Genomic DNA, 112,571 nt, shown 5'->3' with positions numbered 1-112,571 from the left:
GCTTCAGCCAGAACGACCGTGCGCCGTTCAGCGCCGCCTTGGGTTTGGGGCCCTTGGCTGCGGTTTCGGCCTGACGCTGTGTGGCGAGTTCGGTCACGAGGTCGCTGTGCCATTGTTGCGAACGGGTTGCAATAGCATTTAGCGACGTCGTGGCGCCTTGGGCGTCAGACCTCGGTCCAGCGCCGCAGAAGATTGTGATAGACGCCGGTCAGTTCGATCACCGCCTGATCCTTCGGTCCCCTCTCGGTCGCCACGCGCTGGGTGGCGATGTCCAGACGGAACAGGGTTTCACGATCGGCGTCGTCGCGGACCAGGCTCTGCATCCACATGAAGGACGACACCCGCGCCCCGCGCGTCACCGGCGTGACGCGGTGCAGGCTCTTGGACGGATAGAGGACCAGATCGCCAGCCGGCAGCTTGATCGCCTGCGACCCGTACATCTCCTCGATGATCAGTTCGCCACCATCGTAGTCCTCGGGCTCGGACAGAAAAAGGGTCGCCGACAGGTCGCTGCGAATGCGAATCGCCCCGCCGGTGCGGGACTGGCGGATGGCGTTGTCGACGTGCAGGCCGAACTCACCCCCGCCTTCGTAGCGGTTGAACAGGGGCGGAAAGATCGTGTGCGGCAGGGCCGCAGCCACAAACATCGGATTGGCGTTCAGCGCCTGGACGACCAGGGCGGAGACCTCCTTCGCCACGTCCGACTCTTCGGGCAGTTGCAGGTTTTTCTTCGCCGTCGCCGATTGATGGCCCGAGGTGGCGTTGCCGTCCGCCCACGGCCCGGCGTCCAGCCGCGCGCGCAAAGCCTTGACCTCGGCCTTGGAGAAGACTTCCGGAATCTGCAGCAGCACGGGCGTTCTCGCTGAAAGACGAAACGGCCCCGCGGGGGATCGCGGGGCCGTCAGACTAGGCCGTGAAAACGGCCTTTAGAAGCGCAGGTTCAGGGCCAGGATGGCCTGGCGACCTGCGGCCACGTCGGCGTGGTGAACACCATTGGTGCGCATGATGTAGTCCTCGTCCGTCGCATTCTTGACGTTCAGCTGAAGCGTCGCGCGATCCGTCAGATCATAGGCGGCGAAGGCGTCCACGCGGGTCCATTCGGGCGCATAGATGCGGTTGTTCCCGCCGCCCGCGCCGCCCTGGTTCCCGCCCAGAGATTTGGACGTGTAGTAGACGCCGCCGCCGACCGTCAGCCGGGGCAAGACGCGATAGGTGGTGAACAGACTGGCGCTGTGCTTGGGCGTGTTGGCGAGCGGCAGGCCTTGCAGCGGATTGACGCTGGCGACCGGCGGCGTGCCCGACACGACAACAGCCGCCTTGGTCAGTTCGGAGTCCATGTAGGTATAGCCGCCGAACACGGTCCATTTCGGCGTGATGCTGCCGGACACGCCCAGCTCGAAGCCGTTGACCTCGACCTCGCCTTCCTGACGGAAGATGTTGGGCTCGACCAGGATCAGGGCGTTCTTGCGTGTCAGGTGGAAGGCCGCCGCCGACAGGGCGAGACGGTCGTTCAAGACATTGGCCTTGGCGCCGACCTCGAAGCTTTCGGTGTCTTCCGGATCCAGAACGGTGTTGGCGACGCCATCGACCGTGCCCAAGCCGCCCGAGGCGTTCTGGTCGCCCGCCGAAATGGTCGGCGGCGTCGAAGAAGTGGACCAGGACGCATAGACGCTGCTGTTCTGCGTCGGCTTGAACACCAGACCGACCTGATAGTTGGTGAACTTCCAGGTCTGTTCCGGAACGGCCGTATAGCCCGTCGTGGTCCAGACGCCGGCCGACTGGGTCGCGGTCGCATTCACGCCCTTGACCGAATACTGGTCCCAGCGAACGCCCAGGTTCAGGATCAGTCGCTCGGTCAGGGTGATGCTGTCGTTCGCATAGACGCCGATGGCCTCGGTCGTATTCGAGCTGGTCGGGCCACGGTTGATCACGCCGGTCCAGGCGTCGTCGGAATTTGGATTGTAGACCGGGGTGCAATCGCCGGCGCCCGAATTGCCAGTGGCAGTCGGATAGGTCCCCGACACCGGCGTCAGGCCCGTCGGACAGGCCGAGCCCGAAGTGGTGTAGGTCGAATAGGAGGCGTTCCTGTTGTGCTCGCGCGAAAGCTCCACGCCGACGTCATAGCTGTGTTTGATCGAACCGGTGGCGAATTGGCCGAAGACATCCGTCACATTGGCCAGGGTGGTGACCGGGTTCCAGCGGGTCTTGGTGCCCCGCTTCATCCAGTAGGTCCCGTCCGCCGCGCGTCCGACATAGCCGCCGTCGCCGGGATTGGTGACGATGTAGTCGTTCAGTGTCTGCGAATAGCGGCTGACGTTGCGGATCGTGGCGAAATCGTTGAGGCGATGCTCGGCCTTGAAGGTGAAGGTATCCACCTCATTGGTCAGATAGTCGCGCGCCTTCAGCCCATAGAAGCTGTCATAGGGCACATCCAGAACGCCGCTGTCGGTGGTGCGCGACTGGATCTTGGTGAACAGCGGAATGCCGTAGTCGGGCATCTGGTCGCTGGTCAGGTGATAGTAGCTGAAGACCATCGACGACGGCGTGCCCAGGCCGGCGCCCAGGCTGATGGCCGCACCCCATTTGTCGTAGTCGACGGCGTCGCGGCCAGGCACGTCGCCCTGGGCGCCCATCAAGTTGATGCGCAGAGCGGCGGTCTCGCCCAGCGGCAGGTTCGCATCGACCGTGCCGCGCAAATAGCCGTCGGCGCCCGCGCCCGCGCTGACATTGGTGAAGGCGTTCAGCTTGGGCGATTTTGAGGCCAGATTGATGCTGCCGCCGCCCGAGCCGCGTCCCGAGTAGACGGCGTCCGGCCCCTTGATGACCTCGACCTGCTCCAGGTTGAAGACCTCGCGCTGTTGGCCGCCCGTATCGCGGATGCCGTCCACGAAGATGTTGTTGCCCGACGACTGACCCCGGATGAAGGGACGATCGGCCAAGGGCTGACCGCCCTCGCCTGCCCCGAAGGTGATTCCGGGGGAATTGGACAGCAGGTCCTGCAAGGACGAGGCCGAGGTCTGTTCGATGATGGCCTGCGGGATGACCGTGACGGCGCGCGGCGTGTCCACCAGAGGCGCGACGAACTCGGGGCTGACGGGGGCCGGCTTCTTGAACTGACCGTTGACGTCAATCGTGCCCAGATTGGCGGGCTGGGACTGGTCGGCCGTGACGACCACGCCTTCCTCGGCGGCCACGTCAGCGGCGAAGGCCGGGGCGGCGACCAGCATGCCGGCGGCGCTGGAGGCGAATAGAAGCGAGCGGAGCGCGGCGGCGCGGGATTCGGACATACTCTTGCGACCTTTTGGTCTGATTTTGCGATGCGCTCGCAATAACCAGCTCCACAGGAAGGCACAAGACAATTGCGAACAAATCGCAATCTTAATTAGCCGACGGCGCTGATGCTCCTCTGAGGCGCCGACGTGTCGATATCCAGCCAGGTCGGATCGGGCATGGCGCGGTGAGCGGCGGCCAGGGCTTCGGACCAGCGCCGACCTAGGTCGCGGAAGTAGGGATCATCCGCTTCGATGCGCCGCGCCGTGCCCGTCAGCTGGTCGCGCGGCATGACGATCAGGTCCAGCGGCGGGCCGACGGCGATGTTCGAGCGGATGGTCGAATCGAACGAGATCAGCCCCAGCTTCACCGCCTCGGACAAGGAGGTGGAGCTGTGCAGGGCGCGATCCAGAATGGGCTTGCCGTATTTCAGCTCGCCGATCTGCAGATAGGGCGTATCCGGCCCGCATTCGATGAAGTTGCCTTGGCCGTAGATCAGATACAGCCCCATCTTGCCGCCGGCGATCTGACCGCCCAGCAGCATGGAGGCGGTGACGTTCAGCCCGTCGGCGGTCGGCGTCGGCGGCGTATTGATGCTGGCGCGCACGCTGGCCATCGCATGACCCAGAAGCTGGGCGGCGCGGAACAGGGTCGGGGCGGTCTGGAGCGTCTCAAGCTCGGTGGAGTCCGGCAGCTTGACCCCGGCTGCGACCATGGCCAGCGCCGTCTGAGTGACCGACAGATTGCCCGCCGTCGCGACCGCCAGTATGCGCTCGCCCGGCGACTTGTAGATGTGCAGTTTGCGATAGGACGAGATGTTGTCCACGCCCGCATTGGTGCGCGTGTCGGCGATCATCGCCAACCCGTCGTCCACCAGCATGCCTACGCAATAGGTCACTTCGCTCTATTCGCTCCCCGCGTTGCGAATCCCCAGACGCTAACAGATTCGCGCGTCATGCCTATCGGGGCCATCCACTGGATTGCAGTTGTTGCTGGCTCTGTTGCACCGGCCGCACATTCAGGGCGACGGTCAGTTGCTCCTGGCCGCCGCCATAGCTCGTGCCTCGGATCGGGGTGGCCCCGCGCGCGTCCAGGCCGACCGCGACCCGGACATAGTGTTCGGTCGGACAGATGCCGTTGGCCGGATCGAACCCGACCCAGCCCAGATTCTCGACCCAGGCCTCGGCCCAGGCATGGGCGGCGTCCTGATCGTGGCGTCCGTCCTGACGGCTGAGGTGGCCCGAAACATAGCGCGCCGGCACCCCCAGCAGGCGCGCGGCCGAGATGAAGATCTGCGAATGGTCCTGACAGACGCCGCGCTTCTGGGCAAAGGCGTCGGCGGCGGTGTGGGAGGCGGAGGTCGAGCCGACCTCGAACGCCACTGTATCCTTCAGCGCGCTCATCAACCGATGCATCCGGCCCAGCGTCGCGCCCTCAGGAATGGAGCGGGCGAAATCGACGATACCGGCGTCGGCCTTGGTCATCGGGGTGTCGCGCAGATAGACGATGGGCGACAGGCGTTCGGCCTGCCCTTTCACGACGCCGCCCGTCTCGACGGTCGAGACCTCGCCGGTGACGCGGATGGTCAGGGCGTCGGTCGGCCGCTCGGTGTAGAGGCTGTGAACGATGTTGCCGAACGCGTCCTCGCTGCGCCGCAGCCGGGCGTCCACATCGGTTTCGATCCGCCAGTCGCGGACCTGCTGGCTCTCACACGACTTGGGCGTCAGGCGCAGCATCTGGACGATGAACCGCGCGGGCCGGGCGTAGGCGTAGCGGGTGGAATGATCGATCCGGATCCGCATGGTCAGACCAGATACTGTTCGTGGACGGCCGCGGCCAGGGCGTTGTTCTCGTTCAGGAAGCCCTGAATGTATTCGTGCAGGCCGGACTGGAAGATGTCCTCGATCTTGGCCTCGTTAAACTGGCTGAGGCGATTGGAGGCCAGCCGTTGCGCGGGGCCGCGCCGACCGTAGTCGGTCGCCAGCTTCTCCAGATAGCTGACGATCATGCCCTGACATGAGGCCAGCGAGCGCGGCATCTGGCGGTTCAGCACCAGCAGGTCCGCCACCAGCCAAGGCCGCACGCTTTCGCGGTAAACCCAGCGATAGGCGGTCAATGCCGAAACCTCGCGCAGAAGGGTCGTCCACTGGAAGTAGTCCAGTTGCCCCCCCACCCGTTCGCCGGGCGGCAGCAGCAGGTGATATTTAACGTCCAGCAGGCGTGCGGTGTTGTCGGCCCGCTCGATCGCCATGCCCAGTCGCAAGAACCAGTAGGCGTCGTTGCGCAGCATGGTCCGCGACGAGGCGCCTTCGACCGCCAGGGACGTCGATTTCACGAAGTCGAGGAAGTTGGTGAAGTCGTCGCGCTTGGTCGGTTCGCCCAACTCGTTCAGACCGTTCCAGGCGCCGTTGATCGCCTCCCACAGTTCGATGGTCAGGGCGGTGCGCACCGAGCGCGCGTTGGTCCGCGCCTTGGTGATGCAGGCCTTGATCGAGGTCGGATTGTCGAAGCCGAAGGCCAGATATTCTCGCACGGACTTTTCCGACACGGTGCGTCCGGTCGCATCAAAGCCGGCCTTGACCCCCGACGAGGCGATGGCCCCGGCCCAGGCGGTCACGGCGGCCTGATCTTTCGCCGGCAGGGCGGCGAGACGGATCGCCGCCTCCAGAATGCGGGCGAGGAAGTCCGCCCGCTCCATATAGCGGCCGGTCCAATAGAGGCTGTCTGCGGTGCGTGAAAGCATCAGTTGTCCAGCACCCAGGTATCCTTGGTTCCGCCGCCCTGGCTGGAGTTCACCACCAGCGACCCTTCCTTCAGCGCCACCCGCGTCAGGCCGCCGGGCGCGACGCGCACGCCGGCCGGGCTGGACAGGACGAACGGCCTGAGATCGACGTGGCGGGGTGACAGGGCGCCGCCGTTCAGCGTCGGAGCCGTCGACAGGCTCAGCGTCGGCTGGGCGATGAAGTCGTCGGGATCGGCGATCAGCTTGGCGCGGAAATCCTCGATCTCGGCCTTTGTCGAGGTCGGCCCGACCAGCATGCCGTAGCCGCCCGATCCGCCGACTTCCTTGACCACCAGTTCCGGAAGCTTATCCAGCACTTCCTTCAGGGCGTCCGGCTCGCGACAGCGCCAGGTCGGCACGTTCTGCAGGATCGCATCCTCACCCGTGAAGAAGCGGATGATCTCGGGCATGTAGGTATAGACGGCCTTGTCGTCGGCCACGCCCGTCCCGACCGCATTGGCCAAGGTGACTCGTCCCGCGAAATAGGCCGACATCAGCCCCGGCACCCCAATGGTAGAGTTGGGCATGAAGGTCAGGGGGTCGAGGAAGTCGTCGTCGATACGGCGATAGATGACATCGACGCGCTTGGGCCCCTCGGTCGTGCGCATGAAGACGGTGTCGTCATTGACGAACAGGTCCGTGCCCTGAACCAGCTCGACACCCAGCTTGTCGGCCAGGAAGCTGTGCTCATAGTAGGCCGAGTTGAAGGGGCCGGGCGTCAGCACGACGATGGTCGGATCCGCCCCCGCCCCTGCCGGCGCTGAGGCCTGCAGCGAGCGCAGCAGCATGTCGGTGTAGATCTCGACGGGACGCACGGCGTGTTCCGCGAATAGGTCGGGGAACAGCCGCATCATCATCTCGCGGTTCTCCAGCATATAGGAGACGCCCGACGGCGTGCGGCAGTTGTCTTCGAGAACATAGAAGCCGTCCTCGCCCGTGCGCACCAGATCGACGCCCGAGATATGGCACCAGACGTCGCCCGGCGGACGACGCCCCTGCATCTCCGGCCGATAATGCGGATTGGTCAGGATCAGATCGGCCGGGACGATGCCCGCCTTGATGCAGTCCTGCGGCCCATAAATGTCTTTCAGGAAGGCGTTGATGGCGGTGACCCGCTGCTTCAGCCCCTTTTCCAGACCGCCCCATTCGTCCGCGCCGATGATGCGCGGCACGACATCGAAGGGGATCAGCCGCTCGTTGGATTCCTCGTCGCCATAGACGGCGAAGGTCACGCCCATGCGACGGAAGAACAGCTCCGCCTGGCGCGAGCGCGCTTGTAGCAGATCGGCCGGCGCGTTTTCCAGCCACGCCGCCAGCGTCTTGTAGCTGTCGCGGATCGCACCCGATCCGCCGCCATTCATTTCGTCGAAAGCTCTCGTCATCCGCCCCCGCCGCGTTGAAGTCGCAGCTTGAACGGTCACGAACGTAAAGCGCAACAGTTTTGTCGCACTGCGGCGACGCCTTATCCGACGGCCACCGCCTTCATCGACACCGCCGGATCGGCCAGCTTGTCCACGTCCACAGGCGTCGCCTTGGCGATCAACTGTTTACCGGCCATGAACTCGGGCGGAGCGTTGACGGCCTCGACGCAGACGATGCGGTCGCCGTTCAGATGGAAGACCGCAAAGCCCGACGCCGTCGGGTCGCCACGCACCGCCTGTCGTTCGGCGTCGAACGGCAGTCCGGCGATCTGCAGCTTGAAGTCATATTGATCGGACCAGAACCACGGAACCTCGGGCGTCGGTCCGGCCCGTCCGACGATGGCGGCGGCCGCCTGTTTGGCCTGCTCCAGGGCGTTGGGCACGCTCTCTAGCCGATGATGCACGCCGCCGTGGACCGGAATGGGTCGTCGCGTCATGTCGCCGATGGCGAAGATCGCCGGATCGCTGGTGCGCGCCTCGGCGTCCACCACCACGCCGTCGTCGCAGGTCAGGCCGGCCGACCGCGCCAGGGAGTCGCACGCCAGGGCGCCGACCCCAACCAACACCGCATCCGCCGACACCACCGATCCGTCGGCCAAGCTCACGCCGTCGCCGGCCACGGCGACCACCTCAGCGTCGGTCAGGATCTCGACCCCATGCGCCCGATGCTGGGCGGTAAAGAAGGCCGACAGGGTCTCCGACGCCACCCGCGCCAGCACGCGCGGCGCCCGCTCGATCACCACCGCCTCGGCGCCCAGGGCCCGCGCCGACGCCGTCGCCTCCAGCCCCACATAGCCGCCGCCGACCACCGCCAGACGCTTGCGGGGCCCGAGGACAGCCTTCAGTCGCTCGGCGTCCTTCATCGTGCGGAGTTCCAGCAGATCGGGATGGTCCCCGCCCGGAACCGGCAGCTTGCGCGCCATCGAACCGGTCGCCAGCACAAGAATGTCGTAGGTTTCCGACGACCCATCGTGGAAGGCTACCGTCTTCGCTGCGGGGTCCACCGCCACGGCGACCATCGAGGGTCGGAAGTCGATGTTCTGCTCGGCGTAGAAACTCAGAGGCCGCAGCAGCAGCGCCTCCAGATCCGCCTCTCCCTTCAGCCAGGCCTTGGACAATGGAGGCCGCTGATACGGCGGCGCATCCTCCTCGCCCGCCAGCACAATGGGGCCTTCATGCCCATACTGCCGCAGGAACGCCGCGACGGAGCCGCCCGCGTGCCCGGCGCCGATGATGAGAACCTTGGTCATAAAGACGCAGATAGTGCGCCATGCACGATCTGTCTCCTCCCCCCTTGACCGTTCCACCGTTACAGCATAGTGGAACGCACATGACGACCCCGCCCGCCCGTGACGACCTGCATGACGCCTTGCTGTCGATGCAGACGCGCGCCGAGATCGACGCCTTTCTGGCCGATCTTTGCACGCCTGCGGAACTGCGCGCCTTCTCCGAGCGCTGGCAGGTCGCGCGCCTGCTCGACGCCGGCGGCAAATCCTATCGCGAGATCGCCGCAGAGGCCCATGCCAGCCCCACAACCGTCGTCCGCGTCGCCCGCTATCTGAAAGACATGCCGCATCAGGGCTATCGCCTCGCCCTGGACCGCCTGAAGAACAAGAACTGAGTATCCGAATATGAGCACCGTGCAGGGCCGGCTTCGCATCGCCGTCCAGAAATCCGGCCGTCTGGCCGATCGCAGCCTCGACCTGATCCGCGACGCGGGCCTTAAATGGGTCAAGGGTCACAACGACCTGCTGTACCGGGTCGAGAACTATCCGATCGACCTGCTGCGCGTCCGCGACGACGACATCCCCACCTTCGTGGCGGACGGCGTGTGCGACCTGGGCATCGTCGGCGAGAACGTGCTGGAGGAAGGTCGCAACGGCGGGCCGAACGCCTCGATCGTCATGCCGCTGGGATTCGGTCGATGCACGCTCAAGATCGCCACGCCGCCGACGCTTGCCTATGACGGTCCGGCCTCGCTGGACGGTCTGCGCATCGCCACCTCCTATCCCAAGATTCTGCGCCGCTTCCTCGACGAACGCGGGGTCAAGGCCGACATCGTCGTGATGCGCGGGGCCGTCGAGGTCGCCCCCCGGCTGAAACTGGCCGCCGCCATCTGCGACCTGGTTTCGACCGGCGCGACGCTGGAGGCCAACGGCCTGGGGGCCAAGGATACGGTTCTGGAAAGCCAGGCCGTGCTGATCCAGTCGCCCGTGGCGCCCGAGCCCGCCTTGCAGCAGCTGTTGGACAGCGTCATCGAGCGGATGGCGGGCGTGGTGTCCTCGCAAGGCGCCAAATACGTCATGCTGAACGCCCCGCGCTCGGCCCTGGACGAGATCACCGCCATCCTGCCCGGCGCCGGCTCGCCCACCGTCATGCCCTTGATGGGTCGCGACGACGCGGTCGCCGTCCACGCCGTCTGCCAGGAGGCCGTCTTCTGGGAGACGCTCGAGAAGCTGAAGGCCGCCGGCGCCTCGGCCATTCTGGTCCTGCCGATCGAGAAGATGATGTGATGAAGCGCATCGACTGGTCTTCCCTCGACGCGGCCGGCAAAACGGCCGCCCTGGCCCGCCCGGCCCAACGCACCGCCGGCGACGTGACCGAGGTCGTGCGCACCATCCTGGACGACGTGCGCCAGCGCGGCGGCGCGGCCGTAACCGATTGGTGCCTGAAGCTGGACAAGGCGCCGCCCCGTCGCATCGCCATCACGCCCGAGACTGTGGCCGAGGCGCGCAACGCTCTGCCGCCCGGCGACGTGCGCGCCCTGCGCATGGCGGCCGACAATGTGCGCGTCTTCCACCAGGCGACCCGGCCCGAGGACACCCCCTTTATCGAGACGACGCCCGGCGTGCGGTCCAAACTGGCCTGGCGTCCCATCGCCTCGGCCGGCCTCTACATTCCCGGCGGCACCGCGCCGCTGTTTTCTTCGCTGCTGATGTTGGCCATTCCGGCCGGCGTCGCGGGCGTGGGCCAGCGCGTCGCCGTGACGCCACCGAACAAGGATGGCGGCATCCACCCCGCCATGATCCTGGCCGCCGCAGAGGCGGAGTTGGACGCCATCTGGTTGATGGGCGGCGCCCAGGCCATCGCCGCCCTGACCTTCGGCGTCGAGTTGGAAGACGGTGTCATCCCCGCCTGCGACAAGCTGTTCGGACCCGGCAACGCCTATGTGGCCGAGGCCAAGAAGCAGGCGAGCGCCCTGCCCGGCGGTCCCGCCGTCGACATGCCGGCCGGCCCGTCGGAGTTGATGGTCATCGTCGATCGCGACGCCGCGCCCGAGATCGCCGCCGCCGACCTGCTCAGCCAGGCCGAGCACGATGCGGATGCGCAGGTTCTGCTGGTCTCCACCAGCCGCGCCACCATCGACTACATCCTGAGCGAGGTGGAGGTGCAGGTCGCAACCCTGCCCCGCGAAGCCATCGCCCGCGCCTCTCTGAACGAAGCCCGCGCCATCCTGGTCCGCGACCTCGACGCCGCCGCAGAGGTCGCCAATCTGTATGGCCCCGAACACCTGGCGATCCAGATCGACGATCCCGAACCCCTGGTGGACTCCATCAAGGCCGCCGGGGCCGTCTTCGTCGGGCGTTTCGCCGCCGAGACCCTGGGCGACTACGCCGCAGGCCCCAGCCACGTCCTGCCGACCGACGGCGGCGCCCGCACCCTGGGCGGCGTCACAACCGCCAGCTTCATGACCACGATGTCGGTCCAGCTGGTGTCCGAGGCCGGCGCCCGCGCGCTTGCTCCCATCGCCGCCCGCCTGGCCCGGATGGAAGGCCTCGAAGCCCACGCCCGCGCCGCCGACCTGAGGAGCGAGGGATGAGGGTGATCAGTCTGATCCTCCCCTGCAACGCGGGGGAGGGGGACCGCGAAGCGGTGGAGGGGGCGACCCCAGACCCGGTGCGTAGCCCCGCCCCCTCCACCACCCTTCGGGCGGTCCCCCTCCCCCGTTCAGCTTCGCTTCTCGGTGGAGGATCCATTTGACCCTGCCTGCCCCTTATCCGCCGCTGGTTTCCGGCGGCGAAGGTCTGGATCGCTATCCCGACGACGCCTCAGCCCTCGCCGCTCGCATGGCCGGCGTCTATGGCGTACCTGCCGAACAGGTGCTGCCGGTGCGCGGCCTAACCCACGGGTTGGAACTGGCCTGGCGCCTCGCCGCTCGCGACGGGGGATCGGTCGAGGCCCCGAAGGCCGAACCCTATGACAGTCTCGGCGCCATCTATCCGGCCAAGGGCGAAACGGCCCCAGAGAAAAGTATCGTCGTCATCCGCGCCCTGGGCTCGCCCGAAGCCGTCGGCGAGATGGCCGCCCGCGTCGCCCCCGCCCTGCTGGTGGTGGACGAGGGACTGATCGAGTTCTCCGACAGCGCCTCGGCCGTGACCGTCGTCGCCGATCAGCCGAACCTGGTCGTGCTGCGCAGCCTGTCCCTGGCCTATGGATTGGCCGGAGCCCGCGTCGGCGCGGCGATCGCCCAAGCCCAGACCCTGGTGCGTCTGGCGTCGGTGCAGGAACCCTATGCCCTGCCCGAACCGCTGGTGCGGCTGGCGATGCAGGCGCTCGATCCGTCGCGGATGATCGAGACCGCCGAACGGATCGCCTCGGTCCGGCGCGAGCGCGAACGGGTCGTGCGCGAACTGGGTCCCCAGATGCCGGTCGAACCGGGCGTCGGTCCCATCATCATGGCCCGCCCCGAAGAGCCTGCCGCCGCCCTGGCTGGTCTGAAGGCCTACGGCGTCGAGGCCGATCTGTCCGGCGAGCGTCTGCGCCTGCCGATCTCGATCAAGTCCGAGGTCAACGACCGGCTACTCGCCGCCTTCGGCCTCACGCCTGCCAAGCGCCGCCCCGCCCGCGTTGGTCAGGCCGTGCGCGACACCAAGGAAACCCGCATCGTCTGTGCCGTCGATCTGGATGCGCCCGGTCCGGTGAAGATCGAGACCGGCGTCGGCTTCTTCGATCACATGTTGGAGCAGATCGCGGCCCACGGCGGCTTCTCCCTGCGTCTGCAATGCGAAGGCGACCTGCACACCGATCCGCACCACACGATCGAGGACAGCGCCATCGCTCTTGGCCAGGCGTTGAAACAGGCGTTGGGCGAGCGCAAGGGCATCGCCCGCTACGGCTTCGTCCTGCCGATGGACGAGGCCAATGCGACGGTCTCGATCGATCTTTCCGGCCGCCCGTATCCGCTGTTCGAGGGCACGTTCGAGACGCCCTTCATCGGCGACTACCGCACCGACCTGACCGCCCACGTCTTCCGGTCGCTGGCCGAGGCCATGGGCGCGGCCGTCCACATCAAGGTCACGGGCCAGGACGACCACCACAAGACCGAAGCCGTCTATAAGGCGTTCGGCCGCGCCTTGCGCCAGGCCATACGCGTCGAGGGCGACGCCGTGCCGTCCACCAAAGGTGTTCTGTGACCGAGGTCGCCGTCATCGCCTACGGCGCCGGCAATGTCGCCTCGGTCCAGTTCGCGCTGGAGCGGCTGGGCGCGATCGTGCGCCTGACCGACGATCCCGCCGTCATCGCCGAGGCTGAACGGGTGATCCTGCCTGGCGTAGGCGCGGCCGGGTACGCCATGAAGCGCCTGTCGGACCTGGGTCTGATCGCGCCGATCCGCGCCTTCCCGCGCCCCCTGCTGGGTGTCTGTCTGGGTCAGCAACTGCTGTTCGGATCGAGCGACGAGGGCGACGGCGTCGATCTGCTGGGTCTCATTCCCGGCGCGGTGACCCGGCTGAAGCCTGCGGGCGATCTGCCGGTGCCGCACATGGGCTGGAGCCGGTTGACGCGCGACCGCAACGACCCCTTGCTGGAGGGCGTCGCCGACGGCGCCTATGCCTATTTCGTCCACGGCTTCGTCTGTCCCGACGGACCGGCGACCCTGGCGCGCGCCGACTATGGCGGCGTCGTTCCGGCTGTGGTTCGATCCGCCAACCGCTGGGGCTGCCAGTTCCACCCCGAACGCTCGGCCGAGGCCGGGGCGACCATCCTCAAGAACTTCCTGGGCCTGTCATGCTGATCTACCCCGCCATCGACCTGAAGGACGGCGTCTGCGTGCGCCTGATGCACGGCGACTTCGCCCAAGTGACGCATTATGACCATCAACCGGCTGCCCGCCTGACAACCTTTGCGGCCGAGGGCGCGGAGTGGATCCACATCGTCGACCTAGACGGCGCCGAGGCGGGCGAGGCGCGTCAGCACGCCCTGATCGGCGAACTGACCCAGGCCATCGACGTCAAGGTGCAGTCGGGCGGCGGCGTGCGCAGCGCCGACGATGTGAAAAAGCTACTGGACGCCGGCGTGTCGCGCGTCGTCGTAGGCTCCTTGGCGGTGACCCAACCTGAGGCGGTGGCGACTTGGTTGGACACCTTCGGCGTCGAGCGCATCACCCTGGCCCTGGACGTCAAGATCGAGGACGGCGTGCCGGTCCCGGCGCTCAAGGGCTGGACCCAGTCCTCGGGCATGACGCTCTGGGAGGCTCTGGATCGGTATCCCAAGGGAACGGCCAAACACCTGCTTGTGACCGATGTCGGTCGCGACGGCGCCCTGACTGGGCCGAACCTGGACCTGCTGGCCGAGATCCGCAGCCGTCGGCCGGATCTGGTGCTGCAGGCCTCGGGCGGCGTTTCCTCGCTGGACGATATCGCCGCGATCAAGGCGCTGGGCTGTCACGGGGCCATCGTCGGGCGCGCGCTCTACGAGAACTGCTTCACCCTGCCCGAGGCGATCGCGACGGCCAAACGGTCGTGACCGCCCATCCTGCATCAAGCGGGGCGGTCGAATGACCGCCCGGCGCATCATCCCCTGCCTGGACGTGAAGGACGGCCGGGTGGTCAAGGGCGTGAAGTTCGTCGGTCACACCGACATGGGCGATGCGGCCGAGCTGGCCGCCCGCTATCGCGATGCGGGCGCCGACGAACTGGTCTTCTACGACATCACCGCCAGCCCGCAGGGTCGGACGCTGGACTATGGCTGGATCAGGGACATCGCGCGCCTGCTGGACATTCCCTTCTGCGTCGCGGGGGGCATCCGCAGCGTGGAGCAGGCCGCGCGATGCCTCGACCACGGGGCGGACAAGGTGTCGATCAACTCACCCGCATTGGAACGCCCCGAACTGATCGCCGAAATGGCCAAGCGTCTGGGATCGCAATGCGTCGTCGTCGGCGTCGACAGCCGCCTGGAAGACGGCGAATGGGTCGTGCACAAATACACCGGCGATCCCCATGCACGCCGCCATGCAGGCAAGCGGACGCTGGACTGGCTGGATCAGGCGCAAAGCCTCGGTGCAGGCGAGATCGTGCTGAACTGCATCGATCAGGACGGGGTTCGGCGCGGCTATGACATCGAGCAACTGTCCGCCGCACGGGCACGCCTGACCATCCCCCTGATCGCCTCGGGCGGCGCCGGCGCGCCCGAGCATTTCAAGGCTGTGTTCGAGCGGGCCGACGTCTCCGGCGCCCTGGCCGCCAGCGTTTTCCACACAGGCGCCATCGCCATACCGGACCTGAAACGATACCTGGCCGACGAAGGCTTGGAGATGCGGATATGACCCTCGACCCATCCACCATCGACTTCAAAAAAGGCGGCGGGCTGGTTCCCGTCGTGGTGCAGGATGCGGCGACGCTGCAGGTCCTGACGCTGGCCTATATGGACCGCGCCGCACTGGATGAGACGATCACGTCCGGCGAGGCCACCTTCTTCTCACGCTCGCGCGGCGGACGGTGGAGAAAAGGCGAAACCTCGGGCGACCGGCTGCATGTCGTGGGCATCACGCCCGATTGCGACAATGACGCCCTGGTCCTGTCGGTCAGGCCGGTCGGCAACGCGTGCCACCTGAACCGCACCAGCTGTTTCGGAGAGGCCGACGCGCCGGGCCTGGGTCGGATCGCCCGGCTGGAGCGAACCATCGCCGAACGGGCCGCCGCCGATCCGTCCGAAAGCTGGACCGCCCGACTGATCGCACAGGGGCCCAAACGCATCGCCCAGAAGGTCGGCGAGGAGGGCGTGGAGACCGCTCTGGCCGGCGTCGCCGGCCCGGACGAGGAACTCGCCAGCGAGGCTGCGGATTTGATCTATCACCTGCTCGTTCTTCTCCATGCCCGTAACATGGTGTTTCAGGACGTGCTGGACGTGTTGGCCTCGCGAGCGGAAGCGGCCAAAGACAGCGGCTAGACCGTAAAGGCGTGCGTCCCGACAAATGGGATCATCGAGGGACAAGACATGGCGGCTCTCATTCTGTTTGGCGGCGGCGGCGATCTGGCGATGCGCATGCTTCTGCCGTCGCTCTATTTCCTCGAACACGACGGCCTGCTGCCTGAAGGGCTGAAGATTATCGGCGCCGCGCGTTCCGAAGAGAGCGCCGACGACTATATCGCCAAGGTGCACGAGGCGGTGAAGGCGCGCGCCGAGGCGGACAAGGTCTGGGACGAAGCCAGCTGGTCGCGGATGAAGGCCCGCCTGGACTATCTGGCGGTCGACGCCACCTCGCCCGAAAGCCTCAAGCCGCTGAAGGACAAGGTCGGCGACGGCGAGGTCACCTCCTTCCTGGCCGTCTCCCCCTCGCTCTATGCCCGCATCGTCACGGCGATGAAGGCGGCGGGTCTGGCCGAAAAGAACTGCCGCATCGTGCTGGAAAAGCCGGTTGGGCGCGATCTGAAGTCCTTCCTCGAAATCGACGACGCCGTGGCCCACGCCTTCAGCGAGAACCAGGTGTTCCGCATCGACCACTATCTGGGCAAGGAGACAGTCCAGAACCTGATCGCCCTGCGGTTCGGCAACACGATCTTCGAACCGTTGTGGAACAACCTGTCCATCGACCACGTGCAGATCACGATCGGCGAGACGGTAGGGGTCGGCGATCGCTGGCCCTACTATGACGAATACGGCGCCCTGCGCGACATGTTGCAGAACCACATGTTGCAGCTGCTGTGCCTGGTGGCGATGGAGCCGCCCAGCGACCTGGACCCCGACTCGGTGCGCAACGAGAAGGTCAAGGTGCTGCGCTCCCTGCGCCCGATCACGCCTGACGAAGCCGAGCGCGTGACCGTGCGGGGTCAGTATGTGGCGGGCGTCTCGGAGGGCAAGCCGGCCAAGGGCTATGACGAGGAACGCGGCCAGCCGTCGGACACCGAAACTTTCGTCGCCGTTCGCGCCGACATCGACAACTGGCGCTGGGCCGGCGTGCCCTTCTTCATGCGGACCGGCAAGCGCCTGCCCGAGAAGCGCACCGAGATCGTCATCCAGTTCAAGCCGGTGCCCCACTCGATCTTCGATCGCGACGACCGTGGCGAGGTTCAGGCCAACCGGATGATCATCGAGCTTCAGCCCGAGGAAGACATCTCTCTGACGGTGATGAACAAGCGGCCAGGCCTGGATCAGCGCATGCAGTTGCAGCCGATCAAGATGAGCCTGTCGTGGGGTGTGCCGAATTCGGGGGACGGCAAGTCCGCCGCCCCGCCGCGTCGCCGCATCGCCTATGAGCGTCTGCTGCTGGACGCGATGGCGGGGGACTCGACCCTGTTCGTGCGCCGCGACGAGGCCGAGCAGGCCTGGAAATGGGTGGACGAGGTGTCCGAGGCCTGGGCCGAATCCGGCTTGAAGCCCGACGACTACGTCGCCGGAACCTGGGGCCCCGACAGCGCCGACATGCTGATGATGCGGACCGGCCGCGACTGGAACACCACAGATGTTTGAGACCCCCGCCATCGAAGCCTTCGCGTCCGTCGAGACCTGGGCCGAAGCCATCGCCGCGCGCCTGGCCGAAACGCTTGGCGCGGCCGTCCGCGACAATGGGCAGGCCCTGTTCGCCGGTCCGGGCGGTTCGACGCCCGCGCCGGTCTATCGCCGCCTCGCCGCGACCGATCTGGACTGGTCCAAAATCGCCGTGACCCTGGTGGACGAGCGGTATGTGCCCGAGACCTCGCCGGAATCGAATGCCCGTCTGATCCGCGACGTGCTTATTCAGGACAAGGCGGCGACGGCCCGCTTCATCCCGCTCTATACGCCCGAGGTCACCGTGGACCGCGCGGCCATTGTGGCGGCCAAGGGCCTGGGCGATGCGGGCGGGCGGTTCGATGCGGTGCTGCTGGGCATGGGCGAGGACGGCCATATCTGCTCCATGTTCCCCGAGAGCCCGACGCTGAAGACCCTGCTGACGCCGACGCTGAAGCCTACGGTGTTGGGCGTGCCGCATGGGCGCGACGGCATGGCGCCGACGATCGAACGGCTGTCGATCAACCTGCCCTATCTGATGTCTGCCGGCCGGGTGATCCTGGGCCTGAAGGGTGCCGCCAAGCGTCGTGTCTTCGAAGAACAGGCCCAGGGCGATCCGAAGATCCAACCCATCGCCGCCTTGATCGCCGCCGGCGTTCCCCTTGAAGTTCTGTGGACGGAGGAAGGCTGAAATGGCGCTTCATCCCACCGTGGCGGCCGTCACCGCCCGCATCATCGAAAAAAGCCGCGAGACCCGCGCCGACTACATCCGTCGCATGGACGCGGCCCGCGACAGCGGCGCCGGACGCGCCAAGCTGAGCTGCGCCAACTGGGCTCACGCCTTCGCGGGCCAGACCATCGCCGACAAGCTGACCGCGATGGACGGGTCCAAGCCCAACCTGGGCATCGTCACCGCCTATAACGACATGCTGTCGGCTCACCAGCCGTTCGAACGCTTCCCCGACGTGGTGCGCAAGGCCGTGCGCGAGGTCGGCGCCACGGCCCAGGTCGCCGGCGGCACCCCCGCCATGTGCGATGGCGTCACCCAGGGCCGCCCCGGCATGGAGCTGTCGCTGTTCAGCCGCGACCTGATCGCCATGTCGGCGGGCATCGCCCTGACGCACGACGCCTTCGACGCCGGCCTGATGCTGGGTGTGTGCGACAAGATCGTACCGGGCCTGTTCATGGGCGCCCTGGCCTTCGGCCATCTGCCCGTCGTCTTCGCCCCGGCCGGTCCGATGCCATCGGGCATTCCGAACGCTGAGAAGGCACGGGTCAGGGCCGAATATGCGCAGAACAAGGTCGATCGTCAGACCCTGCTGGAAAGCGAGATCGGCAGCTATCACTCGCCCGGCACCTGCACCTTCTACGGCACCGCCAACTCCAACCAGATGATGATGGAGCTGGGCGGACTGCACATGCCCTCCACCGCCTTCGTCCATCCCGACACCGGCCTGCGCGACGCCCTGACGGCGGCGGCGGCGAAACGGGCGGTCGAACTGGCCCGCAGCGGCGAGTGCCGCATGGCCGACGTCATCGACGAGAAGTCCATCGTCAATATGATCGTGGCCCTGCTGGCCACCGGCGGCTCGACCAATCATGCCATTCACCTGGTCGCGATGGCGCGGGCGGCAGGCGTGCTGATCGACTGGACCGACATGGACGAGCTGTCGTCGGTCACGCCGTTGCTGGCGCGGGTATATCCGAACGGTTCGGCCGATGTGAACGCCTTCCAGGCCGCCGGCGGCGTCGCCTTCATCGCGCGCGAGCTGGCGATGGCGGGCAATATCCACACCGATGTGACGACCATCATGGGTCAGGGCATCCAGGCCTATTTCAAGGAACCGTCGATGGTGGACGGCGAACTGGTCTGGCGCGACGGGGTTCAGGAAAGTCTCGATCTCGACATCCTGCGCCCGGCTTCCAATCCCTTCGACAAGGAGGGCGGCCTGCGTCTGGTTCAGGGCGACCTGGGTCGTGCGGTCATCAAGATCTCGGCGGTCAAACCCGAGAACCGCATCGTCGAGGCGCCCGCCGCCGTGTTCGAGACCCAGGAAGATGCGTTGCAAGCCTTCCGGGACGGCAAGCTGTTCCGCGACGTGGTCGTTGTCCTGCGCTTCCAGGGACCCAAGGCGAACGGCATGCCGGAACTGCACAGCCTGTCGCCGGCCCTGTCCGTCATTCAGGACAAGGGGTTCAAGGTCGCCTTCGTCACCGACGGCCGCATGTCGGGCGCCAGCGGCAAGACGCCGGCCGCCATCCACGTCAGCCCAGAGGCCCTGGCCGGCGGTCCGCTGGCCCATGTTCAGGACGGCGACATCATCCGCCTGGACGCCGAAGCTGGCGTTCTGACCACCGTCGGCGTTCCCGACCTGACCGCCCGTCCGCTGGCCGCCCGGTCCGCCGCCAACGCCGAGGGTTCGTCCTGGGGCTATGGCCGTGAATTGTTCGGCGCCTTCCGCCATGTGGTCACGACGGCCGAACAGGGGGCGACGGTCTGTTTCGCCCTGCCGACCGGTTCGCGCGGCAACGACGACACCCCGCCCAATCCCAACTTCGTCGATCGGACTGTGGACGCCTGATCCACCGAACCGAGCGCAGGAAACGCCCCAATGAATGACAAGACCCTTCTCGTCGGCGATGTCGGCGGCACGAACGCCCGCTTCGCCGTGGCCCGAATGGTGGACGGCAAGCCCGTGCTGGACCACCACGAAAGCTTCCCGGCCGAAACCTATCCGACCTTCCTCGAAGGCGTCGCCGCCTTCATCGACGGCTGCGAGGTCAAGCCGACGGGCGGCGTGATCGCCGTCGCCGGCCCGGTCACGGACGGCGCCATCGACCTGACCAACTCGCCCTGGCAGGTGTCGGAGGCGGAGCTTCAGACCCTGGGCCTGAAACCGGTCAAGCTGATCAACGACTTCGAGGCCTTGGCCTGGGGCGCGCCCATCGTGCCGGAAGACCAGCTGGAAAGTCTGGGCGGCCCGGTCGACGGCGATCCGCACTGCACCGTCGCGGTGCTCGGCCCCGGCACCGGTTTTGGGGTTTCGGCCCTGGTGCGCGATGCAGCCGGCAAGGAAATGGCCATGCCGTCCGAGGGCGGGCACGCCTGCTTCCCCCCCGGCGATCCGGTCGAGGACGAAATCCTGCGCATCCTGCGTCGCCGCTATGACCGGGTGTCGATCGAGCGTCTGATCTGCGGGCCGGGGCTGCTGAACATGCACCGGGCCCTGGCCGAGATCGACGGGCGTGAGACCCATATCGACGACCCGGCCCAGATCACCGCAACGGCCCTGGCGGATCCCAACAGCCCGTGCGGCGCGACCCTGGCCCGCTTCTGCGCCATCTTGGGCGCGGTCGCCGGCGACATCGCCCTGACCACCGGCGCGCGCGGCGGCGTCTATATCGCCGGCGGCATCGTTCCGCGCATCCTGCCCTTCATCAAGGCCAGTCCCTTCCGTCAGCGGTTCGAGCGAAAGGGCCGGTTCAAGGAGTATATGCAGGACATTCCGACCAAGGTGATCATGCACAAACACGCCGCCCTGCTGGGCGCTGCGCGGGTCGCCTTCGCCCAGTCGGAGGCCTGACGCGACGACGATCACGAAAATCTCACGGCGGCGTGAACCGAACCGTCACCGTAGCGTTTGAGAGTTTCCACCTAGGAGAGGAACCTCAAATGAAAAAGTTCGCCATCGCCGCCGCTTCGGTCTTCATGCTGGCCGGCGTCGCCGCCTGCGGTGAAAGCGCCGCCGACAAGGCCGCTGAAAAGCAAGCCGACGCCATCGAAGCGACGGGTGAAGCCCGCGCTGACCAACTGGAATCGCAAGCCGCGACCGCTCCGACCGCCGCTCAGGCCGACGCGCTGAACGCTCAGGCCGATCAGGTCGAGAAGAACGCCGACCGTAAGGCCGACATGGTCGAGCAGCAAGCCGGCAACGCTGATGGCGGCGCTACGACGGCCAACACGCCGTCGACCCACTAAGGTCTGGCGACCGACTAAATCCGTTTACGGATGGAGCAGCCCCCGTCGCTCGCGACGGGGGCTTTTTCACGCCTACGACCTCAGTCGATGCACAGGGTCGGGCCGGCCTTGCCGTCCTCGACCGTGGTATTGCAGCCGAAGCGGTCGCTGGTCGCCTGGCAGACGCCGGTCGCCGCCGTCCCCGGCGCCACGCCGCTGTTGCCCTCGATGCGGCAGTCGCCCTGGCACTGATCGCCGTCGGTGCAGCGCTTGCCGGCGTCGGCATAGCTGATGACGCACTGCCAGGATTGCATCCGCCCGACCTGTTTCATCGTGCCGCCGCGCGTGGCGCAGGACGCGGCGTCGGCGCTCTGCATCGGCGCATCCGACGCCGCTCCCGTGGTCTGGGGCGAGCAGGCGGCGGCCAGGAGCGCGACGGCGGCGATGAGGGAAATGCGGATCATGAGATCTGTCCTTTGGTGAAGCCTGACCAGACGTCGTCGTAGTCGAGCTGCATCTGCGGTGATTCCGACGCCCATTTCGTGACGCGGATCGGCATGCGCGTCTCGAACATGAAGGCCAGGGTGTTTTCGATCTTGTGGGGCTTGAGTTCGGCCTTGATCGCGCCGTCATAGCTGGCCTGATCGGGGCCGTGGCCGCTCATGCGGTTGTGCAGCGATGCGCCGCCTGGCGCGAATCCGCCCGCCTTGGCGTCATAGGCGCCGGTCACCAAACCCATGAACTCGCTCATCACGTTGCGATGGAACCACGGCGGGCGGAAGGTGTCCTCGGCCACCATCCAGCGCGGCGGGAAGATGACGAAGTCGATATTGGCGGTGCCGGGCGTCTCGGACGGGCTGGTCAGGACGGTGAAGATCGACGGATCAGGGTGGTCGTAGCTGACGGTGTTGATCGTGTTGAAGCGCGCCGTGTCATAGCGGCAGGGCGCCAGATTGCCGTGCCAGGCGACGACGTCCAGCGGGCTATGATCGAAGGTCGTGGCCCACAGGCGGCCGCCGTATTTCTGGACGCATTCGGTCGGGCGATCCACGTCCTCATAGGCCGCGACCGGCGTTTCGAAGTCGCGCGGATTGGCCAGGCCGTTCGAGCCGATGGGTCCGAGATCCGGCAGGCGGAACGGGCTGCCGTAGTTCTCGCAGACATAGCCGCGCACGTCCCCCTCGACCTCCACGCGGAAACGTACGCCGCGCGGGATCAGGACGATGTGACCCGGCTGGGCTTCGATGACGCCGAACTCGGTGACGAAGCGATGGTCGCCTTCCTGTGGCACGATCAGCAGTTCGCCGTCGGCGTCATAGAAGACCCGGTCGGTCATCGATCGGTTGGCGACATACAGGTGAATACCCGCCCCGGCCCCGCCGTCCGGCTCGCCGTTGCCGCCATAGGTCGTCAGCCCCTCGACCCAGTCGGTCGCAGCCTGCGGCATCGGCAGCGGGTCCCATCGCATCCGGTTGGGATTGGGCGGCGTCTCGTCGAACGGACCGGAGCGGACCCGCCCCTGATCGAAGGGGGTGTACGGCCCATGCTGGGCCGACGGACGCAGACGATAGAGCCAGCTGCGCCGGTTCTCGGCGCGCGGCGCGGTGAAGGCGGTGCCGGACAGCTGTTCGGCATACAGGCCCATCGGCGTCTTCTGCGGCGAGTTTCGGCCCACCGGCAGGGCGCCGGGCGCGGCCTCGGTCGCGAAATGATTGCCGAAACCGGTCATGTAGGCGGGCGCGTTGGATCGCGTCATGTCGTGTCTCCCTATGCCCCTCGTTTAGCCGTCCCCGGCGCCAGCGTCACCCTTTGCCCGTCAGGCAACAGCTTGGCGGTTGGCGCGTTGCTGTGGCCTCGCGGAGGGATTTCCATGACCTATCTGACCCGGGCGGTGTTCGCCTTCGCCAGTCTGCTGCTGTTGCTGGCGGCCATGGCCCTGATCGGGTTCGGGGTGAAGGATGCGCTGCACGGCATCGGCTCGCCCGACAAGTCCGGCGCCGACGCGGTTCTGGACGTGCTGGGCTATGTCATCGTCGCCATCGCCGTCTTCGACGTGGCCAAATACATCTTCGAGGACGAGGTGCGGCGCGGCAACGAAAAGCGCAGCGCCGCCGAGGCCCGGCGCAGCCTGACCAAGTTCCTGTCGACCATCGTCATCGCCCTGTTCCTCGAAGCGCTGGTCGTGGTGTTCAAGACCGCGCGCGAGGACGTGGCGCAGCTGCTCTATCCCACCGCCCTTCTGATCGCCTCGGTGCTGGTGCTGGTGGGCCTGGGCGTCTTCCAGCGCCTGTCGGCCACGGTCGAGGAAAAGGTCGGCGACGACGACGAGGCCGAGGATCGCAAGGACAAGGTCAGGCGAAAGGCCGCGCCCTAGCCTTTGCTCGGCAGGAAGGGCGAGAAGGTGATGACGGTGAAGGTGTCGCGCACGTGCGGCCGCGTCTGGACCTGTTTCGTCACGAAGGTGCCGATGTCGGCGTCACGCGGCAGGTTGAACTTGGCCAGCAGGTCGTGCTGACCCGAGGTGGAATAGACCTCCGAGACGTTCTCGACATTGTCCACGATATCGGCCGCCACGTCGTTGGCGTAGCCCAGCTCGCATTTGATGAAGACGAAGATGGCGGTCATCATGGCGGATCAGTCCTCTGGTTCGAGGGCGCTTCTAGCGGACGAAGACGTGACGGGTAAGCCGCAAGACACAGACGCCGTGCTGGAGGCGCAATACAACAACCGCGCCCTGGTCCCCGACCATCCCGCCGTCATGGCGCGCTGGAAGACGGGATCGGAGACCGCCCGCGCCGCCCATCCGACCCAGGTCCTGAAATACGGCCCAGGCGAGCGCGAGCGGATCGACTGGTTCGACGCCGGGGACGGCGCGCCGGTCGTGGTCTTCCTGCACGGTGGATACTGGCAGGCGCTGGATGCGAGCTGGTTCAGCTTCGTGGCTCCGCCCCTGCTGACCCACAGCGTCAGCGTCGCCATCCCGACCTATGACCTGGCGCCCAACGTGCGGCTGGGCCGGATCGTCGATCAGGCGCGGGCGGCGGTCGATCTGATCCGCGACCGCACCGGCGCCGCGCCTGTCATCAGCGGCCATTCGGCGGGCGGGCATATGGCGGCCTGCCTGCTGGCGGACGGGCGGGCCTCGGCGGCGGTCGCCATTTCGGGCGTGTTCGATCTGGAGCCGCTGATCCCCACCTCGCTCAACGTCGCCCTGGATCTGAATACGGCCGAGGCCCAGGCCCTGTCGCCTATCCGATGGCCGGCGCCCGCCGGCGCGGTTCTGGATTGCGTTGTCGGCGGTTTGGAAAGCGAGGCCTTCGTAGATCAAAGCCGCGCCATGGCCGCACGCTGGGGCGACGCCGGGGCCGAGACGCGGTTCGAGCCCCTGCCCAACCTGAACCATTTCACCGTCCTAGACCCGCTATTCGACGCGGACAGCGCCTTGGTCATGCGTCTGGCGGCCTTGGCGCAGGGTCGCTAACGCGGTTTGACTTGACCTCGCGTCCGCGACAGCGGAGGTCGGACGCGAACCTATCGCAGAGGAACCCGTGCATGGCCCATGATCGCGTCAGCGTGCTTCAGGCGCTTCAGACCCAGGGCGTGTGCCCGGTCTTCTATCATCCCGACGCCGAGGTCAGCCTGAACGTCATCCGCGCCTGCGCGCGCGGCGGGGCGCCGGTGGTCGAGTTCACCAATCGCGGCGACTTCGCCTGCGACCTGTTCGGCCAGATCAATCGCGAACTGATCAAGACCGATCCGAACGTGGTGTTGGGCATCGGCTCGGTCGTCGATGCGGGGACGGCCTCGCTTTATCTGAACCGGGGCGCGCGGTTCGTGGTCAGCCCCTGCCTGATCCCCGACGTGGCCAAGGTCTGCAACCGTCGCATGGTCGCCTATTTCCCCGGCTGCGGGTCGGTGACCGACATCGGCGAGGCGCACGAACTCGGCTGCGACATCGTCAAACTGTTCCCCGGCTCGTCGGTCGGCGGACCGGACTTCGTCAAGGCGGTCAAGGGCCCGATGCCCTGGGTCAAGATCATGCCCACCGGCGGCGTCGATCCGGACGAGGCGTCGATCGCCAAATGGTTCGGCGCGGGCATCGTCGCGGCGGGTATGGGCTCCAAACTGGTGACCGATGACGCCGTGAAGTCGGGCGACTGGGCCGCCATCGAGGCGTCGGTGCGCTCGGCGGTGAACGCCGTCGCCGCCTTCCGCGCGTCCAGGAAGGGCTGAGCGCCCAAGCGCCGTCAGCGGGGCGCGGGGTCGCCCGGCTGACGGTGATCCAACCCGTGGGCTGCGGCGCGACGCGCGGCGCCCTTACGCTGAAGGATCGGGGCCAAAGCCTTGCGCTCCTCGGGCGTCAGCGTCGCCAGCACGGCGACCGCGCCGCTTTCCAGGCGGGTGCGGCCCCGCATCTCGGCGGCTCTGGACTGTTCCAGCAGGCTTTCGACCCGGGTCGCGTCCAGGGTCGGCTGACCGGCGATGTCGATGGCCTCGCGCCGGGCGGCGCGGGCCGCCTCGAAATCAGGACGCGCCGCCAGAGCCGATTCGCGCAGCGCGGTGCGCACGCGCTGGCGCACGGCCGGATCCAGATCCGCCAGCACCTCGGCCAGCGGCCCCTCGCGGCCCGGACGGCGTTGATCCTCGATCCGGCGTTCGATCCGGTCGCGATTGACGACATAGGTGACCCCGCCCGCCACGGCGAACAGGTTCAGGGCCACCGAGACGGCCAGGGCGATCTTTAGGCTCTTGGACGTCATCCCAGCAGTTCCGTGTCATCCACGCCCGTCAGCGAGGATTGGTAAAGCACCGCATCGGCGCGCGCGTCGGCGGTCAGATGGGTTGTCAGGCCGACGCCGGCGACCACGCCCGCACAGGCCGCAGCGGCCCAACCGGCGCCGAGGTACCAGATCGCCTTGCCCAGACGGCTTTTCGCCCGGGGCGCAGCCGCAAGTATGCGCGCGGTCAGGGCGGCGGACGGGACAGGTTTGGGCGCGGCGTCGAGCAGAGCGTCCAGCGCGGCCGCCTCGTCCAGCACCGCCTTCAGCGACGGATCGACGGCCATCAGGCTTTCGGCGAAGGCGCGCTCGGACGCGGGCCACCGACGCAGGTCGGCGCCATAGGCGTCCGCCAGTTCGTGCAACCGTTCCGCCTTCATCGTCCGTCTCCTCTAATCGACCCCGGACCGATGTCCGAAAGGGCCAGACGCAATGCGCGACGACCGCGCGACAACAAACTCTCCAGCGCCTCGACGCTGATCTCCATCAGGGCCGCTGCATCGATATTCGACAGCTCCTGATAATGGCACAGGACGATGGCCTCGCGCTGTCGGTCCGGCAGACGTTTCAGGGCCGCCGTGACCCGAACGCCCGTCTCGGCCGCCAGCAGACCGCGATCCGGCGCCGGGCCTTCGTCGGGACGATCCGGCGGCGTGTCGGTCGGGATTTCGCGCCGACGCCTCAGCCGATCGTAACAGAGGTTCAGCGCGACCCGATGCAGCCAGGTGTCGAACCGGGCCTTGCCGGGCGTCCACCTTGGCGCCTGACGCCAGGCCTTCAGCATCGTCTCCTGGGCCACGTCCTCGGCCTCGACGGCGTCGCCCAACATGCGCTGGGCCAGCGACAGGATGCGCGGCAGCTTGCGCGAGACGAGCGTCTGCGCCGCCGCCGGGTCGCCCTGCCCAACGCGTCGCACCAGATCCTCGTCGGGGTCGACGATCGCGACCAAACCTGCCTCTTCCGCTGCTGACGAAAGGGACCGGTGCGTTCACGACGGCCGACCCCGACACCGTCTTACTCCGAAGCCGGGACGGGGGAAGCGGGTTGTTGCGCCGGACGCTGAGCCTGGCGGGCCGCGCGGCGTTCCTGCCGTTGCTCACGCTGCGCGGACATGGCCGCCCGGCGCTCGTCGGCGGAGATCACGCCGTCGCGGTCAGCGTCCATCTTGTCGAACCGCTCGCCCAGCTTGGCGGAGGCTTCGGCGATCACCACCGGCCCGCGTTCGCGTCCTTGTCCGCGCCTGGCGTGATGCGCGCCGCCGCGACGGCCCTCACGATGACCGGCGCGCTCTGCGCGCGGACCGCGATCCGGGCGAGCGGCATGGCCGGCGTCGAACTCGGCCCGGCTGATGGAGCCGTCGCCGTTCGCATCCAGCTTGGCGAAGCGGTCGCCCGCGCGTTCGGTGCGACGAGCCTGCATGGCGGCGGTGCGCTCTTCGGGGCTGACCACGCCGTCGCGGTTCGTATCGAGTGCGGTCAGGCGCGCGATGCGCGCATCAACGAACTCGGCGCGGGTGATCTGGCGGTTCGGATCCGCGCGCATGTGATGCGGCGCGGGGGTGCCGGCGGCGGGGGCCGGGGGAACCTGTGCGGTCGCGGCGCCGGCGGCGGCGGCCAGAGCGATGACGCCCAGGCCGGTCAGAAAGGTGTTTCTCATCTCGATCATCTCCACGGGCGCGTCTGGCGCCCTTTGACATTGCCCTGTCAGGAGATTGAACGCGGCGTTGCGGATTCTCCGTCGCGGCCTGCTGGCACCGCCCGCTCGAAGGCCTTTCGCGCCCGCGCGCGCAGGTCGGTCAGTTCGGTCTTCAGCGTGTCGAAGTCCGGCGCGCCGGCGGCCTCGGCCAGGCGCAGCTGGAAGACGCCGGGCTCGCCCTCCGGATCGACCCGCCCCTCGAAGGCGGCGGCCAGAAGATGAGCCAGACGCTGCTGCACGCGCCAGGCCTCGGCCAGGACCGGGTCGTCGTGCAGGGCCTCAAGCGTCGACAGGGTCAACGGCTCGCCGATGGCGGCCGCCTGAAGCTGGCGGAATTGGGCGGCGAACTCGGCGTCCACCTGTCCGCCCGGCGACAGCTTCAAGTCCCAGAAGCCGTGCGGGCGACGCTCACGATCCATCAGGCTACGCATCTTTCGGATGTCGGCGGCGATATCGACGCCGGGACGCGGGCGACGCAGGGCGGACTCGATGGCGGCAGAAACCTGGGCGCCGAACTTGGGATCGCTGGCCCAGACCACGCGGGCGCGGGTCAGAACCATGAACTCCCAGGTCTCGGCCTCCTTGGCGTAATAGGCGTCAAACGCCTTCAGCCGCACCGAAACCGGCCCCTTGGAGCCGGTGGGGCGCAGGCGCATGTCCACCTCATACAGGCCGCCTTCCGCCGTATGCGCCGACAGGGCCGCGATCAGCCGCTGGGTGAAGCGGGCGTAGAAGACGTCGGCGGTCCAACCCTTGATCTCGGACGTCGCCTCGGGCGGCGCCTCGTACAGGGTCATCAGATCGAGGTCCGATCCGGCCGTCATCTCGCGCGAACCGGCCTTGCCCAAGGCGACCACCGCCACCGCGCCGGGGAAGGCGCCGCCCAGCCGTTCGGTCTCGGCCAGCGCCGCCGGCGACAGGGTGCGCATGGCGGCGTCGGCCAGGGCGGCGTAGGCGCGGCCCGCCGCCTCGGCCCCCGCCCGGCCGGTCAGGGCGTGGATGCCGATGCGGAACATCTGCTCGCGATGCAGGCGGCGCACGGCGTTCATGGCCCCTTCGAAATCCTCGGTCTCGCCCGCCTCGCGCAGCATCTGTTCGGTCAGACCGGTCTCTTCGGACAGATCGACCAGGAAGCGGGCGTCCAGCACGCCGTCCAGCGCCGCCGGTTGCCGGCCCAGGGTGCGCGCCAGACGCGGTGCGAAGGCCATGACGCCCAGCACCATCTCGAACAGTTTGGGCTGGTTCAGGAACAGGGCCTGGACCTGCACGCCCGCCGCCAGGCCGGAGAAGAAGACCGCGAAACGCCGGAACGCCTCGTCCGGCGCACCGGACCGGGCCAGGGCCTCCAGCAGGCGCGGCGCCAGGCGGGTGAACAGTTCGCGGCCCCGCGCCGTGCGCGTCGCAGGAATGCGGCCGTGATGCCAGCTGCGGATTGTGTCGGCGACAGAGGGCGCCTCGGAAAAGCCCATGCGACGCAGGGTTTCCAGCGTCTCGGGATCGTTCTCAACCCCGGTGAAGACCAGGCTGCCGTAGCTAGAGTCCAGATCTTCGCCGCCCTCGAACAGTTCGCCGTAGCGGGCGTTGACCCGCGCCAGCAGGGCCTCGACCCGGGCGTCGAAGGCGGCCAGATCATCCGAACCGGCCCCCGACCCAGCCAAGGCGGCGACGGCGGCGCGGCGCTCGGCGTCCTCGGGCAGGCGATGGGTCTGCTCGTCGTCGAGCATCTGCACGCGGTGCTCCAGCCCGCGCAGCGCGACATAGGCGGCCGACAATTCCTCGCAGACCGCCAGGGGCACATGGCGCGCTTCGGCCAGGGCCTTCAACGCCTCCAGCGTGCGCTGTTTGCGCAAAGCCGGATCGCGGCCGCCCAGGATCAGCTGCTGGGTCTGGGCGTAGAATTCGATCTCGCGGATGCCGCCGCGACCCAGCTTCAGATTGGCCCCGGCGGCCTGCAGTCCCTCGCCCGTCTTGTGGACGTGAATCTGTTTCTTGATCGACTGGATGTCGAGCACCGCCGCGTAGTCCAGGCTGCGCCGCCAGATGAAGGGCATCATGGCCTTCAAGAACCGGCCCGCCGCGCGCATGTCGCCCAGGACCGGCCGCGCCTTGATGAAGGCCGCCCGCTCCCAGTTCTGGCCGACGCTCTCATAGTAGGCCAGGGCCATCGGCCCCGCGACGACCGGCGGGGTCGAGGACGGGTCCGGCCGCAGCCGCAGATCGACGCGGAAGACATAGCCGTCGCCCGTCCGCTCGGTCAGCAGGGTGGCGATCCCCTTGCCGACACGATTGGCGAAGTCCTGCATTTCCTCGCCCTCGCGCAGGGCCAGGCCCATCAGGCGCGGCTCGAAGAAGAGGGAGATGTCGATGTCGGACGAATAGTTCAGTTCGTTGGCGCCATGTTTTCCCATGGCCAGGCCGAAAAGGCCGGGAATGGGACCGCGCGGATTGCCGGGCGGCGAGATCAGCCGGCCGCGCGCCCTCTGTTCGGCAGCGACGGCGCGCAGGGCGGCCCGGCAAGAGGCATCCGCGAACCGGGACAGGGCGTCGGTGACCTGATCCAGACCCCATACCCCGCCCAGATCGGCCAACGCGGTCAGCAGGTGCAGGTCGGCCTTCAGCACGCGCAGCGGGGCGCGCACCGCGTCCGGTTCGGCGTCCAGCGCGTCCGTGTCGCGAATGATCCGCTCCAGCGCTTCGACTGGGTCGGCTTCCAGCAGGCTTCGCAGATGGGCGGGGCGACGCCGCATCAGACCGGCGAGATAGGGCGAGGCGCCGGCGACGGGGGCCAGGGCGGGCCAGGCGGCGTCCAGAGTCTCGCGCCAGCCGTCGGCGTCGGCGGCTTCGGTCAGGGTTTCGTGCAGGCGGTCGGCGGCGGCGATGTTTGTGACCGGACCGGCGGGCGTGAGGCTGTCAGCCAACGGGATCGAGGTTTCTGGATGGGCCATCACATCATCCGCTCATCCCGGTCGAGGCCGGCGGCAGCACCAGCGCCACCCGTAACCCCGGTCCGAAGTCGCCGTAGGCGCCTGGACCTTCGTCCAGCACCACCCGACCTCCATGAGCCTCGGCGACGGCGGTGACCAACGAAAGACCCAGGCCCGAGCCGGGTTCGGTTCGGCTGTTGTCCAGGCGCACGAACCGCTGGACCACCCGCTCGCGGTCCTCTTCCGGCACGCCCGGTCCGGTGTCGGTGACGGAATATTCGATCTCGCCCGACGAGCGGCGGCGCGCGCGCAGCTTCACCGCCCCGCCGGCGGGGGTGTATTTGATGGCGTTGTCGATGAGGTTGGCCAGGGCCTGGGCCAAAAAGGGCTGGTTGCCTTCGATCATCAGGCCGCGCTCGACTTCAGAAGAAAAGTCGATGTCCTTGTCCTCGGCCGCCGGCTCGTAAAGCTCGGCCATGTCGGCGGCCAGATCGGCGGCGTCCATGACCTTGGGATCTGGCGCCCCGCCCGCCTGCAGCCGCGCGATGGCCAGGACGGTGTTGAACGTCTTCAGCAGATGGTCCGCCTCGTCCAGGGCGATGCCCAGGGCGTCGACCCCGTCGATCTTGCCGGCTTCGGCGTCGATCAAGGCCACCTCCAGCTTGGCCCGCATCCGTGTCAGGGGCGAGCGCAGGTCGTGGGCGATGGCGTCGCCGGCGTGGCGGATCGAGGACATGGACGCCTCCAGCCGATCCAGCATGGTGTTCAGCCCCTGGCCCAGTTCGTCCAGTTCGTCGCCGGTGTGGCGCACGGGCGCACGGACCTTGAGGTCGCCGTCCTGCACCGACTGCACCACGCGGTTCAGCCCGGCCATGGCGTTTTCGACTCGCCGGCTGATGTAGAGACCGCCCGCCAGGCCTAGCAGCATGACCAGGGCCATGGCGCCCCACAGGGCCTGGGTCAGGCGCGCCAGATAGGCCTCGATGTCGCCGATGTCCTGACCGACGAACAAATGTTCGCCGCCGGCCAGGGTGGTGATCACCCCGATGGAGCGACGCCGCTGGACCTTGCCCTGGGCGTCCGTGTCGGTCAGGCGGAAGGTCTCCCAGTCGCTGGCGCCGGCCGGCAGGCTGAGGTCTATGTCGATCGGGGATTCGGTGATGTTGCCGGTGATCGTCTTTCCGGCCTTGTCGGTCAGCAGATACAGATACGGCCCGCCCCGGATGGAGCGTTCGACCAAGGCCTGGTTCAGGGCGTCGATACCGCGCGTGCGGTGGATCGCCGTCAGAGCGCCCAGCTCGATCTCCACATCCGCCTTGGCCCGACCTTGGGCCTCCGACGCCGAAGCGAAATAGACATAGGCCAGGATCGCCCCCGCGGCCGCCACGAACAGCGCCAGGAAGAGCAGCGTCAGCCGAAACGGCGTGCGGCGAAGGAGGGAGGGAAGGCGCATGACTCAGGAGATATCTTCTCCCTCTCCCCGCGGGGGAGGGTGGTCGCCGCGCAGCGGTGACCGGGTGGGGCAGGCAAGGCAACGCGCGCGCACATCTTTGACGACGTGAGCCAACTGATCTCGCACCATGAGATTGTCATACCTCAAGGTCAGGAGCCCTTCCCTGGCCAAAACAGCATCGCGCACACGATCCTGCCGCATGCGATCTTCACTGAGATGAGAGCCGCCATCGACTTCCACAATCACACCCCGAGACCAACAAAAGAAGTCGAGGTAGTAGCCGCGCAAGGGAGCCTGTCGGCGAAAATGCAAATCGTCGCGTCTGAGTTCGCGTAAAGCGACCCAAAGACGCGCTCCGATGGGGTGAGCGCCTTACGCATCGCGCGGGCTTTAGCGATGATCGCCATGTCGCCTTGCCCTCCCCACCCGGCCGCTAAGCGGCCACCCTCCCCCGAGGGGGAGGGAGAATTCCGTGCGCCGCTTAGGCCTCCAACCGATACCCGGCCCCGCGCACGGTCTGCAGCATGGCGCGGTCGAAGCCCTTGTCGATCTTGGAGCGCAGGCGGCTGATGTGGACGTCGATGACGTTGGTCTGGGGGTCGAAATGGTATTCCCAGACCTTCTCCAGCAGCATGGTGCGGGTCACCGACTGGCCGGCGTGGCGCATCAGGAACTCCAGCAGTTGGAACTCGCGCGGCTGAAGATCGATCTCGGTCGTGCCGCGATGCACCGTGCGGCCGATCAGGTTCATTTCCAGGTCGCCGACCTTGAGCACGGTCTGCACCCCGCCGGTCTCGCGACGACGCGCCAACGCCTCCACTCGCGCGATCAGTTCGGCGAAGGCGTAGGGCTTGACCAGATAGTCATCAGCGCCGGCCTTCAGGCCCGTGACCCGGTCCTCGACCTCGCCCAAAGCCGACAGGAACAGGACCGGCGTCTGATCGCCGCCCTTGCGCACCGTCTCGACCATGCCGACGCCGTCCAGGCGCGGCATCATCCGGTCCACAACATAAACGTCGTAGCCGCCCTTCTGCGACTCCAGCAGGCCAAAGGCGCCGTCCACGGCGTGGGTGACCTCATGTCCGGCTTCGGACAGGCCCCGCACCATGGCGGTCGCCGCCTCGGCGTCATCCTCGACCACCAGAATCCGCATCGAAACCCCTCCCGGAATCAAAATCGCCGCCGATGGTAGCGCATCGGCGGCGATTGACGAGTTAAGGCTTGGTCAGAATGCTGATCATTCGCCCGTGGCGAACTTCAACGGCACCGGGCTGGTGCCCTGCGGCGTGCGCACGAACAGCAGGATGCTGGGTCGACCCGCTTGTTTGGCCGCCGCCACCGCCGCGCGCAGATCGGCGGCGGACGTGATGTTGCGATCATTGGCGCGGGTGATGACGAAGCCCGGCTGGAAGCCGAGGCGCGCCGCAGCCGAACCCTGTTCGACGTTGGTGATCACGACGCCGTTGACGCTGGCCGGCAGGCTGAAGCGCGAACGCGCGGCCGGCGTGATCGCGGTGACGGCGAGTCCTTCGATCGTGTCGCCCTGTCCAGGCTGGCTCTGTCCCGGATTGGCGCTTCCGCCCTCTTCCGACGCAGCAAGCTCCTCTTCCGAAGGACGGGTGCCTGAGCGCACGTTCAGGGTCTGGCGACGACCGTCACGAATCACTTCCAGGCGAATGGTGTCGCCTGGCTTGGCCGCGCCGACCCGACGGGTGGCTTCCTGGCTGTTCGCCACCGCCTGGCCGTTCACGCCGACCAGAAGGTCTCCGACCTGGACGCCGGCGCGCGAGGCCGGGCCGTCTTCGGTCACGCTTTCGATCAGAGCGCCCTTGAAATCCTTGGGCTGGCCCAAGGCTTCCCAACCGTCGGGGCTGAGGGTGCGAAGACCCAGGCCCACATAGCCGCGCTCGATCGACTGACCGCGCATCAGGCGTTCGGTGATCGTCTTGGCGGTGTCCGCCGGAATGGCGAAGCCGATGCCGACCGAGCCGCCCGTGGGCGAATAGATGGCCGAGTTCACGCCGATGACGCGGCCGTGGATGTCGAACGTCGGGCCGCCCGAGTTGCCCCGGTTGATGGCGGCGTCGATCTGTATGTAGTCGTTGTAGCCCGACGGATCGATGTCGCGGGCCTTGGCCGAGACGATGCCCGCCGTGGCGGTGCCGCCCAGGCCGAAGGGATTGCCGATAGCGATGACCCAGTCGCCTACGCGCGGCTCTGCCGTCTCTTCGAAGCTGACGTATTTGAAGTCATTGCCCTCGACCTTGATCACCGCCAGGTCGGTGCCGGGATCGCGACCGATCAGGCGGGCCGGCAGCTCGCGACCGTCCGACATCTTGACCTTGATCTCGGTCGCGTCGGCGACGACGTGGTTGTTGGTGACGATGAAGCCGTCCTGCGAGATGAAGAAGCCCGAACCGGCGCCCTGGGTCGTCTGCGGCTCGTCATTGCCCTGACCACCACGGCCTTGCGGCGGCACGAACTGGAACGGCAGGCCGGGGATCTGGAAGGCGCCGCCCTGGGGCTGGTCCACCTTGACCGTCACGTCGATCTGAACGACGGCGGGCGAGACCTGGTCGAAGATGGTCGCGAAGCTGCTCGGCGCGCCCGGCGGAGGCGTGAAGGCGTCGCCATTGGCCGGGACCGGGGTGATCCGGTTCACCGCCTGCGGTTCCGCGTGCGCGCCGGGCCAGTTGATGACGCCGCCGGCGGTCGCCGCCGCCGCCAGGGTCAGGCCGGCCGCGGCCCCGAGAATGAACTCCTTGCGCTTCAGCATCGTGGTCCTTGCGATCCTCTTGTCCAGCGCCAGACGGGCGCCGGTTTCGCGATTGATATAGGCCGAACCGGCTTTGCGCCAATCCCGACCGCCGATCGTTGATCTCGACTAGCGCCCGTCGTGAGGCGAGGTTGCGTCAGGATCGCGGCGAAGCTTCTCATTTCGTAGAACTTCGTCCAGCTGGCGTTCTTCTTCTGGCGTCAGGGGGACGGCCTCAACCGGACGACGGCGTGCGCGCAGGGCCAGAACGGCGGCGGCCAGCAGCAACAGGGCGCACGGGCCGAACCACAGCAGCCAGGTCCCCGCTCGAACCGGCGGGGTGAACAGCACATAGTCGCCGAAGCGCCGCACCAGATCGTCGCGCACGGCCTGATCCGACGCGCCGGCCGCGATCTCCTCGCGGATCAGGCGGCGCATGTCGCCGGCGACGCCGGCCGGGCTGTCGGCGATGGCCTCGTGCTGGCAGACGACGCAGCGCACATCCTTGAACAGGTCCTGGGCGCGGGCCTCCTGGGTCGCATCGGCCAGGGGACGGTCGGGTGCGGCGGGCGGCTCGGCCGCCGTCAGCATCAGCGCCACGAGCGGCGCGGCCAGCAGGATCGCCAGGCGCTTCATGCGGTCTTGCGTCGGCGCGCGCCGATCCCGAGCCTGAGACGACGATCCATCAGTGACAGCACCCCGCCCAGCGCCATGATCATCGGCCCCAGGAAGATCAGTCGCGCCCAAGGGTTCCAGTACAGACGCACGACCCAGGCCGGCTGTTCGGGACTGCCCGCGCGTTCGCCGATCACGACATAGACGTCGTCCAAGCCCCGGAAATCCAGCCCGACCTCGGTTGTGGTCTGACCGCCCGCGGGGAAGAAGCGGCGCTCGGCCGTCACGGTGCTGGCGCGGCCCTGATCGTTCGTGGCCCGCACGGTCAGTCGGCCCTGCTCGGCCAGATAGTTCGGCCCCTCGACGACGCGGACGTCGTCCAGGGTGACGGTCCAGGGGCCGGCCGACACACTCTGGCCCAGCGAGACGGCGCGGGCGGCCTCGGCCTTGAAGCCCGTCTCGACCACCGCCCCCAGGATGAAGACGCCCAGCCCCAAATGCGCCAGAGTCATGCCCCAGGCGCCCAGCGGCAGCCCTTTCAGTCGGCGCAGCGTCTCGGCCATCGAGGCGCGGAACAGGCGGGCGCGTTCGGCGACTTCCGACACCGACCCCAGGATCAGCCACAGACCCAGGCCGATGCCAGCGGCGGCGAAGGCCTTGTTGGGCTCCCACAGGGCGTAGGCCGCCAGGGCGCCGACGATCGCCAGACCCGCCGCGACGGCCAGGCGCTGCATCGCACCGGGCAGGTCGCCCCGCTTCCAGGCCAGCAGCGGCCCGGCCGGCAGGATCAGGAAGGCGACCATCATCAACGGGGTGAAGGTGGCGGCGAAATAGGGCGGGCCGACCGAGATGGTCGCGCCGGACGCCGCTTCCAGGATCAGCGGATAGAGGGTGCCCAGCAAGACGGTCGCGGCCGCCGCCGTCAGGAACAGGTTGTTCAGCACCAGCGCCCCCTCGCGGCTGACCGGCGCAAACAAGCCGCCGCCCTTCAGCTGCGGCGCGCGCCAGGCGAACAGGGCGAAGGCGGCGCCGGCCGTGACGCCGAGAATGGCCAGCAGCATCAGCCCGCGCTGGGGATCGACGGCGAAGGCGTGGACGCTGGTCAGGACGCCCGAGCGCACGAGAAAGGCGCCCAGCATCGAGAAGGTGAAGGCCAGCAAAGCCAGGAACACGGTCCAGCCGGCCAGCGCGCCGCGCCGCTCGGTCACGACCGCGCTGTGCAACAGGGCCGCGCCCGCAAGCCAGGGCATGAAGGAGGCGTTCTCGACCGGGTCCCAGAACCACCAACCGCCCCAGCCCAGCTCATAATAGGCCCAGAAGGAGCCCAGGGTGATGCCGACGGTCAGAAAGGCCCAGCTGGCCAGCGCCCAGGGTCGGACCCAGCGCCCCCAGGCGGGCCAGAAGGCGGTCTGCGCCCGTCCCTCGATCAACGCCGCGACGGCCAGGGAAAAGCAGACCGAAAATCCGACATAGCCGGCGTAGAGCAGCGGCGGATGCACGGCCAAGGCCGGATCCTGCAACAAGGGGTTCAGCGATGCGCCCTGGAACGGCGCGGGGTCCAGGCGGGTGAAGGGGCTGGAGGTGAAGACGGCGAAGGCCAGGAACAGCGACCCCAGCGCGCCCTGCACCGCCACGGCCGAGGCCTTCAGCCCGAACGGCAGGCCGCGTGCCCGCGCCAGCGCCCCGCCGAACACCGTCAGCACCAGGCACCAAAGCAGAAGCGACCCCTCGTGGCTGCCCCAGGCGCCGGCGACCTTGTAGAGCATCGGCTTGTCGGTGTGGCTGTTGGCCGCGACGTTGGAGACCGAAAAGTCGGAGACGACGAAGGCGTAGATCAGGGCTGCGAAACTGAGCGCGACCGCCGCCGCAGCCGCCAGAGCCGCGCCCTGGGCGGCCCCGGCCAGGACCGGGCTGCGCCGCGCGCGTCCGGCCGCCGAAAGCCCCGTCTGCAGAATCGACAGCGCCAGCGCCAGCGCCAAGGCGAAGGCCCCAAGCTCGGCGATCATAGGGGGACGGACTTGGTCGCGGCCGGCGCCGTCTCAGGCCGCCACTCGCCCTTTTCCTTCAGACGGTCGGCGACCTCGCGCGGCATATAATTCTCGTCGTGCTTGGCCAGAACCTGGCTGGCGTGGAAGGTGCGGTCGGCGCCGAAGGCCCCTTGCGCCACGATCCCCTGCCCTTCGCGGAACAGGTCGGGCAGGTCGCCGTGATAGACGACGCGGGTCGCGGCGGCGTTGTCGGTGACGACGAAGGCGACCACGCCGTCACCGGTCTTTTGCACGCTGCCGGCCTCGACCAGACCGCCCAGGCGGATGTTGCGGCCCTCCGGCGCCTTGTCGGCGGTGGCCTCGGAGGGCGAGTAGAAGAAGGTCACGCTGTCCTGCATCGCCCACAGCGACAGGCCGACCGCCAGCGCCAGGATCGGCGCCACGGCGGCGACGACCCACAGGCGGCGACGCGCCTTCGGCGATTTGGGCAGCCAGCTCATGCGACGGACATTCCGGATTTCAGGGACGGACCGGCGGCATATACCGCCGTCGTCGCGCGGGACCAACGCGTCATTGCGCGCCGCCCTTCGGCAGTCGGCGTTCCAGATCAAGACGACGCGGATCGGCCGGGTCGAGCGCGGCGATCAGGGGCGTCCACAGGGTGCGCGCCCCGGCGGCGTCGCTCCGCCGCAGGGCGGCCTCACCCAGGAAGAAGCGCGCGCCGAGCTGGTCGGGGTCCAGTTTCAAGGCCTCGTGGAACGCGGCCTCGGCATCGCCGCCGATCTGGTTGTCGTTGGCGACGACCAGGCTTTCGCCCAGCCGCGCCCAGGCCTGGGCGTCACGGGGGTCCAGGGCGATCAGACGGCGGAAGGCGGAGGCGGCGCCCAGCGGATCGCCGGCGGCGAACCGGGCCGCGCCCAGCATGGCCAGCGCCTGCCGATCCTTGGGCCTTTCCTGAACGACCCGCGCGGTCACGGCCGCCAGTTGCGCTGGCTCCAGCCGATCCAGATTGGCGGCCCAGTCGTCGACACGCCGCTCATAGGCCTGATCCGGCAGGCCGGGCGAGCCGGTGAAAACATAGAGGCCGAGAGCGGCCGCGACGGTCACGCCGATCCCGCCCAGCACCCAGAACCGATCGCTGGCGCCGGCCACCGGTGTCGTGGTCGCCGAAACGGCCAGAAGCCGCCGCCCCGCCTCGGCGCGCGCGCCCACATAGGCCGCCTCGTCCAGCAGGCCGCGCGCCTTCAGCCGATCCAGTTCCTCGATCTCGCGCGAGCCGGCCTGGGTTTCGGCTCCAGCCGCCGGATCGGCGCCGCGCCGCGCGCCGGTCAGCACCAGCAGGGCGGCCAGGGCCGCCGCCAGTCCCGTCATTATCCAGAACACGATCATCTTCGCCGTCTAACCCATCCGCGAACGTCGGGCGAGGCGTCGTTTCAGCCCAGCCGCGCCATTTCCGCTGAGGCTGCGCGTCGCCTGACCGCGCGCGCCGCCTCCAGCGCCTCGATCACGGTCAGGAACCGCGCCGCGACCCCGATCAGACGCAGCACGTGGTCCGGATTTTCGGCCTCGCCGTCCGACAGACTGTTCAGCGCCTCGTCGGACCAGGTGGAGAGGTAGTCGGTCAGGTCGGCCTTCAGTCCCGAGCGATCGGCTTCGCAGCCGAAGGTGACGGCCGCGCCGCGCAGGGCCGCCACCGCCGCCAGCAAGGCCGCCGCAGCCTCGATCGGTTCGCCCTCGGCCGGCGCCTCCAGCCACGGCGACATCCGCGTCATGCGTCCGGTGATGACCTGACGCTTCATCGGCAGGGCGGCGTGGACGGCGCTGGAGGCGGACTTCATCAGACCCGAAAGCTGGCCCGACACCTGGACCCGCGCCATCCGCGCCGCCTTGCCCCAGCTTGAGTCGGGCCGCACCTGCAGGCTGAGGTCCATCTCGGCCAGCACGCCCGCGCACCAGTTGACGTCGTCCACCACGCCCAGCATCGCGGTCTCGCCCAGCGACGATCGGACCACGCCGGCGATCTTCTGCACCCGCGCCTGCACGGAGGTCAGCAGCCGCTCGACAAAGACGCCCATGTCGGAATGGCTGAGGGTGATTTCACGGTCGGCGAGCCGGCTGGTCCGCGTCACGACCCGCAGCATCCGCTCGGCGTCCGCCACATGGGCGAACAGGATATCGATCATGCGCCGCCCGCCGTCCGGCGACATCGCCAGACAGTCCTGGATCAGCAGCCTCAGCCCCGCCAGCTGGTTGTCGTCGGGGCGTTCCAGCCAGACGGGCAGGCGCGGCAAGGCGCTGCGGGCCAGAGGCGTCAGGTCGAAACAACCGGCCAGTTCGACCGGAGTGGATGGCGGCTGGTCGTCGGCGGGACGCTGAAACTCCGGCCAGACGTCGCGCGGCCGGTCGCGCAGCACGGCGGCCGCCTTGGCGCACAGCCGATCGGCGGCCAGGGTCCATTCGCCGTCCACGGCCACGGCGCCGTCAAGCAGGGGCAGGAAATTCTCCTCGCCCTGCACCGCCTCGCGCCAGACCCGTTTCAGAACCCGCGGCGGAAAGACTAGGGCCGGCACGCCGTCGGCGCGCGGCTGAAACAGCGGCAGCAGTGGGGCGAAGGCCGTGCCGCGACGGGCGCGATCGCGCGCCTCTGCGGCGACGATGTTCGCCAGTTCGGCCGCCTTGTCGCCCTTCAGCGCCGCCACGGCTGCGCCCAGCATCCCCAGCGATGCGTCGGGACAGGCCTCGACGATCGCCGTCAGAGCGGCGTGGTGGGCGGCGGACAGGGACGGCACGAAAGCTCCTGCCAAAACTCAACTCAGGCCGGCACCGTGCGACAATCGGGTTAACAACGACTTGGCGTCTATTGAGACGGCGCCGCCACTTGAGTCAGGCGTCAGGCACGCCATATTGCCGCCACACCCGGCCCGCGCCGCCGCGCGCGCCGGAAAGGAAAGCCCATGCCCGTAATCGAGATCGACGGCCTGACCAAGACCTACAAGTCGGGGCATCAGGCGCTGAAGCGCATCGACCTGACGATCAACAAGGGCGAGATTTTCGCCCTTTTGGGGCCGAACGGCGCGGGCAAGACCACGTTGATTTCCATCGTCTGCGGCATCGTCACGCCCACGACCGGGACCGTGGTCGCCGACGGCCATGACATCCAGTCCGATTTCCGCGCCGCCCGCACCAAGATCGGTCTGGTGCCGCAGGAGCTGACCACCGACGCCTTCGAGACCGTGCTGGCCACCGTCACCTTCAGTCGGGGCCTGTTCGGCAAGGCGCCGAACCCCGCCTTCATCGAGGGCGTGCTGAAGGACCTGTCGCTGTGGGACAAGCGCGACGCCAAGATCATGACCCTGTCGGGCGGGATGAAGCGGCGGGTGATGATCGCCAAGGCCCTGAGCCACGAACCGGACATCCTGTTCCTGGACGAGCCCACCGCCGGGGTCGATGTCGAGCTGCGCCGCGACATGTGGGCGATGGTCAGAAAGCTGCGCGAGCGCGGCGTCACCATCATCCTGACGACCCATTACATCGAAGAAGCCGAGGAGATGGCCGACCGGGTGGGCGTGATCCTGAAGGGCGAGTTGATCCTGGTCGAGGAGAAGTCGGCCCTGATGAAGAAGCTGGGCAAGAAGACCCTGACGCTGAACCTGATAGAACCATTGGGCGCCCTGCCCACCGACCTGTCCGACTGGGACCTGATCCTGAAGAACGAGGGCGGCGAGCTGGAATACAGTTTCGACGCCAACGCTGACGACACGGGCGTGCCGTCGCTGATCCGCCGGCTTGAGGCGCTGAACATCGGCTTCAAGGACCTGAACACCCGCCAGAGCTCGCTGGAAGACATCTTCGTCAGCCTGGTCCACCAGAACGGAGCCGCGGCATGACCTTCAACGGATATGGCGTCTGGGCCATCTATCGCTTCGAGATGGCGCGTGCGCTGCGCACCCTATGGCAGAGCGTGGTCACGCCGGTGATCACCACGGCCCTGTATTTCGTCGTCTTCGGCGGCGCGATCGGCAGCCGGATGCAACAGGTGGACGGCGTGCCCTACGGCGCCTTCATCGTGCCGGGCCTGATCATGCTCAGCCTGTTCACCCAATCGATCTTCAACGCCTCGTTCGGCATCTACTTCCCCAAGTTCACGGGGACGATCTACGAGATCCTGTCGGCACCGGTGTCGTCGCTGGAGATCGTGCTGGCCTATGTCGGCGCGGCGGCGACCAAGTCGGCGGTGCTGGGCCTGATCATTCTGGCGACGGCGGCCTTCTTCGTGCCGCTGCAGATCCTGCATCCAGTCTGGATGATGGCCTTCCTGATCCTGATTTCGGTGACCTTCAGCCTGTTCGGCTTCATCATCGGGGTCTGGGCCAATGGGTTCGAGCAGCTTCAGATGATCCCGATGCTGGTCGTGACGCCCCTGACCTTCCTAGGCGGCGCCTTCTATTCCATCGACATGCTGCCGGACGGCTGGCGCACGGTGACGCTGTTCAACCCGGTGGTCTATCTGATCTCGGGCTTCCGCTGGGCCTTCTATGGTCAAGGCGATGTGGCCATCGGCGTCAGCGTCGCCGCCACCCTGGGCTTCTTTGCCGTCTGCCTGGGCATCGTCATGTGGATGTTCAAGACCGGCTACCGGCTCAAGAACTGATCCGTCACGAAACGGGCCAGATCGCCAGCGATTGAGAAGACCATGTCCGACGACCAGAAGACCCCGCCCCAGCCCTTCGCCCGCAAGCCGGTGACCTGGGGGCGTATGCCCGCGACGACCTTCCACGTCGGTCCGGTGCCGGTCGCTCCCAATCCGCTGGACCGCATTCCCAATCCGCCGCCGCGCAAGCCCACGCCGCAACAGCAGCAGGCCTCGATCCACACCCAGAGCCTGGCCTCCGGCGTCGCGCCGGCCAAGGGTCAGACGACGCCCGCCAAGCCGGCGCCGCGTCCCGCGCCCCGTCCGCAGGGGGCAAGCATTCTGGGCGGTTCGCTGATCCCGACGGCGCGCCCGGCTCAGGCCCAGCCTCAACCGCAGGCTCCAACGCCGCCGCAGCCCAGGCCGCAGCCGGCGCCGGCCGCTCAACCCGATCTGACCGTGCGGCCCCTGCCCGCGCCCGAGACGACGCCCGCCCCTGCGCCGAAGCCGGTCGCGGCCGAACCTGTCGCCGCCCCAGCGGTCGCGGCCAGACCCGCTGTTTCGCCTGCGGCTGCGCCGATCACGCCCAGCTTCGCCCGTGCGCCCGCCAAGACCTCGCGCCTGCCGCTCTATGTCGGAGTCGGGGTCGTCGCCCTGCTGGTCGCCGGAGGCGGCCTGTGGTTCGCGATGCGTCCCGCCTCGACCCCGCCGGCGTCCACGCCCGCCATGGCCGCCGATGCGCCTCTGACCGCCCCGCCAGCCGATACGATTCCTGCCGACGCCGCCCCTGTCGTCGCGACCGAACAGCCCGCGCCCGCTGCGACGACCCCCGCGACGCCCGCCCCCGCCGCTTCCGCGCCGGCAACGACGACGACGCCGCGCGCGACGACGGCCGCGCCCCGCACGCCGACCCAGACCCAGACCCAGACCCAGGCGCCGGCCGCAACGACGCAACCGACGACGCGTGCGCCGACGACGGCCACCCCGGCGCCGTCCACGCCGGCTCCGACCGTCACGACCGAGCCGCTGGTGATCGTGCCGACGGCCCCGACGCCCGCCCCTACCGCTGCACGCCCGTCGAGCAGCGATCCCGACGGTCCGGTGGTGACGCGACCCCAGCCGCTGGACTGATCGGCGGTTTCGCGCGCCGGGGCAGGTGACGAAACGGCCTTCAGCCCCTACCTACAGGCCATGACCGTTCACGCCTCCCCGCCGCCCATCCTCGACGCCGCCGGCGTTGATACCGATGAAGCCCTATCGATCCTGAAAACGGCCCTGGCCGGCGCCGACGACGGCGAACTGTTCCTGGAGCGGTCCGAGAGCGAGAGCCTGGTGTTCGACGACGGCCGGTTGAAGTCCGCTGCCTATGACGCGACCGAGGGCTTCGGCATCAGGGTCGTGGCGGGCGAGACCGCCGGGTACGCCCACGCCAACGAGGTCTCGGCCGCCGCCCTGCGTCGCGCCGCCGACAGCGCCGCCCTGGCCAAACAGGGGCATGAGGCCCGGGTCGCCGAAGGGCCCCGCGCCACCAATCAGAAACTGTATGGCGAGGTCGATCCCCTCGCCTCGCCCGCCTTCTCCGACAAGATCGCCTTGCTGGCCGAGATCGACGCTTGGGCGCGCGCCCGCGATCCGCGCGTCGTTCAGGTGTCCGCCTCGCTGATCGGCGAACGTCGCGCCATCGAGATCCTGCGCGCCGACGAACGGGCGGTGCGCGATGTCCGTCCTCTCGTCCGGCTGAACGTCTCCGTCACCGTCGAACAGAACGGCAAGCGCGAGAGCGCCTCGTCCGGCGCCGGCGGCCGGGCAGGCTTCGAGGCCTGGATCGCGCCCGAACGCTGGCAGGCCCAGGTGGACGAGGCCCTGCGTCAGGCCCTGGTCAATCTGGACGCTGTCGACTGTCCGGCGGGCGAGATGGACGTGGTCCTGGGCGCCGGCTGGCCCGGCGTGCTGCTGCACGAGGCCATCGGCCACGGCTTCGAGGGCGACTTCCACCGCAAGGGCTCGTCTGTCTTCAACGGCATGATGGGCCAGCGCGTCGCCGCCCCCGGCGTCACCGTGGTGGACGATGGCTCGATCGCCGGACGGCGCGGCTCCCTGTCGGTCGACGACGAGGGCACGCCCACCTCGCGCACCGTGCTGATCGAGGACGGGATCATGGTCGGGCTTATGCACGACCGGCTGTCGGCGCGGCAGCTGGGCGTAGCCGCGACCGGCAACGGCCGGCGCCAGTCATTCGCCCATATGCCGATGCCGCGCATGACCAACACCTTCATGGAGGGCGGCAAGGATTCCAAGGCCGACATGATCGCCAATACGAAGCGCGGCCTCTACGCCGCCAACTTCTCGGGCGGCCAGGTGGACATCACCAACGGCAAGTTCGTGTTCCAGTGCAATGAGGCCTATCTGATCGAGGACGGGGTGATCACCGCTCCGGTGCGCGGCGCGACCCTGATCGGCGATGGGGCCACGGCCCTGACCAAGATTCAGATGGTTGGCGACGACTTCGCCTTCGATCCGGGCGTCGGCGTCTGCGGCAAGGCCGGACAAGGCGTGCCCGTCGGCATCGGCCAGCCCAGCCTCAAGATCGGCGGCCTGACGGTCGGCGGCACCGCCGTCTAAGCGAGCGGAACCGTATCGTCACGTAGCGTGTTTCCCCGCCACACTGGAGAGGAAACACCATGCCTACCGAACGCGAAGTCCAACATCCCGATGGCCGGGTTGAACGCATCACTGAGACCAGCGCTGCACCCACCACCGTCGTCGAGCGTCGCGGCAGCGGCATGGGCGCCATCGTCGCCCTGATCGTCGGCCTGCTGGCCGTGCTGGTGATCGGCTACTTCCTGATGAACATGAACCGCAGCGACGCGGTGAAGGACAACGCCATCGCCGGCGCCGCCGAGAGCGTCGGCAACGCCGCCGACAACATTGGGGAAGCCGCGCGCGACGCCGTTCCGGAACGCAAGTAGGCTCTAGCGCGCCGATTGAGCGGGGGTGGAGGGGCGCCATTCGGGACCGATCGGTTCCAGCCCCTCCGCCTCCAGCCGATCCAATACGCCGTTCGGCTCGGCCAGTAGCCGCAAGGGGGCAATAGCGACGGTGATCCCGGTTTCGGCCAGCGCCTTGTCCACCGCCGTGTTCCATATCAGACGCAGATCGTCCGCCTGGGCCATCACCGACCAGTAGGAACAGGCCGTCGCCGCCCTTTCCAAGGGCGAGTCGAGCACCGCCGGGATCCGGCGCAGACGCCAGTTCTCCGCACGTTGCGCGCCCGCCTCGACCCCGGCCTCCGCCGCCGTCGCCGCAGCGTCGATGCAGTCGAGGTAGCGTTCGGGCGGCGTCGTCAGAACCTTTTCGATCAGCTCGTCACCCCTGAAGATGCCGACGGGTTCAGCCGGCGTGCGATTGGCGCGCGTCGCCTGACGGACCAGGCCGGATACCGGACGCCCTCCGCTGCTGTACCCGCCCAGTTCCATCAGATCGCCCGACAGGATCAACATGCTGTCGCGGGTCGGGCCTTCGCCTGTCAGGCTTTCGACCCGGGCCTCAAGGTCCGGGGACAGATAGTCGGCGCTGGTTCGCCCGTTCGGCAAACGCGTCAGCGTCCGAAACCGCCAGATCAGCCGGCCCACATCGGCCAGTGACGCCCGCCCCTCGACGGGAAACAGAACGCGGTCCGCACGATCAACCGCCGAGATGAGAGCGTCGGTGCGCCACTCCATCTTTCTGGGCAAACCGTCGATCGATCCGACCAGGATCAGGACGCTGTCGCCGCGCCGCACTTCCCACATCGGCGCCTCGATCCGGCGGGCGGTGACGACGATATCCTCGACGGCGTCCGATGGCGCATCCTGCGCGACGGCCGGCGCGGTCGTCAGCGCCATCGCGGCAAGTAAAAACAATAGAGAAGATGAGCGTCTGATCATTACATCGCTGTAAACTTCATTACTGTCACTGGTGTAATGAAATCGCTGTAATGATGTCGTCGATTTAATCCACCTTGCGGCCTTGTAACTGGAGATGAACGCGGCGGATCGGCACACCTCTCGCCAACACCCGAGGGGAAGACCAATGACAAAGACCCTGCTGCTGGCCAGCACCGCCCTGCTTTTCACCGCCGGCGCCGCATTCGCCGGCGACAAGCCCCAAGTCGCCGAGGCCCCCGTGCCGACCGGCCCGACCAACCAGGCGCCCCTGGCCGACGCCAGCCAGCGCGGCGTGCTGGTCTTTACGCCGGACTTCTTCGCCGCCCAGCGCCCGAATACGGCGCTCGACATGGTCAACCGGGTCCCCGGCTTCTCCATCGACAACGGATCGGGCGCGCGCGGTTTCGAAGGGGCGGTCGGCAATGTGCTGATCAACAACAACCGCCCCGCCTCAAAGAACGACTCGGGTTCGAACGTCCTGGGCCGGACCCTGGCCAATCAGGTCGAGCGCATCGAACTGATCCGGGGCGGCGCGCCGGGTATCGACATGCAGGGCTATTCCGTCGTCGTGAACGTCATCCTGAAGACGACCGACAGCCGCCAGTCGATCCTGACCTGGAACGCCATGCTGTTCGAAGGCGGCCATGACATCTATGGCGGCTCCTATCAGTTCACTCAGAACAAGAGCGACCGCAGCTGGGGCGTGACCCTGTCGGACGGCATGGGATCCAGCGATTCCAACGGCGTCGGCCGGTCGATCCGTCGCAACGCCGCCGGCGACGTCATCCGCGACGAGCGTTTTGAAAACGACGGATGGGGCGGCGGCCAGAGCATTCGCGGCAACTACACAGGCCCGGTTTTCGGCGGAAAGCTGGAGGGCACCGCCCGCTATGGTCTGAACGACTATCAGAACTGGACCGAGCTTTCGTCGCCCACGTCGCTGCGCCGCAGCGACTATGCCGAAGACGGCGATTCCGGCGAGCTGGGCCTGACCTGGACCCGCACCCTGAACCCGCGCTGGACCCTGGAGACGCGTCTGATCCACGAGTTCTCCAGCTTCGACAGCGTGTCGGGCAGCAACGAGACCCTGAACGGCACGGCGGCGCCGGAGCAGCAGTTCAAATCCGACGGCGACTCGTCGGAATCCATCCTGCGCGCCCTGGTGCGTCACGAACGCTCGCCCGCCCTGACGATCGAGGCCGGCGCCGAGATCGCCTACAATATGCTGGACGTGAACCAGGCCTTCACCATCGGCGGCGTCGGCGTGCCCCTGCCCAGCGCCTCGGTCAAGGTCGAGGAGACGCGCGGCGAGGCCTTCAGCAAGGCGACCTGGCGGATCAATCCGAAACTGACGCTGGAAGGCGGTGTGCGCCTGGAAGCCTCCACCATCAGCCAGTCGGGCGATGCGGACCAGGAAAAGAGCTTCTTCTTCGCCAAGCCGCGGCTGCTGGCGACCTGGACGCCGATGGCCGACAACCAGCTACGTTTCCGCTTCGAGCGCGAACTGGGTCAGTTGGACTTCGGCGACTTCGCCGCCTCGGCTGAGCTGAGCGATGGCACGGTGTTCGGCGGCAACGTCGATCTGGAGCCGGAGCAGCGCTGGATTTCCGAACTGTCCTACGAACGCCGCTTCTGGGGCGAAGGCGTGGTCTCGATCGGCTATCGCCACGACCGCATCATCGACGTGATCGACCGCCTGCCCCTGCCCGGCGGCCTGTCGGCGACCGGCAATATCGGCGACGGGACGCTGGATCAGCTGTCGCTGAATGTCGTGGTGCCGCTGGACAAGGTCGGGATTTCGGGCGCCCGGTTCACCTTCAGGAACGATTGGAACAAGACCAGCGTCACCGACCCGACCACGGGCGAGGACCGCCGCATCTCGGGCGTGCGCCCCAGCCAGGCCAACGTCGGCTTCCAGCAGGACATCACCTCGTGGAAGACCCAGTGGGGGATCAACTGGCTGCCGCGTCTGGGCCAGGCGACCTACGATCCGGACCAGACCTTCGCCTGGCGCGGTGCGGACTATCTGGAGGCCTTCGTCGAATACAAGCCCAGCCCGACCCTGTCGCTGCGCGCACAGCTGAACCTGTGGGACGACTTCACCCAGCAGCGCACGGTCTACGCCACACGCAATCCGCGCACCGTGGCCTTCGTCGAGGAGCGCTCCATCGACCCGCGCACCTTCGTCTCGTTGCGGGTCCGCAAGACCTTCTGAGGTCGCGCTTCACGCAGCAAAAAGCCCCGGCGGATCGCTCCACCGGGGCTTTTCCCATGATCAGGCGTCGATCAGTGGCTGGGCGTCGAGGCCGCAGGACGGGCGACGTTGCCGTCTTCCTGACCGCGATCGTTCAGCGCAGGGCCAGGGTGGTTGTCCCCGTCATTGGCGCCGTGCGACCAGCCCTTGATGAAGTGGCTGATGACAATGAAGGCCACGCCGATACCCATGCCCCACAGGCCCAGCAGCTTGAACACTTCAAGCGAGGTCTGCAGCGCAAGGCCCGGGTTCAGCACCTGGCCGCCGACCGTCTCCGTACCCGCCAGGCCGGCGATCCAACCGCCGACATATTGGGCGATGGAGCTGGCCAGGAACCAGACGGCCATCATGAAGCTGACCACCTTGGCGACGGACAGTTTTGTGATTTCCGACAGGCCCACCGGCGACAGGAACAGCTCGCCGGTCGTGTGGAACAGATAGAGCAGACCCAGCAGGAGCAGCGGCATCTGGAAGGCCGAGTTGGCCATGCCGGCGCCCCACACCACGATCATGAAGCCCAGTCCGACCTGAAGCAGGCCGAGGCCGAACTTCAGCGTGGGGTTGGGGTCCAGGTTGCGCTTGCCGAGGAAGGCCCAGAGCGCGGCCATGATCGGTGCGAAGATCAGGATGAAGCCCGCATTGAACGACTGGGTCTGGGCCGCCGTGATGGTGGCGTCGATCCAGGGACCCGACGTGCTGAGACCGGCGGCGGCGATCTGGGCCGGGGTGCCGACGGTGACGCCCAGCAGCTGGAACGCCTGCGGGGTGATGCTGAGATCGACGTTGCGGTCGGCGAACAGGTTCAGCGAGGTGCCGGCCTGTTCGAACAGGGTGAAGAAGACGACCGAGCCGAAGATCAGCACCAGGGCCAGCATCATCCGCTCACGCTGCGCCTTGTTCTCGCAAACCTTGACGATGACGTAGAGGATGAACAGCAGCGACGCGACGGTGGCGGCGCCCAGGACCCAACCCACCAGGGCGTTGCGCTGAACCATGAACCAGACGACGCCGACGCCCAGGATGCTGAGCAGATAGATCGACCATTCGCGGTTGATGGGACCCAGCATCGGCTTGCTCAGATTGGCTTCGGCCGGAGGCTCGCCCTTGCCTTGCAGCAGGGGTTTGCCCAGCACGAACACGATCCAGCCCAGCGCCATGCCGACGCCGGCCAGACCAAAGCCTGCCCACCAGCCGACGGTCTGACCCAAAAGGCCGCACAGCACCGCCGCCCAGAAGGCGCCGAGGTTGATGCCGTAGTAGTAGAGCGTGAAGCCGGAATCCCGCCGCGGATCGCCCTGCGGATAGAGCTGTCCGACGATGGTCGAGATGTTTGGCTTCAGGAAGCCGACGCCCATGATGATGAAGGACACCGCCAGATAGAAGACGTTCACGCCCGCCATGTCGCGGGTCGCGTCGATCTTGTATTCGCCTGTCGGCAGCACGGCCGGCAGCGGCGAGGCGGCCGGTAGGTTCTCGATCGCCAGGCCGTTTTCGGCCGCCTCGAAGGCGTATTTCTGGCCGTTGACGACGATCGACACTTCACGCGCCGCGCCGCGGCCTTCGGCGTCGATCTGATAGGTCTGACCGGCGTAGGTCAGGGTTTCGGTGGCGGGACGGCCCTCGAAAGCCATCATGCCGTGACCGGCGACCAGCAGCAGGGCGCCGAAGGCGACGGCCTTACGCGTACCGATGAAGCGGTCGGCCATGATGCCGCCCAGCAGGGGCAGCAGATAGACCAGCGAGGTGTAGGAGCCGTAGGTCGACCCCGCCATGGCGTCGTCGAACAGGAAGTGTTGCGTCAGGAAGAAGATCAGGATGCCGCGCATGCCGTAGTAGGAGAAACGCTCCCACATCTCGGCGAAGAACAGGATGATCAGTCCGCGCGGGTGGTTCTTGAGGATCTGCATCAGCACCGGCACGCCCGTGGCGAAGGTGATGATCAGTCCAAGGGCGACGACGATGTTCATGCGCGCGTCCCCCTAATCGTCTCTACGCGTCGTGTAAGTCGCGCCTTCCCCAAATCCGTCCTCAACGGCTCACTCCCAACTGCCGCGCCGCTTATCGGGCGCGCGAAAGGCGCATACCCAGCACAGCGGGGGAATTCGAACAAGTGTTAAGGCTGTCGCGGGAGTGGCCAGGCGACGCGCGAGGAAAGCGAAAAACAACCCTGGGTGACGCCCGATGGCGCACATCCTGCTAAGTCGGTCGTCAGAAACGCTCGCGGTTTCATAATGGGAAGGCGCGCCAGATGTCTGTCAGACCGATCGCCGCTCCAGACCATGAGGCGCTGAACAGGCTGCATCGTCAGGTCGGCTGGCCCGAGCGATCGCCGGCCGGATGGCGCTGGCTCGAGGCCAATCCGGCGCGGTTGGCGCTGGGCGCGCCCGCGGGCTGGGTGGTCGCCGACGCGGACGACAACGCCGTCGCCATGCTGGGCAACTTCATCCAGCGGTTTCGCTACGGCGCCCAGGATCACTTCGGCGCCACTGGGTTTTCGATCATCGTGCCGCCCAGCCAGAAGGGCGCCAGCCGCCCTCTGATCCGCACTTTTTTGAAACAGCCGGGCCTGTTCGCTCGCTACACCTTCAACGCCAATGCGCGCTCGGCGCCGCTGTATGGCCTGTTCGACATGAAGCCTTGGCCGGCCGAAAGTCATGGACTGAAGCTGTCATGGATCACCAATCGTCTGGCCTGCGCTCAGGGTCGAAGTTTGCGCCTGCTGCTGGGCCGCACCTCCGCCGAGACCGCCGCGCGTCTGGGCGAGCGGCTGATGAACGGGCGCGTGTTTCGCCAGACGCCGCTTGTGCTGCCGACTGGAGTGACGGTCCTGCGCGACCTATCGGACACTTCGCCCTATGCGGACTTCTGGCGCCGGCTGTCGCAAGAAGAGCGTCTGCTGGCGGATCGCAGTCCGGAAATCCTGCGCTGGCGGTTGGCGGACCCCGACCTGACTCTGCCGCCGGTCATGCTGGCCTGCGTCAGGGACAGCCAAATCGTCGGGATGGCCATGGCGCAGATGACCAAGACCAGCCTGATCGAGCCGCCCTATCTGGACATCGTCGATCTGATCGCCCTGAAGGCGGCGCCCGAGGCGATTGCGCTTTTGACCCAAGCGTTGATCGACAACGCCCGCGCGCTGGGGGCCGCTAAGGTGCGGCTGCAGATGGTGACGCCGCGCCTGCTGGCGCAGTTGGGCGATATGGCGAAGACGGCGCGGCGCGAGGGCGGCTGGGGGCATTGCCACGCCATCATCGACGATCCCGCGCTGGCGGCCGCCTGGGCGCCGACGCCGTTCGACGGCGATTACGGCATCTGTTCGCGCACGCCGCCGATGCCCAAGGCGTCGACCGCCGCAACGATCATGCGCCCGACCTTGGGAGGTCGCGTGTCCAAGGCCTGATCAGGCCTTAGGGCGGGCCTTCAGCTCGTCGCGGATCTCGGCCAGCAGGGCTTCAGTCGCCGTCGGCGCGGCCGGCGCCGGATCGGGCTGGGCGGCCTGCTGGCGACGCAGGGCGTTGATGCCCTTGACCACCATGAACACGACCCAGGCCACGATCAGAAACTGGATCACGGTGTTCAGGAAGGCGCCGTATTGGATCGCCACCTTCTCGACGGCCTCGGTCGCCGGGTTCTCAGCCCTCAGCACCCATTCCAGTTCCGAGAAATCGATGCCGCCGGTGATCAGGCCGATGGGCGGCATCACCACCTGATCGACCAGGCTTTTGACGATGCCGTTGAAGGCGGCGCCGATGATCACGCCGACCGCCAGGTCCACGACATTGCCCTTGACCGCGAACTCGCGAAACTCCGACAGCAGGCTCATGAGATTTCCTTGAGAAAGTTAGATCAGGCGTCGCCCGAGGCGTTCAGCCGCTCGCGCAGCTCCTTGCCGCTCTTGAAGAAGGGGACGGCCTTGGCGGGCACCTCGACGGTTTCGCCAGTACGCGGATTGCGACCCGCGCGCGCCGGACGCGACCGCACAGACAGGGCGCCGAAACCGCGCAACTCGACCCGGCCGCCTTCGGACAAGGCCGAGGTCATGGTGTTGAGGATCACATTGACCAGCCGCTCGACCTCGGCGTGGGTCAGGTGGGTATTTTCCGCTGCAAGCTTCTCGATCAGTTCGGACTTGATCATCTGCGCCCCCGCGAGCTCGGAATGACGGGCTGTTTCGCCCGCCGTTGATCCAGAGCCTACACCCTAACCTTCGACAGGCTCTGTAAAAAGCCCTTATCCGACAATGATGCGCGCCATTCGCAAGGAAAATGTCCGGAAGTGCACACAGCAGTGTGCCAGACAGAGAAAAGGGCGACGGGATTGCTCCCGCCGCCCTTCATTCTTTTTTCGCTATCGCAGATCGCGCGGCGCTCCGCTGCTTGAGCGAAGCGCCTAACGCTCTTTGGATGAGCGCTTAGTCCTTGGTGCCGGCGTTCTTCAGCGCGGCGCCCAGGATGTCGCCCAGCGAAGCGCCCGAATCGGAAGATCCGAACTGTTCGATGGCTTCCTGCTCGTCCTTCATTTCCAGCGCCTTGATCGACACCGAGACGCGGCGCGAGGCCTTGTCCACGGCGGTGATCATGGCGTCGACGCGGTCGCCGACGGCGAAGCGTTCCGGACGTTGCTCGTTGCGGTCGCGCGACAGGTCCGACTTCCGAACGAAGGCCGTGACCGGCGCGTCGTCTTCACCGAACTTGACCTCGATGCCGCCCGACTCGATCGCCGTCACGGTGACGGTGATCTGCTGGCCGCGACGATAGGTGTCGCCCTCGCCGATCGGATCGCCGCCCAGCTGCTTGATGCCCAGCGAGACGCGTTCTTTCTCGACGTCGACGTCCAGGACCTTGGCCTTGACCATCTCGCCCTTGCGGTAGCGCTGGATGGCTTCTTCACCCGACACCGACCAGTCGAGGTCGGACAGGTGCACCATGCCGTCGATGTCGTTGTCCAGGCCGATGAACAGGCCGAACTCGGTGGCGTTCTTGACTTCGCCCTCGACGGTCGAACCGATCGGGTTGTTGGCGACGAAGGCGTCCCACGGATTGTCCTGAGCCTGCTTCAGGCCCAGCGAGATGCGGCGCTTGGAGGCGTCGACATCCAGAACCACGACGTCGACTTCCTGCGAGGTCGAGACGATCTTGCCGGGGTGGACGTTCTTCTTGGTCCAGGACATTTCCGAGACGTGCACCAGGCCCTCGACACCGGCTTCCAGCTCCACGAAGGCGCCGTAGTCGGTGATGTTGGTGATGCGGCCCGTGTACTTGGCGCCGACCGGATACTTGGCTTCCACGCCGTCCCAGGGGTCCGACTGCAGTTGCTTCATGCCCAGCGAGATACGCTGGGTGTCCGGGTTGATCTTGACGATCTGGACCTTGACGGTGTCGCCAACGGCCAGAACCTGGCTCGGGTGCGAAACGCGCTTCCACGACATGTCGGTGACGTGCAGCAGGCCGTCGATGCCGCCCAGGTCGACGAACGCGCCGTAGTCGGTGATGTTCTTGACGACGCCTTCGCGGACTTCACCCTCGGCCAGCTGACCGACCAGTTCCGTGCGCTGTTCGGCGCGGGCTTCTTCCAGGATGGCGCGACGCGACACGACGATGTTGCCGCGCGGACGGTCCATCTTCAGGATGGCGAAGGGCTGTTCCTTGCCCATCAGCGGGCCGACGTCGCGGACCGGACGAATGTCGACTTGCGAACCGGGCAGGAAGGCCGAGGCGCCGCCCAGGTCGACGGTGAAGCCGCCCTTGACGCGACCGACGATAGCGCCGTTGACCGGCTGGCCTTCGGCGAACACGACTTCCAGACGGGTCCAGGCTTCTTCGCGACGGGCCTTGTCGCGGCTGATGACGGCTTCGCCCAGGGCGTTCTCGACGCGCTCCAGGTAAACCTCGACGTTGTCGCCGACCTTGGGCAGGGCGCCGTCGTCGCCTTGGCCGAATTCGCGCATGGCGATGCGGCCTTCGGTCTTCAGACCAACGTCGATGATGACGATGTCTTTTTCGATGCCGACGACGCGGCCGTGCACGACCTGGCCTTCGCCGAAGTCGCGACCCGACAGTTGTTCGTCGAGCAGCGCCGAGAAGTCGTCGCGCGTGGGGTTGAGAGTATCAGACATGAAGCTCTGGTGTTTCCAGTGGGGCTGTGGCGCGTGACCGAAGAGCGATCCCGCGCGAGGTGGACCCCTGACGCAGCGAAAGGCGGCGCGCGGGGCGATGGGAAAAGATGGAATCAGGTCGTCGGGATGCGAGGCCGTTCAGAACGATCAAAACGCCCGCGGAGGCCGAGGGTGGGAGCGTTGGATTTGCGAGATGGGTCAGAGACCGTGTTTCGCGCGCGCCGCCTCGACGATACGGCGGGCCGCATCGAAGGCGGCCTCTATACCCAGATCGGTCGTATCCAGCAAGACCGCGTCATCGGCCTGAACCATCGGGGCCGCCCCGCGCCCGGCGTCGCGCTCGTCGCGGCGCTGGATGTCGGCCAGCATGGCGTCAAAGGCGATGTCCGAACCGCGCGCCGTCAGCTGCTTCCAGCGGCGCGTGGCCCGCACCTCGGGCGTCGCGGTGACGAACAATTTGGCCTGAGCGTTCGGCGCAATCACCGTGCCGATGTCGCGTCCGTCGAGAACCGCGCCGCCCGCCTGGGCCGCGAACGCCTGCTGCAGCTCCAGCAGAGCCGCCCGCACGCCGGCGAAGCTGGCGACACGGCTGGCGGCCTCGCCCGCCTCGCCTGTCGTCAGGCGCGGATCGTCCGATAGACCTGCCGCATCCAGCCCCCGCGCCGCCTGCGTCGCCGCGGCCTCGTCATCCAGCGATCCGCCGTCCGCCAGCACCCTTGCGCCCACGGCTCGGTACAGCAGCCCCGTATCCAGATGCGGCAGGCCATAGGTCTGGGCCAGACGCGCGGCGATGGTCCCCTTGCCAGAGGCGGCCGGTCCGTCGACGGCGATGATCAGGGTCAAGCAGGTCTCCGCAGCGCGTGGCGCATTTCAATCTCGATCCCAAACGCACGGGAGGCCGAGCCTGATAGCGAGGATCGCCCGACCAATCCAGCCGCAGGCCTCAGTCTCGGCGTCCGACCAAATCACGAATTGCAAGGCCGGCCAGCAGGACCGCCAAGCCCGCCCCGGCCGCAACCGACGCCACATAGAAGGGGACCACACTCCAAAACAGCACGGTTCGGTCCGCCAACAGAACGTCCGGCCCCTTTCGGTTGTTCAGCACCCCGGCATCCAGGCTTTGGACGATTTCTTGGGCTCCGATCACGCAGAACCAGCCGATCAGGATCGCGATCGCCAGCGTCAGGATCGGCTTGATCCAGCCCGACGGCCCCGGCCGGTTCACGACCATGCCTTCCAACGCGCCAGAACCACGACCGCGAAGGCCGCCAAACCCAGCCAAACCAAACAGGCGACGCCGCTCAGCGCCACGGTCGAATAGAAGAAGGCGTCGCCCTCGGCCCTAAGATGCACGGCGCCATGCTTGCCCGAGACCTGGCCTGTCGTCACCCCTTGCCAGACGATCCAAGCCGTCCAGGCAGCTCCGCCCAGACAGGTCAGAAAACCGAGGACCGCGATGCCTCGACCGACGACGTCGCGCACGGGCTTCACGCGATACGCCCGCCCAGGCCGTTCATCATCTCGACGAAGCCGGGGAAGCTGGTGGCGATCATCCCAGGCTCGTCGACCGAGACCGGCTGTTCGGCGGCCAGGCCCAGGACCAGATGGCTCATGGCGATGCGGTGGTCGTGGGCGGTGTGGACCAGGCCGCCGCCACGCACCGACCTGCCCTGGCCGGCGCCGGTGACGATGAAGCCTTCCGGCTCCTCCTCGACCTGAACGCCGCAGGCGCGCAGGCCCTCGACCATCAGCGAAATCCGGTCGCTTTCCTTGACCCGCATTTCACCCACGCCGCGCATGACGGTGACGCCGTCCGCAAAGGCCGCCGTCGCCGCCAGGATCGGATATTCGTCGATCATCGAGGCGGCGCGATCCTCGGGCACTACCACGCCCTTCAGGGACGAGTGACGGGCGGTGATGTCGCCGACCTCTTCGCCCCCGGCCTCACGCCGGTTGGTGGTGGTCAGGTCGGCGCCCATCTCGATCCAGGTTTCGAACAGGCCGGTGCGAAGCGGGTTCAGCATCACGCCCTCGACCGTGACCTCCGACCCCGGCACGATCAGCCCCGCCGCAAGGGGAAACGCCGCCGAGGACGGATCGCCCGGCACGGCGACGAAGGTCCCGGTCAGGGCCTGACCGCCCTTCAGCGTCACCTTCCAGCCCTCGCCCCTCTCCTCGACGCTCACCTCGGCGCCAAAGGCCCGCAGCATCCGCTCGGTGTGATCACGGCTCTTTTCGGGCTCGACCACCGAGGTGACGCCCTCGGCGTTCAGCCCCGCCAGCAGGATGGCCGACTTCACCTGGGCCGAGGCCACCGTCTGCACATAGTCGATCGCCTTCAGCGCGCCGCCGGTCAGGGCCACAGGAAGCCGATCCTCGGCCGCCTGCCAGTCGAACGCCGCACCCATGTCCGCCAGGGGTCCCGTGACCCGCTTCATCGGCCGCTTTCTCAGCGAGCCGTCGCCATCGAAGGTCGCCGTCAGCGGATAGCCGGCCGCCGCGCCCATCAGCAGGCGCACCCCGGTTCCCGCGTTGCCGCAGTCGATCACCGAAGCCGGCGTCTTAAAGCCCCCCGCCCCCTCGATCCGCCATCTGCCGTCTCCGGTCCGCTGGACCTTGGCGCCGAAGGCTTCGACTGCACGGGCGGTGGCCAGGACGTCGTCGCCTTCCAGAAGGCCCTCGACCTCGGTCACACCCGACGCCATTCCGCCCAGGATCATCGACCGGTGCGACATCGACTTGTCGCCCGGTGCGCGGACCTTTCCGGTCAGGGCGGATGCGCGGCGTGAAGTCAGTTGGGACGGCATGATCACCCGCTTCAGGCTGTATTGTGCGAAGGGCCGCGCGGGCGGCGCGAAAGACAGCTTTTGACAGCGGGTCAAAGGGGTGGCAAGGGACCGCCCCGAATTCAACCCGTTGAAAGCATCCAAACGTGGCCAATCCCGAACTGGGCGCCAAACAGGTCTGCCCCAACTGCCAGGCGAAGTTTTACGACCTGAACCGTCGCCCCGCACACTGCCCCAAATGCGGAACCGACTTCGATCCCGAAGAGGCGATGAAGCTGCGCAGCCGCCGCGCCCGTCCCGGCTATCCGTCCGACGATGAGGACACGGAAGATCAGGTCAAGGACAAGAAGGTCGACGGCGACGAGGACGAGGAAGACGACGTCAAGACGCCGGAAATCGACGAGGAAGGCCACGAGCCGATCCTCACGCCGGACGACGAGGACGAAGACTCCCCGGCTGACGCCTCGGAAGAAGCCGGCATGGGCTCGACCGACGGCGACGACGATCTGCTGGCCGACGACGATGACGACTCCGTGCCGTTCATCGAGGACGAAGACGACGACTCGATCGATGACGAGATCGCCAAGCCGTCGCGCGACGACGACTAAATTCTTGAGCCTATCGCGCATCGCGCGACTTGAAGCCCAACTTGCTGTGGGCTTCTCGCGATCTGGCTCAGATTCTTGTTGCACCCGCCGCATTTCCCGTTAGGGAGACGCGGCGGGACAGCATGCCTTTCACACCTTTCGGTTTGAAAAATCTGCGTATTTTCACCTTTGGAAACGCGGTGAAAATAAATCTCGAAACGGGCTTGATCGCAGAAAAAGCCTGACCTAGTTTCCGCCGCCTCGCCGGGGGCCATCGCAAGATGAACCGGGCGATCCAGACCGACAGGTCCGGGGCTTTAGCTCAGTTGGTAGAGCGCTTGCATGGCATGCAAGAGGTCAGCGGTTCGACTCCGCTAAGCTCCACCATCGTCACCTCCGAGCACCGCAAGGTGTTCGGAGGGACGGCCATCCTCACCCACATTTTCGATCCGCAGAAGTCGCCACTGGGCGCGCGACTAGGCGCTCGTCTATCGTCCGATGACGAATGCGGCAGGCGGCTCGATCCGAACCTCCCGCCGCGATAGCCGCCGGTCAGTTCTCGACTTCGGTCGACCCTTGCCGGAACTCTTCGGCCGGCACGAAGGCCGAGCCTTCTTCATCCAACACCCAGACGCCGATCAGCGCGGGGTGATCCGGGGTGACGTCTTCGTCCAGCAGGTCGCCCTCATAGACGCCGACATTGCTGTAATCGAAATCCAGAAGCAGCTGATCGGCCATGTCGATCATCTCGTCGGCCATGCGGCGTGCATAGCCCACCGCCTCGCTGGCGTCGGAAAAGTCGTCCGTCAACGTGTTGACCTCTGCGGCCTCGCTGCCCTGAACGGCGCTGGTGGTGACGATGGTGAATGCGGACATGGTGATCTTTCTTAAGTCTAAGGACTTCACCTAGCCCGTTTGGCCCCGCAACACGTCGAAATTCGGTTGCGCCATCGACGCTATCGATCGGCCCCGCCGCGATCGTTGCGCTTCGTCGCGCGATAGACCTTCTGCAAGCCGCCCAGCCGCCGGCGTTCCGCAGCCTTGGCGATCCGTTCCGCCTTGTCCCCTGCGGCCGCCAGTTCCGACTTCAGCTTCTGGAAATGCGCCCAGCGCGGTCCCTCCAGCGTGCCGTCCGCCAGGGCCGCCTGGACAGCGCATCCCGGCTCGCTCACATGGCCGCAGTTGGTGAAGCGGCACTCCTGCATCAGATGTTCGATATCGTCGAAGACCGCTTCCACACCCTCTTCGGCGTCGATCAGGCCCACTTCGCGGATGCCGGGCGTGTCGATGATGAGACCGCCGCCGGGTAGCGGGATCAGCTGGCGATGGCTGGTTGTATGCCGTCCCTGGTCGTCGGATGCGCGGATCGCCTGGGTCGCCATCCGATCCTCGTTCAGGAAGGCGTTGACCAGGGTGGACTTGCCGACACCCGACGAGCCGATCAGGACACAGGTCTCGCCCGGCTTCACCTGAAGACGCAGCGCCTCAAGGCCGACGCCTTCGCGCGCCGAGACGGTCAGGACCAGGGTCTGCGTCTCCAGCGCCGCCACCTGAGCGGCCTCGGCCTGGGGGTCGGCGCTGAGATCTGACTTCGTCAGAACAAGAACAGGCCGCGCTCCGCTGTCCATCGCGGCAGCCAGGAAACGCTGTATCCGGCGCGGATTCAGATCCGCATTCATCGAGGTGACGACAAAGGCCACGTCGATATTGGCCGCCAGGATCTGGGTTCGACGCACGCTGTCGGCCGCCCGTCTCACGAAGGCCGTGCGGCGAGGCAGGACGGCGTGGATGGTGGCGGCGCCGTCCTGAGGGTTCAGCGACAGCGCCACCCAGTCGCCCACCGCAGGGGGCCCAGTCTCCTGGGCTTCGTGCCGCAGTCGGCCGGACGCCTTGGCCTGAAGCTCGCCCGCATCCGTGACGACCAGATAGCCGTTGCGATGCTGGAGGATGACGCGGCCCGGCGCGTGGCCGGCATGGGCATGCGGCGCGAACGCCGTCGCCCAGACCTCGGACCATCCATACTGTTCGATCAAGTCAACGGCATCCCTGTCGCTCGCGCTCCTCAGCCGGCTTGTGCTGAACACTGTCCCAAAGCCTTGCCAGTCGGCGGGGCCGCGAACAAGCATGCTCGCCGTCCCGGCGCCTCGGGAACGAAATGTCGGTCGGCGGCGCTCCGCTATCGAGACGATGTTCAGCGAGGAAAGAACGGCGATGAGCGAGATCAAGGAAGGCATGGAAGTCATCGGAGCCGACGGCGTGCACGTCGGCGTCGTGGACCGGGTCGAGAGCGACCGGATCAAGCTGACACGGCGCGAGAACACCGGCGCCCACGCCGATCACCACCACTATATCGAGAACGGTTTCGTCGCCGGCGTCGAGGGCGACAAGGTACGCCTGTCGGCCAACGCCGATGTCGCCGTCACGCTTGAAGAAGAAGAATCCGGTCGCCCGGTCGATCTCTGACCGAACGGCTCCGCGTGCCTAAAGCAGCGTGGCGGCCAGATTGACCGTCAGAGCCAGGATGACGGCGTTGAAGAACCAGGCGATCAGACTGTGAAACGTCGCCAGGCCGCGCAGCTTGCGGCTGGAAATCTGCACATCGGCCGTCTGGTTCGCCACGCCGATGATCAAGGCGAAGTGTAGAAAGTCCCAGTAGTCCGCGTCCTCCTCACCCGGAAAGATCAGCCCGCCCTGATCGCCCTTGCCGTCGTCACGCGGGGCATAGAAGCCGTGGGCGTAATGCAAGGCGAAGATGATGTGCACGTACAACCACGACAGGCCGACGGTGCACACTGAAAAGACCGCCTGCCCGACCGTCGGCTTGCCGTCGCTGGCCACCATGGCGAGGACCAGGACCACGACGCTGGCGACGGCCGCCGCCGTGCTGAGCGGCAGAACCAGAACGCCGGCCTGATCCAGTTCCGCCGCGCGGCGTCGCATCGCCTCCTGAGAACGCGCCCGGAATATCCGCGCAAAGGTCGCGAGGAGGAAGGTCGCCACGCCCGCGTCCCAGCCGGCCGCCAGTCGCATCGGCCAGCCGAGGCTGGCCGGCGCCAGCGCCGCGACGGCCGCCAGGACCAGAAGCCCGAGCCATAGCGACAAATGCAGACGGAACAGGCGCGCGACAGATCCCATGCCGCGAGATTGCGCATTCCTGGCCGCACGTCCAGCGACCACGCGGCCTGCTGAGAGGCGGCGACCAAAAGTCTTGTCGTCTCATTGAGGGACACGTCTGTCGGCGACGTCATAGAAGTGTCGCTTATCGTTTCGGGGGAAACGCGAATGCTGGTGTCGATCGTGATCGGCGAGGCTCTCTATCTAGCGCATCGCTGTCGGCGGGCCTTGATCGCCTCGCCCGTGGTGCTGATCGGCCTCTGGGCCGTGATGACCGTCATGCCGCACGGATCGATCCGCCTGCCGAGCTGAGGCCCCGCCGTCGCGGTCTTTTCAGACGCCGGACCGAATCCGGCGTCCCAGGCGTTGTCAGGTGTGAACCCCACGCCGAGGACGCCCTGACCGACTTCACGCCATCCCCCCAACGCATCCGCGTCATCGACCTGGAGACGGCCGGATCCGGCCCTCAGGACGTCTGCGAGATCGGCTGGCAGGACGTTGTGCGTGACGGGGCCGGCCCATGGCGTCTGGATGCGACGCGCGGCGCCCGTTTCGTAAATCCCGGCCGGCCGATTTCGCCCGACACCATGGCGGTCCACCACATTCTGGACGAGTGGGTTCGTGACGCCGGCTATTGGAAGGCCGTCGCGCCGCCCATCCTTCGCCCGGACACGGGCGTGATCACGCTGGCGGCTCACCGCGCCAGCTTCGAGCAGCGGTATTGCACCCCTGCCCTGTCAGGCGGCGCAAAGTGGATCTGCACGTGGAAATGCGCCCTGCGGCTGTGGCCCGACCTGCCGCGCTTCTCCAACCAGATGCTGCGCTATCTGCGCCGGCCCGAGGGATTGGTGCACGAGTTGGGCCTGCCTGCGCATCGCGCCCTGCCCGACGCCTATGTTACCGCCCACCATCTGCGCGACATGCTGAACCAGACGACCGTCGAGCAGCTTCTGGCCTGGAGCCGCGAACCTGGACTGTTGCCCCGCGTGCCCGCGGGCCCTGAACGCGGCAAGGCGTGGAGCACGGTGGATGCTGACCGGCTTCATATCCTGGCGTCGGGGCGCGACATCGACATCGCCTTCACCGCCGCGACCGAGCTTCGCCTCCGCGGCCTGATGACCGACACGGTCGTGCGGACGTCGGACCAGGGATGGCTGCTCTAGCGCGCGAGCGCCAGCCAGGGCTGATGGCGACTAATCTGAAAAGAAAGAGAAATGGTGGACGCGACAGGGATTGAACCTGTGACCCCCTCGATGTCAACGAGGTGCTCTCCCGCTGAGCTACGCATCCGCCGTAGGGCTCCGAAAAACGTCTTCGGAGCGGGAAGAGCGGTCGTATAGCGGCGAGGCCGGTCGGCATCAAGCCGATTTAGCGGCAAGAATGCGATTTCTCACCAAACGCCGCTCGGCCCAGTCGCAGCGAAGGTTCAGGCCGCGACCATCCGCTCGACCTCATTGACCAGATCGCGCAGGTGGACGGGCTTGGACAGAACCTTGGCGTCTGGCGTGGCCTGCGCGGCGGTCAGGGCCACGGCGGCGAAGCCGGTGATAAACATGATGCGCAGGCCGGGTTGGCGGGCGGCGGCGACGCGGGCGACCTCGATCCCGTCGGCGCCCGGCATGACGATGTCGGTCAGCAGCAGATCGTAGGGACCGTGTTCCAAGGCGTCGATCGCGTCGTCGCCGTTCTCGCAGTCGATGACCTGGTGGCCTGCCCGCTCCAGCGCGCGCGTCAGAAATCCGCGCAACGAACCGTCATCTTCGGCCAGGAGAATACGCGCCATTCGAAAAACACCCTTGAAACAGACCGCAAACCTAGAGCCCGAACGGTAAACCGCCGATGAAATTCGCCGATCAGCCGACTTCCTTCCACAGCGAAACGCGCTAAGCGGAAGCATGACCGACGGCGGCGACAGCTTTTCGATCACCGACCCGGCGGCGGACGCGCCCGCGACTGCGCTGGTGTTCGCCTCGCCCCACTCCGGCGACCTCTATCCCGACGACATGGGCGCCGCGCCGGACCTGTCGCGCGCCAGCCTGAAAAGCGCCGAGGACGCCCTGGTCGGGCGCTTGGTCGCAGAGGGACCGCTCAGAGGCGCCGCGCTGATCGAAGGGCGGCTCGGCCGGGCCTATGTTGATCTGAACCGTGATCCGTCCGAGCTTGACCCGGCCTTGATCGAGGATCTGGACGGGCCGGTGGGAGCCAAGACGGCCGCCGGTTATGGCGTGATCCCCCGATTGGCCGGCGACGGGACGCCGCTTTACGCGCGCCGGCTGACGTTGGCGGAGGCCACGCACCGCATCGCCAGGGTCCACGCCCCCTATCACCAAGCCTTGGGCGAACGGATGCAGACGACGCGCGCGACGCACGGACGGGCGGTGCTGATCGACTGGCATTCGATGCCGGCGCGCGCCGTCGGGGCCGAAGTCGTGCTGGGCGATCGTTACGGCTCGGCGTGCAGTGCGCGGCTCAGCCGGCGGCTGCGCGAGTTGTTCGAGGGCTTGGGCTGGCGCGTTGCGCAGAACCATCCCTACGCCGGCGGTTGGTCCACCCAGCGCTGGGGACGGCCGGACGAGGACTATGAGGCCATCCAGATCGAACTGAGCCGCAAACTCTATCTGGACGAGACGACGCTGGCCCCCAACGCGACCTACGCCAGGACGCAAAAGGCCCTATCCCGCGTGATCGCCGCCCTGTGCGCAGACGCGTGGTCGGCCTGACTGATCGCTGATCAGATCAAAAAAAAGCCGCACCCGAGGGTGCGGCATTAAAAGTCTATAGGGAGGAAACGCCCAGGAAGGGCAAGACGCCCGGAGGCGTCAGAGATCAACTTAGGTTGCGATGCACAATGGGTCAAGACCCATGAGCGCCCGCATTGTCACGCCTTGTTACGCACATATGGCGAGTCGCCTGACAAGACGGCTCTCTTTCGACGAAAGTCGGACGGGCGCTCAATCTCGCAACTGCGAAAGGATCGGTTCAGTTGTCCAACAACCGCCGTGCGTTGCGAATGGCGCGGGCGGCGGGTGACGCCTCCTGGCGATAGATCAACAGGCCGAACGAGGACGCCACGCCCAAGGCCAGCCACAGCGGTCCGAACAGCCAGGCCGCCGCCGCCAGGGCGAAGTAATAGCCGCGCACACCCTGACTGAAGGAACTGAGCGCCGGGTTCAAAAGCTGGCCCGCCGCCTCGCTGAAGGCCTTGCGGTCGGTCTTGGTGTGGATCTCCGGCGCCGCGCCGATCAGCGCCAGGGCGTAGTTCATCTGACGCAGCGCCCAGATGAAATCCAGAAAGCCGCGCGCCAGGCAGATCAGGACCAGCGCAAGCTTTGCCTCCAGAATCTTCATCGGCACGTTTTCGGCGCCGACGGCGGCGAACCCCTGAAGCGCGCTCTCGCCGCCGAACAGGATGCCTGCGACCGCCGCGATCAGCAGCAAGTTGGTGGAGGCGAAGAAGGAGGCGGAGTTGATCGAATGACCCATCAGCTGGCTGTCGATCAGCTTCATCTCGCGATGGGTCATGGACTGCATCCAGGCCGCGCGGACATGCTCCATGTCTTGGTTCAGCGAGCCGCCCCGTCGGCTGATGAAAGCCAGGATGGGGCTGTATCCCAGCCAGCAGATGAAGAAGAGGGCCAGCGCCGCCCAATCGGTCCAGGTCATGATCCAGATGTCCGCGATGATGCGCCGCGACGCAAGTCCGCCGGGCCCGTGTTCGCCACAGGTCGCCCTTGCCGTGACGGGCCGGGGAGCCTATCACCCTTCGCCTTTCAAAGTTTCGCAGTCGCAGCAAAGACCCGCCATGAACCTCGACGCCATTCCCGTCGGCCCGAACGCTCCCTGGGACATCAACGTCATCATCGAAATTCCACAGGGCGGCCTGCCGGTGAAATACGAGATGGACAAGGCCTCGGGCGCCCTGTTCGTCGACCGCTTCCTGCACACCGCCATGTACTATCCGGGCAACTACGGCTTCGTGCCGCATACCCTGTCGGACGACGGCGACCCCTGCGACGTGATCGTGCTGAACCCGACGCCGGTCGTTCCGGGCTGCGTGATCCGTTCGCGCCCCATCGGCGTGCTGAAGATGGTGGACGAGGCCGGCGGCGACGAGAAGATCCTGGCCGTGCCGGTCGACAAGCTGAATCCCTATTACACCGAGATCGCCAGCTATCGTCAGCTGCCGGCCATCCTGATCGAGCAGATCGAGCACTTCTTCACCCGCTACAAGGATCTGGAGAAGGGCAAGTCGGTCAAGGTCGAGGGCTGGGGCGACGCCGGCGAGGCGGCCGACCTGATCGCCAAAGGCATGCAGGCCCACCAGGACAAGCTGGCCAAGAACAAGGCCGCCAACGCCGCCTGATACGGGCGATAAGCGCTTGAAGCCTTAAGGCGTCCTCCGATCAGGGGACGCCTTTTTGCTGGGCGATTATTCGCGCCAGCCCGACACGTCGTTGCCGCCAAGGACCATGCGGCGGATCGCCGGAGCCGTCAGACCAAGGGTGAAGCCCGGCGTCGGGGCGCTGGCGGCGTTCAAACGCGACATCTGTTCGTCGCTCAGTTGGAACGCGGCGGCGGCGATATTGCCCGCCAGTTGGGCCGCGGTGCGCACGCCGACCAGGGTGGAGGCCACGCCAGGGCGCTGCATCACCCATCTCAGCGCCACCTGCGCCGGCGATCGATCGGTTTCCTTCGCGACGGCTTTCAGCGTTTCAAGCACGTCCCAATTCCGATCGACGAACTTGCTCTGCCCAAACGGATTGGCCCCGCTGAGACGTCCGGTGTTCGTCGTATCCTCGCGTCGGTATTTGCCGGTCAGGAAGCCGCCGGCCAGTGGACTCCACGGCATGACGCCCATGCCGCCTTCAAGCGCGGCCGGGATGTGTTCGGCCTCGATGTCGCGGGCGACGAGTGAATACTCCACCTGGATCGCAATCGGCGCCGGCGCTCGCCGCTCGACGGCCAGGGTCGCCGCCTTCATGGCCAGCCAAGCCGGCACGTCCGACAGGGCGAAATAGCGGATCTTGCCCGCGCGAACGAGGTCGCCCAGGGTCTGAACGATCTCCTCGATAGGGGTCACGCCGTCCCAGATGTGCATCCAGTACAGATCGACGTAGTCGGTCCCCAGGCGCTGCAATGACGCATTCAGCGCGCGATGGATGTTCTTGGCCCCGGCCCCGCCGGCGTTGGGATTTCCCCTGCCGGCCTGGGCTGTCGTCAACGGACTGGCCGATCCGTTGAAGGCGAACTTGGTGGACAGCACGACCTCGTCGCGGGCTCCGGCCTCCCTGATGAACTGTCCGACCAGGCGTTCGCTCTCGCCTGCGGCGTAGATGTCTGCGGTGTCGACGAAGTTACCACCCGCTTCGCGATAGGCCTGAAACACCCGTCGCGCCTCGGCTTCATCGGCGCCCCACTCCCCCGATCCAAAGGTCATCGCCCCAAGGGCGAGCGGACTGACGACCAGGCCCGATCGGCCGAGCGTGCGATAATCGATCAATAACATCTTGTTTTCCTAGCGATCACTACAAAACCAGTGAGCGTGGTGGCGCCGCAGGTCAAGATGTTTTATAGTGACCACTATGGAATCCACGCAGCCTTCGCGTCGCCCCGGCCGCCCGCTGTCCTTTGATCGCGATATCGCCCTTCGACAGGCGATGCTCTCCTTCTGGCGTCACGGCTACGAGACGACCTCCATCGCTGATCTGACGGTGGCGATGGGGATTACAGCGCCCAGTCTGTACGCCGCGTTCGGCGATAAGAAGCAGTTGTTCCTCGAGGCTGTGCGCCTCTATGCGGGCGACCCTCAGGCGATGGCCGACGGGATTGGCGCCGCGCCCAGCGCTCTGGAAGCGGCGCGCAGCCTGATGACCGCTGCAGCCTGCACCTATACGGGCGAGGACACGCCCAGTGGCTGTCTGATGGCCAGCGCGACGGCCAGCGGCTCGGCGGCCTCGGCCGATGTGCAGCGGGTCGTGGCGGACATCCGCCGCGGCGTTCGGCGCAGACTTCAGGCGAAGATTGATCAGGACATTCAGGCGGACCGCCTGCCGCCTGCCACGGATGCCGCCGCGCTGGCAGGTCTGGTCATGGCGGTGATGCAAGGCATGTCTGTCCTGGCGCGAGACGGGATGGAACGGCCTGCATTGCTGGCGATCGCCGAGTCTTCGCTGCAGGCCTGGCCCGGCGACGCGCGATAAGACGACGGCGCGAATGTGAAAACAGTCGCTGCGACGCCCCGCCCTCTCCCGCAACGGTTCGGCCTCTCCTATCTGCGTCGCATGACTGAACTGACCCCCCGCGAGATCGTCTCCGAACTGGATCGCTATATCGTCGGCCAGAACGACGCCAAGCGAGCTGTCGCCGTGGCCCTGAGGAACCGTTGGCGCAGGAAGCGCGTGCCGGCGGATCTGCGCGACGAGGTGACGCCCAAGAACATCCTGATGATCGGCCCCACCGGCGTCGGCAAGACCGAGATCGCGCGTCGCCTGGCGCGGCTGGCGGGCTCGCCTTTCCTGAAGGTCGAGGCGACCAAGTTCACCGAGGTCGGCTATGTCGGCCGAGACGTGGATCAGATCGTGCGCGACCTGGTCGAAAGCGCGCTGATCATGGTGCGCGAGCGCCGGCGCGGCGACGTGCGGGCCAAGGCCGAGGCCGCCGCCGAGGACCGGATTCTGGACGCCCTGGTCGGACCGGGCGCGGGGCCGGCGACGCGGGACAGTTTCAGGAAGAAGCTGCGCGCCGGAGAGCTGGACGACAAGGAGATCGAGATCTCGCTGGCGGACACCGCCTCGCCGATCCAGGGCCTGGACATTCCAGGCGGCGGCAACGTCGGCCTGCTGAACCTGTCGGAGATGCTGGGGAAGATGGGCGGCGGGCGCACCAAGACCGTCAAGCTGACGGTGCGCGATGCGACGACGCCCCTGATCGCCGAAGAGGGCGACAAGCTGCTGGATCAGGACAGCCTGACGCAAGAGGCGCTGAAACTGGCCGAGAACGAGGGCATCGTCTTCCTGGACGAGATCGACAAGGTGGCTGCTCGCCGGGGCGCGTCCGGCGCCGACGTGTCGCGTGAGGGGGTGCAGCGCGACCTGCTGCCCCTGATCGAGGGCACCACGGTCTCGACGAAGTACGGGCCGGTGAAGACCGACCATGTGCTGTTCATCGCCTCGGGCGCCTTCCACGTCGCCAAGCCCAGCGACCTGCTGCCCGAGCTTCAGGGACGGTTGCCGATCCGGGTCGAGCTGAAGGCCCTGACGCGCGACGACTTCAAGCGCATCCTGACCGAGCCGGAGGCCAATCTGATCCGTCAGAACCAGGCCCTGCTGGCGACCGAAGACGTGACCCTGACCTTCACCGACGATGCGGTCGAGGCGATGGCCGATGCGGCGGTGGCGGCCAACAGCGCGGTCGAGAACATCGGCGCGCGCCGGCTTCAGACCGTGATGGAGCGGGTGCTGGAGGAAACCAGCTTCAAGGCCTCGGACCTGTCGGGCCAGACCGTGACCTTCGACGGCGACGCTGTGCGCGAGAAGATGGACGCCCTCACCAAGGACGTCGATCTGAGCCGCTTCATTCTGTAGCGACGCGCTCGGCGGCCTTGCGGTTCTGGCGGCCGCGCAGGCGGTCCGCCACCCGCTCGGCCTGGCGCTGGGTGAAGGCGAGAGCGGCGGGGTTGCCGCGCCGGGCGCCGATGCTGTCGGCGACCTTGGCGCCCCGCTCGCCGATCGGCAGGGGCTTGCCGGTCGTGGTGTCCACGGCGGTCTGGTGCTCGATCTCGGCGTTCAGCTCGGCGCCCATCAGGATCACCTGCACCGACAGCCAGGTCCACAGCAGGAAACCCATCATGGCCGCCAGCGGGCCGTAGCTGTCGGTCCGCACGAAGTTGGACAGATACCAGCTGAACAGGAAGGACACGGTCAGGCTGAGCACCGCCGCGAAGATCGCGCCCGGCGTGACCCAGCGCCAGCGCGCGCGCTGACGGCAGGGGCCATAGCGGTAGATGACGGTCAGGGCCGCGATATAGCCCGCCAGCAGCAGCGGCCAGCGCAGCGGGGCGATCAGGCCCCACTCCTCCTCCAGCCCGAACAGCCGCACCACCACCGGCACGCCGACGACAAGGACCGAGGTCAGCAGCACGGCGATGATGGCCCCGACGGTGAAGGCCATGCAGATCAGGTTGTAGCGCACGATGTTGCGGCGCTCGACCTCGTGGTAGGCGACGTTCAGGCCGTAGAACAGCACCTTGACCGCCCCGTTGGCGGTCCACAGCGACAGGGCCAGGGTCCAGGCCAAGGTGAAGGTCAGCTGGCTGTTGGAGTTCTCGGCCAGCCGCTGCATCTCCCCGCCCAGGAACTCGGCGATGCTGTCGGGCAGCAGGGCGTAGAGGAACTGCAGCCGGCCCCAGGCGTCGGCCGGATCGGCGAACAGGCCGTAGAGGGTGACGAACGTCCCCAAGAGCGGGAACAGCGACAGCAGGGTGAAGAAGGTCACGCCGCCGGCGACGAAGCCGACCCGGTCGCCGAAATAAGACCCGCCGGTGCGCCAGACGATGTCGGACCAGCCCCTGTGAGGAATGTGCTCGGGCCGTTTGGCCATGCGGCCGCGACCGGGCTCCTGGGCCTCATAGTCCTCGGGCGTGGGGACCTTGGGCGGCAGGGGCTCGGGGCGTGGGGCGCGCAGCTCGACCCCGACCTTGTGCCCCTGGCTGTAGAGCAGGTGTGCGGCGCCGGCGCCGGCGGCCAGACCCCCGCCGGCGGCGGCCAGGAACTTCCACACCCGGCCGCGCTCGACCGGCGCCGGCGACCGGGCAGGCGCCCGGGCGAACAGGTTGCGAAGCGGGGCGAGGCGGGAGGGGCGGCGCGCAGTCATCCCGACGCGAACGGTCAAGCTGGCCTCGCGTTCCTCCCGTCGCGCTTGAAATCGGCGCCGGGCCGGGCCAATCAACGCCCATGACCGACCCCATCACGCCCAAGTCCGACACCGACGCCCCGACCCTGCTGACCGCCTGGAAGGCGGCGCAGGCCCGGCTGAAGACCGGCCGCATCGACAGCCCCGCCATCGACGCCCGCCTGCTGCTGGAGGCCGCCGCCGGCGCCAGCCGCATGGACATCCTGACCGACCCCTATCGACCCATCACCGCCGACCAGTTGAGCGCCTATGAGGCCATGGTCGAGCGCCGGCTGAAGCGCGAGCCCGTCTCGCGCATCGTCGGCAAGAAGGGCTTCTGGAAGATCATGCTGAACGTCACCCCCGACGTCCTCAGCCCCCGCCCCGACACCGAGACCCTGATGGACGTCTCCATGCTGGCCTTCGGCAAGACCGAAGCCTTCGACGCCATCGACCTGGGCACCGGCTCGGGCGCGATCCTGTTGGCGCTTCTGGCCGAGCGGCCGGCCGCGCGCGGGGTCGGCACCGACATCTCGTCCGAGGCCCTGGCTGTGGCCAAGGAGAACGCCGCCAACCTGGACCTGAACGAGCGCGCCACCTTCCTGCGCACCGAATGGGCCGCGGGCTTCGGCGACGCCAGCTTCGACCTCGTCTTGTCCAACCCGCCCTATATCCCGACCGACCATATCGCGACCCTGGACCCGGAAGTGCGCGACCACGACCCGCACCTGGCCCTGGACGGCGGGCCGGACGGCTTGCAGGCTTACCGCGACCTCGCGCCCGAGGTGAAACGTATCCTGAAGCCGCTGGGCGTCTTCGCCGTCGAGATCGGCTTTGACCAGGGCCCGCAGGTCAAGGCGCTGTTCGAGGCCGTCGGCTTCACCGACGTCAAGATCATCAAGGACCTGGGCGAACGCGACCGCGTCGTCACCAACGGCCCGGACCCGCGCACCAATCCGATCCCGCAGGACTGACCGAGATCAGACGGTCGGCGGACAAAAACACCGTCTATTTCGTCTAATTCGTCTGATCTGGCCCTCCCCGGCCGTGCGATGCGTCCCCTGCGGACGAACCGAGACAGGATCGCACGGTTTGAGGGCGTGGGCAGGAGGATGACGCTGGCGGGCGGCAGGGTGTTGAAATCGTTGGCGGTCCTTGCCGCAGATGCGCGGGCTGGCGGCTTTGCGTTAGGGTGCGCCACGAGGAGCCGCCCATGACGACCAACCGCCTGACGCCGCGCGCCCGCGGACTGCGCCAAGTCGGCGGCTTGGCCGAGGAGCGGATATGGGCGCGGTTGCGCGGCGGCGCCGTCGACGGCTGGAAGGTGCGTCGGCAGCATCCGGTCGGCCGGTTCGTGGTCGATTTCGCCTGCGTGCCGCTGCGCCTAGTCATCGAGATCGACGGCGGGGTGCATGAACGCGACGAGGTCGTCTTGAACGACCACTATCGCCAGCAGGCGATCGAGGCGCTGGGCTGGACCGTCATCCGCTTCACCAACGCCGAAGCCCTGGCCGACCCGGCCCGCATCGACGCCGCCATCCGCGATCGCGCGAAGACGCTAGGCCTCTAACCTTACCTCTCCTGTTGGGAGAGGGCTTGAGCCTCCGAAAGCACAGCGATCGGCAAGGCGAAAGGGTGAGGGTCGTCCGTCGCCGCCATCCGCTGCGGCCCGACCGTTGCGATGGCTCACGCCGACTTCGACGCCCGACCCTCATCCGACCGCTTCGCGGCCACCTTCTCCCAATGGGAGAAGGATCAGGATGGGACGCCCCCTCTCCCATTGGGAGAGGGCTTGAGCGCACGGCGGTGCTGCCGACGTCCTTGCGAAAGGGTGAGGGTCGTCCGCCCCCCGCCATCCGCTGCGGCCCGACCGCCGCGACGGCTCGCGCCGACTTCGGCACTCGCCCCTCATTCGCCCGTTTTACGGTCGCCTCCTCGCAAGGGGATCAGCAGAATTATGCTGAGCACAGATCAACCCAGAGTAGAAGATTGCGGTTCGCCTACTTGCGTTATTCCACATGCTTGTGCATTTGGATCCGTGAAAATCTGGAGGACACATGGCTGACGAAAACGATATCGCCGCTGGCGTTGTAGCAATCGCGCGGGCGAACGGAGGCTTTTGCTCATTTCAACGAGCGTACAAAGAAATCCCAAAATATGTGCGACTGGACGCCGGGAATCTTGCCGACTCAAAAACGAGGCGCGGTGAGAAAATGTGGCAGCAACTGGTACGCAACATCTGGTGCCACAAAGATACCCCTGGAAACTACATCTATACGGGACGCCTCATCCACGTTCCTAGGAGTGGCTACCGCTTGCCCTGATACAACGCTTTAAATCCAGGCTTTAGCCATTTCAGTTCCGTTGGTCCTGAATAGCTTTTGTCCCAAACAAACCAAGCGTAAGCGGTCGTGCCGCTTCCCCCCTGCACCGCGCCAGCAGGATAGAATGTAATGCGCTCACTAAAGACCCAGACGCGACTAGGTGGCGTTTCAGCAAAAATCGTCTTGGCTCGATTAGCACCCTCGAGAAACGCCAGCCGCAGAAGCAAAGCAAACTTCTTTCGGGCAAGACGAACACCCGTTCGAGCAAAACCCTCAGCAGCGTTAAAGGGGGGATTAGTTATAATGTTATCTGCGCACCAGTCAGCCTGAAGGAAATCGACACCAGCCTCTCCATAACCGCGATCGTAGAGATCGCTGCCGTGGACGGTGTGCCCCGCCTTTTCAATGACCTTGGCCATTGCGCCGTCTCCACAAGCGCACTCCCAGACATCACCTTCGAAAGTTTCGCTTTCGAGAAGCGCGTGAGTTGCCCACTCCGGAGTGGGATAGAAATCCGGGCCGTCAAGATCAGCGAACCGTTTAAGCGTAGGCTTAAAACCACCGTTGAGGTTGTATGTTGCGTCCACAAGTATTCCCCAGTTTGGGTCTACATCTGAGTAGAAATCCCTAGAATAAGGTTAACAGAGTCTTGCCAGAGTAGATTCTAGTTAACATGCGGGACCTTGAGGATCGCATGCTGTGCCCTCAATGCACCCGCATCTTCCCGATCTCCAGCCCGCCCTCACCGGCCGTCACAGCGATCACCCCGCCGTCCTCGATCTCGCCGGCCAGGAGTTTGCGCGCGATCGGGTCGACCAGGTCCTTCTGGATGACGCGTTTCAGCGGCCGCGCGCCATAGGCGGGGTCGTAGCCGCGGTCGGCGAGCCAGGCCAGGGCGCTGTCGTCCAGGTCCAGGGTCAGGCGACGGTCGGCGAGCAGCTTCTCGAAGCGTGACAGCTGGATGCGGACGATGCCGCCCATCTGGTCGCGGCCCAGGCGGTGGAACAGGATGATCTCGTCGATCCGGTTCAGGAACTCGGGCCGGAAGTGGGCGCGGACGGCGTCCATGACGAAGGGGCGCACGGCCTCGACGTCGTCCCCCTCGCCCTGATCGGCCAGATACTGGCTGCCCAGATTGGAGGTCATGATGATCAGGGTGTTCCTGAAATCGATGGTTCGGCCCTGGCCGTCGGTCAGGCGACCGTCGTCGAGCACTTGCAACAGCACGTTGAAGACGTCGGGGTGGGCCTTTTCGACCTCGTCGAACAGGACGACCTGATAGGGGCGACGACGCACGGCCTCGGTCAGGGCGCCGCCCTCGTCATAGCCGACATAGCCGGGAGGGGCGCCGATCAGGCGGGAGACGCTGTGTTTCTCCATATATTCCGACATATCCAGGCGGGTGATGGCCGCCTCGTCGTCGAACAGGAACTCGGCCAGGGCCTTGGTCAGTTCGGTCTTGCCCACGCCGGTCGGACCCAGGAACAGGAAGCTGCCCAGCGGACGGTTGGGGTCGTTCAGACCGGCGCGGGCGCGGCGAACGGCGTCGGAGACGGCCGCCAGCGCCTCATCCTGACCCACCACACGACCACCGAGCGCGGTCTCCATCTGGAGCAGTTTTTCGCGTTCGCCCTCCAGCATCTTGTCGACGGGCACGCCGGTCCAGCGGCTGACGACAGCAGCGATCTGTTCGGCGTCGACGACCTCGGGGGTCAGGGGGCCCCCACGACCTGAGGCGCCGGAGGTCTCATTGGCCTCGGCTTCTTCGAGCTGCTTTTCGATCTGGGGGATCTGGCCGTAGGCGATCTCTGACGCACGGCCCAGGTCGCCGGCGCGCTGGGCGTTGGCGAGTTCCAGGCGCAGGCGGTCCAGGGTTTCGCGCAGCTGGGCGCCCTGGCCGACCTTGTCCTTTTCGGCCTTCCACTGGGCGGTCAGGTCGTCGGACTGGCCCTCCAGATCGGCGATCTCGTCCTCCAGCTTTTCCAGACGGTGTTGGGAGGCCTGGTCGGTTTCCTTTTTCAGGGCCTCGCGTTCGATCTTGAGCTGGACCAGGCGGCGGTCGATCTCGTCCAGGGCCTCGGGCTTGGAATCCACGGCCATGCGCACGCGGCTGGCGGCCTCGTCGATCAGGTCGATGGCCTTGTCCGGCAGGAAGCGGTCGGTGATGTAGCGGTTCGACAGGGTGGCGGCGGCGACGATGGCGCTGTCGGAGATGCGGACCCCGTGGTGGACTTCGTACTTCTCCTTCAGGCCGCGCAGGATGGAGACGGTGTCCTCCACCGTCGGTTCGGCGACGAAGACCGGCTGAAAGCGGCGGGCCAGCGCGGCGTCCTTTTCGACGTGCTTGCGGTATTCATCCAGGGTCGTGGCGCCGACGCAGTGCAGCTCGCCGCGCGCCAGGGCAGGCTTCAGCAGGTTGGACGCGTCCATGGCGCCGTCGCCCTTTCCGGCGCCGACCAGGGTGTGCATCTCGTCGATGAACAGGATGATGCCGCCCTCGGCGGCCGAGACCTCGGACAGGACGGATTTAAGCCGTTCCTCGAACTCGCCGCGATACTTCGCGCCCGCGATCAGGCTGCCCATGTCCAGCGCCATGACGGTCTTGTCGCGCAGGGATTCGGGCACGTCGCCGTTGACGATGCGCAGGGCCAGGCCCTCGACGATGGCGGTCTTGCCGACGCCGGGCTCGCCGATCAGGACGGGGTTGTTCTTGGTGCGGCGGGCCAGGACCTGGATGGTGCGGCGGATCTCTTCGTCACGGCCGATGACCGGATCGATCTTGCCGTCGCGGGCGGCCAGGGTCAGGTCGCGGGCGTAGCGTTTCAGGGCGTCATAGCCGTCCTCGGCGCCGGCGCTGTCGGCGGTCTTGCCCTTGCGCACCTCGGCGATGGCGGCGTCCAGTTTCTCGGCCGTGGCGCCGGAGGATTTCAGCACCTCGGCGGCGACCCCGCCTTCTTTGGCCAGCGCGGCCAGCAGGCGTTCGGTGGTGACGAAGGCGTCGCCTGCGGTCTTGGACGCCGCCTCGGCGGCGGCGAAGACGCGCGCGGTGTCGCCATCCAGATAGAGCTGGCCCGAACCGCCGGTGACCTGGGCGCGCTTCGTCAGCGCGGTTTCGACATCGGCCTCGGCGCGGCGGGCGTCGCCGCCGGCGGCGGTGATCAGATTGCGGGCCAGGCCGTCGCGTTCCTCCAGCAGCACCTTGAGCAGATGCTCGGGCGCGAACTGCTGGTGTCGGCGGGCCAGGGCCAGCGACTGGGCCGACTGGACGGCCTGTTTGGCGCGGTCGGAATAGAGTTCGAGATTCATGGTTTCAGTCCCCTCGGGAGGCGGATGGATTTCAGCACACCCTCTGCTGAGCAGCGCGCCGTTGAGATCGAGGTGGGTGTGACGATCGGGTCACACAAGGGGTCCGCAGGGCGGCTTTCGGGGCTGTCCGTTTCGCCGCCGCGCGCCTAGGCTCTGGTGAACAGGAGCGCCTCGTGATCGCCCATTCCGCCTGGCCCGTCGATCCGGCCGTCGTCGGCCCCTTTTTGATCGCCGTGGCGCTGATCGAGCTGACGCCGGGGCCGAACATGGGCTGGCTGGCGCTGGTCGCCTTGGCGCGGGGACGGCTGGCCGGTTTCGCGGCTGTGGCGGGCGTGACCCTGGGGCTGGCGGTGTGGATGCTGGCGGCCGCCTATGGGCTGACGGAGGTCTTTTCCGTCTGGCCGACGCTGTATCAAGGCCTGCGTTGGGCGGGCGTGCTGTTTCTGCTGTGGCTGGCGTGGGAGGCCTGGCGCGCGCCGACGATCGAGGCGGCGCCGACGCCGGACGCGCACTCGCTTCGCGGCCTGTTCGTGCGCGGCCTGATGGGCAATCTGCTGAACCCCAAGGCCGCCGTCTTCTATGTCGCGCTGCTGCCGACCTTCATGCGGCCGGACCACGGTGCGCCGCTGAGCCAGGCCCTGACGCTGGGGAGCCTGCATCTGGCGGTCGCCGTCCTGGTGCACAGCCTGATCGTGATCGGCGGCGCGGGCGCGGCGCGGCTGGCGCCCCGGATGCAGGGTCGCGCCCTGCGCGCGGTGATGGCCGGCGGCCTGATCGTGGTCGCCGCCTGGCTGACCTGGGAGACGCGGACCTGAGCCCGCGCCTCCTGTCAGGTCGTCAGCCCCCGGTCGGGCCGGTCGAGAAGTCGAACTGTTCCGGCTGGCGGCGCGGACCGCCGAAGTTCCAGGTCAGGCCGATGTAGAAGGCCCGCAGCTTAATGTCCTGCTCCGAGCGTTCGCGGAACTGCGGCGTCTCGTAGATGGTCGTGGTGTTGAAGGTGTTGAAGATATCCCGTGCGGTGAAGTTGAACGACAGCTGCTCGTTCAGCTTCCTGCGATAGCCCAGATTGACCATGCCGCCGGCCTCGCGCCGGCCCTGCGCCAACAGGCTGTCGCCCTGCCAGAAGCTGGAGACCTGGACGAAGTCCTTGGCCGTCGGCTGCCAGTTCAAGCTGAGACGGCCGCTGGCCAATGTGGCCTCGCGGTCGCCGCCGCCGACGACGGCGCCCGAGTCGATCTCCTGACGGAAGACGTTGACGCTGGCGCTGTAGCGCAGGGTCGGATGCAGGCGCCCGTTCGCCGTCGCCTCCACGCCCATGTCGCGGCGCGAGCCCAGGTTTTCCGGACGGGTCAGGAAGACGCCGCCGCCGATGTCGGACGCCACGTCGGTGAAGGCCTTGTCGGTGTTCCGCAGATAGGCGGTGGCCTGATAGAAGCTCTGGCCCTTTCGCATCTGCCACATGGCCTCGAAGCTGTCGGTCTCCTGCGGCTCCAGATCCGGATTGCCCGAGCGGACGTTCAGCGGGTCCTGATAGACGACGAACGGGTTCAGCTGGCTGGGCTGGGGTCGCTGGATGCGGCGCGAATAGCTGGCGCGCAGGGTCTGTTCGGGCGTCAGCTGATACTGGACGTGGGCGGTCGGATAGGCGCGGAAATAGTCCTGGGACGCCGAGGCGCCGCCGGTCAGATCCTTGATCTCGATGTCCGCCTGCTCAAGCCGCAGGCCCAGCTGGGCCGACAGCTTCTCGCCCAGCGGCCGCTCATAGGTGGTGTACAGGGCATGCACCGTCTGGGTGGCTTCGAAGCGGTTGTTCAGGGCCGGGACCGGCGCCAAGTCCGCCTGCGAGGGACCGCGCAGGAACTCGGCGTCCTGCTCGGGCCGCTGGGCGTTCAGCTCATAGCCCAGGCGCAGCTTGCCGCCGTCGGACATCGGGCGGGTATAGGCGCTGGTGAAGCCCCAGGTGACCTGATCGACCGCGGTCCTGGTCCGCTCATACAAAGCCGCGCCCGCCGGGGTCAGGAAGGTGGTCAGGGTCTGGCTGGTGGTGTCGTTGGCGTTGGAATCGTAGCGCAGCTCGTTGGACCACTCATGGCCGTCGCCGTCGAAGCTGCGCAGCACGCGCGCCGTGGCGCCCCAGTTGTTGAAGGTGAAGTCGGAATCGCCGACCCGGCGATAGGCGCTGGTCATCGCGCCGGCGGCGTTGCGGGTTTCATACAGGCCGTCGCCCGACCCGGTGCCGTCGAAGGCCACGCCGCGCAGTTCGCCAGTCAGCTGGGTCTTGTCTTCCAGCTTGTATTCGGCGGTTAAGCGGGCGAAGGCGCCGTTCTGCTCGGACTCGACCGGCTGTTCGACGGTCGTGGTCGACACCACCGCGCCGGTGACCGGGTCCAGCTGTTCACGGACGCGGTTGAAGGTCAGTTCGGTCGGATCGGAGCGATAGCTGGCGTCGCCAGACAACGTCAGGCGATCCTTCTGGTACGAGCCGCTGAGGCCCGCGTTCCAGCGGCCGTTGTCGCCGAGGTTGACGCGCAGCGAGCCGGTCGTCTGAGTCCCCGGCTTGGGCGCCGTGGGCTTGGTGATCAGATTGATGACCCCGCCCGAACCCTCGGGGCTGTAGGCGGCGGACGGATTGGTCATGACCTCGATGCGGGCGTACTGGCTGGCCGGCAGCTGGATAAGGGCCTGACCGCGACCGGGGCCGGTCAGGATGCCGGACGGGCGGCCGTCGACCAGAATGGTGACATTCGCGTCGCCGCGAAGCGACACATTGCCCTCAGGATCCACGTCCACCGACGGCACGTTGCGGAGCGCGTCGGCCAGGCTGCCCGTCGTCGCCTGAAGATCGTTGGCCAGGCTGTAGCTGACCGAGTCGATCGAGGTGCGCACGTCATTGGCGCGGGCGTTGACGACCACGTCGCCGACGCTGGCGGGCTGCTGTTGCTGGGGCGGTTCGGTCGTCTGAGTGCGCGGCGCGGGCGTCTGGGCCGTCGTCGCCGGGGTTTGAGCGGCCGGCTGGCTCGTCGTCGCCGGCGGCGGGGTCTGCGAGGCGGTCTGGGACGAATTCTGGGATTGAGCCAGAGCGGCGCCGGGCAGGGCGACGGCGGCCGCACCCAGCATGAGAACGAGTTTGGAAGAGGTCATGCCCCGGCGATCCTGAAAGAGTGCGCGGGCGTCTGTTTGCGCCCGTCGATAAGCCTGACTATCGACGTTACTTTGAATCGCAAAGTTACATCTTCTTCATCGAGACGGCGCGGTTGTGGCTAAGCTGGGAACTGTCAGCTTCGCCATACGCTTTGACCCGATGCTGACCACGAAGATGAACCCCCGCGTGTTTTGGGGCGCGAGCGCCATCATCGCGCTGCTGCTCCTTGTCGCCATCGTCGCGCCGGGAGAATCCGACCGCCTGTTCCAGAGTGTTCAGGCCTGGGTGATCGACACCTTCGGCTGGCTCTATATCGCCTCGGTCGCCGCCTTCGTGGGGCTGGTGCTGGTGCTGGCGATCGGCCCCACGGGCGCGCTGAAGCTGGGGCCGGACGACGCCGAGCCAGACTTTCCCTATCTGTCCTGGCTGGCCATGCTGTTCGCCGCCGGCATGGGGATCGGCCTGATGTATTTCGGCGTCGCCGAGCCGATCCAGCACTATATCAATCCGCCCGAGGGCGCCGGCCGCACCTTCGACGCCGCGCGTCAGGCCATGGGCATCACCTTCTTCCACTATGGGGCCCACGCCTGGTCGATCTATGCGCTGGTGGGCCTCAGCCTGGCCTTCTTCGCGCACCGCAAAGGTCTGCCGCTGACGCTGAGGTCGGGCCTGTCGCCCTTGCTGGGCAAGCGCGTCAATGGGCCGATCGGCGATGCGGTCGACATCTTCGCCATCTGGGGCACGGCGTTCGGCATCGCCACGTCTCTGGGTTTCGGCGTGTCGCAGATGAACAGCGGCCTGACCTATCTGCTGGGCATTCCCAACACCGCCTGGGTTCAGGTCGGGCTGATCGTCGTGGTCATGGCGGCGGCGACCGCCTCGGTCATGAGCGGGGTCGGCAAGGGGGTGCGCCGTCTGTCGGAGCTGAACCTGGTTCTGGCGGTGCTGCTGATGCTGTTCGTGCTGGCGGTCGGGCCGACCGGCTTCTTGTTCAAGGCGCTGGTCCAGAACTTCGGCTTCTATCTCAGCCATTTCGTCGAGCGGACCTTCACCCTCTACGCCTATGAGCCGCGCGCCTGGATGGCGGACTGGACCCTGTTCTACTGGGCCTGGTGGATCGCCTGGTCGCCGTTCGTAGGGATGTTCATCGCGCGGATTTCGCGCGGGCGAACAGTGCGGGAGTTCCTGCTGAACGTGCTGCTGGTGCCGGCCGGCTTCACCTTCCTGTGGATGACCGTCTTCGGCAATACGGCGATCAGCCTGGACATGGGCCAGGCGGCGGGCGCGATTTCCAACGCCGTTTCGGCCGACCTGTCGACCGCCCTGTTCTACTTCCTGGAGCAACTGCCGGGCGCAGCCTTCACCTCGGGCCTGGCGATCCTGCTGGTGGCGGTCTTCTTCGTCACCTCGGCCGATTCGGGGGCCCTGGTGATCGACACCATCGCCTCCGGAGGGGCCGACGACACGCCGCGCTGGCAGCGGGTCTATTGGTGCCTGCTGCTGGGCCTGATCGCCGCGACCCTGCTGCTGGCGGGCGGGCTGGGGGCGCTACAGGCCGCCACCCTGGCCGCCGCCCTGCCCTTCGTTCTGATCATGATCCTGCTGTCGATCGGCCTGGTGCGCCAGATGACCGCCGACGTCGCGGGCCGCAGCCTCGAGACCGAGGGCCCGCCCTTGGCGCAACAGCTGAAACGCATTCTGGCCCCGGCCAGCCGCGCCGACATCCTGAGCGAGATCGAGCGCCACGGCCTGCCCGCGCTGGAAACGGTTCACGCGGCCATGGAAGCCGAGGCGGCGGATTCCGAGATCGGGCGTGACGACGGCGTCGCCTGGCTGACGGTCAAACAGGGCGAACGCACCTTCATCTATCGCCTGGGCGCCCGCTCGCGTCCGCGTCCCGCCGTGACCCAGCGCGAGACGCCCGAAGGCCGCCGCCTTCTGGAATGGCGACTGACCGCCCAGACCGGCCAAGGCGAACGCCCCCACGACATCACCGGCTTCACCCGCGACCAGATCGTCGCCGACGTGCTGGAAAAGCTGCAACGCTGGCGACTGGCGTAGGGACCTCAGGTCCTCGGGATGATGCGCGGCGCGGGCTCGTCCTTCCACCACAGCTGCAGGGCGCCGTCCTTGAAGCCGATGCGCAGGACGTCGAGACCCTCGACTGCAAACAGGCCGTCGGCGGTCAGCGCTTGCAGCTTGCGCGGCGCGGGCCACAGCGGGTGGCCGGGCCGGGCGACGACCAGTGCACCGTCCTGCATCGTGACCACATAGTTGCGATAGGCGCCGGGCGCGGATTGCAGCAGGGCGGCGTCGGTCACGGGCGGGTTCAGGCGCGCCTCGACCGCAGTCAGGGCCCAGGTGTAGTCCGTCTTGGCGGCGTCGGACGTCGTCGTCGACAGCAAGCCGCGCAGGGCCTCGGCCTGGGCGGCGTCCAGCGCCTGGACGGAGGAAGTCGGGGTGTCCGGCGCCACACCGACGCCCTCCCAGTTGCCGCCGCTGACCGCGTGAACGGGTCGGCCGACTGACAGGCTGAGCATGAAGCCCGGCGCGATGGGGAAGAAGTCGTTGTTGTTGGCGGCGCCCGCCGTCTTGGCTCCCACCAGCCGGCCGAGTTTGAACTGCTGAACGTCATAGGCGAAGGATTCCGCCGCAGAGGCCGAGGCCTGGTCGATCAGAACATACAGGGGCGTGCCGGTCAGTCGCCCGGCGGGCAGATTGTCGAGCGCGCGCGTCTGCACCGGCTCTTGCCCGGCCTTCAGGAAGGTGATTTCCAGCGTCCCGGCCTTCAGGAAGTGGCTGACCAGATACTGAACCGCCTCGGACGCTCCGCCGCCATTGCCCCGCAGGTCGATTATGACCGCGTCGCCGCCCTTCAGGAACCGCATGGCGTCGTCATAGGCGCGGCCCGTTTCGTCCGAGACCCAATGGAAGGCGTCGATCTTCAGATAGCGGACGTTGCCGGGCAGGATTTCCAAGGCGCTGAGACCGTGGTTGTCGCGACGGGCGGCGGCGGCGTCGATCTCTGAGAGGGCTTGGGTCGCGTCGGCGCCGGCCGAGGCGGCGGCGAAGCGATCGGGCGCATATTCCAGATAGACGTGACCGTCCTGACTGACTTCTCTCAGGTCGCCGCTGATCAGCCCCGCCAGTTCATTGGGCGAGGACACGTCGTAGCGGCCGGACGTCTGGGCGGCGTCCATCCGAGCAAGGATCGCCGGCGCCCGGTCGGGAAAGACGTAAGAAGACCGAACCGCCTGTCGGATCGCGCTCAGGACCGCAGCGCGCTGGGTCGCGGACAGTTCGACCGAAGCGGACGAAACGACGGGAGGGCGGGCCTGAGCGTGGGCCTTGTCGGGAACGACGCCTTGGACGCCAATCAGGGCGAGCGCCATCGCAGCGGCGCTGAGCAGCTTGGATTGCATGATAAATTCCGGTGGAGGGGTTGAGGTTAGACGGCCGACTGCGTCTTTGCAGCGGCCTGAATGCGTTGGCCGAAGGGTTGATCCGTCAGGGCGGCGATGGCCTCCTTGACCACGCCGGAGAGGGGCGCCGACAGCTCTTGGTCCAATGTCTCGGCCGCCTGGTTCACGGCCGCCCATTGACGTTTCAGCTGCGGGATCATCGCTTCGGTCTTGGCGGTCAGCATCACGATCCGCTCTCGCGCGTCGGCGCCGGGCTTCAGCAGAACCAGCTCGTCCTTGACCATCTGGGTCACGGTCTGACTGACGGCCGAATGGCTGATGCCGATCTGCTGCGCGATGGTCTTGATCGACTGCCCGCCGTCGCGCATCAGGACGCGAAGGATCGGCGTGTAGCGGGGACGCCAATTCAAGCCAGAGGCCGCATAGGCCGCCTCGACCTCTCCATCCAGAAGATCGATCAGATGGCGCAAGAGCGTTCCGAGCGTGGGTGATGCAGAAAACATGAGAGCTTATATATAAGTGCTTATATTTGTCGTCAATCCCCTTTTGTCAGCAGCGCTTGGCCTTGGGCTGGCGGGGCGCTAGCGTCCGGCGGTCTTCGCTGGAGTTCGCCATGTCCCCTCGTCTGTCGCGCCGCACCCTGTTCGCTTCCGGAGGCGCGGCGGCGCTAGCGGCGGGGCCCGTGTTCGCCCAGAGCACGCCGGCGAACGACGATGCGTCGCTGGCGGCGGCGGTGGACGCCTATGTGGCCAGGTGCATGGCAGCATGGCCGGATCAGCCGGCACTGGGCGTCGCAGTGGTCAAGGACGGGGCGACCGTTCTGGCGCGGGGATACGGCGTCAAGGTTAAGGGCAAGCCGGCGCGGGCCGATGATCACACCCTGTTCGCCATCGCCTCCAACACCAAGAACGTCACCGCCGCCGCCCTGGCCATCCTGGTCGACGAGGGCAAGGTGAAGTGGGATGAGCCGGTTCGGACCTATCTGCCCGGCTTCACCCTGTCCGATCCCTATATCGGCGAACACATCACGGTGCGCGATACGCTGAGCCACCGGGCCGGGTTCGGCCTGGGCGCCGGCGACCTGCTGTTCTGGCCCAACTCGGACCGGACCCGAGCGGAAGTGCTGGCCCAGGCCGCCTTCGTGCCGATCGAGGACGGATTCCGGGCGCGCTATCACTATTGCAACCTGATGTTCGTGGTCGCGGGCGCGGTGCTGGAGGCGGTATCGGGCCTGAGTTGGGAGGCCTTCATCCAGACCCGCATCCTGGACAAGGTTGGGATGACCGAGACTGTGCCGCTGGCGCGTCTGGCCGATGCGTCCAGGTCCGCCCTGCCCCACGGCCGGGTCGGGCCGCCGCTGCGCTATCAAGGCGCGATGACGCCGATCGCCAAGTCCATCGTCGAGGTGTGGAACTGGGATTCGGCGGCGGCGGCGGGGGGCATCTGCACCACCCCGACCGACTGGGCCAAATGGATCGCCGTGCGGCTGAACGACGGCAACCTGCCCGACGGGACGCGGCTGTATTCCGAGGATGCGGCGCGCGAGATGTATCGCCCCAACATCATCGTCGGCTCGTCGGCCGGACCGACGGCGGAACTGCCCAACCGATCCATCGCCTCGACCTATGCCATGGGTCTGCAGGTTCAGGACTATCGCGGCGAGCGGATCGCCAGCCATGGCGGCGGCTCGCCCGGCGGGATTTCCGCCACCGTGCTGATCCCTGGCCGCAAGACCGGCTTCAGCGTCTTCTCCAACGCCGAGGAAAGCTTCCTGCTGCGCGCCTTGCGGTCCGGCATCACCGACATCTGCATGGGCAAGGTCGACGTCGACTGGATCGCGGACTCCAAGAAGCTGGAGGCCGAAGGCAATGCGAAATCCATCGCCGCCGCAGCCGAAATCGACGCCAAACAGGCGGCGGGCGCGCCCCCGTCCATGCCGCTGGAATCCTACGCCGGGACTTGGCGCGATCCGTGGTACGGCGACATCGTCATTGCGCCCAAGACCGAGGGACGCGGCCGAAACAGGAAGAGCGGCCTGTGGCTGAGCTTCACCCATACGCCCGCCCTGCAAGGCTGGCTGGAGCCGTATGACGGCGAGACCTTCCGCACCCGTTTCCCGGACAAGCGCGAGGAGGACGCCTTCGTCACCTTCTCGATCCTGACGGCCAAACCGGCGACCGCGACGGTGAAGGGGGTCAGCCCCGACATCGACTTCAGCTACGACTATCAGGACCTGAGACTGACGCGCGTGTGACCTCGGACGACCCTGTGACCCAGGGTCGCAAATCGGAACGGCCCTGGCGTCCTGACGCTGTCTTCCCATCAATCGAAAGGGAGACCGTCATGTCCAAGACCCCAAACCCGCGCGCGCTGGATCGCGACGAGGCGGATATGGTCGAACAGACGAAGGCGCTGGCCGAGCGTTCGCCGGCGGAGCTGCGCGACCTGATCGGGCGGCTGCGCGCGCGGCGCAACCGGGTGCAGCGTCAGATCCGAGGACGCGTTCGTGCGGGAGAGAGCGGCCCGGATGCGGGCGCGCGCGAGAAAAAAGCGCTGCTGACGGACGCCATCGCTCGCGTCGCCGATGAGATGGACGGTCGCAAATCGGGTCGGAAGGCTACGACGGCGACCGATAATCTGCGCGATGCCGTTCGTCGCAAGGCCGAAAGCCCGACCTGGACCGGGCCGGACGATCGCACCGCCGATCTGGGACCCAGCGAAACGCCGAACACCAAGATCGCCCCGTCAGGCGCGCTTCACGCCGAGGGCATGCGCGCCGCGATCGCCCGCTCGACCGGCGCGCGCTAGCCGGTGATCTCGAGTAGCTCCAGCTTGGCTTCCTGCTTGGGCCACGGCAGGACCAGGCGCCAGCGGTTCTGGCCTATGCGTTCGATGACGCCGACCTGATCGCGTTCGGCCTTGTCGCCATAGGCGGGGAAGGTCTTTTCGTCGGCGCCCCAGGCCTGGGCGCCGACATAGACGGCGCGGCGGTCGGTGTCGGGATAGATCAGGCCGCGCGTGCGCTGCGATCCCGTCGTCTTGGTCAGGACTAGGTCGCCGCCGGGCGTCAGCTCGACCGAACAGGCAAACCAGGGATATTCGACATAAGCCAATCCCTGGCCCTCGACGCGGCGGCCCATCTTGATGGTGCGGCAGCGATAGGTTCCGGGGCCGGGTTGGATGCGGCCCGTCTGGGCGGCGTTTGGGTCGGCGAGCGGCCCCAGAGCCTCCACCTGACGCGAGAAGCCGCCATCCTCGGCCTCGGCGCGGGCCATACGCCAAGCCTGATCCAGCCGGCCAAGCAAGCTGGCGTCGGCGGCTTTGGCGACCTGACGCCAGGAGTCGGTTCCGCCCTGCATCCCCTCGTCGGAAGCGGCTGCAGACTGCGGCGTCGCCGTCGCCTCAGGTGCGGCCTGGGCCGGCACGCCTGGCGCGGGGGTGGTGACGGCGGGCGAGGCCTCGGTCGGCGCGGCGGGACTGTTGTCGCCACAGGCCGCCAGGGCCGTGGTGGTCATCAGGGCCAGAACGGCCAGAGGGGTGCGGCGCATCAGCGTCTCCATCGGTTGCCCTGACCGAACGTGACAGGGCGCCCGAGGTTCAGCCGAACCTTAGCTGCGCGGCGCCGGGACCAGCTCGATCAGGTCCAGATTGGATTCGGTGTTGGGCCACGGCAGGACCAGCCGCCACCGCGCCTCGCCGATGCGTTGCAGGATGGCGACCAAATCGCGGTCGGGGTTGCGGCCATAGGTGTTGGCGGCCGGCTCCTGCGCCAGGGCCAGCGAGCCGAGCATCACCATATGGCGGTCGTCTTCGGGAAAGAGCAGGCCGGAGGGGCGCTGCGAGCCGGTCAGCTTGGAGAACTTCAAGCCTTTCGGCGTCTGTTCGATGCGGCAGGCGAACCAGCCGTAGACGACATAGCCCAGCCCGTCCTCGCCCCCCTGGGTGCCCAGTTTGACGGTGCGGCAGCGATAGTCGCCGGGCAGGGGCGCGACGCCGGGCCGGTCGGCCTTGGGGTCGATCAGATCGCCCAGGCTGTTCAGGTCGCCGGAGCCGCGCTGACGTTTGGCCTGTTGCAGGGCCAGGGTCCAGGCGGCGTCGACGCGGCGATAGCGATCCCGGTCGGCCGAGGTAATGACGCCGCGCCAGTCCATCAGCGCGCCCGATGCGCCGGACGGCGGCGGGGGTGGCGGCGGCGGGGTCGAGGCGCAGGCGGCGACGGCGCACAGGACGGCCAGCGGCGCCAGACGACGCGTGAGCGAGCGGAACGAGACGAACGGGGACATCGACGCTTCCCTTGGGGCGACCAGGCGAACTTAAGCCTCTTAGGCCCTCTCGCGACCGTCGGCGTCAACCTCCGGGCCGCCCAGCGCCGTATTCAGCGCCGCCGCCAGGGCCGCCAGATCCAGCGGCTTGGCCAGCCAGGCGTCGAAGCCGGCGGCGCGGCCGCGCGCCCGGTCCGGCGCCGATACGGCCGCCGTCAGCGCCAGGACCGGCACGTGACGCGTCAGGGGATCGACGTCCAGTCGCGCCTTGACCTCATAGCCGTCCATGTCCGGCAGGCCGATGTCGAGCAGGATGACGTCGGGTCTAAGCGCACGCGCCAGATCCAGACCCTCCGGTCCCGTCGTCGCGGCGTGCAGCGTCAGGCCCAGTCCGCTCGCCGCCTGGCGCATCAGGGCAATGTTGGCGGGATTGTCCTCGATATAGAGCACCACCGCCTGACGCGATGACGCCAGACCCGGCGCGTGGGCTGCCGGCAAACTCAGCGCAAAGATCGTGCCCGCACCGGGGTCGCGCGCCATGGTCAGGGCGCCGCCCATCCGCTCGGTCAACCGCTGGACCGAGGCGACGCCAAGGGCGGTGCCGCCTCTGGCGTCGCGACCATCCAAAGGGCGGAAAGGTCGGTCGTCGCCCGCACCGACGGGGATCATGCCGGCGTCATGGATGGCGATGACGATCCGGTCCTCAGCGCGCGACATCTCCATGCGCACCGTGCCTCCGCCGGGCGAATGGCGCAGGGCGTTCTCGACCAAGCGGCGCAGGATGCGGCGGATCTGGCCCGGATCGGCCATGACGGACAGGCCGTGGGCGGGCGGCGGACAGGCCAGCGTCACCCCCGCCTCCCGCGCCTGCGCCTCCAACCCATCGCAGACCTGGCGCAGCGCCAGACGCAGATCGACGCGGTGCAGCGAAGGCGAATCGCCGCCGTCGCCGCCGCTCATGAAGGCTTCGGTTTCCTCGATCAGGGCCAGCATGACGCCGGCCGCGGCCTCGATCTGGCGTACGGACTGAGCCTGGCGCGCGGTCAGGGGATTGGCCGGGTCGTCGGCGCGCAGCAACTGGGCGAAGCCCATGATCGTGGTCAGGGGACTACGCAGTTCGCGCCCGAGGGCCTGCATGATCTCGCCCCGCGTCCGAAGCTCGGCGGTCAGGCAGTAGACCTCGCCTTCGGCCGTCGTCAGGGCGCGGCGCAGGCCTTGGGTCTGGTGGGCGATGCGGGCTTCGAGCCGGGCGTTCTCACGACGCAGGCGCTCGGCGACCCCGTGCGCCTGAAGCCAGAGCCAGATCCCGGCGCAGGTTCCCGCCAGCGCCAGGGACAAGACAAGCAAGACGAAATCCATGACGCCCCTCCGACGCGCCATATTGACGCGTCAGAGTTGCATTCAGGTAAATGCGCCCGCTTGGGTTGTTATCAGTCTTCGCTGGCTGCGGCGGCTTCGGGCTTGCGACGCGGCGCACGGCGACGCGGGGCCGCCTCGCCTTCGGCTTGCTCGGCCGGGGTCGACGACGCCGGCGCGCGGGTCAAAAAGCCCGGCAGGGCGGTCGGGGCGTCGCCCTCGTCCGCCGCAACAGCGGCGGCGGTGCGGCGCGGTCGGCGTGCTGGCCGTTCGTCGGCAGCGGGCGCCTCGACGCTCGGGGTGTCAGTGGCAGGCGCATTGACCGGCGTCTCGACGACGGGCGCTTCGCTGACGGCTTCGGCGTAGGAAGGGGCGGCGCCCTCAGCGCCCTCTTGGGCGCCGTCCTGATTGTCGAAGCGGCGATTGCGTTCCTCGCGGCGACGCTCCCAGCGTTCGCGGCGGCTTTCGCGACGACCGCCGCCCTCGCCCTCGGCGCGGACCTCGTCGCCCTCGCGCGGCTCGCGGGGTTCGCGCGGCTGCTGGCTGTCGCGGTTCTGGTCACGGTCACGGTTTTGATCGCGGTCGCGGTCGCGGTTGTCACGGTCCCGGTCCCGGTCCCGATTGTAGTCGCGGTCGCGGTTCTGATCGCGGTTCTGGTTCTGCTCGGCGCGCTCGGCGGCCTCTGCGGCCTGACGGTCGGCGGCCTGCTGGGCGGCGACGAAGGCGGCGGCCTGGGCGCCGGATTCGTCCTCGAAATCGATGTCGAAGCCCTGGTTGGACTGTTCGCGCGCGGCGATGTCCGAGAAGGACCGCTGCGGCTGGAGCGCGCGCAGGACGCGGTAATAGTGTTCGGCGTGCTGCTGATAGTTTTCGGCCAGCACTCGGTCGCCGCTGGAGGCCGCATCGCGGGCCAGCTGCTGATAGCGCTCATACACCGTCTGGGCGTTGCCCCGGACCTTGATGTTCTCGGGTCCTTGCGAATCCCACGAACGATTCGGATTGGCGTTGTTGGCGTTGTTGGCGCCCGCCTTGTTCCGATTGCGTCCGCGCTGACGCTTCATGCCCTTGAAATCTCTCATTCGCGCTACCGTGTGCAGGGGCGGACCAAAGCCTGAAGGCCGGTTCCGTCCGTTTCGTGGTTCCGTCTCGCTCGGGGCCGATCCCCGATTGTCGAACTGTCGGAATGCCTTGTCGCCCGCATGGTGCGCCGGTCCTTTCGGGACCGACCGTCATGGCCGGCTCAAGCCGCGAACAGCCGGGTATGCGCCCGTAAAGCTGCGATTGAGTGGGAGACGGCAGAGACTTAACCCGAGTGGGCGGCCTTTCCAAGCGATATTCGTCAATGCGTCGCACCGAACCCTGCACAGCGCCGCTTTGCCAAGCCCGCCGGCTGGGCTAGGCATGACCTTTGAGACGACGACGAGGCTATCCCATGCGCGTGCTGGTTCTGGGCGGCGACGGTTTTTGCGGCTGGCCCACGGCCCTGCATCTGTCGGCCGAAGGGTGGGACGTGACCATCGTCGACAACCTGAGCCGCCGGAATATCGACAACGAGCTGGAGGTCCAGTCCCTGACGCCGATCCGCACCATGGGTGAGCGGATCAAGGCGTGGAAAGAAGTCTCCGGCCGCGACATCGGCTTCGTCAACATGACGGTGGGCAAGGAATTCGACCGTCTGGTCGCCCTGATCCGCGACCTGGCCCCCGACAGCGTGGTGCATTTCGCCGAGCAGCGGGCCGCCCCCTATTCGATGAAGTCGGCGCGGCACAAGCTGTACACCGTCGACAACAACATCAACGCCACCAACCACCTGCTGGCCGCCATCGTCGAAAGCGGCCTGGACGTCCATCTGGCGCACCTGGGGACGATGGGGGTTTATGGCTACGGCACGGCGGGCCTGCGCATCCCCGAGGGCTATCTGAAGGTGACGGTGGATACCGACAATGGTCCCGCCGAGCAGGAAATCCTGTTCCCGCCCAATCCGGGCAGCATCTATCACATGACCAAGACGCAGGACGCCCTGCTGTTCCAGTTCTATGCCCGTAACGACAATCTGCGCATCACCGACCTGCACCAGGGCATCGTCTGGGGCACCCAGACCGAACAGACCAAACAGGACGAACGACTGATCAACCGCTTCGACTATGACGGCGATTACGGCACGGTGCTGAACCGCTTTCTGATGCAGGCGGCGGTCGGTTATCCGCTGACGGTGCATGGATCGGGCGGCCAGACGCGGGCCTTCATCCATATTCAGGACACGGTGCGCTGCGTCGAACTGGCGCTGAAGAACCCGCCCAAGCGCGGCGAGCGGGTCAAGATCCTGAACCAGATGACCGAGAGCCGGCGCGTGCGCGACCTGGCGGCCATGATCGCCGACAAGACCGGCGCCGAGATCCATAACGTCGCCAATCCGCGTCAGGAGGCCGACGAGAACGACCTGGTCGTCGCCAACGACCAGTTCCGGGATCTAGGGTTGAAGCCGATCACCCTGGCGCAGGGTCTGATGGACGAGGTTACGGACATCGCCCGCCGCTATGCCGACCGGGCCGATCTGGGTCGGGTGCCGTGCGTCTCCGCCTGGAACCAACGCCGGGCGGAGGCGCTGGAAAATGAGGCGCGGCCGGTAGCCGACGCGCCTTCCCGAGTTCTGACGGCCTGAGTTTCGTAATGCCTATCGCCTCCCCTCCCCTCGATCTGCTGGTCTTCGGCGGCGGCTATCTGGGGCGGGCGGCGGCGCTGGAGGCCATACGCCGCGGCGGACGGGCGACCGCGACCTCGCGCGATCCCGAGCGGCGTCGCGCCATGGCGGCCGACGGGATCATGGCCATCGATCCGGGTGATACGGCAGCCCTCAAAACGGCGCTGGAGGCGGCGACGGCGATCCTGATCACCGCCGCGCCGGACGCCCAAGGCTGTCCCGGTCTGCGGGCCCTGGGGCCCCTTGCGGGCGACGCCTGGCCGGACTGGATCGGTTATGTTTCGTCCACCTCCGTTTATGGCGACCGGGCCGGCGGATGGGTGTTCGAGGATGGGCCGCTGAACGCCGCCAATCTGGAGGGCGCACGCCGCGTCCGGGCCGAACGCGATTGGCTGGACGGGGCGCAAGGGATGGGGCTGACGGTCCAGATCTTCCGCCTGCCCGGTTTCTACGGGCCGGGCCGCAGCGTGGTCGAGCGGCTGAAGGAAGGCACGGCGAAGCTGGTCAGGAAGCCCGGCCAGGTCTTCAACCGCATCCATGTAGATGACATCGTCTCGGGCCTGTTCGCCTCGATGGCGCAGCCGCGACCGGGCGCCGCCTACAATCTGACCGACGACGAACCGTCGCCCGCCGATGTGGTGATGGAATGGGCGGCGGACCGGATGGGTCTGCCCCGCCCGCCAGAGGTGGACTGGACCGACGACAGCGTCAGCGAGGCGATGCGTCGCTTCTATCTGGACTCCAAGCGCGTCTCGAACGCCCTGGCCAAGGCCGAGCTGGGCTGGCGGCCCGCCTATCCCAGCTGGCGCGAGGGGCTGGCGACGCTGATTGACGCTCCGCCACCGCTGCGATTGGTGAGCTGATTACACCCCGTCTTCCTCGGGCTTGACCCGAGGACCGGGAGTCCTTCGCACTGTGCGTCGCCCGTTCGCAAAAGCGGCGGATCATCCGGTCCTCGGGTCAAGCCCGAGGATGACGAACGGTGAGGGGGCCTAGAACGGCAGCAGATTGCGCTGGCGGCTGTAGCTCATGGTGCCGACGTTGGCGCCCAGGCGCAGGCCGACGCCGGTGCGGATGGGGGCCAAGACGATACCGTCGGCGCGCTGATAGTTCACGCCCAGGCCCGCGACCAGATAGGCCGAGCCCTCGATGCCGGGATAGCGGCGATAGATCATGTCGGGGTGGTACAGGCCATAGACGAGGGTGAAGACGCGGCTTGCGTTGCCGCCCCAGTCCCAACCCACCGACGCGCCCTGCCAGAACACTTCCTGAGACGCCGACAGGTCCTTCATGTGCAGGGCGCCGCGGCCGTAGCGGGCGCCGACAACGACGGCGCCGGAGCCTTCCTCGCCCGCGATATAGGCGGTCGGGCGGTCGCCCTGGTCGGCGAAGACGCGCTCGATCGCGCCGCCCACGACCTCGGCCGCGATGCCCAGCTCGCGCGAGCCGGCCGAAACCAGTTCATCGAAGCTGTACGCCTGGGCCGTCTGGTCCGAGCGGATCGGATAGTTGGGATCGCGCGGCGGCGCCGAGGCGCAGGCGCCCAGCGACGAGGCGCCGGCGGCGGTGGCGAGGCCCGAAAGGATCAGTTGGCGGCGATGCATGGAGGGCGCTCCGAAAGGCGACGAGAGGACGGCCGGCTGGCGCGCCGGTCTTGGCCTCACCGTCCCCGACCTTTGCGGCAGCCTTGCGGCTTCAAGGTTAACGGGGTCTTACCGGGCGCGCCGATCAGGCCGCAGCGCGCTTTCGTCGGACCAGCAGCCAGGCAAGGCCGATCAGGACCGCCAGCATTCCGAAGGCTTTTCCAGCCGTCAAAGGATCCTCGACCAAGAAGATCACGAACAGGGTCGTATTGATCGTCAGGGCGATGATCGCCGGCAGGGGATAGAGCGGCATCTTCCACGGCCGTTCCAGATTTGGCTCGCGCACCCTCAGGACGATGACGGCCGCATTCACCAGGACGCTCATCAGCGCCAGCAGCGAGGTCGAGAAGGTCAGCAGGGTCTCATAGACCCCGATGGTGGCCAGCAGCCCGCCCGCCAGCACCGTCGCGATCAGGGCCAGACGCGGCGTGCCGTTGGCGGCGACCCGGGTCAGGGCCGAAATCTGATACTCGCGCGCCATGGCGAACAGGACGCGCGGGAACACCATGACCATCGCATTGATGATCGTCACCAGCGACACCAGCGAAATGGCCGTGACGATGGGGCCGGCGACATCGCCGAACACCCGACCGGCCGCATCCGCCGCGACGAGGTTCGACCCGGCCATCTCGGCCGGCGTCAGGACGTTCAGATAGGCCAGGTTGGCCAGCACATAGATCACCGTCACCACGGCGATGCCCGAGAAGGTCGCCCGCGCGATCGTCCGGCCCGGATCCACCACCTCCTCGCAGAAATAGGAGGCGCTGTTCCAGCCGTAGTAGGTGCCGGAAATGGCGCGCAGGGCCATGACGATGCCGCCGAAGGTCAAGGCCGCCGCCGTAGCCGGCGCGATCTCGGTCGCGACGGGCGCGCCACGCGGCGCCAGGAACAGGCCGATGATCAGCACGGTGAACAGGGCCGCCTTGACCGCGCTGCCGATCTCCTGCGACCGACCACCGACCTTGGTGCCCAGCCATTGCACGCTGCCCACCACGACCACGATCAACAGGGCGAGGACGCCGATCGGCACGCTGCTCGCAACGCCCAGTCGGTGCAGATATTCGCCAAAGACCACGGCGATGAAGGCGATGCCGCCCATATTGCCCAGCCAGTCGCAGACGCCGACGGCGAGGCCGGTCAACGACCCGAAGGCGCGCCGGGCGAAGATATAGGGGCCGCCCGTCTTGCGGATCGAGGCGGCCAGTTCGACCGTCGACATGGCGTCGATCCAGGCGACCAGACCGGCGACGCACCACAGGCCGATTATGATCGTGGGGTTCTGAACCCCCTCGGCGACCACGCCGGGGGTGCGCAATATTCCCTGACCGATGACGCCGCCGACCACGACGGCGACGCCGAACGTCACGCCCAGGACGCGCAGCAGATGGCCGCGATCCGGTTGGGCCGCCTGAGGTTCCGTCGTCATCGCCTATGTCCCCGCGCCGCCCGAAAGACGGCGCTGCGCTCCCTCAAGCCCGCAGCTTGCCGCCCTGCTTTTCGACCGCTCCAACGACCTTGGCGGTCAAGGCCTCGATCTCGGCTTCGGTCAGGGTGGCCTCGCGCGGCTGGATGACGACTTCGAGGGCAACGGACTTGAAACCCTCGTCCACGCCCTTGCCGCGATAGACGTCGAAGACCCGCACGTCGGCGATCAGGGCCTTGTCGGCGCCCGTCGCGGCCCGGACCAGATCGCCCACCGGTTTAGCGTCCTCGACCACGAAGGCGAAGTCGCGTGTTAGGGGCATGAGGGCCGACAGATCGGCGGTTCCCCGCGCCTTGCCCGACTTCCCACGCGGCTCGGGCACGTTATCCAGAACGATCTCGAAGGCCAGCATGGGGCCGTCGGCGTCCAGGCTTTTGAGCACGCGCGGATGCAGTTCGCCGAACTCGACCATCACATTCTTGGGGCCCAGTTGCAGCCGGCCCGAACGGCCGGGGTGCCACCAGTCGCGGTTCTGGCCCTGGACCAGTTGCAGCGAGGCCACCGGGGCGCCGATCTCCTCCAGCAAAGTGGTCAGGTCGCCCTTGAGCGTGAACAGGGCGTCCTCACCGGCGCCCGCCCAGTGACGAGCGGCGTGCGGAGCGACCAGGCCGGCGATGACCGTGCGCTGATCCGCCGGCCCGTCGCCCAGATAGATGGGGCCGATCTCGAACAGTGCGGCGTCTGCGAAACCGCGAGCGGCGTTGCGCGCCGCCGCCTGAACCAGGTTCGGCAGGGCCGAGGGCCGCATGCAGTCCAGATCCGCCGCGATGGGGTTCTCCAGCATCAGCCGATCATCCCCGCCGCCGAACAGGGCTGCGGTCGATTGTTTGGTGAAGGACCAGGTGACGGCCTCGGCGTAACCGAGGGCCGCCAGGGCGCGACGCGCGGTGCGGACGCGGGCCTGGCGCGGGCTCAGCACGCCGCCGGCGGGGCGGGCGACCTCGGGCAGAGGCGTATCGGGCAGGCTGTCGAAGCCCTCGATCCGCGCCACCTCTTCCACCAGATCGGCCGGGCCTTCGACGTCGCAACGCCACGAGGGCGGAGTGACGAGCCAGGGCTCGGCCTGACCGGCCGGCGCGGCCTGAACCAGGAAACCGAGCTGGCCCAGGATGGTCCCGATCCGGTCATCGGCCAGGTCCATGCCGCTGAGGCGCTTCACATAGGCGGGGTCGAAGGCGAAGGGCGCCGGGCTCGCCGGCGGTTCGCCGACGAAAACGATTTCCGACGGCTCGCCGCCGCACAGGTCCAGAATTAGGCGCGTGGCCAGTTCCAGACCCGGCGTGACCGAGACCGGATCGACGCCGCGCGCGAACCGGTACTGGGCATCGGAATGGATGCCCAGCGCACGGCCGGTCTGGGCGATAACCAGCGGGTCGAACCAGGCGCTTTCCAGGAAGACGTCGGTGGTGGTCTCGTCGCAGCCGGTCGATTCCCCGCCCATGACGCCGCCCAGGCCGATGGGGCGCTCGCCCCCGGCGTCGGCGATGACGCAGTCGGCCGCGGATGCGGCGTACGTCTTGCCGTCCAGGGCGATCAGATGTTCGTGCTCGCCGGTCGCGGCCGAAACCTGCCCCGCCCGCACCACGATCTCCGTCCCCGACAGCTTGGCGACGTCATAGACGTGCAGCGGCCGGGCGCGGTCATAGGCGATCAGGTTGGTTACATCGACCAGACGGTTGATCGAGCGCAGGCCGATGGCCGTCAGACGCTTTTGCAGCCAGGCCGGCGACGGGCCGTTTTTGACGCCGCGAATGACGCGACCGGCGAAGACCGGGCACATCTCGGGAGCCTCCAGCCGCACGCTGATCGGCGACGGGAAGGCCCCGCGCACCACGGCGATGTCGAAATGCTTCAGCTTGCCGACGCTGGCGGCGGCCAGATCGCGCGCGATGCCGGCGACGCCCAGCCAGTCGGGCCGGTTCGGCGTGACCTCGAAATCGATGACCGGCTCGGCGCCGAACAGGCCGGCGACCGGCGTGCCGACGGGGATCTCGGGCGGCAGTTCCTGAATGCCGTCGCTCTCGTCCGACAGCTCGAGCTCGGATGCCGAGCACAGCATGCCGTTCGACACCACGCCGCGCACCGGCTTCTCGACCAGGGTCACGCCCAGACCCGGCACATAGGCGCCGATGGGCGCATAGATGGTGGTCAGTCCCGCCCGCGCGTTCGGCGCGCCACAGACGATCTCCTTCAGCCCGTCGACCGTCTCGACCTGGCAGACCTGCAACCGGTCGGCGTTGGGATGCCGCTCGGCCGAAACGATCTTGGCCACGGTGAAGGGCGCCAGTTTGGCGGCGGGATCGAGCACCTCCTCGACCTCCAGCCCGGCCATGGTCATGGCCTCGGCGATCTGATGAACATCCGCCTCGGTTTCGAGGTGGTCCTTCAGCCAGGACAGGGTGAACTTCATGCCGTTGGCCCCGCCACCGTCGGAACAGCCGCCAGTTGCTCTAGAATCTCGGTGGCTCCGGTGAAGCCGACATTGTAGAACTCGCAGCCCACGAAGGTGCAGTCATGCATCGGGATGGTGCCCAGCGCCTTGTCCCCCATCGGCTGAAGCAGAAGATTCTTCATGCCCCCGCGCGAGTCGCCGAAGTTCGTCTCATCGAACGTCGTGCCGGGTCCGACCAGAACGATCGCCGGGCCATCCAGCCGGCAACCGGTGAAGGTGCGCCCCACGACCGCACCCTTGTCACGGCAGTGCTGATAAAGATCGTGCAGGTTCAGATCGACGTTCTCGAACGTGATCTGGGTAAGGTCGCGCGCAAGATTGACGGGACGGTTGATCGGCAGCCGGCTCATACTTGGTTCTCCCGTGCGCTGAGGAGGTCGGCCTCGATCTGCTCAAGCAGATCCGGCGCGCCAGTGAAGCCAATCTGCACGAAGCGGCAGCGGACGAAGCGGCAGTTGGACATGCCCACGACGCCCGCGATCATATCGCCCATCGGCTGAAGCAGAAGGGTGCGGGGGTTGGTCGCCACGCCCATGTTGCAGCTGTCGAACGTCGTGCCGTTCATGACAGCCATGACCGCCGGTCCTTCGATCAGACAGTTCGTGAACGTCTTGTCCTCGATGAACGTCTTGCCGGCGTTCATGTGATGAACGGCCAACGACGGCAGCCAGACGGCTTCCTTTTCGAAGGTCGTGCGGGCCACAAGTTCGCGGCCGAACTTTTCTTCGGCCGACATCGGCGTTTCAGTTTGATCGGTCATCTTGAAACTCGTTCAGCTCAGGCCCGAGGCCGGATTGGGGGCGGCGAAGGCCGAGAAGCCGTAGTGGGACAGCCAGCGGGTGTCGGCGTCGAACATGGGTCGCAGGTCCGGCACGCCGTATTTCAGCATGGCCAACCGGTCCACGCCCATGCCGAAGGCGAAGCCCTGATATTCGTCCGGGTCGATGCCGCAGTTCTTCAGCACGTTGGGATGCACCATCCCGCAGCCCAGAATCTCCAGCCAGTCGTCGCCGGTGTTGAACACCAGTTTTCCGCCCGAACGGTCGCAGCGGATGTCCATTTCGGCCGAAGGTTCGGTGAAGGGGAAGTGGTGCGGACGGAACCGCGCCTGGACCGCGTCCAGTTCGAAGAAGCGGGCGATGAAGGTCTGAAGCGTGGTCTTAAGGTGGCCCATGTGGATGTCGCGGTCGATCACCAGGCCTTCGATCTGGTGGAACATCGGCGTGTGGGTGGCGTCGGAATCCTTGCGGAAGGTGCGGCCCGGCGCGACGATACGGATCGGCGGCTTTTGCGACATCATGGTTCGGACCTGCACCGGGCTGGTGTGGGTCCGCAGCACCTTGCGCTCGCCCGTCTCGGGGTCCGGCTTCAGGAAGAAGGTGTCGTGCATTTCCCGCGCCGGGTGTTTGGGCGGGAAGTTCAGGGCCGTGAAGTTGTGGAAGTCGTCCTCGATGTCCGGACCTTCGGCCACGGCGAAGCCCATCTCGGCGAACAGGGCGATCATCTCGTCCATCACCTGCATGGTCGGGTGGACGCCGCCCTTCCTGCGCGGACGCGCCGGCAGGGTCAGGTCGATGCGTTCGGACAGCAGGCGCGCGTCCAGCTCGGCGGCCTCAAGATCGGCCTTTTTGGCGGCGATGGCGGCGGACACGCGGTCGCGCAGGCCGTTGATCATTGGCCCCTGTTCACGGCGCTCGTCGGGGCTCATGGCGCCCATGCCCTTCAGCAGGCCGGAGATGGAGCCGGACTTGCCCAGGGCGGCGACGCGCACCTCTTCCAGGGCGGCGACGGTTTCCGCGCCGCCGATGGCGTTGATCAGGTCGAGTTCGAGTGTGGCGAGATCGGTCATTTGCGCTGTGCCTTAGCGTTCTCGCGCGCGTTCGTCACCCTTCAAGGGGCCGATGCGATGGCCTGAAGTTCCGACGCCGGCGCCTTGTTGGCCGCAACGATCCAGGCGGGCGGTTCCGGCTCCCAGCGGATGGGCCGGCCGTCGGTCTGCATCCAACGGTGCAGCCACGAGATTCCGTTGGCGCGGACATAGGTGTCAGGGTGCTGATAGATCGGATCGGCCAGCGCCTCTTCCAGCGGCACGAAGCGATAACCGCGCGCCAGATACAGGGCGTGGATCTGCGGATACCAGGCCTGGTTCAGGGTGTTGGCGTGCAGCAGCAGCACCTGCGCCGGTTCACGCCCGCCCGCCACCTCGGCGCTGTAGGGTTCGAAGAAGTCCAGCACCGTCGCCATATGCGCCACATAGGCCTGACCGATGCGCTGCATCAGCGCCTGATCGCCGATCTGCTCGGCCTTGCGATAGACGTCGGCGAACATCCAGTCGTTGTTGTCGAAGGTCACCGGCGCGATCGTATAGCCGCGCTGGGCCAGGCCGGCGGCGATGGCGTCGTGCTTCGCCTGCGTCTCGCCGGTGAACAGATAGGGGTGGCGGAACCAGCGCAAGGATTGGCCTCGCGCCGCCAGCACGTCGCGCAAGATCGGCGCCCCGGCGTCCACATCGGCCAAATAGGCCTCAACCGTCGTCGAGTGGATGTTCAGATGGGTGTTGGTGTGGTTGCCCAGGCCCAGACCGGCGTCCAGCCAGACGTCCAGCACGCGCGGCAGGATCGTGGCGCGCTCGGCCTCGCACACCTTGCCCGCATTGACGAAGGCGACGCCATGCGTGTCCAGCGGCTTCAGCATGGCGACGAAGTCTTGGGTGATCGTCATCAGGCGCGCCGGATCGCACAGGGTCGTCGCATCCGTCTGGAACGGCAGGTCGTCGAAGGTCACGGCGACGCGTCGGTCCTGCGCAGCAGCGGCGGTGGTCAGGGCAAGGGCTGCAGCCAGGCCGCAAATCAAGGTGCGCATCATCCGGCGAGGCTATCGAAGTCGCGTCCGCGAGGGAATATCGCGCGCAGTCAGGACTTTCCATCCGCCCACGGATCGACTGTCGAAAACCCGCCGCGAAAGGTTCATGAACGGCAAAGCTGGCGTTAAATATCAGCGTCTAATCAGGCCTCCGGACTTGCGAGGACCTTGATGCCGCTGATCGGTGATTTCGTCGACTTGATCGCGCCCGTGGCCCCGTCCACGCCGGGCGCGGATGTGTTCGAGCGGTTCCAGACCGAGCCGAACACCCTGGCCCTGGCCGTCGTCGACGACCACGGCCGACCACTCGGCATCATCGAACGCAACGCCTTCACCCTGAGGATGGCGGCCGAGTTCGGACGCGCCCTTTATGCCCGAAAGCCCGCCGAAAGCCTGATGGACCGCAATGCGCCGGTGGCGGAGGCTGCGACCAGCGCCGAGGCCTTCTTCCAGGCCTATGGCGCGGCTGAGCTGGGCGCCCTGCTGACGGGCTTCATCGTGGTGTCGGGCGGCCGCTACGTCGGCGTCGGCACGGCGTTGCAGGTGGTTCAGGCGGGCGCGGCCCTGCACCGCCAGCGAGCCGAGGAGATGAGCGCCCTGGCCCGCGACCTGGCGCTGGCCGAGGCCGAGGCCGTCGCCTCCAGCCGGGCTAAGTCCGAGTTTCTGGCGGTGATGAGCCACGAGATCCGCACGCCTCTGAACGGCGTGCTGGGCGTCGCGGCCCTGATGGACAAGAAGCTGGAGCAGGAAGAGCTGCGCCCCTACGTCCGCACCGTGATCGATTCGGGCCAGAGCCTGCTGCGGCTGCTGACCGACGCGCTGGACATGTCACGCGCCTCCGCCGGCATGCTGACGCTGGAGGAGGAGCCGCTGGACCTGTCGGCCGTCGCCTTCGACATCGACGCCCTGTGGCGCGCGCGGGCCGACGAAAAGGCCCTGGCCCTGACCATCCGCACCGACCTGGCCGTTCCTTGCATTCAGGCCGACGGGATGCGGCTGAAGCAGCTGTTGAACAACCTGATCGGCAATGCGCTGAAGTTCACCCTGACCGGCGAAGTCGTCGCCCTGATCGAAAGCCACGCAGACGGCGAGGTGATCTTCACCGTCGACGACAGCGGACCCGGCGTGCCCGAGGCGGCGGCCGCGACCATCTTTGATCCCTTCAACACCGGAAAGGCCGGGCGCGAGGGGGCGGGCGCGGGCCTGGGCCTGGCCATCTGTCGACAGATCGCCGAACGGATGGGCGGCGCGATCTCGCTGGGCGCCTCGCCCCAAGGCGGCGCGCGGTTCCAGGTGCGCCTGCCGCTGCGCGTCGCAACCGAGAGCGCGGCGCCCGCCCCCGCCATGGCCGAGCCGACGCCGCACGACACCCTGCATGTGCTGGTGGTGGACGACAACGCCACCAACCGCTTCGTCGCCGGCAAGCTGCTGGAGATGTTCGGCTGCACCTGCGAGATGGCCGAGAACGGGCGCGAGGCGGTGGACGCCGTAATGGCCCGTCCGTTCGACCTGGCCCTGATGGACATCAAGATGCCGGTTATGGACGGCGTCGCCGCGACGCGGGCTATCCGCGCCCTGCCCGGTCCGGCCGGCGCCCTGCCGATCCTGGCCCTGACGGCGAACGCCGACGAGCGCGACGAGCTGGACTATATCGCCGCCGGCATGAACGGCGTGGCGCAGAAGCCGATCCAGCCCGACGCCCTGCTGAACGCCATCCGGATGGTGCTGGCGCAAAGCCAGGCATCGCAGGTCCCCAAGGCGGCCTGAAACGAAGAACGCCCGCCCCGGAAACCGGAGCGGGCGTCATTCTTGTTGCGCTACGCTCGCGACGCGATCGCTCGCGGCTTGAGCGCGGCCCTTAAGCCAGAGCGGCGCGGACCTTATCGGCGACGGCCTTGAAGCCGGTCGCGTCAGCGGCGATCGCGGCCAGAACCTTGCGGTCCAGTTCGATGCCGGCCTTGTTCAGGCCGTTGATGAACTGGCTGTAGGTGAAGCCTTCCAGACGGGCGGCGGCGTTGATGCGCTGGATCCACAGGGCGCGGAAGTTGCGCTTCTTGGCGCGACGGTCGCGATAGGCGTATTGCCCGGCGCGGTCGACGGCGGCCTTGGCCGTACGGATGGTATTCTTGCGGCGGCCGGAGAAGCCCTTGGCCTGCTCCAGAACCTTCTTGTGCTTGGCGTGCGAGGTTACGCCACGTTTAACGCGAGCCATGTCGCTATTCCTTCAAATTCTTTGGGATGGAGATCAGTCGTACAGCGCGCGCCGATCAGGCGTACGGCATGTAGGATTTGATCTTCTTGGCGTCGGCGTCGGCCATGACCGAGGTGCCGCGGTTCTGGCGGATGTATTTCGAGTTGTGGCTGATCAAGCGGTGACGCTTGCCCGCAACGCCGGCCTTAACCTTGCCAGTGGCCGTGAATTTGAAGCGCTTCTTGGCGCCCGACTTCGTCTTCAGTTTCGGCATTTCAGTCTCCTTTTTGGAGGGCTACCGTCCTTTGGACTACTTGAGCCCGTGGGGAGGTGTCTCTCCAGAGTTTAAGAACCGCCCAGGCATGCCTGTTCGCCTGGCGGTTCGGTACGCGAAGGCGCGGCTTCTACGTGAAGAGCGCCGCCATTGCAAGACGAGTCAGGCCGGGGCTTTGACGCCGCCCTCTCCGCTGCGAATGACGCGTCCGGCGTTGATCGCCATCAGGGCCGCCGGGATGGTCAGCAGCGCCCCGATCACGAAGGGCCAGTCATGCCCCAGCCCCGAGAACAGCGCGCCCGCGATCATCGGCCCGAAGATGCGCGCCACCGAGCTGGAGGCCATGTTCAGGCCCAGCATGGCCCCCTGCCGATCCGGCGGCGAGGCGCGGCTGATCATGGCCGAGATATTGGGCATGGCCAGCGACATGCCGCACGCGCCGATCGCCATCACGATCGGAATGATCCAGCCCTGGACGACCGGGATCGTGAGGGCGCCCAGCTCGAGCCGTGTCGCGGGAAACCACGCGACCGGCGCCAGCACCTGCAACACCAGCGAGGTTCCAAACAGCAGCATGCCGGTGGCCAGCACGCGCGATTCGCCGAAGCGTCGCGCCAGCCGGCCGGCGAAGAACCCCTGGTTCAACGTCGAGACGATGCCCACGATCATGAAGCTGAGCCCCACCTCGCGCGCGCCCCATTGATAGCGGCTCTCGGACCACAGGCCAAACACGCTCTCCATCGCCGAAAACCCGGCCATATAGATCAGGGTCACGACCAGCACGCGCGAAACCACCGCGTTGTCGCGCGCATCCTTCAGCCCCGCCAGGAAGGCCGGACGCGGCGCGGCGGGATCGGCCTTGGCCCGGCTTTCGCGTAGGAAGACGACGACGCCGACCGCCGCAACCGCCGCCAACGCCGCCGCCAGGAAGATCGGCAGCTGATAGCCCAGCCGTCCCAGCTGCGGCTGCGTCAGCAATCCACCTAAGCCCGGACCGACGATGAAGCCCAGGCCGAACGCGGCCCCGATCAGACCCATCCGCCCGGCCCTCTGCTCGGGCGGGGTCACATCGGCCACATACCCCTGAACCGTCGAGATATTGCCCGCGCCAAGGCCGGTGAACAGCCTGACCGCGATCGCCAGCCAGATGTTAGGCACGAAGGCCAGCATCAGATAGCCCAGCGCATTGGCGATCAGGGTCATCAACAGCACGGGCTTTCGCCCGATCCGATCCGACAACCGCCCCCAGAACGGCTCGGCGAAGAACTGACCCAGCGAATAGGCCGAGAACATCAGCGTGATCTGCCACGCCTCGGCCTGCAGGCTCTGGGCGAAGAACGGCAGCAACGGCACCACCAGCCCAAACCCGACCAGATTGATGAACACCGTCGCAAACAGCACGGCCAGCGCCGGTGTCTTAAGCTTGGGCGGCGGGGTGCGCGCAGCGACCGTATCGGCGTTCGTCATTCCAAACGCTTAGCCGTTTCTCCAGCAAAGAAAAACGCCCCGGTCGCGGGACCGAGGCGTTTGGTATTCAGCGATGGATCGCGATCAGCGCGGGGCCAGGATCATGATCATCTGGCGGCCTTCCATCTTGGGCGAGAACTCGACCTTGGCGACTTCGTCGAAGTCGGCCTGGACCTTGTTCAGCAGCTTCATGCCCAGTTCGGGGTGGGCCATTTCACGACCGCGGAAGCGCAGGGTGACCTTGACCTTGTCGCCTTCCTCGAAGAAGCGGTGCATGGCCTTGGCCTTCACCTCATAGTCGTGGGTGTCGATGTTCGGACGGAGTTTGATCTCCTTCAGCTCGACGACCTTCTGGCGCTTGCGCTGCTCGGCCTTCTTCTTCTGTTCCTGGAAACGGTGCTTGCCGTAATCGAGGATCTTGGCCACCGGCGGCTCGGAGGTGGAGACGATCTCGACCAGGTCCATCCCGGCTTCCTCGGCGGCTTCCAGAGCAGCGGAGGTGGGCATGACGCCCTGTTTTTCGCCGTTCTGGTCGATGAGCAGAACGCGAGGGGCGCGGATATCCTGGTTCATACGCGGCCCGTCTTTCACGGGTGGCGCTTGCATGGGACGGCGAATGGGCGTCGTTTCCTTATGTGGTCAGAGAAGGCGTGTGTCGTGATGAGCGAATGCACGCGGCGATCGCCACGTTCCCCTCAAGGCCGGCAATATGCGCCGCGAGCCCCGATTTTTCAAGGGTTCGCAGGCGTTTCGACGATGTACGCGTCATGCAGCGCCAGCACCGCGTCGAAGACGTGATCCACCGTTAGGTCCTCGATCGGCGCGAACTGGCCGCGCGTCTCGTTGGACGCCGCCGTACGCGTCTTGGGTCCCCAAGGACCGTACAGCCACCACTCGGTCGGACCGAACAGACCTAGGGTCGGCCGGCCCAGCGCCGCCGACACGTGCATCAGACCCGAATCGTTGCCGACGAACAGATCGGCCCGATCGATGGCGGCGGCCGAGGCCAGGATGTCGCCCTTGCCGACGAAATCGATGCCCCGCGGCCCCGCCGCCTCCAAAGCCGGGGTCGCCGGGGGCCGGTCACCCGGCCCGCCCACCGGCATGAAGCGCCAGCCGTTGAAGCGCGGCTCGGCTCTCAGCTTCTCGACCAGCGCGCCCCAACGATCGGCAGGCCAGCTCTTGCCCGGCTGATGCGCGATGGGGGCCAGGGCGATTATCGGCCCCGGACCCGCGCCGCCCGCCAGCTGCGGATCGATGACGGCGGCGGCCTCGGCCCGCGCCTGATCGTCCAGGAAGATTTCGGGATCCAGCGGCGTCGGCGAACCCATCAGGCGCGACACCATCTCGACCTTGCGCAGGCCCGTCTCCCACGAGCGGTTATAGACGATGCGCCGCTTCGCGGGGATCAGATAGCTGAGCGCCGAACCCCGGATGTCGATGACCAGATCCCAGCGCGTGCCGACGACCTGTTTCCACAGATCGAGCCAGTGGCCGGAGAGCTTCTTCTTGTCGAGCACGATGGTGCGCACCACGCCGGGCGCATTGCGGAAGAAGGGCGCGGGCGGCCTGCCGCAGGCGACGGTGATCTCGGCCCCCGGGACCTGACGCGCGATCTCGCGGATCACGCCCGACGAGATGACGCAGTCGCCGATGCGGTTGGAGGTGACGAACAGGACCTGGGGTGCGGACATGGGTCTGTGTTCCGCCATCGCGCGTCGCGGTCAAGGGTGACGACGGCGGAAAGTCCGGGCAGAACGGGCGTCATGACCGACATCCAGCACCTGTCCCGCCCCGATGGCGAAACCCTGGCCTTCAAACGCGTCGACGGCGACGGCCCGACCGTGATCTGGGTCGGCGGCTTTCGTTCGGACATGGAGGGGACCAAGGCCCTGGCCCTGAATGTCGCCGCGCGCGAACGTGGCTGGAACTTCGTCCGCTACGACCATTTCGCCCACGGCCAGTCCTCCGGCGACTGGAGACAGGCCACCATCGGCCGCTGGCGCGAGGACGCCGTCGCCCTGATCGACAGCCTGTCCGGCCCGGTCATCCCGGTCGGCTCCTCGATGGGCGGCTGGGTTTCGCTGCTGGCGACCCTGGCGCGGCCGGACCGGATCAAGGGGCTGGTCCTGGTCAATCCGGCCCAGGAATTCACCGAACGGCTGATGTGGCCCGGCCTGGCGGACCACGAGCGCCAGGCCATTCTGCGCGAGGGCGAAACCCTGATCGTCGAGGAGGGTCTGGGCGAATATGTCCTGACGCGGCGCATGTTCGAGGAAGCGCGCAACTGGCTACTGCTGGACGGCGTGATCGACATCGCCGCGCCGGTTTATATCCTGCAAGGCCGCGCCGACGACGTCGTGCCGTGGCGACATCAGGTCGAGCTGGTCGAACGGCTGACGGGCGGCGACGTGCGCCTGGACCTAATCGAGGGCGGCGATCACCGGCTTTCGTCGCCGGCGGATCTCGACCGACTGGTCGCGGCGGTCGAGGCGATGCGGGGCTAGATCAGCCCTTACCCGTCAACGCCCCATACAGGTCCGTCCGCCGATCGCGGAAGAAGCCCCAGGCCGCGCGGTATTTGTCCAACTCGTCCAGATCGAAGCGGTGCACCAGCACCCCCTCCTCCTCGGCGCCCAGTTGCTCGACCAGTTCGCCTTGCTGATCGGCGATAAAGGAATGGCCGTAGAAGGTCTGGCCGACCTCGGTCACGCGCTCATGCCCGATCCGGTTGGCGCCGACGACGGGAACCGCATTCGATACCGCATGGCCCTGCATGGCGCGCCGCCAGGGCTCGGCGGTGTGCAGGGTCGCATCATGCGGCTCGGTGCCGATGGCGGTCGGATACATCAGGACATCGGCGCCCATCAGCATCATCGCCCGCGCCGCTTCCGGGAACCACTGGTCCCAGCAGATGCCGACCCCGACCTTGCCGAAGCGAGTCTTCCAGACCTTGAAACCCGTATCGCCCGGCCGGAAATAGTACTTCTCCTGATAGCCGGGGCCGTCGGGGATATGGCTCTTGCGATAGATCCCCAGCGCCTCGCCGTCCGCGTCCAGCATGACCAGCGAATTATAATACTGCGGCCCGTCCTTTTCGAAGATCGAGACCGGAATCGCCACGCCCAGCTCCTTGGCCACCGGCGCCATGGCCGTGACGCACGGGTGTTCGCGCCACTCATAGGCCTGGGTGAACCAGTGCTCTTCCTGCGAGACACAGAAATACGGCCCCTGGAACAGCTCCGACGGCAGGATCACTTGCGCGCCCCGCCCCGCCGCCTCGCGCACGAAGGCGATGGTCTTGTCGATATTCGCCTGCATGTCCTCGCCGTACGAGGTCTGGATGCCGGCGACAGTGATGTTGCGGGTCATGCGGGCTCCTGCTGGGAGATGCAGTGGAACGAGCCGCCGCCGGTCAGGATGGCGTTGGACGGCAGCGGAATGATCTCGCGATCGGGGAAGGCGTCCTTCAACGCCTGACATGCCATGTCGGCCGCACGGGCATCCCCATAGGTGGGTACGACCACTGCGCCGTTGGCGATCAGGAAGTTCATGTGACTGGCCGGGATCGGGCGTTCGTCCTCGTCCAGCACCAGGCCCGGCGACGGGATGCGCACGACCTTCAGCCGACGGCCCGCCCCATCGGTCACAGCGGCCAGATCGCGCGCCGTCGCGTCATAGACGTCGGCGTTGACGTCGTTCGTCCCCCAGGCGACCGGGCAGGCGACCACGCCCGGCGCGACGAACCGCGCCAGGTTGTCGACGTGCCCGTCGGTGTGGTCGTTCAGCAAACCGTCGCCCAGCCACACCACCACCTTGGCGCCGACCGCCTTCTCCAGCGCCGCCGCCGCGACGGCCTCATCCTGGTTCCAAGCGGGATTGCGGTTCGGGTTCAGCAGGCATTGGCGCGTGGTCAGGACGGTGCCCTCCCCGTCATGATCCAGCGACCCGCCCTCCATGACAAAGTCGTTCCAGGTCAGGTCCACGCCCGCATGTCGGCCGATCTGGCCGGCGACCAGATCGTCGCCCGGCATGTCATATTTTCCGCCCCAGCCGTTGAACTTGAACGCGGCGGCCGTCCTGGATCCCGCGCCGAAGATCGGCCCGGTGTCGCGCAGCCAGACGTCACCGAACTCGCCGGGCACGACCTCGACATTCGCCACGCCCGCAAAGCGCGCCTGGGCGTCGGCCAGAACCTCGGCCTTGCCGACCATCAGCTTGACCTGCTCACGACCCGGTCCGGCCAAGGCCCGCACCAGACCCTCGACCTCTTCCTGCGCCTGCTCCAGCGCCTCGAACCAATATTCCGCATGGCTGGGCCAACCCACCCACATGGCGCGGTGCGGCGCCCATTCCGCGGGGATGGCGGCAGCATTCGGATCGGTCATGCAGGCGTCCTCAAGAAGGGCCGAACTGGGAGCCGCGCCATATGGCCCCAAGCGCCCCCGACTTCAACGTCGGCCACGAAAAAGGGCGGCCCGCGAACGGACCGCCCTTCGTCGTTTTCGTTTGGCTAAGCCTTAGAAGGCGTAGCGCAGGGTCGCCATCATGGTGCGCGGCGCGCCGACGCCGGCGAACGAGCGGCTATAACCCAGTTGGCCAGGGGTGCCCGACGCGCGAGTGCCCAAAGTGCTGTAGTACTGCTCATCGAACAGGTTGGTGACGTTGAACTGCAGATAGGTGCCTTCGAAGCCCAGCGGGGCAAAGTCGAAACGGGCGTCCAGATCAACCACGGTGTAGGCATCAACCTTCAGGTCGTTGACGTCGGTGACCCAACGCTCTCCGGTGTATTTACCCTGGATGCCGGCCGAGAAGACGTCGTTGAACTGGTACGACGCACGCAGCGAATACATCTGCTCAGGGGTTTCGACCTGCTTCTTGCCCTTGGTCTGCAGACGGTTGCCCGCACGGTCATAGACATAGTCGTCTTGCAGTTCGCTATCTAGGAACGAGGCCGAACCGTACAGGCTCAGCGCCTGGATCGGCGACCAACCCACCGAGATTTCAACACCCTTGGATTCAACCGAACCAACGTTGCGATCGACGAACTGGTCCAGGTCCGGCTCGAAGGTGCTGACAATGCGGTTGTCGAACTGGTTGAAGAAGCCCGACGCTTGGGCGATCAGGGTGCCGGAAGTGTAGCGGTAGCCGAAATCGACGTTCTTGGACGTTTCCGGCTGGACAGTCGGGTTGCCGATCGAACCATCGGCCAGACGCGTCGTCGCATACAAGCTGTCCGTGCGCGGGGCCGACAGCGATTCCGAGTAGCTAGCGTAGATCGATTGGGCGCCGCCGAACTTGTAGGTCGCGCCGACGTTGGGCAGCACGTCATCGTACTTCACCGTGCGTTGGAACGGCGTGATGTACTGGGTGGTCCCGCGTCCTGCAAAGGTCACATTGCCGTTGGCTAGCGTCGCGTTCGGCACTTCGGACGTGCATAACACGTTCGAAGAGGCGTTCTGGGTGTAGCAGAACTGGTTCAGTTCACGCTTGAAGAAGGGCGCACGAACGCCAAGGTTGATTGTCAGCGCCTCGTCCAGGAAACGACCGATGTATTCGACCGAGAACTGGTTCAGTTCGGCATAGGACAGTCGGTCACGCGAACGCAGGGCGAAACCATCCAGGTTCACGACCCGGTTGCCTTCTTCCTTAAGGCCGCCGAACTCATCGACAAAGCTCGGGTTGGTCGGGTTGGAGAAGTCAATGCGACCGAACAGGCCGGTCTGGCGGTGGCGACCCCAGTCCAGCGCATATGCGGCGCGCAGGCGGTGATGGTCATTCAGATCCCAGATCAGCGAGCTGTTCAGCGTGTAGCGCTGGGTGTGGGTGTTGGAAGGCGACATGACGCGAACGCGATCCAGGATGTCACCGTCTCCGTTCAGATCGACGCCGCCCGTCGTGCGCGTACCGCGCAGCAGAGCGTCGTTTTCGGCCAGAACCGTCTGTTGCGAGCCGCCATTGGCCAACGTGTAGGAGAACGAGGGGTCGATCGTCAGGATCAGGCCATCAGCCAAGGTGAAGCGTGACTGGCCGCGGATGTTGCCCGTGTCGGACGGGTTGATGCGTAGACCCCAATAGTTGGCGCCGTTGCTGTCCAAATCCGCCACGCCCGGACGAAAAGTCGGTGCAGTGTAGGTGCGATCGAAATCAACGCCCCAGCCAAACGGGCTGGTTTCGACGTCGCTGACGCAGACCTGGGTGCGAGCCACATCGCAGAAGCCGGTCGAGGTGGCCAGGTTCGGCCCGTTGTAGTTGTTGTTGCGGTTTTCATTCCAGTGCGCGGCCAGCGACAGGAAGTCGCCGTTGTCGCCCAGCGGCTGATAGATGCGGGCGTTGTACTGGGTCTTCTCAAGTTCGCCGATGCCTTTGAACTTGTCATACTTCTGGTGCGAAGCGGCGAACCAAGCCGAGGTGCCCCACGGACCGACGGCTCCGGTGTCGATCAAGCCCATGATGCGGTTGTAGCTGAAGTCGCCCAACGAACCTTGCAGCCAGCCGCCGAAATCGGCAGCCGGACGGCGCGTGACGTAGTTGATGGTACCGCCGGTCGCCGAGGCGGTCGGGCTGTCGACGTCGGTCGATCCGGTGTTGATCGAGGCGCGTTCGATCAGTTCGGGATCAAGCTGTTGGTTGGTGTAGGTGGCGTAGTTGCCGGTGTCGTTCAACGGGATGCCGTCAAACGTCAGTGACACGCGGTTGCCGTCGAAGCCGCGCAGACGGATGTTGCCGCCCGACGAACCGTAAGGATCGGCATTGGTGAAGCTGAGGCCCGGGGTCAGGTTGAGGGTCTGAAGGATGGTTTGGCCGGCCGACTGGGTCGCGATGAACTCCTGGCCAATGGTGTTGCGCGTCTTAGCGACGGTCTCGGCGGTTGCAAGGCCCTCAATGGTGCGCTGCCCGCGAACTCCGGTAACGACGACTTCGCCGACCTCGGTCGCTTCGGTGCCGGTCGATTGAGCGGAGGCGGCGCCGGCGAAGGCCAGCGAGCCGGCAAGAGCGGTGGTCGCCCAAATCAGGCTTTTACGAGTAATCATTACATCTATCCCCAGATGGACGCGATTGGCTTTGGCGTCAGGCGTCCATCGCCTGTCGCAATCCAGCCCCCTCTAGGGCGCATGTTGAAATCTTGGGCGACAGTTATGTAACAGCAATATGACAGAGGCAGAGGGTGGTCTGGGCGCCACACTCTGCGACTAAGCTAGCCTCACGCCCGCTCGAACACGTCCGCAATGCCTACCGCCGTGCGGGCGATGGCCCGCGGCTCGTGAAAGTTGCCGTTTACCTGGCTCTGGGCGATTACGTGGGCGCGGAAACGCGTAAACAGCGCCGTGTCCGGTGCCTGGGGCGCAGACCAAAAGCAATCCAGCGGCTGCTGGTCGGTCAGGCCGTCGAAGTCGAAGAAGGCGTTGCCCATTACCTTGACCGGCGTATGGAAGCCCATGGCCGACAGCGCCGCACTAGAGTTATTGACCACCATTCCGCGCGACGCCCGGCATAAAGAAGCCAGATTGCCGCCGTCGATGAAGTCCACTCGTCCCTGAAGTCCGTGTTCGTGCGCCAGCCGAAGCGTCACGGCGCGCAAATTCACCAAGCCGGGATCGAGCGGGTGATTTTTGACTACCAGCCTGGCGTCGGCCGGCGCATGGGCCGCGAAACTGGCCATGGTCGCCACGAGGAAGGCGCGATTATCGGCGTAACGCGAATAGCGCAACAGCTGCGCATCGCCCTCGCGCTGAAGACAGGCGATGAAGAACTCTCCTCGCGCACGAATCATCTCCGCGTCGCAGGCATTGACCTTGCGGAACGCCAGGCTAACATAACGCCGGATATGGCCTAAGCATTGTTTGATTGGGGAAAACACATACGGCGCTGTATAGTTGGGAAAGAACATTTTCCCAGCGACCTGCACCGTATGATAGGCGCTGATATTGGCGACGTGGTACGGCAGTATTTTCCCGACCGCGATTGGCTGAGGCAGCTTCGGCGCCGGTTCAGGATAGCCGCCGCGGAATCTTGGCAGCGCACTAGAACCGTTTACGCCGTCGCGCTCAACTGTCACCCAATCAGGACGGAAATAACCGTTTTCTAAAACCCAAACACGCGCCCTCAAGTTTTCGGCTGCGTCAAGTACCGCGCGGTTGTAGGCTCCGACCTCGCCAAAGACGATGATGTCGCTGAAATCGTCGGCAATACGTGCCAGATCATCGGTCCAGGACTTCGCCGTCCCCTTGAACACCAGGCCACCTGGTCTTCGCCAGTTCATTGCATCGCCGGCGTTGAAGATCATGCGATTGACGAGCGCGCCGCGCGCCTCGAGCGCTGAGGCCAGTGCGGCTCCGAACGATCCGAAGGGGGCGGAAACGACCAGGAACCGACGGCCCGACAGGCCGAATCGACCGCCTTGCCGTTTTGCGGGGAAGGCGGCAATGACCGTTGGGTCGGGAAGCACCGCTGAACGCAGACGTAGAGATACGCTCGGCCGAAAGTAATCTGCCCTTAATCGATAGCGCCGACGACGTCGCGCCGACAAAACTCTAGAGGACGAACGCGCGTCTGCCATCATGCCCACCGGTACAATGACGGAAGAGAAAGCGGTTTGGCGGGGCCGTTGCAACCGCAGAGTTTGTCTAAAAAAGGCATGTCGCCCTTTTGTCGTGACCAACTTTTACGATCAATCAAAAAAGCCCCAAGTTCAAAGATTCTGAGGCGCGGCGATTTAAACGTTGTTTTTGCCAGCAAAGCCGCCGCCGCCCTTAAGGCGACGACGGCTCGATGTCTTTGAAACGACGGCTTCATACTTCGCGGATCGGTGATTGAGTGACCTCAACCACCGACCGAAAAGTTTTAGAAGTTGATGTCGATTGTCGCGCGGCGGTTGAGCGGTTCGCGCACACCGTCGGCGGTCGGCTTGGCCAGGTTGGTTTCGCCCTTGCCGTCGAGGGCGATCACGCCGCCGTYGATGGTCGCGCGGCGGTTGAGCGGTTCGCGCACACCGTCGGCGGTCGGCTTGGCCAGGTTGGTTTCGCCCTTGCCGTCGAGGGCGATCACGCCGCCGTTGACGCCTTGAGCAACCARGGCGTCCGCGACGGTGCGCGAACGACGGTTGGACAGACCCAGGTTATAGGCGGCCGAACCYGAGGTGTCGGTGTAGCCGACGATCAGGACGCGCGTCGGWSSRCCCGACTTGGCGTAGTTGGCGGCCTGCGTCACCACCGAACGGGCTTCCGCGGTCAGGTCCGAGCGATCCCAGTCGAAGTAGACGACGAACTGGCGAGCGACCGGGGTCTGAGCGACCGGCGGCGGGGGCGGCGGGGGCGGAGGCGGCGGCGGCGGGGGCGGCGGGGGAGGCGGCGGCGGGGGAGCATCTTCCGCACCGAAGCTGTAGCGCAGACCCAAGGTCACGGTGTGCGACTGATCGTAGTCGCCGTCCCATTCGGTGGTGTATCGCGCATCACCGACAGCCGAACTGTTGAAGGACATATCACCTGTCAGGTAGCGGTAAGTCAGGTCGATGTTGGCTCGATCACCGACAGCCCAAGCCAGACCGGCGATCGCCTGAGCAGCGAACTTGGTTGACGTATCATCGACAGTAAACGTTGCGCCACGATTATCGCGAAGGTTCCCAATCGTGTTAGTATCAACACGGTTCACGCCGGCACCGAGACCGACGAAGGGACGGACACCCCAATATTCGAAGCCAAAGTCATAGATGACGTTGGCCATAAGGGTGGCGGATTCAATATCGCCTTCAGGCGAGTAGCATGGCCCAGCTGCCGGCGTTAGGTTGCAGAGACCACCAGCGCCACCGTTAGGCGCACGCACTGTGCCGATGTCGCCCGAGCGATAGCCACCTTCCAATTCAACCCGCCAGCTGGGGTTGAARCGGTAGCCCAGACGAGCAAATGCCGCCCAACCTTGCTCAGCTTCGTAAACATGGTTGAAGCCAGTCGAAGCGGCCTCCATGTTAATATCGTCCATGACGCGATAGCCGGCGTCGATGGCGCCGTACCAGCCATTGGGTTCTGCCGATGCGGCGCCAGC

Annotated in this window: 107 protein-coding genes, 2 tRNA genes and 1 pseudogene (1 of these 110 running past the window's edge); 42 read left to right on the top strand and 68 right to left on the bottom strand. The window is 67.0% G+C overall.

Annotated features, from left to right (window positions below):
* From ASF81_RS00540 to ASF81_RS00505, 8 genes are all read right to left on the bottom strand, one after another.
* On the bottom strand, window positions 1-97 hold the 5' end (the start) of the coding sequence (locus tag ASF81_RS00540) for a PepSY-associated TM helix domain-containing protein (protein WP_082503386.1). The gene continues 581 nt to the left of window position 1, outside the view; 97 of the gene's 678 nt are visible here — the first part of the coding sequence; its start codon is at window positions 95-97; its stop codon lies beyond the left edge, outside the window.
* 67 nt (window positions 98-164) lie between these two features.
* Window positions 165-851, bottom strand: coding sequence for a Fe2+-dependent dioxygenase (locus ASF81_RS00535; RefSeq protein WP_055803408.1), 687 nt, complete (start codon window positions 849-851; stop codon window positions 165-167).
* A gap of 75 nt (window positions 852-926) precedes the next feature.
* Window positions 927-3,287 (bottom strand): TonB-dependent siderophore receptor, encoded by a 2,361-nt coding sequence (locus tag ASF81_RS00530; protein WP_055803405.1) that lies wholly within the window; start codon window positions 3,285-3,287, stop codon window positions 927-929.
* Between the two features lie 95 nt (window positions 3,288-3,382).
* Entirely contained in the window at window positions 3,383-4,168 is a 786-nt protein-coding gene (locus tag ASF81_RS00525; RefSeq protein ID WP_055752837.1) for a hypothetical protein, read from the bottom strand.
* A 61-nt stretch (window positions 4,169-4,229) separates the two neighbouring features.
* Complete coding sequence (locus ASF81_RS00520) at window positions 4,230-5,072, bottom strand: transglutaminase family protein (protein WP_055803401.1); 843 nt, start codon at window positions 5,070-5,072, stop codon at window positions 4,230-4,232.
* 2 nt (window positions 5,073-5,074) lie between these two features.
* Complete coding sequence (locus ASF81_RS00515) at window positions 5,075-6,013, bottom strand: alpha-E domain-containing protein (RefSeq protein WP_039244207.1); 939 nt, start codon at window positions 6,011-6,013, stop codon at window positions 5,075-5,077.
* Window positions 6,013-7,434, bottom strand: a complete 1,422-nt coding sequence (locus tag ASF81_RS00510) for a circularly permuted type 2 ATP-grasp protein (RefSeq protein ID WP_017504409.1) — start codon at window positions 7,432-7,434, stop codon at window positions 6,013-6,015. The genes ASF81_RS00515 and ASF81_RS00510 overlap by 1 nt, the downstream gene beginning before the upstream one ends.
* Before the next feature lie 80 nt (window positions 7,435-7,514).
* Complete coding sequence (locus ASF81_RS00505) at window positions 7,515-8,723, bottom strand: NAD(P)/FAD-dependent oxidoreductase (protein ID WP_055803396.1); 1,209 nt, start codon at window positions 8,721-8,723, stop codon at window positions 7,515-7,517.
* 80 nt (window positions 8,724-8,803) lie between these two features.
* Here ASF81_RS00505 and ASF81_RS00500 point away from each other — a divergent pair, with 80 nt between their 5' ends.
* From ASF81_RS00500 to ASF81_RS00440, 13 genes are all read left to right on the top strand, one after another.
* Window positions 8,804-9,094: a YerC/YecD family TrpR-related protein gene (locus ASF81_RS00500; RefSeq protein ID WP_017504407.1), complete on the top strand. Its 291-nt coding sequence runs from the start codon at window positions 8,804-8,806 to the stop codon at window positions 9,092-9,094.
* 10 nt (window positions 9,095-9,104) lie between these two features.
* Window positions 9,105-9,986: an ATP phosphoribosyltransferase gene (hisG, locus tag ASF81_RS00495; protein ID WP_055752833.1), complete on the top strand. Its 882-nt coding sequence runs from the start codon at window positions 9,105-9,107 to the stop codon at window positions 9,984-9,986.
* Window positions 9,986-11,293 (top strand): histidinol dehydrogenase, encoded by a 1,308-nt coding sequence (gene hisD / locus ASF81_RS00490; protein WP_055803393.1) that lies wholly within the window; start codon window positions 9,986-9,988, stop codon window positions 11,291-11,293. Before hisG ends, hisD begins: the two co-directional genes overlap by 1 nt.
* A gap of 157 nt (window positions 11,294-11,450) precedes the next feature.
* The gene (gene hisB / locus ASF81_RS00485) at window positions 11,451-12,887 is read left to right on the top strand and encodes an imidazoleglycerol-phosphate dehydratase HisB (protein WP_055803391.1); all 1,437 of its coding nucleotides are present in this window, start codon (window positions 11,451-11,453) and stop codon (window positions 12,885-12,887) included.
* Window positions 12,884-13,486, top strand: coding sequence for an imidazole glycerol phosphate synthase subunit HisH (gene hisH, locus ASF81_RS00480; protein WP_055803388.1), 603 nt, complete (start codon window positions 12,884-12,886; stop codon window positions 13,484-13,486). The genes hisB and hisH overlap by 4 nt, the downstream gene beginning before the upstream one ends.
* Window positions 13,480-14,217 (top strand): 1-(5-phosphoribosyl)-5-[(5-phosphoribosylamino)methylideneamino]imidazole-4-carboxamide isomerase, encoded by a 738-nt coding sequence (gene hisA, locus ASF81_RS00475; RefSeq protein ID WP_055803384.1) that lies wholly within the window; start codon window positions 13,480-13,482, stop codon window positions 14,215-14,217. The genes hisH and hisA overlap by 7 nt, the downstream gene beginning before the upstream one ends.
* A 31-nt stretch (window positions 14,218-14,248) precedes the next feature.
* Complete coding sequence (gene hisF / locus ASF81_RS00470; RefSeq protein WP_055803381.1) at window positions 14,249-15,016, top strand: imidazole glycerol phosphate synthase subunit HisF; 768 nt, start codon at window positions 14,249-14,251, stop codon at window positions 15,014-15,016.
* Window positions 15,013-15,639 (top strand): bifunctional phosphoribosyl-AMP cyclohydrolase/phosphoribosyl-ATP diphosphatase HisIE, encoded by a 627-nt coding sequence (hisIE, locus tag ASF81_RS00465; protein WP_055803378.1) that lies wholly within the window; start codon window positions 15,013-15,015, stop codon window positions 15,637-15,639. Before hisF ends, hisIE begins: the two co-directional genes overlap by 4 nt.
* A 48-nt stretch (window positions 15,640-15,687) precedes the next feature.
* The gene (gene zwf, locus ASF81_RS00460; protein ID WP_055803375.1) at window positions 15,688-17,160 is read left to right on the top strand and encodes a glucose-6-phosphate dehydrogenase; all 1,473 of its coding nucleotides are present in this window, start codon (window positions 15,688-15,690) and stop codon (window positions 17,158-17,160) included.
* Window positions 17,153-17,869, top strand: a complete 717-nt coding sequence (gene pgl, locus ASF81_RS00455) for a 6-phosphogluconolactonase (RefSeq protein WP_055803372.1) — start codon at window positions 17,153-17,155, stop codon at window positions 17,867-17,869. The genes zwf and pgl overlap by 8 nt, the downstream gene beginning before the upstream one ends.
* Window position 17,870: 1 nt before the next feature.
* A complete protein-coding gene (gene edd, locus ASF81_RS00450) occupies window positions 17,871-19,760 on the top strand; it encodes a phosphogluconate dehydratase (RefSeq protein WP_055803368.1) in 1,890 nt (629 codons plus the stop codon).
* A gap of 30 nt (window positions 19,761-19,790) precedes the next feature.
* Complete coding sequence (gene glk / locus ASF81_RS00445; protein WP_055752823.1) at window positions 19,791-20,762, top strand: glucokinase; 972 nt, start codon at window positions 19,791-19,793, stop codon at window positions 20,760-20,762.
* Between the two features lie 89 nt (window positions 20,763-20,851).
* Window positions 20,852-21,157, top strand: a complete 306-nt coding sequence (locus tag ASF81_RS00440) for a hypothetical protein (RefSeq protein WP_055752822.1) — start codon at window positions 20,852-20,854, stop codon at window positions 21,155-21,157.
* Between the two features lie 80 nt (window positions 21,158-21,237).
* Here the strand turns inward: ASF81_RS00440 and ASF81_RS00435 are convergent, their stop codons facing one another.
* Window positions 21,238-21,600: a hypothetical protein gene (locus ASF81_RS00435; RefSeq protein WP_055803365.1), complete on the bottom strand. Its 363-nt coding sequence runs from the start codon at window positions 21,598-21,600 to the stop codon at window positions 21,238-21,240.
* Window positions 21,597-22,892 (bottom strand): homogentisate 1,2-dioxygenase, encoded by a 1,296-nt coding sequence (gene hmgA, locus ASF81_RS00430; RefSeq protein ID WP_200932824.1) that lies wholly within the window; start codon window positions 22,890-22,892, stop codon window positions 21,597-21,599. The genes ASF81_RS00435 and hmgA overlap by 4 nt, the downstream gene beginning before the upstream one ends.
* Window positions 22,893-23,006: 114 nt before the next feature.
* On the opposite strand from hmgA, the gene ASF81_RS00425 reads away from it, so the two are divergent.
* Window positions 23,007-23,510, top strand: a complete 504-nt coding sequence (locus ASF81_RS00425) for a hypothetical protein (RefSeq protein ID WP_045811869.1) — start codon at window positions 23,007-23,009, stop codon at window positions 23,508-23,510.
* Here ASF81_RS00425 and ASF81_RS00420 read toward each other — a convergent pair.
* Window positions 23,507-23,764 (bottom strand): Lrp/AsnC ligand binding domain-containing protein, encoded by a 258-nt coding sequence (locus ASF81_RS00420; protein ID WP_039244189.1) that lies wholly within the window; start codon window positions 23,762-23,764, stop codon window positions 23,507-23,509. The genes ASF81_RS00425 and ASF81_RS00420 overlap by 4 nt on opposite strands.
* 46 nt (window positions 23,765-23,810) lie before the next feature.
* Between ASF81_RS00420 and ASF81_RS00415 the strand changes: the two genes are divergently transcribed.
* Together ASF81_RS00415 and ASF81_RS00410 are read left to right on the top strand one after the other, a co-directional pair.
* Window positions 23,811-24,617 (top strand): alpha/beta hydrolase, encoded by an 807-nt coding sequence (locus tag ASF81_RS00415; RefSeq protein ID WP_235559170.1) that lies wholly within the window; start codon window positions 23,811-23,813, stop codon window positions 24,615-24,617.
* Between the two features lie 71 nt (window positions 24,618-24,688).
* Window positions 24,689-25,369 carry a bifunctional 4-hydroxy-2-oxoglutarate aldolase/2-dehydro-3-deoxy-phosphogluconate aldolase gene (locus tag ASF81_RS00410; protein ID WP_055803359.1) on the top strand — a complete coding sequence of 227 codons (681 nt, stop codon included), beginning with the start codon at window positions 24,689-24,691 and terminating at the stop codon, window positions 25,367-25,369.
* Between the two features lie 14 nt (window positions 25,370-25,383).
* Here ASF81_RS00410 and ASF81_RS00405 read toward each other — a convergent pair whose 3' ends face one another.
* The 14 genes from ASF81_RS00405 to ASF81_RS00340 all read right to left on the bottom strand — a co-directional run bounded on the left by ASF81_RS00405 (window position 25,384) and on the right by ASF81_RS00340 (window position 40,133).
* On the bottom strand, window positions 25,384-25,896 hold the full coding sequence (locus ASF81_RS00405) for a periplasmic heavy metal sensor (RefSeq protein WP_055803356.1): 513 nt from the start codon (window positions 25,894-25,896) through the stop codon (window positions 25,384-25,386).
* Entirely contained in the window at window positions 25,893-26,294 is a 402-nt protein-coding gene (locus ASF81_RS00400; RefSeq protein ID WP_055803354.1) for a hypothetical protein, read from the bottom strand. The genes ASF81_RS00405 and ASF81_RS00400 overlap by 4 nt, the downstream gene beginning before the upstream one ends.
* Window positions 26,291-26,863: an RNA polymerase sigma factor gene (locus ASF81_RS00395; RefSeq protein WP_055803350.1), complete on the bottom strand. Its 573-nt coding sequence runs from the start codon at window positions 26,861-26,863 to the stop codon at window positions 26,291-26,293. Before ASF81_RS00395 ends, ASF81_RS00400 begins: the two co-directional genes overlap by 4 nt.
* A gap of 65 nt (window positions 26,864-26,928) precedes the next feature.
* Window positions 26,929-27,570 (bottom strand): EF-hand domain-containing protein, encoded by a 642-nt coding sequence (locus tag ASF81_RS00390; RefSeq protein WP_200932822.1) that lies wholly within the window; start codon window positions 27,568-27,570, stop codon window positions 26,929-26,931.
* 47 nt (window positions 27,571-27,617) lie between these two features.
* Window positions 27,618-30,554, bottom strand: a complete 2,937-nt coding sequence (locus ASF81_RS00385; protein WP_055803344.1) for a bifunctional [glutamine synthetase] adenylyltransferase/[glutamine synthetase]-adenylyl-L-tyrosine phosphorylase — start codon at window positions 30,552-30,554, stop codon at window positions 27,618-27,620.
* A 4-nt stretch (window positions 30,555-30,558) separates the two neighbouring features.
* Window positions 30,559-31,986, bottom strand: coding sequence for an ATP-binding protein (locus ASF81_RS00380; protein WP_055803341.1), 1,428 nt, complete (start codon window positions 31,984-31,986; stop codon window positions 30,559-30,561).
* Window positions 31,987-31,989: 3 nt separating this feature from the next.
* Window positions 31,990-32,298 (bottom strand): DUF559 domain-containing protein, encoded by a 309-nt coding sequence (locus ASF81_RS15600; RefSeq protein WP_162237564.1) that lies wholly within the window; start codon window positions 32,296-32,298, stop codon window positions 31,990-31,992.
* A gap of 169 nt (window positions 32,299-32,467) precedes the next feature.
* Window positions 32,468-33,139, bottom strand: a complete 672-nt coding sequence (locus tag ASF81_RS00370) for a response regulator transcription factor (RefSeq protein WP_017504381.1) — start codon at window positions 33,137-33,139, stop codon at window positions 32,468-32,470.
* 84 nt (window positions 33,140-33,223) lie between these two features.
* Window positions 33,224-34,762 carry a Do family serine endopeptidase gene (locus tag ASF81_RS00365; protein WP_055803334.1) on the bottom strand — a complete coding sequence of 513 codons (1,539 nt, stop codon included), beginning with the start codon at window positions 34,760-34,762 and terminating at the stop codon, window positions 33,224-33,226.
* Between the two features lie 108 nt (window positions 34,763-34,870).
* Window positions 34,871-35,377 (bottom strand): cytochrome c-type biogenesis protein, encoded by a 507-nt coding sequence (locus ASF81_RS00360; protein WP_055803330.1) that lies wholly within the window; start codon window positions 35,375-35,377, stop codon window positions 34,871-34,873.
* On the bottom strand, window positions 35,374-37,362 hold the full coding sequence (locus ASF81_RS00355; RefSeq protein WP_055803327.1) for a heme lyase CcmF/NrfE family subunit: 1,989 nt from the start codon (window positions 37,360-37,362) through the stop codon (window positions 35,374-35,376). Before ASF81_RS00355 ends, ASF81_RS00360 begins: the two co-directional genes overlap by 4 nt.
* On the bottom strand, window positions 37,359-37,844 hold the full coding sequence (gene ccmE, locus ASF81_RS00350; RefSeq protein ID WP_055803323.1) for a cytochrome c maturation protein CcmE: 486 nt from the start codon (window positions 37,842-37,844) through the stop codon (window positions 37,359-37,361). Before ccmE ends, ASF81_RS00355 begins: the two co-directional genes overlap by 4 nt.
* Window positions 37,845-37,914: 70 nt before the next feature.
* Entirely contained in the window at window positions 37,915-38,733 is an 819-nt protein-coding gene (ccmI, locus tag ASF81_RS00345; RefSeq protein ID WP_055803319.1) for a c-type cytochrome biogenesis protein CcmI, read from the bottom strand.
* Between the two features lie 44 nt (window positions 38,734-38,777).
* Entirely contained in the window at window positions 38,778-40,133 is a 1,356-nt protein-coding gene (locus ASF81_RS00340; protein ID WP_055803314.1) for a hypothetical protein, read from the bottom strand.
* A 165-nt stretch (window positions 40,134-40,298) separates the two neighbouring features.
* On the opposite strand from ASF81_RS00340, the gene ASF81_RS00335 reads away from it, so the two are divergent.
* Genes ASF81_RS00335 through ASF81_RS00315 form a run of 5 tightly spaced genes read left to right on the top strand, consistent with a single transcriptional unit; the run spans window position 40,299 to window position 44,943 of the window.
* Window positions 40,299-41,231 (top strand): ABC transporter ATP-binding protein, encoded by a 933-nt coding sequence (locus ASF81_RS00335; RefSeq protein WP_055803311.1) that lies wholly within the window; start codon window positions 40,299-40,301, stop codon window positions 41,229-41,231.
* Window positions 41,228-41,995, top strand: coding sequence for an ABC transporter permease (locus ASF81_RS00330; RefSeq protein WP_039244173.1), 768 nt, complete (start codon window positions 41,228-41,230; stop codon window positions 41,993-41,995). Before ASF81_RS00335 ends, ASF81_RS00330 begins: the two co-directional genes overlap by 4 nt.
* 42 nt (window positions 41,996-42,037) lie before the next feature.
* Window positions 42,038-43,105 (top strand): hypothetical protein, encoded by a 1,068-nt coding sequence (locus ASF81_RS00325; protein ID WP_055803308.1) that lies wholly within the window; start codon window positions 42,038-42,040, stop codon window positions 43,103-43,105.
* A 60-nt stretch (window positions 43,106-43,165) separates the two neighbouring features.
* Window positions 43,166-44,596: a metalloprotease TldD gene (gene tldD / locus ASF81_RS00320; protein ID WP_055803305.1), complete on the top strand. Its 1,431-nt coding sequence runs from the start codon at window positions 43,166-43,168 to the stop codon at window positions 44,594-44,596.
* A gap of 59 nt (window positions 44,597-44,655) precedes the next feature.
* On the top strand, window positions 44,656-44,943 hold the full coding sequence (locus tag ASF81_RS00315; RefSeq protein WP_045809440.1) for a hypothetical protein: 288 nt from the start codon (window positions 44,656-44,658) through the stop codon (window positions 44,941-44,943).
* Window positions 44,944-44,946: 3 nt separating this feature from the next.
* On the opposite strand, the gene ASF81_RS00310 is transcribed toward ASF81_RS00315, so the two are convergent.
* Entirely contained in the window at window positions 44,947-45,858 is a 912-nt protein-coding gene (locus ASF81_RS00310; RefSeq protein ID WP_055803301.1) for a TraB/GumN family protein, read from the bottom strand.
* 187 nt (window positions 45,859-46,045) lie between these two features.
* Between ASF81_RS00310 and ASF81_RS00305 the strand changes: the two genes are divergently transcribed.
* The gene (locus tag ASF81_RS00305; RefSeq protein WP_055803298.1) at window positions 46,046-48,115 is read left to right on the top strand and encodes a TonB-dependent siderophore receptor; all 2,070 of its coding nucleotides are present in this window, start codon (window positions 46,046-46,048) and stop codon (window positions 48,113-48,115) included.
* Window positions 48,116-48,186: 71 nt separating this feature from the next.
* Here ASF81_RS00305 and ASF81_RS00300 read toward each other — a convergent pair whose 3' ends face one another.
* Window positions 48,187-50,121, bottom strand: a complete 1,935-nt coding sequence (locus tag ASF81_RS00300; RefSeq protein ID WP_055803295.1) for a peptide MFS transporter — start codon at window positions 50,119-50,121, stop codon at window positions 48,187-48,189.
* A 281-nt stretch (window positions 50,122-50,402) separates the two neighbouring features.
* On the opposite strand from ASF81_RS00300, the gene ASF81_RS00295 reads away from it, so the two are divergent.
* On the top strand, window positions 50,403-51,554 hold the full coding sequence (locus ASF81_RS00295; RefSeq protein ID WP_055803292.1) for a hypothetical protein: 1,152 nt from the start codon (window positions 50,403-50,405) through the stop codon (window positions 51,552-51,554).
* On the opposite strand, the gene mscL is transcribed toward ASF81_RS00295, so the two are convergent.
* The 7 genes and pseudogenes from mscL to aroA form a co-directional block, all read right to left on the bottom strand.
* Window positions 51,555-51,977, bottom strand: coding sequence for a large-conductance mechanosensitive channel protein MscL (gene mscL / locus ASF81_RS00290; RefSeq protein WP_055803289.1), 423 nt, complete (start codon window positions 51,975-51,977; stop codon window positions 51,555-51,557). It abuts the gene before it with no gap.
* A gap of 23 nt (window positions 51,978-52,000) precedes the next feature.
* Window positions 52,001-52,315: pseudogene (locus ASF81_RS00285) on the bottom strand (integration host factor subunit beta); the annotation flags it as partial.
* A gap of 250 nt (window positions 52,316-52,565) precedes the next feature.
* Complete coding sequence (gene rpsA, locus ASF81_RS00280) at window positions 52,566-54,269, bottom strand: 30S ribosomal protein S1 (RefSeq protein WP_017504363.1); 1,704 nt, start codon at window positions 54,267-54,269, stop codon at window positions 52,566-52,568.
* A 198-nt stretch (window positions 54,270-54,467) separates the two neighbouring features.
* Entirely contained in the window at window positions 54,468-55,112 is a 645-nt protein-coding gene (gene cmk / locus ASF81_RS00275) for a (d)CMP kinase (protein ID WP_055803286.1), read from the bottom strand.
* Between the two features lie 100 nt (window positions 55,113-55,212).
* Window positions 55,213-55,500 carry a hypothetical protein gene (locus ASF81_RS00270; protein ID WP_055803282.1) on the bottom strand — a complete coding sequence of 96 codons (288 nt, stop codon included), beginning with the start codon at window positions 55,498-55,500 and terminating at the stop codon, window positions 55,213-55,215.
* Complete coding sequence (locus tag ASF81_RS00265) at window positions 55,491-55,751, bottom strand: hypothetical protein (RefSeq protein ID WP_156363096.1); 261 nt, start codon at window positions 55,749-55,751, stop codon at window positions 55,491-55,493. The genes ASF81_RS00270 and ASF81_RS00265 overlap by 10 nt, the downstream gene beginning before the upstream one ends.
* A 5-nt stretch (window positions 55,752-55,756) precedes the next feature.
* On the bottom strand, window positions 55,757-57,079 hold the full coding sequence (gene aroA / locus ASF81_RS00260; protein ID WP_369814893.1) for a 3-phosphoshikimate 1-carboxyvinyltransferase: 1,323 nt from the start codon (window positions 57,077-57,079) through the stop codon (window positions 55,757-55,759).
* Window positions 57,080-57,201: 122 nt separating this feature from the next.
* Here aroA and ASF81_RS00255 point away from each other — a divergent pair, with 122 nt between their 5' ends.
* On the top strand, window positions 57,202-57,663 hold the full coding sequence (locus ASF81_RS00255) for a TIGR02300 family protein (protein ID WP_055752793.1): 462 nt from the start codon (window positions 57,202-57,204) through the stop codon (window positions 57,661-57,663).
* Window positions 57,664-57,953: 290 nt separating this feature from the next.
* Window positions 57,954-58,029 (top strand) — tRNA-Ala (locus ASF81_RS00250).
* A 165-nt stretch (window positions 58,030-58,194) separates the two neighbouring features.
* Here the strand turns inward: ASF81_RS00250 and ASF81_RS00245 are convergent.
* Together ASF81_RS00245 and rsgA are read right to left on the bottom strand one after the other, a co-directional pair.
* The gene (locus ASF81_RS00245; protein WP_055803275.1) at window positions 58,195-58,518 is read right to left on the bottom strand and encodes a hypothetical protein; all 324 of its coding nucleotides are present in this window, start codon (window positions 58,516-58,518) and stop codon (window positions 58,195-58,197) included.
* 80 nt (window positions 58,519-58,598) lie between these two features.
* On the bottom strand, window positions 58,599-59,675 hold the full coding sequence (rsgA, locus tag ASF81_RS00240) for a ribosome small subunit-dependent GTPase A (RefSeq protein WP_055803272.1): 1,077 nt from the start codon (window positions 59,673-59,675) through the stop codon (window positions 58,599-58,601).
* Between the two features lie 178 nt (window positions 59,676-59,853).
* Here rsgA and ASF81_RS00235 point away from each other — a divergent pair, with 178 nt between their 5' ends.
* Entirely contained in the window at window positions 59,854-60,105 is a 252-nt protein-coding gene (locus tag ASF81_RS00235; RefSeq protein ID WP_055805252.1) for a DUF2171 domain-containing protein, read from the top strand.
* Between the two features lie 18 nt (window positions 60,106-60,123).
* Here the strand turns inward: ASF81_RS00235 and ASF81_RS00230 are convergent, their stop codons facing one another.
* Window positions 60,124-60,777 (bottom strand): DUF1345 domain-containing protein, encoded by a 654-nt coding sequence (locus ASF81_RS00230; RefSeq protein WP_055803268.1) that lies wholly within the window; start codon window positions 60,775-60,777, stop codon window positions 60,124-60,126.
* Between the two features lie 147 nt (window positions 60,778-60,924).
* Here ASF81_RS00230 and ASF81_RS14935 point away from each other — a divergent pair, with 147 nt between their 5' ends.
* Together ASF81_RS14935 and ASF81_RS00225 are read left to right on the top strand one after the other, a co-directional pair.
* Window positions 60,925-61,068 carry a hypothetical protein gene (locus ASF81_RS14935; RefSeq protein ID WP_156363095.1) on the top strand — a complete coding sequence of 48 codons (144 nt, stop codon included), beginning with the start codon at window positions 60,925-60,927 and terminating at the stop codon, window positions 61,066-61,068.
* A gap of 188 nt (window positions 61,069-61,256) precedes the next feature.
* Window positions 61,257-61,919, top strand: coding sequence for a DNA polymerase III subunit epsilon (locus ASF81_RS00225; RefSeq protein WP_235559168.1), 663 nt, complete (start codon window positions 61,257-61,259; stop codon window positions 61,917-61,919).
* A gap of 52 nt (window positions 61,920-61,971) precedes the next feature.
* Here the strand turns inward: ASF81_RS00225 and ASF81_RS00220 are convergent.
* Both ASF81_RS00220 and cpdR read right to left on the bottom strand, forming a co-directional pair.
* Window positions 61,972-62,046, bottom strand: a tRNA-Val gene (locus tag ASF81_RS00220).
* 136 nt (window positions 62,047-62,182) lie between these two features.
* Window positions 62,183-62,539, bottom strand: coding sequence for a cell cycle two-component system response regulator CpdR (gene cpdR, locus ASF81_RS00215; protein ID WP_017506825.1), 357 nt, complete (start codon window positions 62,537-62,539; stop codon window positions 62,183-62,185).
* Window positions 62,540-62,651: 112 nt separating this feature from the next.
* Between cpdR and ASF81_RS00210 the strand changes: the two genes are divergently transcribed.
* Window positions 62,652-63,476, top strand: coding sequence for an N-formylglutamate amidohydrolase (locus tag ASF81_RS00210; protein ID WP_055803262.1), 825 nt, complete (start codon window positions 62,652-62,654; stop codon window positions 63,474-63,476).
* A 259-nt stretch (window positions 63,477-63,735) separates the two neighbouring features.
* Here ASF81_RS00210 and ASF81_RS00205 read toward each other — a convergent pair whose 3' ends face one another.
* Complete coding sequence (locus ASF81_RS00205; RefSeq protein ID WP_055803258.1) at window positions 63,736-64,419, bottom strand: DUF599 domain-containing protein; 684 nt, start codon at window positions 64,417-64,419, stop codon at window positions 63,736-63,738.
* A 139-nt stretch (window positions 64,420-64,558) separates the two neighbouring features.
* Here ASF81_RS00205 and ppa point away from each other — a divergent pair, with 139 nt between their 5' ends.
* On the top strand, window positions 64,559-65,119 hold the full coding sequence (gene ppa / locus ASF81_RS00200) for an inorganic diphosphatase (protein WP_055805249.1): 561 nt from the start codon (window positions 64,559-64,561) through the stop codon (window positions 65,117-65,119).
* A gap of 66 nt (window positions 65,120-65,185) precedes the next feature.
* Here ppa and ASF81_RS00195 read toward each other — a convergent pair whose 3' ends face one another.
* A complete protein-coding gene (locus ASF81_RS00195; RefSeq protein ID WP_055803256.1) occupies window positions 65,186-66,262 on the bottom strand; it encodes an aldo/keto reductase in 1,077 nt (358 codons plus the stop codon).
* Between the two features lie 76 nt (window positions 66,263-66,338).
* Between ASF81_RS00195 and ASF81_RS00190 the strand changes: the two genes are divergently transcribed.
* Together ASF81_RS00190 and hslU are read left to right on the top strand one after the other, a co-directional pair.
* Window positions 66,339-66,956 carry a TetR/AcrR family transcriptional regulator gene (locus ASF81_RS00190; protein ID WP_200932815.1) on the top strand — a complete coding sequence of 206 codons (618 nt, stop codon included), beginning with the start codon at window positions 66,339-66,341 and terminating at the stop codon, window positions 66,954-66,956.
* A gap of 81 nt (window positions 66,957-67,037) precedes the next feature.
* Window positions 67,038-68,339 (top strand): ATP-dependent protease ATPase subunit HslU, encoded by a 1,302-nt coding sequence (gene hslU / locus ASF81_RS00185; RefSeq protein ID WP_055803249.1) that lies wholly within the window; start codon window positions 67,038-67,040, stop codon window positions 68,337-68,339.
* On the opposite strand, the gene ASF81_RS00180 is transcribed toward hslU, so the two are convergent.
* Window positions 68,329-69,645 carry a YihY/virulence factor BrkB family protein gene (locus ASF81_RS00180; RefSeq protein ID WP_235559166.1) on the bottom strand — a complete coding sequence of 439 codons (1,317 nt, stop codon included), beginning with the start codon at window positions 69,643-69,645 and terminating at the stop codon, window positions 68,329-68,331. The genes hslU and ASF81_RS00180 overlap by 11 nt on opposite strands.
* A 62-nt stretch (window positions 69,646-69,707) precedes the next feature.
* Between ASF81_RS00180 and prmC the strand changes: the two genes are divergently transcribed.
* On the top strand, window positions 69,708-70,619 hold the full coding sequence (gene prmC / locus ASF81_RS00175; RefSeq protein ID WP_055803246.1) for a peptide chain release factor N(5)-glutamine methyltransferase: 912 nt from the start codon (window positions 69,708-69,710) through the stop codon (window positions 70,617-70,619).
* A 239-nt stretch (window positions 70,620-70,858) separates the two neighbouring features.
* Window positions 70,859-71,215 (top strand): endonuclease domain-containing protein, encoded by a 357-nt coding sequence (locus ASF81_RS00170; protein ID WP_055803242.1) that lies wholly within the window; start codon window positions 70,859-70,861, stop codon window positions 71,213-71,215.
* 738 nt (window positions 71,216-71,953) lie between these two features.
* Here ASF81_RS00170 and ASF81_RS14680 read toward each other — a convergent pair.
* Both ASF81_RS14680 and clpB read right to left on the bottom strand, forming a co-directional pair.
* Window positions 71,954-72,388, bottom strand: a complete 435-nt coding sequence (locus ASF81_RS14680; protein WP_200932814.1) for a hypothetical protein — start codon at window positions 72,386-72,388, stop codon at window positions 71,954-71,956.
* 286 nt (window positions 72,389-72,674) lie between these two features.
* Window positions 72,675-75,275: an ATP-dependent chaperone ClpB gene (gene clpB, locus ASF81_RS00165; protein WP_055803238.1), complete on the bottom strand. Its 2,601-nt coding sequence runs from the start codon at window positions 75,273-75,275 to the stop codon at window positions 72,675-72,677.
* A 173-nt stretch (window positions 75,276-75,448) separates the two neighbouring features.
* On the opposite strand from clpB, the gene ASF81_RS00160 reads away from it, so the two are divergent.
* Window positions 75,449-76,090: a LysE family translocator gene (locus ASF81_RS00160; RefSeq protein ID WP_235559164.1), complete on the top strand. Its 642-nt coding sequence runs from the start codon at window positions 75,449-75,451 to the stop codon at window positions 76,088-76,090.
* Window positions 76,091-76,112: 22 nt separating this feature from the next.
* Here ASF81_RS00160 and ASF81_RS00155 read toward each other — a convergent pair whose 3' ends face one another.
* Window positions 76,113-78,416 carry an outer membrane beta-barrel family protein gene (locus ASF81_RS00155; RefSeq protein WP_055803234.1) on the bottom strand — a complete coding sequence of 768 codons (2,304 nt, stop codon included), beginning with the start codon at window positions 78,414-78,416 and terminating at the stop codon, window positions 76,113-76,115.
* A 160-nt stretch (window positions 78,417-78,576) separates the two neighbouring features.
* Here ASF81_RS00155 and ASF81_RS00150 point away from each other — a divergent pair, with 160 nt between their 5' ends.
* Window positions 78,577-80,478 carry a BCCT family transporter gene (locus ASF81_RS00150; protein ID WP_055803228.1) on the top strand — a complete coding sequence of 634 codons (1,902 nt, stop codon included), beginning with the start codon at window positions 78,577-78,579 and terminating at the stop codon, window positions 80,476-80,478.
* A 5-nt stretch (window positions 80,479-80,483) separates the two neighbouring features.
* Here ASF81_RS00150 and ASF81_RS00145 read toward each other — a convergent pair whose 3' ends face one another.
* Window positions 80,484-81,839 (bottom strand): S41 family peptidase, encoded by a 1,356-nt coding sequence (locus tag ASF81_RS00145; protein WP_055803224.1) that lies wholly within the window; start codon window positions 81,837-81,839, stop codon window positions 80,484-80,486.
* 26 nt (window positions 81,840-81,865) lie between these two features.
* Window positions 81,866-82,309: a MarR family winged helix-turn-helix transcriptional regulator gene (locus ASF81_RS00140; RefSeq protein ID WP_235559162.1), complete on the bottom strand. Its 444-nt coding sequence runs from the start codon at window positions 82,307-82,309 to the stop codon at window positions 81,866-81,868.
* Window positions 82,310-82,452: 143 nt separating this feature from the next.
* Here ASF81_RS00140 and ASF81_RS00135 point away from each other — a divergent pair, with 143 nt between their 5' ends.
* Complete coding sequence (locus ASF81_RS00135) at window positions 82,453-84,093, top strand: serine hydrolase (RefSeq protein ID WP_055803218.1); 1,641 nt, start codon at window positions 82,453-82,455, stop codon at window positions 84,091-84,093.
* 89 nt (window positions 84,094-84,182) lie between these two features.
* Entirely contained in the window at window positions 84,183-84,647 is a 465-nt protein-coding gene (locus ASF81_RS00130; protein WP_055805240.1) for a hypothetical protein, read from the top strand.
* On the opposite strand, the gene ASF81_RS00125 is transcribed toward ASF81_RS00130, so the two are convergent.
* The 4 genes from ASF81_RS00125 to ASF81_RS00110 form a co-directional block, all read right to left on the bottom strand.
* Window positions 84,644-85,387 (bottom strand): DUF4893 domain-containing protein, encoded by a 744-nt coding sequence (locus tag ASF81_RS00125; protein WP_199059694.1) that lies wholly within the window; start codon window positions 85,385-85,387, stop codon window positions 84,644-84,646. The two genes, ASF81_RS00130 and ASF81_RS00125, sit on opposite strands and share 4 nt — an antisense overlap.
* 60 nt (window positions 85,388-85,447) lie before the next feature.
* Window positions 85,448-86,122, bottom strand: a complete 675-nt coding sequence (locus tag ASF81_RS00120) for a DUF4893 domain-containing protein (protein ID WP_055803212.1) — start codon at window positions 86,120-86,122, stop codon at window positions 85,448-85,450.
* Between the two features lie 39 nt (window positions 86,123-86,161).
* The gene (locus ASF81_RS00115) at window positions 86,162-87,448 is read right to left on the bottom strand and encodes a hybrid sensor histidine kinase/response regulator (RefSeq protein WP_235559160.1); all 1,287 of its coding nucleotides are present in this window, start codon (window positions 87,446-87,448) and stop codon (window positions 86,162-86,164) included.
* 83 nt (window positions 87,449-87,531) lie between these two features.
* Entirely contained in the window at window positions 87,532-88,536 is a 1,005-nt protein-coding gene (locus ASF81_RS00110) for a DUF4167 domain-containing protein (RefSeq protein WP_055803207.1), read from the bottom strand.
* A 353-nt stretch (window positions 88,537-88,889) separates the two neighbouring features.
* On the opposite strand from ASF81_RS00110, the gene ASF81_RS00105 reads away from it, so the two are divergent.
* Both ASF81_RS00105 and ASF81_RS00100 read left to right on the top strand, forming a co-directional pair.
* Window positions 88,890-90,119 (top strand): NAD-dependent epimerase/dehydratase family protein, encoded by a 1,230-nt coding sequence (locus tag ASF81_RS00105; protein ID WP_055803203.1) that lies wholly within the window; start codon window positions 88,890-88,892, stop codon window positions 90,117-90,119.
* 8 nt (window positions 90,120-90,127) lie between these two features.
* Window positions 90,128-91,021 carry an NAD(P)-dependent oxidoreductase gene (locus tag ASF81_RS00100; protein ID WP_055803201.1) on the top strand — a complete coding sequence of 298 codons (894 nt, stop codon included), beginning with the start codon at window positions 90,128-90,130 and terminating at the stop codon, window positions 91,019-91,021.
* 129 nt (window positions 91,022-91,150) lie between these two features.
* On the opposite strand, the gene ASF81_RS00095 is transcribed toward ASF81_RS00100, so the two are convergent.
* The 7 genes from ASF81_RS00095 to ASF81_RS00065 all read right to left on the bottom strand — a co-directional run bounded on the left by ASF81_RS00095 (window position 91,151) and on the right by ASF81_RS00065 (window position 98,598).
* Entirely contained in the window at window positions 91,151-91,762 is a 612-nt protein-coding gene (locus ASF81_RS00095; protein ID WP_017506335.1) for a DUF1134 domain-containing protein, read from the bottom strand.
* A 124-nt stretch (window positions 91,763-91,886) separates the two neighbouring features.
* Window positions 91,887-93,227, bottom strand: a complete 1,341-nt coding sequence (locus ASF81_RS00090; RefSeq protein WP_055803198.1) for an APC family permease — start codon at window positions 93,225-93,227, stop codon at window positions 91,887-91,889.
* Between the two features lie 43 nt (window positions 93,228-93,270).
* Window positions 93,271-95,694, bottom strand: a complete 2,424-nt coding sequence (gene pheT / locus ASF81_RS00085) for a phenylalanine--tRNA ligase subunit beta (protein WP_055803194.1) — start codon at window positions 95,692-95,694, stop codon at window positions 93,271-93,273.
* Entirely contained in the window at window positions 95,691-96,086 is a 396-nt protein-coding gene (locus ASF81_RS00080; protein ID WP_055803191.1) for a hypothetical protein, read from the bottom strand. The genes pheT and ASF81_RS00080 overlap by 4 nt, the downstream gene beginning before the upstream one ends.
* Complete coding sequence (locus ASF81_RS00075) at window positions 96,083-96,496, bottom strand: hypothetical protein (protein WP_055803187.1); 414 nt, start codon at window positions 96,494-96,496, stop codon at window positions 96,083-96,085. The genes ASF81_RS00080 and ASF81_RS00075 overlap by 4 nt, the downstream gene beginning before the upstream one ends.
* Window positions 96,497-96,508: 12 nt before the next feature.
* On the bottom strand, window positions 96,509-97,585 hold the full coding sequence (pheS, locus tag ASF81_RS00070) for a phenylalanine--tRNA ligase subunit alpha (RefSeq protein WP_055803184.1): 1,077 nt from the start codon (window positions 97,583-97,585) through the stop codon (window positions 96,509-96,511).
* A 41-nt stretch (window positions 97,586-97,626) separates the two neighbouring features.
* Window positions 97,627-98,598, bottom strand: coding sequence for a polysaccharide deacetylase family protein (locus tag ASF81_RS00065; RefSeq protein WP_235559158.1), 972 nt, complete (start codon window positions 98,596-98,598; stop codon window positions 97,627-97,629).
* Window positions 98,599-98,769: 171 nt separating this feature from the next.
* Between ASF81_RS00065 and ASF81_RS00060 the strand changes: the two genes are divergently transcribed.
* Window positions 98,770-100,365, top strand: a complete 1,596-nt coding sequence (locus ASF81_RS00060; protein WP_055803176.1) for an ATP-binding protein — start codon at window positions 98,770-98,772, stop codon at window positions 100,363-100,365.
* 91 nt (window positions 100,366-100,456) lie between these two features.
* On the opposite strand, the gene rplT is transcribed toward ASF81_RS00060, so the two are convergent.
* The 5 genes from rplT to ASF81_RS00035 form a co-directional block, all read right to left on the bottom strand.
* Window positions 100,457-100,810, bottom strand: a complete 354-nt coding sequence (gene rplT, locus ASF81_RS00055; RefSeq protein ID WP_017506327.1) for a 50S ribosomal protein L20 — start codon at window positions 100,808-100,810, stop codon at window positions 100,457-100,459.
* Between the two features lie 55 nt (window positions 100,811-100,865).
* Window positions 100,866-101,063: a 50S ribosomal protein L35 gene (gene rpmI / locus ASF81_RS00050; protein WP_003166435.1), complete on the bottom strand. Its 198-nt coding sequence runs from the start codon at window positions 101,061-101,063 to the stop codon at window positions 100,866-100,868.
* 162 nt (window positions 101,064-101,225) lie between these two features.
* A complete protein-coding gene (locus tag ASF81_RS00045) occupies window positions 101,226-102,530 on the bottom strand; it encodes an MFS transporter (protein ID WP_055803175.1) in 1,305 nt (434 codons plus the stop codon).
* A gap of 84 nt (window positions 102,531-102,614) precedes the next feature.
* Complete coding sequence (infC, locus tag ASF81_RS00040) at window positions 102,615-103,136, bottom strand: translation initiation factor IF-3 (protein WP_055752751.1); 522 nt, start codon at window positions 103,134-103,136, stop codon at window positions 102,615-102,617.
* A 125-nt stretch (window positions 103,137-103,261) separates the two neighbouring features.
* A complete protein-coding gene (locus tag ASF81_RS00035; RefSeq protein WP_055803172.1) occupies window positions 103,262-104,224 on the bottom strand; it encodes a glycosyltransferase family 9 protein in 963 nt (320 codons plus the stop codon).
* A 72-nt stretch (window positions 104,225-104,296) separates the two neighbouring features.
* Between ASF81_RS00035 and ASF81_RS00030 the strand changes: the two genes are divergently transcribed.
* Window positions 104,297-105,037 carry an alpha/beta fold hydrolase gene (locus tag ASF81_RS00030; RefSeq protein WP_055805236.1) on the top strand — a complete coding sequence of 247 codons (741 nt, stop codon included), beginning with the start codon at window positions 104,297-104,299 and terminating at the stop codon, window positions 105,035-105,037.
* Between the two features lies 1 nt (window position 105,038).
* Here the strand turns inward: ASF81_RS00030 and aguB are convergent, their stop codons facing one another.
* The 5 genes from aguB to ASF81_RS00005 all read right to left on the bottom strand — a co-directional run.
* Window positions 105,039-105,902, bottom strand: coding sequence for an N-carbamoylputrescine amidase (aguB, locus tag ASF81_RS00025; RefSeq protein ID WP_055803167.1), 864 nt, complete (start codon window positions 105,900-105,902; stop codon window positions 105,039-105,041).
* Entirely contained in the window at window positions 105,899-106,918 is a 1,020-nt protein-coding gene (locus ASF81_RS00020) for an agmatine deiminase family protein (protein ID WP_082503381.1), read from the bottom strand. Before ASF81_RS00020 ends, aguB begins: the two co-directional genes overlap by 4 nt.
* Window positions 106,919-107,050: 132 nt before the next feature.
* Window positions 107,051-109,564 (bottom strand): TonB-dependent receptor, encoded by a 2,514-nt coding sequence (locus ASF81_RS00015; protein WP_055803164.1) that lies wholly within the window; start codon window positions 109,562-109,564, stop codon window positions 107,051-107,053.
* A gap of 170 nt (window positions 109,565-109,734) precedes the next feature.
* The gene (locus ASF81_RS00010) at window positions 109,735-110,979 is read right to left on the bottom strand and encodes a capsular biosynthesis protein (protein ID WP_235559157.1); all 1,245 of its coding nucleotides are present in this window, start codon (window positions 110,977-110,979) and stop codon (window positions 109,735-109,737) included.
* Between the two features lie 395 nt (window positions 110,980-111,374).
* A partial coding sequence (locus ASF81_RS00005; RefSeq protein ID WP_156363093.1) for an OmpA family protein occupies window positions 111,375-112,571 on the bottom strand: 1,197 nt, incomplete at its 5' end.

The organism is Brevundimonas sp. Leaf168 (assembly GCF_001423685.1).
GTDB classification, from domain to species: Bacteria; Pseudomonadota; Alphaproteobacteria; order Caulobacterales; family Caulobacteraceae; genus Brevundimonas; species Brevundimonas vesicularis_C.
Note: the sequence above shows the minus strand (reverse complement) of the source record. Positions and strands in the feature narration are given on the sequence as shown.

Excerpts from the sequence above, each read along its gene's own strand:
- ASF81_RS00530 (WP_055803405.1), bottom strand. The coding sequence starts at position 3,287 with ATGTCCGAATCCCGCGCCGCCGCGCTCCGCTCGCTTCTATTCGCCTCC.
- ASF81_RS00520 (WP_055803401.1), bottom strand. The coding sequence starts at position 5,072 with ATGCGGATCCGGATCGATCATTCCACCCGCTACGCCTACGCCCGGCCC.
- ASF81_RS00515 (WP_039244207.1), bottom strand. The coding sequence starts at position 6,013 with ATGCTTTCACGCACCGCAGACAGCCTCTATTGGACCGGCCGCTATATG.
- ASF81_RS00510 (WP_017504409.1), bottom strand. The coding sequence starts at position 7,434 with ATGACGAGAGCTTTCGACGAAATGAATGGCGGCGGATCGGGTGCGATC.
- ASF81_RS00505 (WP_055803396.1), bottom strand. The coding sequence starts at position 8,723 with ATGACCAAGGTTCTCATCATCGGCGCCGGGCACGCGGGCGGCTCCGTC.
- ASF81_RS00500 (WP_017504407.1), top strand. The coding sequence starts at position 8,804 with ATGACGACCCCGCCCGCCCGTGACGACCTGCATGACGCCTTGCTGTCG.
- hisG (WP_055752833.1), top strand. The coding sequence starts at position 9,105 with ATGAGCACCGTGCAGGGCCGGCTTCGCATCGCCGTCCAGAAATCCGGC.
- hisD (WP_055803393.1), top strand. The coding sequence starts at position 9,986 with ATGAAGCGCATCGACTGGTCTTCCCTCGACGCGGCCGGCAAAACGGCC.
- hisA (WP_055803384.1), top strand. The coding sequence starts at position 13,480 with ATGCTGATCTACCCCGCCATCGACCTGAAGGACGGCGTCTGCGTGCGC.
- hisF (WP_055803381.1), top strand. The coding sequence starts at position 14,249 with ATGACCGCCCGGCGCATCATCCCCTGCCTGGACGTGAAGGACGGCCGG.
- hisIE (WP_055803378.1), top strand. The coding sequence starts at position 15,013 with ATGACCCTCGACCCATCCACCATCGACTTCAAAAAAGGCGGCGGGCTG.
- zwf (WP_055803375.1), top strand. The coding sequence starts at position 15,688 with ATGGCGGCTCTCATTCTGTTTGGCGGCGGCGGCGATCTGGCGATGCGC.
- pgl (WP_055803372.1), top strand. The coding sequence starts at position 17,153 with ATGTTTGAGACCCCCGCCATCGAAGCCTTCGCGTCCGTCGAGACCTGG.
- edd (WP_055803368.1), top strand. The coding sequence starts at position 17,871 with ATGGCGCTTCATCCCACCGTGGCGGCCGTCACCGCCCGCATCATCGAA.
- glk (WP_055752823.1), top strand. The coding sequence starts at position 19,791 with ATGAATGACAAGACCCTTCTCGTCGGCGATGTCGGCGGCACGAACGCC.
- ASF81_RS00440 (WP_055752822.1), top strand. The coding sequence starts at position 20,852 with ATGAAAAAGTTCGCCATCGCCGCCGCTTCGGTCTTCATGCTGGCCGGC.
- ASF81_RS00435 (WP_055803365.1), bottom strand. The coding sequence starts at position 21,600 with ATGATCCGCATTTCCCTCATCGCCGCCGTCGCGCTCCTGGCCGCCGCC.
- hmgA (WP_200932824.1), bottom strand. The coding sequence starts at position 22,892 with ATGACGCGATCCAACGCGCCCGCCTACATGACCGGTTTCGGCAATCAT.
- ASF81_RS00425 (WP_045811869.1), top strand. The coding sequence starts at position 23,007 with ATGACCTATCTGACCCGGGCGGTGTTCGCCTTCGCCAGTCTGCTGCTG.
- ASF81_RS00420 (WP_039244189.1), bottom strand. The coding sequence starts at position 23,764 with ATGATGACCGCCATCTTCGTCTTCATCAAATGCGAGCTGGGCTACGCC.
- ASF81_RS00410 (WP_055803359.1), top strand. The coding sequence starts at position 24,689 with ATGGCCCATGATCGCGTCAGCGTGCTTCAGGCGCTTCAGACCCAGGGC.
- ASF81_RS00405 (WP_055803356.1), bottom strand. The coding sequence starts at position 25,896 with ATGACGTCCAAGAGCCTAAAGATCGCCCTGGCCGTCTCGGTGGCCCTG.
- ASF81_RS00400 (WP_055803354.1), bottom strand. The coding sequence starts at position 26,294 with ATGAAGGCGGAACGGTTGCACGAACTGGCGGACGCCTATGGCGCCGAC.
- ASF81_RS00390 (WP_200932822.1), bottom strand. The coding sequence starts at position 27,570 with ATGAGAAACACCTTTCTGACCGGCCTGGGCGTCATCGCTCTGGCCGCC.
- ASF81_RS00385 (WP_055803344.1), bottom strand. The coding sequence starts at position 30,554 with ATGGCCCATCCAGAAACCTCGATCCCGTTGGCTGACAGCCTCACGCCC.
- ASF81_RS00380 (WP_055803341.1), bottom strand. The coding sequence starts at position 31,986 with ATGCGCCTTCCCTCCCTCCTTCGCCGCACGCCGTTTCGGCTGACGCTG.
- ASF81_RS00370 (WP_017504381.1), bottom strand. The coding sequence starts at position 33,139 with ATGCGGATTCTGGTGGTCGAGGATGACGCCGAGGCGGCGACCGCCATG.
- ASF81_RS00365 (WP_055803334.1), bottom strand. The coding sequence starts at position 34,762 with ATGCTGAAGCGCAAGGAGTTCATTCTCGGGGCCGCGGCCGGCCTGACC.
- ASF81_RS00360 (WP_055803330.1), bottom strand. The coding sequence starts at position 35,377 with ATGAAGCGCCTGGCGATCCTGCTGGCCGCGCCGCTCGTGGCGCTGATG.
- ASF81_RS00355 (WP_055803327.1), bottom strand. The coding sequence starts at position 37,362 with ATGATCGCCGAGCTTGGGGCCTTCGCCTTGGCGCTGGCGCTGGCGCTG.
- ccmE (WP_055803323.1), bottom strand. The coding sequence starts at position 37,844 with ATGAGCTGGCTGCCCAAATCGCCGAAGGCGCGTCGCCGCCTGTGGGTC.
- ccmI (WP_055803319.1), bottom strand. The coding sequence starts at position 38,733 with ATGATCGTGTTCTGGATAATGACGGGACTGGCGGCGGCCCTGGCCGCC.
- ASF81_RS00335 (WP_055803311.1), top strand. The coding sequence starts at position 40,299 with ATGCCCGTAATCGAGATCGACGGCCTGACCAAGACCTACAAGTCGGGG.
- ASF81_RS00330 (WP_039244173.1), top strand. The coding sequence starts at position 41,228 with ATGACCTTCAACGGATATGGCGTCTGGGCCATCTATCGCTTCGAGATG.
- ASF81_RS00325 (WP_055803308.1), top strand. The coding sequence starts at position 42,038 with ATGTCCGACGACCAGAAGACCCCGCCCCAGCCCTTCGCCCGCAAGCCG.
- tldD (WP_055803305.1), top strand. The coding sequence starts at position 43,166 with ATGACCGTTCACGCCTCCCCGCCGCCCATCCTCGACGCCGCCGGCGTT.
- ASF81_RS00315 (WP_045809440.1), top strand. The coding sequence starts at position 44,656 with ATGCCTACCGAACGCGAAGTCCAACATCCCGATGGCCGGGTTGAACGC.
- ASF81_RS00310 (WP_055803301.1), bottom strand. The coding sequence starts at position 45,858 with ATGGCGCTGACGACCGCGCCGGCCGTCGCGCAGGATGCGCCATCGGAC.
- ASF81_RS00305 (WP_055803298.1), top strand. The coding sequence starts at position 46,046 with ATGACAAAGACCCTGCTGCTGGCCAGCACCGCCCTGCTTTTCACCGCC.
- ASF81_RS00300 (WP_055803295.1), bottom strand. The coding sequence starts at position 50,121 with ATGAACATCGTCGTCGCCCTTGGACTGATCATCACCTTCGCCACGGGC.
- ASF81_RS00295 (WP_055803292.1), top strand. The coding sequence starts at position 50,403 with ATGTCTGTCAGACCGATCGCCGCTCCAGACCATGAGGCGCTGAACAGG.
- mscL (WP_055803289.1), bottom strand. The coding sequence starts at position 51,977 with ATGAGCCTGCTGTCGGAGTTTCGCGAGTTCGCGGTCAAGGGCAATGTC.
- rpsA (WP_017504363.1), bottom strand. The coding sequence starts at position 54,269 with ATGTCTGATACTCTCAACCCCACGCGCGACGACTTCTCGGCGCTGCTC.
- ASF81_RS00270 (WP_055803282.1), bottom strand. The coding sequence starts at position 55,500 with ATGGTCGTGAACCGGCCGGGGCCGTCGGGCTGGATCAAGCCGATCCTG.
- ASF81_RS00245 (WP_055803275.1), bottom strand. The coding sequence starts at position 58,518 with ATGTCCGCATTCACCATCGTCACCACCAGCGCCGTTCAGGGCAGCGAG.
- ASF81_RS00235 (WP_055805252.1), top strand. The coding sequence starts at position 59,854 with ATGAGCGAGATCAAGGAAGGCATGGAAGTCATCGGAGCCGACGGCGTG.
- ASF81_RS00230 (WP_055803268.1), bottom strand. The coding sequence starts at position 60,777 with ATGGGATCTGTCGCGCGCCTGTTCCGTCTGCATTTGTCGCTATGGCTC.
- ASF81_RS14935 (WP_156363095.1), top strand. The coding sequence starts at position 60,925 with ATGCTGGTGTCGATCGTGATCGGCGAGGCTCTCTATCTAGCGCATCGC.
- cpdR (WP_017506825.1), bottom strand. The coding sequence starts at position 62,539 with ATGGCGCGTATTCTCCTGGCCGAAGATGACGGTTCGTTGCGCGGATTT.
- ASF81_RS00210 (WP_055803262.1), top strand. The coding sequence starts at position 62,652 with ATGACCGACGGCGGCGACAGCTTTTCGATCACCGACCCGGCGGCGGAC.
- ASF81_RS00205 (WP_055803258.1), bottom strand. The coding sequence starts at position 64,419 with ATGACCTGGACCGATTGGGCGGCGCTGGCCCTCTTCTTCATCTGCTGG.
- ppa (WP_055805249.1), top strand. The coding sequence starts at position 64,559 with ATGAACCTCGACGCCATTCCCGTCGGCCCGAACGCTCCCTGGGACATC.
- ASF81_RS00195 (WP_055803256.1), bottom strand. The coding sequence starts at position 66,262 with ATGTTATTGATCGATTATCGCACGCTCGGCCGATCGGGCCTGGTCGTC.
- ASF81_RS00190 (WP_200932815.1), top strand. The coding sequence starts at position 66,339 with ATGGAATCCACGCAGCCTTCGCGTCGCCCCGGCCGCCCGCTGTCCTTT.
- hslU (WP_055803249.1), top strand. The coding sequence starts at position 67,038 with ATGACTGAACTGACCCCCCGCGAGATCGTCTCCGAACTGGATCGCTAT.
- prmC (WP_055803246.1), top strand. The coding sequence starts at position 69,708 with ATGACCGACCCCATCACGCCCAAGTCCGACACCGACGCCCCGACCCTG.
- ASF81_RS00170 (WP_055803242.1), top strand. The coding sequence starts at position 70,859 with ATGACGACCAACCGCCTGACGCCGCGCGCCCGCGGACTGCGCCAAGTC.
- ASF81_RS14680 (WP_200932814.1), bottom strand. The coding sequence starts at position 72,388 with ATGGCCAAGGTCATTGAAAAGGCGGGGCACACCGTCCACGGCAGCGAT.
- clpB (WP_055803238.1), bottom strand. The coding sequence starts at position 75,275 with ATGAATCTCGAACTCTATTCCGACCGCGCCAAACAGGCCGTCCAGTCG.
- ASF81_RS00155 (WP_055803234.1), bottom strand. The coding sequence starts at position 78,416 with ATGACCTCTTCCAAACTCGTTCTCATGCTGGGTGCGGCCGCCGTCGCC.
- ASF81_RS00150 (WP_055803228.1), top strand. The coding sequence starts at position 78,577 with ATGCTGACCACGAAGATGAACCCCCGCGTGTTTTGGGGCGCGAGCGCC.
- ASF81_RS00145 (WP_055803224.1), bottom strand. The coding sequence starts at position 81,839 with ATGCAATCCAAGCTGCTCAGCGCCGCTGCGATGGCGCTCGCCCTGATT.
- ASF81_RS00135 (WP_055803218.1), top strand. The coding sequence starts at position 82,453 with ATGTCCCCTCGTCTGTCGCGCCGCACCCTGTTCGCTTCCGGAGGCGCG.
- ASF81_RS00130 (WP_055805240.1), top strand. The coding sequence starts at position 84,183 with ATGTCCAAGACCCCAAACCCGCGCGCGCTGGATCGCGACGAGGCGGAT.
- ASF81_RS00125 (WP_199059694.1), bottom strand. The coding sequence starts at position 85,387 with ATGCGCCGCACCCCTCTGGCCGTTCTGGCCCTGATGACCACCACGGCC.
- ASF81_RS00120 (WP_055803212.1), bottom strand. The coding sequence starts at position 86,122 with ATGTCCCCGTTCGTCTCGTTCCGCTCGCTCACGCGTCGTCTGGCGCCG.
- ASF81_RS00110 (WP_055803207.1), bottom strand. The coding sequence starts at position 88,536 with ATGAGAGATTTCAAGGGCATGAAGCGTCAGCGCGGACGCAATCGGAAC.
- ASF81_RS00105 (WP_055803203.1), top strand. The coding sequence starts at position 88,890 with ATGCGCGTGCTGGTTCTGGGCGGCGACGGTTTTTGCGGCTGGCCCACG.
- ASF81_RS00100 (WP_055803201.1), top strand. The coding sequence starts at position 90,128 with ATGCCTATCGCCTCCCCTCCCCTCGATCTGCTGGTCTTCGGCGGCGGC.
- ASF81_RS00095 (WP_017506335.1), bottom strand. The coding sequence starts at position 91,762 with ATGCATCGCCGCCAACTGATCCTTTCGGGCCTCGCCACCGCCGCCGGC.
- ASF81_RS00090 (WP_055803198.1), bottom strand. The coding sequence starts at position 93,227 with ATGACGACGGAACCTCAGGCGGCCCAACCGGATCGCGGCCATCTGCTG.
- pheT (WP_055803194.1), bottom strand. The coding sequence starts at position 95,694 with ATGAAGTTCACCCTGTCCTGGCTGAAGGACCACCTCGAAACCGAGGCG.
- ASF81_RS00080 (WP_055803191.1), bottom strand. The coding sequence starts at position 96,086 with ATGAGCCGGCTGCCGATCAACCGTCCCGTCAATCTTGCGCGCGACCTT.
- ASF81_RS00075 (WP_055803187.1), bottom strand. The coding sequence starts at position 96,496 with ATGACCGATCAAACTGAAACGCCGATGTCGGCCGAAGAAAAGTTCGGC.
- pheS (WP_055803184.1), bottom strand. The coding sequence starts at position 97,585 with ATGACCGATCTCGCCACACTCGAACTCGACCTGATCAACGCCATCGGC.
- ASF81_RS00065 (WP_235559158.1), bottom strand. The coding sequence starts at position 98,598 with ATGCGCACCTTGATTTGCGGCCTGGCTGCAGCCCTTGCCCTGACCACC.
- ASF81_RS00060 (WP_055803176.1), top strand. The coding sequence starts at position 98,770 with ATGCCGCTGATCGGTGATTTCGTCGACTTGATCGCGCCCGTGGCCCCG.
- rplT (WP_017506327.1), bottom strand. The coding sequence starts at position 100,810 with ATGGCTCGCGTTAAACGTGGCGTAACCTCGCACGCCAAGCACAAGAAG.
- rpmI (WP_003166435.1), bottom strand. The coding sequence starts at position 101,063 with ATGCCGAAACTGAAGACGAAGTCGGGCGCCAAGAAGCGCTTCAAATTC.
- ASF81_RS00045 (WP_055803175.1), bottom strand. The coding sequence starts at position 102,530 with ATGACGAACGCCGATACGGTCGCTGCGCGCACCCCGCCGCCCAAGCTT.
- infC (WP_055752751.1), bottom strand. The coding sequence starts at position 103,136 with ATGCAAGCGCCACCCGTGAAAGACGGGCCGCGTATGAACCAGGATATC.
- ASF81_RS00035 (WP_055803172.1), bottom strand. The coding sequence starts at position 104,224 with ATGTCCGCACCCCAGGTCCTGTTCGTCACCTCCAACCGCATCGGCGAC.
- ASF81_RS00030 (WP_055805236.1), top strand. The coding sequence starts at position 104,297 with ATGACCGACATCCAGCACCTGTCCCGCCCCGATGGCGAAACCCTGGCC.
- aguB (WP_055803167.1), bottom strand. The coding sequence starts at position 105,902 with ATGACCCGCAACATCACTGTCGCCGGCATCCAGACCTCGTACGGCGAG.
- ASF81_RS00020 (WP_082503381.1), bottom strand. The coding sequence starts at position 106,918 with ATGACCGATCCGAATGCTGCCGCCATCCCCGCGGAATGGGCGCCGCAC.
- ASF81_RS00015 (WP_055803164.1), bottom strand. The coding sequence starts at position 109,564 with ATGATTACTCGTAAAAGCCTGATTTGGGCGACCACCGCTCTTGCCGGC.